The following is a 114,117-nucleotide window of genomic DNA, read 5'->3' as shown; positions in this document are numbered from 1 at the left end:
CATGCGACGGTCTCTCCCGGGTTCCGAGCACGGACGGCGGGGCGCGGGCATCACCATACTCGTCATGTGCGCATCTGCGCACATGACGAGTGTGTCGATCGGGGCGGCGCGGGGATCCGGTGGTACGCGCCCGCTCTAGGCTGGGCCCATGCCACACAGCGACCCCCTGTCATCTGCGGCCGGTGCGCATCTGCGGGAACCGGACAGCGTCCGGCTGGCCGAGGCGACCCGGGTGTTCGCCCTGCTCTCGGACGCCACCCGGCTGCATCTGCTGTGGCTGCTCGCCCTGGAGGAGTCGGACGTCGGCTCCCTGGCCGAACGCGTCGCCGCCTCCCGCACGGCGGTCAGCCAGCACCTGGCGAAGCTGCGGCTCGCGGGCCTGGTGGAGGCCCGCCGCGACGGCCGCCACATGCACTACCGGCTCACCGACGGCCATCTGCGCCGCCTGGTCACGGAGGCGCTCAGCCACGCGGACCACCGGGTGACCGGGCAGGCTCCGCACGACTGAGTGGGAGAGCCGACGTCCGCGCCGGTGAGGCGAGTTCAGGAGCGGTCGCGGACCGAGGTGAGCAGCCCGTACAGCACGACGTTCCCCGTGTAGCCCCGACGCTTGTCGTAGCTGCCGCCGCAGGTGATGACACGCAGCTCGGGCAGGCCCGTGCTGCCGTAGACCCGGCGGTCGGGGAAGTCGGTCTTGTCGACGACGTCGATGCCGTGGATCTCGAACACGGCGGTGGTGCGGTCGGCGCGGTCGACCTCGATGTGCTGGCCCTTCTTGAGGGAGCCGAGACCGTAGAAGACGGCGGGCCCGTCCGCGTTGTCGACATGGCCGTCGATGACGGCCGTGCCGCGCTCGCCGGGCGTCACGGCCCCGGTGAACCAGCCCGCCAGGTTCGCGTCACGAGGCGGGGGCGCGTCCAGCCACCCCTCCTTGTCGCGGCCGACCCGGGTCAGCGGCGCGTTCACGTGGATCTCCGGTATCCGCACGCGGACGGGCGTCGAGGCGGGCAACGGGTCGGCGGGCGGCGTCGTCGTACCGAGTTTCGCGGCGCCGGGCTCGGGCTGCGGCGGGCCGTCCGCCTGCGAGACACCGTGGTGCACGAGCAGCACGCCCGCCAGGAGCACCACGGCGAGCAGCGACCAGGAGGGGCGGCGGGTCTTCGCGGGGGCCGGGGACACCGGTGCGGTCCCGTCCGTCAGGCGGCGTCGTCGCGACGCCGGCGCATCCGCAGGTAGCCCGCGCCGAGCGCGCCCGCGATCAGCGCGCCGCCGGCGGCGACCAGTCCCGGATGCGTCCCGCCGGCACCGCCGCCGATCCCGGCCTTGACGCCGCGGGGCTCGGTCGTGGGGACCGGGGTGTTGCCGGTGGCGATGGTGAGGGGCGTGGTGCCCTTCTCGCCGTCGCACTCGAACGTGACGTTGTACTGGGCGCCGGGCTTGGCGTCCGGATAGATCCGGGCCGTCGCGGAGTGGCCCTCGTTCAGCTCGACCGGGTCGAAGATCGGCGCGCTCACGTGCACGGTCGGCACGTCGCACTCCGTCGAGCCGAGGGTAACCGTGCCCCCGGCCGCCACGGTGCTCGGTGAGACCGTGAAGCCGAACGAGGTGACGTTCGGCTGGGTGCCGCCGTCGTCGGCGAGGGCGGCGGGCGCGGCCACGCCGAGGGCCGTCACGCAGACGAGCGCGGTCGAGAACGACGAGAGCACGGATATGGAACGCATGCGGATCCTCCAGAGGGCGCCGTAGGGAGCGGCCCTTGCGACGCTAAGAGGGCCCGCATGCACCGACCATTCAAACGGGGCCGAATGGTGCACGGGCCCCGCCGGTCACCGGGCCGTGCGCCGCTTGCGCAGCCGACGCCGTACGAGGGCGGGAACACACGCCAGGACGAGGAGCGCGGCCGCCGCACCGATGTGCCGGGTGAGACCGGGGCCCGTGTCCGCCGTCCGCTCCGGAGCGGCGGCGGGACCCGCTGTCGCCGGCGCCGACGTCCGCGCGGTGGTGGGGTGCTGGGGCCCGGAACCTTGCAGGGCGCGCAGCGGCGCGGCCTCGAAACCCCAGTCGAGCAGCGCGCGGCTCTCCTCGTAGACGGCGTTGAACGACTCGTCCTGCGGGTTCATGACCGTCACCAGGAGCGTGCGGCCGCCCCGGGTCGCGGCGGAGACGAGCGTGCAGCCCGCCTGCGACGTGTAGCCGTTCTTGACGCCGATCAGCCCCGGGTAGGGCTCCACGCCGTGCGAGCCGACCAGCAGCCGGTTCGTGTTCTGGATCTCGTACGCGTTCGGGCCCCCGGACGCGGGGAAGAGCGCCCACTTCGTGCCCATGTAGCGACGGAAGTCGGCGTTCTTGATGCCCTCCTTCGCGATCAGCGCCAGATCGTGGGCGGACGAGTACTGGCCCGGGGTGTCGAAACCGTCGGGGGAGCGGACCTGGGTGTCGCGGGCCCCGATCCGGACGGCGGTCGCCTGCATCTCGGCGAGGGTCCGGGACAGGCCGCCGTTCATCCGGGCGAGCGTGTGCACCGCGTCGTTGCCCGAGCTGAGGAAGACCCCGCGCCACAGATCCGCCACCGTGTACCGGGAGCCCTCGTCGACACCGACCATGCTGCTGCCCTCGGCGACCTCCGAGAGGTCGGCGGACGTGGCCCGGTGCACGGTGGTCCGCGAGAGCTTCGGCAGCACCGTCACGGCGAACAGGGTCTTCAGCGTGCTGGCGGGCGGCAGCCTGCGATGGGGCGCGGCCGCGCCCAGCACGGTCCCGGTGCGGGCGTCCATGACCTCCCACGACAGCGCCGACACCGACGGCGGCGCGGGCGGCGCCGGGGCGGGCGCCGTGGCACCGGCCGGCGCCGCGGCGCCGATCATGAGCGTCGCGCAGAGTCCTGACGTCACCATTGCCGCGGTCGTACCGGGGGAGAACCCGATGAATTTCGCCATGCCGGAAACGTAGGGTCATGATCGTCCACCCGCGACGCGCTTACGCCATCCGGCCGTCGGGCCCTCGCGGGGCCTCCCGTGGCGCCTCGGCCACCACCCGTCGGGCGGAGCTCGCGGCGTCACGTACGTACGCTGGGATGACACGACGGTGGAGGTGGTCCGCCATGACGGCCCAGACACGACTCCTGAACCGACTCCCGCGCGCCTATCGCGACCGGATGATGGCTCTCGCGCGCGAGGTCTCGTTCCCTCAGGACACCCGGATCTTCGAGGAAGGGGACCACGCCGATCGGTTCTGGATCATCCGGACCGGCATGGTCACGCTCGACGTGCGCGTCTCCGATCGGGAACGGCTGCCCATCGACCCGCTGGGGCCGGGCGATCTGCTCGGCTGGTCCTGGCTCTTCACGCCGTACGCCTGGGACTTCGGCGCCGAGGCGTTCAGTCCGGTGCGCGCCTACGAGTTCGACGCCGCGGCGGTGCGCGCCCTGTGCGACCTGGAGCCCGCCCTCGGCGTGGCCCTGCTGCACGGGGTGGCCGAGGTGATGGCGCACCGGCTGGTGTCGGCACGGGTCAAGCTGGTCGAGTCGCATCGGACGCACGGGCGTATCTAGACGCACGGGTCCACCGGGGCGCACGGGCGGATCAGGCCGGGCGGGCGTCGCGCGGGTGGCGGGGTGCGGTCACCCGCGCGTGTCCCGTCCGTCACCCGACTCGCCGCCCCGGCGGGCGCGGGGCGGGCGGGCGCGATGGGATCGGCCGGGTACCGGCCGCCCGGCCGGGACCTCGGCCCGCCCCGAAAGGATCCGCATGCGTCGCACCGCGTCCCTGCCGACCGCCGCCCTCGCCGCCGCCCTGCTCGGCGTCGGCGTACCGCTGTCCGCGCCCGCGTGGGCGGAGGGGGACGACACCGAGTGGGACAGCTCCGTCGTCGACAGCGCCGTCCCGGGAACCCTGGAACTCGTCCCCGCGAGCGCCCGCCCCGGCACGACCGTCACCGCGAACACCACCGGCTGCGAGGGCGACACCGAGGCCACCGGGGACGCGAGCGGCCTCGGCGCCGGTGACTTCCCGCTGCGGACCGGCACCCACCAGGGCGACCTCGTCGGGCAGTTCCAGGTGCCGTCGGGGGCGCGCCCCGGCACGTACCCGATCTCCGTGAGCTGCGAGAACGGCACCGTGGTGCGTCAGACCCTGAAGGTGACGGGGGAGGGCCGCACCGAACTCCGCGGCACCCACGCGGGCGACGGCGGATCCCTGGGCCGGATCGGCACGGGACAGCTCGTGCTCGGATCGCTGCTGGTCGCCGGGGCCGTGGGAGCGGCCGGATACTACGCGCGCCGCCGCGCCCAGGAGCTGTAGGGCTCCCGGACGCGGCGGCGCGGTCGGCCGTGCGGAGCGGCCGGTGAAGTGGCTCAGCCCTTGCGGGTGTTGACCTCGGCGGTGAGGGCGGGCACGACGTCGAAGAGGTCGCCGACGACGCCGTAGTCGACCAGGTCGAAGATCGGGGCCTCGGCGTCCTTGTTGATCGCGACGATCGTCTTCGAGGTCTGCATACCGGCCCGGTGCTGGATCGCCCCCGAGATACCCGAAGCGATGTACAACTGCGGCGAGACACTCTTACCGGTCTGACCGACCTGGTTGGAGTGCGGGTACCAGCCCGCGTCGACCGCGGCACGCGAGGCACCCACAGCCGCCCCCAGCGAGTCCGCCAGGGCCTCGATGACCGCGAAGTTCTCCGCACCGTTCACACCACGGCCGCCGGAGACCACGATCGCGGCCTCGGTCAGCTCCGGACGCCCCGTCGACTCACGCGGCGTACGCCCGGTCACCTTCGTACCCGTCGCCTGCGCCGAGAAGGTGACGGTCAGCGCCTCCACGGTACCCGCGGCGGGAGCCGCCTCGACCGGGGCACTGTTGGGCTTGACGGTGATGACCGCAACACCCGTCGTCACAATGGAGCGGGTGGTGAACGACGCCGCGAACACCGACTGCGTGGCGACCGGACCACTCTCCCCGGCCTCCACATCGATCGCGTCGGTGATGATGCCCGACGTGATACGCAGCGCCAGCCGCGCGGCGACCTCCTTGCCCTCCGCCGACGAGGGCACCAGCACCGCCACCGGAGACACCGCGGCGACCGCCGCCTGCAACGCCTCCACCTTCGGCACCACAAGGTAATCGGCGTACTCGGCCGCCTCATCGGTGAGGACCTTGACCGCACCGTGCTCGGCCAGCACCCCCGCCGTAGCACCGGCACCGGCACCCAGAGCGACAGCGACCGGGTCACCGAGCCGGCGAGCCAGCGTCAGCAGCTCCAGAGTGGGCTTGCGGACGGCACCGTCCACGTGGTCGACGTAGACCAGAACTTCAGCCATGGGACTTCAATCTCCTGCAATCACAAAGGAAAAAGGGGGGCGAGAGGAGGGAACCGGGACTCAGATGAACTTCTGGCCCGCGAGGAACTCGGCGAGCTGCTTACCGCCCTCACCCTCGTCCTTGACGATCGTGCCCGCCGTGCGCGCCGGACGCTCCGCGGCCGCCTCGACCTTCGTCCAGGCACCCTCCAGACCGACCTCCCCCGCCTCGATCCCGAGATCGGACAGGTCCCACGCCTGGACCGGCTTCTTCTTCGCCGCCATGATCCCCTTGAACGACGGGTAACGCGCCTCACCGGACTGGTCCGTCACCGACACCACCGCCGGCAGCGCCGCCGACAACCGCTCCGACGCCGCGTCCCCGTCCCGGCGCCCCGACACCGCACCGTCCGCCACCGCCACCTCCGACAGCAGCGTCACCTGCGCCACCCCCAGCCGCTCCGCGACCAGCGCCGGCACGATCCCCGCCGTACCGTCCGTCGACGCCATCCCCGAGACCACCAGATCGAACCCGGCCTTCTCGATCGCCTTCGCCAGCACCAACGACGTCCCGATCGCATCCGTACCGTGCAGATCGTCGTCCTCCACATGGATCGCCTTGTCCGCACCCATCGACAACGCCTTACGCAGCGCGTCCTTCGCGTCCTCGGGACCCACCGTCAACACGGTGACCTCCACCTCGTCATCCGAACTCTCCGCGATCTGCAGCGCCTGCTCCACCGCGTACTCATCCAGCTCCGACAGCAGACCGTCCACATCATCCCGGTCAACGGTCAGATCATCAGCGAAATGCCGGTCCCCCGTCGCGTCCGGCACGTACTTCACGGTGACAACGATCCTCAAGCTCACGCCGGCTCTCCTTACTCAGTCCTGTGAAGGTCAACGTATGGCACTCAGTTCCCTCTGTAAAGGTACGTAGTGCCAAAACGGGCGCGGCGGTGTTACGTTCCCGGCATGAGCGAGGCACGCGAGGTCAATGGTTCACGGAAGAAAGCGCCCATGCGGGAGGTGCTGGCCGAGGCGGCGTTCCAGCTGTACCTGGAGCGCGGCTTCGAGCGGACGACCGTGGACGACATCGTGGCGCGGGCCGGGGTCGGACGGCGCTCGTTCTTCCGGTACTTCCCCTCCAAGGAAGACGCTGTCTTCCCGGACCACGAGAGCTGCCTGGCCGAGATGACCGCGTTCCTCGACGCCGCGAGCGACGAGCGCGACGCCGTCGACGTGGTGTGCGACGGGGCGCGGATCGTTCTGCGGATGTACGCCTCGAACCCCGAATTCTCCGTTCAGCGCTACCGGTTGACCCGTGAGGTGCCGGGGCTGCGGACGTACGAGCTGTCGGTCGTGCGGCGCTACGAACGCACCCTCGCCGGCTATCTGCGCCGACGCTGGGAGAGTGAGCCCGACGGCGCGCTGCGGGCGGAGGTCGTCGCCGCGTCCGTGGTCGCCGCGCACAACAACGGCCTGCGTTCCTGGCTGCGTTCGGGCGGCGAGGGTGACGCCGAGATGGCCGTCGACGCCGCGCTCGCCCTCGTACGGCAGGTGTGGGGACAGGCGGCGCGGCAGCCCGCCGGTGACCCGAACGAGGAGGTCGTCGTCATGGTCGCGCCGAAGGGTGCCCCCATGTGGCGGGTCATCCAGCAGGTCGAATCCGCATTGCGCGACGACTGAGGGTACTCAGTGTCTTTACCGAGCGGCACTGAGTGCCATACGCTGACGGAGGCGTCGTGGCCGCAGCCCGACGCGCACCGGGCGAGCGCGGGAGGCCGAAGGATGTCGGAGATGGCCATGAGCGGGTTCGGCGTCATGGCGCCGAAGCAGGCCGAAGAGGGATTCGCCTATCAGCGGTGCCGTTGGTGCGGGACCGCGTCGTTCCGCCGGCTGCTCTGTCCGGTCTGCGCGGCGAGCGACCTGGAGCGGCAGTACAGCGAGGGGCCGGGCGTCGTCGTCCAGTCCCGCGTGGTCCACCGCGGCACCGGGACCGCCCGCAACGAGTCCCTGGTCCGCTTCCCCGAGGGGTTCGTCGTGCCGTGCCGCGTCGTGGGCACGGCGCCCAACCTGGTGTGGGTGGGCGCCACCGTGCGTTCCGTGCTCGCCGGTGCGGAGGGCTCCGGCGACTCGGGTGAAGTGCTCTTCGAACTGCGCGACACGATCGAGGACGACGACGACTTCCGCCGTCACTTCTGACGCCCCGCGCCTCAGGCCTTGCCGGACCCGGACCCGGACCCGGACCCGGACCCGGACCCGGACCCGGACGTGGACGTGGACGTGGACGCGGAGCCTGCGTCGGAGTCGGCGGCGGGAGGGTCCGTGAGCCGCAACCCGTTCGCCCAGATCGTGTTGAGCGTCGTCACGAGCCGCTCGAACGGGATGCGCTGACCGAGCACGAACACCAGGTACGCCATGCGGCTCACCATCACCGACAGGGCGTGCGCCGTCACGAGCGGGTCCAGGCTCGGGTCGGCCCTGCCGCTCTCCTGGAGCGACCTGATCAGCTTGGCGTTGCGCCGCGCGAACGCGTTGCCCCGCTCGATCCGCAGCTTCTTGAACTGCTCGTCGACCTGCGCGACCTGCTCGAACAGCGCCATCAGCCGGGCGTTCTTCTTGTACGAGCGCAGGTACTCGCGGTTCGACGCGTCGATCAGTTCGAGCGGGTCGGTGATCCCGGTGCGTTCGCGCAGATGCGGGTGGAGCATCTCCTCCTGCACCTGCTCGACCAGCGCCTGGAAGATCTCTTCCTTGCTGTTGAAGTAGGTGTAGAACGAGCCCGACGCGACATGCGCCGCCTTGGAGATGTCGGTGATCCGCGCGTCGAGGTAGCCGTCGCGCTCGAAGACCTCGCGGGCCGCGGCGACCAGGGCGCCCCGCGTCCTGTGTCCGCGCGCGCTGCGCGGGGTGATGGGTTGCTTCTGGCCGCCGTCAGCGGCCGGGGCCTGGGCAGCCAACGCGGTCCGTCCTTCGTAGTGCTTGTACCCCATCGGGGCTGCGGATGTTATCAGCCGACCCCCGCGAGGAAATCGAGCAGAGCGGCGTCGACCTCCTCGGCCCGCTCCTGCTGGATCCAGTGGCCCGCCCCGTCGAGCACCAGGTGCCCGCGCAGATCGGTCAGCACCTGTCCCAGCTTCTCCGTCGGCGTGAACCGGCCGACCGGGTCCCGCGATCCGATGACGAACAGCGACGGGCAGTCGATGGTCCGCCCCCGGAGGTGCTCGGTGAGCTCCCAGGTGCGGTCCAGGTTCCGGTAGTAGTTGAGGCCGCCGGTGAACCCGGTCTCCTCGAACGCCGCTACGTAGTAAGCGAGTTCCTCCTCGCCGAGCCAGCGCGGCGGCTTCAGCTCCTCGTCCTCGCGGGCCGCCCACCGCGCCGTCCACACCTCGCGCGACACCAGCGTCCTGCGGACGTTCCGGGCGAGCGCACGGTCGGCGACACCCGGCTCCTGGAACCACACGATGTAGAAGTCGTCGCCGAGGCGCCGTCGCAGGGTCGACAGAGGCGGCACGGGGGAGCGCGGTGTCACCGGCACGCTCATCCCCGCCACGGCCCGCACCCGCTCCGGGTGCAGCCACGCCATGTGCCACACGACCGAGGCGCCCCAGTCGTGCCCCACGAACACCGCGTCGTCCGCGCCGACGTCGTCGAGCAGCCCGGCGAGATCGCCGCAGATCGTCGGCATGTCGTACGCGTCCACGTCCGCCGGCCGTGAACTCCCGCCGAAACCGCGCATGTCGGGGGCCAGGACCCGGTAGCCGGCGGCCGCGAGCGCCAGGATCTGGTGCCGCCAGGAGAACGCCAGCTCGGGGAAGCCGTGACAGAGGACGACCAACGGCTTGTCCGTGTCCCGGGGGCCGTGCTCGAAGACGCGCAGCGTGATCCCGTTGGTCGCGACGTCCCGCGCCGTGACCTGCTCCCACGCGGCGATCGGCAGATGTGCGGTCATGGGCGGACTCTCCCCGGTCGATCCAGCTTCTTGAACCTGACGTTGGATTCAAACGTACAGGGCCTCCCCCCGCCCGCGCAGCCCTCCCGTCCATTGAACCTGAACCCGGATTCAAGTACGGTGTGCCGCACCGCAACCGGGAGGCCGAGCCATGACCGAGACCGCCGCGCGCAGCGCCGTCCTCTTCGACTTCGGGGGCGTGCTCACCACGAGCGTGGTCACCGCCTTCGACGACCTCGGACGCGAACTCGGCGCCGAACCAGGGCTGTTGCTCCGCCTGCTGTCCAAGGACGCGGAGAGCAGCGCCCTGCTGGTGGCGCACGAGGAGGGCCGCATCGGGCAGCGCGCGTTCGAGGACGGGTTCGCGGCCCGGCTGCGGGCGCACGGCGTCGCCGCCGACGGGCCCGGACTTCTCGGCCGCCTCCAGGCGTACATGCGGCCGGACCCCGACACGGTCGCCCTCGTGGCGAAGCTCCGGGCGGACGGCCACCGTGTCGGCCTTCTGTCGAACTCCCTCGGCGACGACTGCTACGCGGGGTTCGATCTGCCCGCCCTCTTCGACGCCGTCACCGTCTCCGGCGAGATCGGCGTACGCAAACCCTCGCGCCGCGCCTACGCCCTCGCCTGCGAACGCCTGGGCGTGGCACCCGAAGTGACCGTCATGGTCGACGACCTGGAGCAGAACATCGCGTCCGCCGCCCGGCTCGGCATCGCCGGCGTCGTCCACCGCGACGCCGCGACCACCGCGGCGGAACTGGCCCGGCTCCTGACGCCACCGGCCGCCGCCCCGACCCGGACGACCTGAACGCGCGTGTCACGCAGGCGCACGATCTGAACCCGCACGACCCGACCCGTACGACACCACCGTGGGAGGACCTGTGTACGAGCTGTCCGACAGGGCCAAGGAGTACCAGACCAAGCTGCTCGCCTTCATGGACGAGCACATCTACCCCGCCGAGGCGGTGTACGCCGCGCAGATGGCCGAGTCCGGCGATCCGCACTTCCACCCGCCGGTCATCGAGGAGCTGAAGACCGAGGCCAGGAAGCGCGGCCTGTGGAACCTCTTCCACCCGCACCCCGAGTGGGGACCGGGCCTGACGAACCTCGAATACGCGCCGCTCGCCGAAATCATGGGCCGCAGCGCCCACTTGGCGCCCGAGGCGACCAACTGCAACGCGCCGGACACCGGCAACATGGAGGTCCTCACCCTCTTCGGGACCGAGGAGCACAAGGAGAAGTGGCTGAAGCCGCTGCTCGACGGGGAGATCGCCTCCGCGTTCGCCATGACCGAGCCCGCGGTGGCCAGTTCGGACGCGAGCAACATCCAGCTCCGCATGGAGCGCGACGGCGACGACTACGTCCTGAACGGACGCAAGTGGTGGACGTCGAACGCCCTGCACCCGCACTGCAAGGTGCTCATCGTCATGGGTAAGACGGACCCGGAAGGACCCGCCTTCCGTCAGCAGTCGATGATGGTCGTGCCGCTCGACACCCCCGGCGTCACGCTCCTGCGCGGACTGCCCGTCTTCGGCTACCAGGACCGCGAGGGCCACGCCGAGGTGCTCTTCGAGAACGTCCGCGTCCCGGCCACCGCCCTGCTCGCCGGCGAGGGCGACGGCTTCATGATCAGCCAGGCCCGGCTCGGCCCCGGCCGCATCCACCACTGCATGCGCGCCGTCGGCATGGCCGAGCGCGCCCTGGACCTGATGATCGACCGCGCGCAGGCCCGCACCACCTTCGGCGCCCCCGTCGCCGACCGGGCCAACATCCAGGACTGGATCGCCGAGGCCCGCATCGAGATCGACATGGCGCGACTGCTCACGCTCAAGGCCGCCCACCTGATGGACACCGTCGGCAACAAGCAGGCCCGCACGGAGATCGCCGCCATCAAGGTCGCGGCGCCCGAGGTCGCGCTGAAGGTGGTCGACCGCGCCATCCAGGTGCACGGCGGCGCCGGCGTCTCGGACGACTTCCCGCTCGCCAGCATGTACGCGCACCTGCGCACCCTGCGGCTGGCCGACGGCCCCGACGAGGTGCACAAGCGGACCATCGCCCGCCGCGAGCTGCGCCGCCGCGAGAACGAGCGGGGTGAGCGGTGACGTCCACGGACACCTCGCTGACGGGCAAGGTCGCGATCGTCACCGGCGCGTCGCGGGGCATCGGCCTCGCGGCCGCCGGAGCGCTGCGCGATCGCGGCGCCCGGGTCGTCGTCACCTCGCGCGACGAGGACCGCGCCAAGGAGGCCGCACGCCGACTCGGCGACGGCGTCGTCGGGTTCGGGGCGCACGCCACCGACGAGGACGCCGCCCGCGCCTGCGTCGACTTCACCGTCGCGTCGTACGGACGCCTGGACATCCTCGTCAACAACGCCGGGACGAACCCCGCGTACGGCCCCGTCGTCGACCAGGACCACGCCCGCTTCGCCAAGACGATGGACGTGAACCTGTGGGCGCCGATCCTGTGGACGTCGCTCGCGGTCAAGGCATGGATGGGCGAGCACGGCGGCGCGGTCGTCAACACGGCCTCCATCGGCGGCCTCTCCGTCGCGAAGGACGTCGGCATCTACCACGTGTCCAAAGCGGCCCTGATCCACCTCACCAAGCAACTCGCCCTGGAGCTCGCCCCCCTGGTACGGGTGAACGCCATCGCGCCCGGTGTCGTCCGCACCCGCCTCGCCGAAGCCCTCTGGCAGGAGCACGAGGAACAGGTGGCCGGAGCGACCCCGCTCGGCCGGATCGGCGAGCCCGGCGACATCGGCGAGGCCGTCGCCTTCCTCGCCGGGGACGGCGCCCGCTGGATCACCGGCGAGACTCTGGTCGTCGACGGAGGACAACTGCTCGGCACGGGACCCCTGTGACGGACACTCCGCCGGGAAGCGGCGGTTGACGGGGGTGGTCCTCCGGGTGAAGCGTGCGCGAGGATGGAGGCATGACCGCGGCCCAGCGCGCCATGACCGAACTCGGGACATGGCCGAACCTGGTAAGTGGCCCGCCCCGGTGCTCGGTTGGGCACGCCTTCGGCGCGGCGGGCCACGAACTCGTCCATTTCCACGCCGACGACAGCGCAGACCTGTACCTCACGTCGGAGGCGGTGCAGCGGCTGCTGCCCCAACTGCGCCACAACAGCGCGATCCGGGTGCAGCCGGGCGCGTCCTGGATCACCGTGCTCCTGGAGTGCGACACGGACGTACACCTCCTGCTGAGCCTCGTCAGCGTCGCCCTGAAGGAACACGACGCGCACGCCTTCCCGTCCCCGCCGTGCGACTGGGAGCGCCCGCGGGCCTCGTGACCGGCGCCGCTCTCACTCCTCGAACCGGTCGCCCAACTGCTGGAACCGCGCCTCCTCCAGATCGAGGACGTGCTGCACGCCGCTGAGCGCACGCGAGCTGTACGTGCCACGGGCGCGGGCCGCGAGCAGCGCCTCGCGCTCCGCGGTCAGTACCCGGATGCGCAGCCGCAGATAGGCGGCCCGTCCCTCGGCGAGGTCCGCCGGATCGGGCGCGGGCCGCTCCGCGTCCGTCGGCGCCGGGCGGATCATGCTGTCCGCGCGCACCCGGTCCACCACCGCGGGGTCGACCGAGCCGTCCGCCGTCACCGCGTCGAGATCCTCGTCGGCGGCGTCGAACAGCTCCGTCATCAGCTCCCCGTACTCCGTGCGCAGCCGCTGCGGATCGTCGCCCGGGATCTTCACCGCACGGATCACGGCGGGCAGCGACAGGCCCTGGAGCAGCAGCGTCGTCACCGCCACGACGAACGCGATCAGGATCAGCTGCTCCCGGTACGGGGTGTCCTCGGGGAGGGTCTGCGCCGCGGCCACCGTGATCGCGCCGCGCATCCCCGACCAGGCGAGGACCACGCCGCCCTGCCAGCCCAGCGTCTCGCTGAGCCGGAACGCGATGTCGCCCCCGGCGCGGTTGACCCGGCGTTCGATGTGCCGCTTCTTACGCGGCCCGAACCGCTCCGCCAGGTCGAAGGTCGCGAGCCGCTCCTGCCAGAGCTCGACGCGCGGCTTCGCCTCGGCGGCCCGCCGCGCGTCACGGCGCACCATCGCCACCAGGGGCACCACGAACACCATGCGGACGACGATGACGAGGCCGGTGACGGCGAGCCCGTAGAGCAGGACCCGGCCCGTGCCGAGCCCGTTCTCGTGCGCGTGCACCTGGTCCAGGAGCGTCTTGAGACCGAGGCCCATCAGCAGGAAGATCGTGCTCTCCAGGAGGAAGGCGAGCGTGCGCCAGTTCATGGCTTCACCGATCCGGTCCTGGGCGCGCAGCAGCCGAGGGCTCTGATGCCCCGTGACCACCCCGCACACGACGACCGCGAGCACACCCGACGCGTCGAACTCCTCGGCCGGCACGTACGCCACGAACGGCACCACGAACGAGATCGCCGTGTTGAGGACGGTGTCGTTGAGCAGCGCCCGCACGTGGACGTTGACCAGGCCCACGACCAGACCGACGGCCACCGCGACCACCACCGAGAACAGGAACTTCCCGGCCACGCCCCACAGCGAGACCGCCCCGGCCATCGCGGCGACCGCCGAGCGCAGCAGCACCAGGGCCGAGGCGTCGTTGACCAGCCCTTCGCCCTCCAGGAGCGTCAGCAGCCGTGAGGGCAGGCCCAGTTTGCGGCCGACCGACGTGGCCGCGACGGCGTCCGTCGGGCTGACCACGGCCCCCAGCGCGAACGCCGCGGGCCAGCCGATCTGCGGCAGCAGCAGATGGACGAGCCACCCCGCGCCCAGCGTGGACACCGCGACGAGCAGTACCGCGAGACCCGTGATGGCCTTGATGTCACGGCGGAAGTCCTGCGCGGGCATCGAGACGGCGGAGGAGTAGAGCAGCGGCGGCAGCACACCGGCGAGCACCCACTCCGGCTCCACCTCCACCACCGGCACCCCCGGTACGAAACTCAGGGCGATGCCCACCACGACCAGGCTCAGGGGCGCGGCCAGGCCCAGGCGCTGCGAGAACGCGGCGACCGCCACGATGCTCGCGACACCGACGACGGCGATCAGAGTCACTTCCATGGCGGCCCCGCGAAGGCCTGTGCAGTCTTGTGCATGCGGGCATTGTGGATGCCCGAGCGGCAGCCGAGACGAGAGACGAGGCCGACATGCGGAAGATCGTCCTGATGATGTCCGTGTCCCTGGACGGCTACATGGAGGGGCCCGCGCGCGAGATCGCGTGGCACCGCGTCGACGACGAACTGCACCAGCACATGAACGACGAGATCCGGATGATGGGCGGCTTCCTCGACGGCCGCGTCACCCACGAGCTGATGTCCGACTACTGGCCCACCGCCGACGCCGATCCCGCCTGCACGCCCGTGACGGCCGAGTTCGCGGGCATCTGGCGGGAGATGCCGAAGATCGTGTTCTCCCGGACGCTGAAGCCGGGACCGGCGCCCTGGCACACCACCGTGATGCCGGAGGTGGCCCCCGAGGCGATCCGTGCGCTCAAGGAACTGCCCGGCGGCGACCTCTGTCTCGGCGGCGCCGACCTGGCCGCCACGTTCCTGAAGCACGACCTCGTCGACGAGTCCCGCATCTACGTCCACCCGGTCCTGGTCGGCGCGGGCAAGCAGACCTTCCCCGTCACCGAATTCGCGCCCCGCACCCTGCGCCTCGTCGAGTCCCGCACCTTCGGCAACGGCGTCGTCCTGCTGCGCCACGCGTGGGACGCGCAGTGAGCGCCGGCGCGCCGGATATCGCCCTGGGCGAAGCCCCGGCCGCGGCGCCGCGCCGGCCCGTACGCTGAGCCGATGAGCAACCAGGAGAGGCCCGCCGCCCGCCGCGGCGCGCAGGAGCCGCTGTGGCGGCACATCGTCGGGGACGTACTGCGCCGCCAACGCCGCGCGCAGGGCCGGACCTTGCAGGACGTCGCCGACGTCGCCGGGATCTCCATGCCCTACCTCTCGGAGGTGGAGCGCGGCCGCAAGGAGGCCTCGTCGGAGATGCTCGCCGCCGCCGCGGGGGCGCTCGGGCTCGGCCTCGTCGACGTACTGGCGCTCGCCCAGGGGGAGTTGACGCGGGCCGTACCGGTGCGCAGCACGGTCTCCGTCCTGCACGGCGGAAACCGGACCGCGGGACGCGGCACGGTCTGCCTCGCGGCCTGACCCGGCTCAGCCGCCGTCGGCCGCCGCCAAGTGGCGCACCAGGACCGGCACATGGCTGTGCTCGACGTCCTTCACCGAGGTCACCAGCGTCACCGGACCCCGTCGCGCCAGCTCCCGTACGTGGGCGACCTGGTCGGCGCGGACCGGTTCGGCCAGCTCCACCCGGTACCGCTCGGCGAAGGCGTCGTACCGGCCCTCGCGGTCCTCGTGGTACCAGGTGCGCAACTCCTTCGACGGCGCGATGTCCTTGAGCCACTCGTCGACGGCGGCCCGCTCCTTGGAGAGGCCGCGGGGCCACAGGCGGTCCACGAGGAGGCGGGTGCCGTCGGCCGGGGCGGGCGGATCGTAGACCCGGCGCACCGCGCAGGGGCCGGGACGCTGATGTGCAGTCATGCGTTCATTGTGCTGCTTTCCCGCCTTTCGGGGTCACTCGTTCGGCCCGGGTCCGATGGCGGGCGCGCGGAGGCAGTGGGAGAAGTCGGACATGACCCACGCACCGTACGACCCGCAGACCCCGCACCGGCCGACCGGTGGGACCGGTCAGGAGGAGCCGCCGCAGCGCCCCGAAGGGCCACTCGGCCGGCTCGCCGAAGCCGCCTGGCAGGCGGTGCTGCTCGCGGGGATCGCCGCGCTGATCCTCGGGGTGCTCGTCCTCGCCTGGCCGGGCGCCTCGCTCTGGGCGGCCGGCATCCTGTTCGGCGTCTACCTGCTGGTGAGCGGCGTCTTCCAGCTGATCACGGCGTTCGGCACCCATGTGACCACCGGGCTGCGCGTGATGGCGTTCATCAGCGGCGCCGTCTCGATCATGCTGGGCCTGTTCTGCTTCCGCGGCGCCACCCAGTCGATCCTGCTGCTCGCCCTGTGGATCGGCATCGGCTGGCTGTTCCGCGGGATCACGCAGACCGCGGCGGCCGTCTCCGACCCGGCGATGCCCGCGCGCGGCTGGCAGATCTTCCTCGGGATCGTCAGCGCCGTCGCCGGTGTCGTCCTGATGGTCTCGCCGTTCGAGTCCGTCGCCGTCCTCACCCTCGTCGGCGGCTGCTGGCTGGTGGCGATGGGCGTCGTCGAGATCGTGGAGGCCTTCATGCTGCGCCGCCACGCGAAGGGCCTGCCGCGCGGCGTGTGATCCGTCCGTCCCATGGGTGTGCCCCCGCACCGAACGGCGCGGGGGCATACCCATGGGCGGGGGAGCGGGCCGTCAGACGGCGACGGCCTCCTCGATCTCCTCCTCGGCCTCTTCCGGCGTCTCCACGGGCAACGGCGACCCGGCCCGCGCGGCACGCCGCTCGGCCAGGCCCGCCACGGTGAGCGCGAGCGCGCCCACGGCCAGCCAGGCGACCAGCGTCCAGACGTTCCGCGCCAGGTCGTGGCCGCCGAAGTAGACGAGGCTGCGGGCGCCCTCGACGAAGCCCGCGCCGTTCCAGAAGGCGTGCAGGCCGCCGAAGAAGCCGTTCTGGAGCTCGGGGCGGAAGATCCCGCCGGAGCTGGTGAAGTTCAGCATCACGAAGAGGACCATGACGCCGAGCGTCGTCCACTTCTTCAGGAACGTGTGCAGACCGACGCCGATCGCCAGGATGCCCGCCGAGTACAGCCAGGTCATGCCCCACAGGCCCCACAGGTGCTGGTGGACCAGGTGGAAGACGGGGCCGGCGAAGGCCGCGCCGATCAGGCTGACCACTCCCGAGGCGCCGACGACCAGCACGGCGCGCGTCCGCATCCGCAACACGGCGCCCGCGCCGCCGATCACCGCGACCGACGCGTACGAGCCGATGCTGACGGCCACGAGCAGGAAGAACAGACCCTGGCCCGTCGGGTCGTCGTCGACCGTCGGCACGACGTCCGTCACCGTCAGCGGAGCGCCCTGCCGGGCCGCGACCGGCGTGAAGATCTTCTGGACGACGGAGACGGTGGTGTCCGAACCGGCGGTGGCCACGATCAGCTCGGGCGCCTTGTCGCCGAGCACGTACGCGCCGTCGATGTCCCGCGTCCTGAGCTGGTCGACCGCGGCGGAGCGGTCGCCGAGCGTGCGGACGTCCAGGGCGTCGCCCGCCGTGTCCTTCACGGTCTGCGCGAAGACCTTCGCCTCGGGGCCCGTGCCCACGATCGCGACCGGCAGGTGGTGGGGCTCGGGGGCCGCGAAGGCGCCGAGGTACGCGAAGCCCATGCCCACGCACATCAGGAGCGGCGTGAGCATCAGGGTCAGTACGTGGCGCAGCGCGCGGTTGCCCGGCATGAGCAGGTCCTCCAGGAGTCGGCCATGAGGCCATGGGTTGGCTTATACAACTCTTACGCAGTTGTACTCTACAACCGCATGGGGGTGGGAAGGCCCCGTCGGGCTGTGACCATGGACACCCTGGCCGGGCGGAGGGGGATCAGGCGGGGCGCGAGAGCGGGCGGTCGCCGAGCTCGGGCGGCGCCGCGGCGTGTGCCCCGTCGGCGCCGCTCTCGTACGTGCGAAGGCGCTCGCGCAGGCTGTGCAGGCGCCGGCTCGTCTCGTACAGATAGCGGACCTTCGTCCGCATCACCCAGGGCTCGACCGGCTTGACGACGTAGTCGGCGACGCCGAGCTCGAAGGCGCGGGTGGCGAGCGCCGGGTCCTGGCCCGCGCCCGTGATCATCATGATCGGTATGTCCTGGGTGAGTTCGAGGCGCGCCATGTAGTGGGCCACCTCGAAGCCGCTCACGTCCGGCATCATCACGTCCAGCAGGACGACCGCGATGCCGCCGCGCAGGACCGCCTTGAGCGCGTCGTCACCGGTGCTCGCGCGGTCCAGTGGATAGCCGAGCGGAGCCAGCGCGCTCTCCATCGCGAACAACGTGTCGGCGCGGTCGTCGACGACGAGAATTTTCGGCCGTGCGGCGGTGGATATCGCCATCGTCCCTCCCCTCGTCGGCACCGACAGCATATGCCGGAACGCCGGTGGGGGAAGGGGCTCTCAGTCCTCTCCGCGCACCACGTTCCAATCAGGATCGCGCTCGGTGTCAGGACCGGAGGATTCGGCTCCGTCGCGGTGCGCCGGGCGGCAGGTGCGAATGCGGCCCTTGACCTCGCGCTTGGTCTCCGAGGGGTGGGGTGAGCGCGCCGTGGTGTTCATGATCGGACCTCGCTTCGGCCGATTCTGATCAGATTCGGCCGCTAGACAGTTTTGTAGACGACTTTTTCTCACGTACGTCGATTCGATCTCGGTGTTCTCGCGTCGTGTTCCGTACTCCTGGGCGATCGGCGGCGATCGGCGGCCGTTCCCGGTCAGTTGACCTTCGGCGCCTGCTGCTTCGCGCAGTGCACCGCGAACGGGTGCCCGGCCGGATCCGAGTACAGGCGCGTCTCGTTCGGACCGCGGGCGCCGCGCGTCTCCAGCGGGCGCGCGCCCAGGCCGATGACCTGACGCTCCACCTCGTCCAGATCGTCCTTCGCCACCAGGAAGTCCAGATGGGCCTGCTGGGAGTCGTCGGGGCGCGGCCAACTGGCCGGAGCGGCGTTCAGGTCGCGGCGGAACGCCATCCGGGTGCCGTGCTCACCGATGACGTCGATGCGGTTGCTGCCGGGGCTCGACGAGATCTCCCCGTCGAGCAGCGCGCGGTAGAACTCGGCCAGTTCCTCCGGCTCCGCGCAGTCCAGCACCAGCACTCCCGCCTGCACCAGGCCCATGGCCCCTCCTGTTTCCCCGCCGTCGTTCCACGGCCTCCGCCGCGTCCGCCGAGTACCCCGGGCGGGGGCCGCCAACCCGGTTTCCCGGGCTCCTGACTGGTCACCCGCCCCGCACGAACCCGACGCATCCGACGCGACGAAAGGTCCCGGCATGAGCACCAAGGTCGCCGATCACATCCTGAGCCGGCTGCGCTCCTGGGGAGTGGAACAGGTCTTCGGCTATCCGGGCGACGGCATTAACGGCCTGCTCGCCGCCTGGGGCAGGGCCGACAACCGCCCCGAGTTCGTCCAGGCGCGGCACGAGGAGATGGCCGCCTTCGAAGCGGTCGGCTACGCCAAGTTCAGCGGCCGCCTCGGCGTCTGTGTCGCGACCTCGGGACCCGGCGCGATCCACCTCCTCAACGGCCTCTACGACGCCAAGCTGGACCATGTCCCGGTGCTCGCGATCATCGGGCAGACCGCGCGCAGCGCCATGGGCGGCTCGTACCAGCAGGAGGTCGACCTGCACACCCTCTTCAAGGACGTCGCCTCCGACTTCGTGGAGACCGTGACCGTCCCCGAACAACTGCCCAACGTCCTCGACCGCGCCGTGCGCACCGCCTACGCCCGCCGCGCCCCCACCGCCGTCATCGTCCCCGGCGACGTACAGGAACTCGATCACACCCCGCCCCCGCACGCCTTCAAGATGGTGCCCTCCAGCCTCGACCGCAGCGCGTGGACGGCCGAACCGTCGCAGGAGGCGCTGGAGCGGGCCGCCGACGTCCTCAACGCCGGTGACAAGGTGGCCGTACTCGTCGGACAGGGCGCCGCCGGGGCCAGGGCCGAGGTGTGCGAGGTCGCCGAACTGCTCGGCGCGGGCGTCGCCAAGGCGCTGCTCGGCAAGGACGTCCTCTCCGACGAACTCCCTTACGTGACCGGCGCGATCGGCCTGCTCGGCACCCGGCCCTCCTACGAGCTGATGCGGGACTGCGACACCCTGCTGACCGTCGGATCGAGCTTCCCGTACTCGCAGTTCCTGCCCGAGTACGGCAAGGCGCGCGCCGTCCAGATCGACATCGACCCGCACATGATCGGCATGCGCTACCCGTACGAGGTGAACCTCGTCGGCGACGCCCGCGCCACCCTGCGCAGGCTCCTGCCGCTGCTGCGCCGCAACGAAGGCCGCGACTGGCACGAAGAGATCCGCGCGAGCGTCGCCCGCTGGCACCGCGTCATGGACCGGCGCGCCGAACTGAGCGCCGACCCCGTCAACCCCGAGCTCGTGGTCCGCGCCCTCGATCCGCAGCTGCCCGACGACGTGATCCTCACCTCCGACTCCGGGTCCGCCGCCAACTGGTACGCCCGGCACATCAGCATGCGCGGCACCATGCGCGGCTCGCTGTCCGGGACGCTCGCCACGATGGGCTGCGGTGTCCCGTACGCGATCGGCGCCAAGTACGCGCACCCGGACCGGCCCGTCGTCGCGCTCGTCGGCGACGGCGCGATGCAGATGAACGGCCTCGCCGAACTGATCACCGCCGCCAAGTACCAGCACCGCTGGAGCGATCCGCGGCTCGTCGTCGGCATCCTCAACAACCGCGACCTGAACCAGGTCACCTGGGAGCTGCGGGCCATGGGCGGCTCGCCGTCCTTCCTGCCGTCGCAGGAGCTCCCGGACGTCGACTACGCCGCGTTCGCCCGGCAGTTGGGCCTCACCGGTATCCGCGTCGAGAAGCCCGGCGACGTCGCCGACGCCTGGCGCGCCGCGCTCGCCGCCGACGGGCCCGCCGTCGTCGACTTCGTGACGGACCCGTCCGTCCCGCCGATCCCGCCGCACGCCACGTGGGACCAGATGGAGTCCACGGCCGAGGCGATCCTCAAGGGCGACCCGCAGAGCACCGACATGGTCAAGCAGGGGTTCAAGGCGAAGATGCAGGAGTTCTTCCCCGGCAGCAAGACGGCCAAGGACAGGCGGGACGGCGGCTCCCGGAAGAGCTAGCCCGACACCTCGCCCCGTACGAGGTCCGGCGCCTCCACCACGTCCAGGAACACCTGGTCCGCCTCGGGCCAGGTGTCCTGGACGGCCCGTTTGATGCGGTCGCTCACCAGCTCCAGACGCTCGCTGTCGATGCCCGGCGCCAGGTCGATACGGGCGGCGACGAGCGTCGAGTCCATGCCGAGCCGCATCGTGTGCAGCGCCGCCACGCAGTCGATCTCCGGCTGGGAGTCGAGGAGTTCACGGATCCCGCGGTGCAGTTCGGGGGAGACGGCCTCGCCGATCAGCTGGGCGCGGGCGTCCTTGCCGAGGTGGTAGGCGATGAACACCAGGAGCACACCGATGGTGAAGGACGCCGCCGCCTCCCACTCGATCCGGCCCGTCACCATGTGCAGCACCATGCCGCCCGCGGCGACCAGCACGCCGATCACCGCCGTGCCGTCCTCCGCGAGGACGGTGCGCAGCGCCGGGTCCGAGCCGATGCCGTCGCCCGGCTGCGCCCGGACCTGGTGCACGGCCCGCGCCAGTGAACTGCCCTCGGCGAGGAGCGCCACCCCGAGCACCGCGAGGCCGACCAGGTACCCCGTGCGTGACTCCTCGCCGCCGCCCGACGTCAGCGCCTCGAACGCCTGGAAGAACGAGAAGCAGCCGCCCATCACGAAAATGCCGACCGCGGCGAGCAGCGACCAGAAGAACCGCTCTTTGCCGTAGCCGAACGGATGCTTGCGGTCGGCCGGGCGCCGGCTGCGGCGCAACGCCGCCAGCAGGAACACCTCGTTGAGACTGTCGGCGACCGAGTGGGCCGCCTCCGAGAGCAGGGCGGGGGACCCGGCGATCAGACCGCCGACGGCCTTCGCCACGGCGATGACCAGATTCGCGGCGAGGGCGACCAGAACGGTCAGTCGCGTCTTGTGATCCTCCGCCGTTCCGTTCTTCTTCTTCGGGCTCACATTCGACTCTCTTTGTGTGCGGGAAATCGGGGGAAACTCTTCGGGTCTGGGACGTGCGCGGTGCTTTTCAGGGAGGAAATTCCCGTGCTCGCCGTCGTGTCGGTTCTTTTGCTCGCACTGATTCTTTTCGGTACCGCTTCCGTGGTGAAACCGCTGGGGCGGGTGGCGCTCGCGGTGCTGGTCGTGTGGCTGCTCGGGTTCCTGATGCGCGGCACGACCGCGAGTGGTTCGCGGTCGCGCCGGTATCGATGGTGAGTAACCGGCCCAGGTACCGGTAAACCCGCGCGTGAAACCTTCGAAGCGCGTTTCGCAGGGCTTTCGGTGGCCCCTTCGACAGCGTGACGCGATTCCTGCGCCGACCGCCGGGGGCCGGTGCCCCGCTGTCGTCGGAACGGGGTTTCCGGGACAGCACGCGGGTACCCGGCCCGCCCGGGCCCGCCCACACCCCTTGGAGGGAACCATGGCCGAGTACGGCTACTTCCTGGCGTCGGAGGAGTTCGGACCGCACGACCTCGTCGAGCAGGCCCGGATGGCGGAGCAGGCGGGCTTCGACTGCCTGTGGATCTCCGACCACTACCACCCGTGGAACGACGCCCAGGGCCAGAGCCCCTTCGTCTGGTCGGTGATCGGCGCCCTCGCCGAAGCGGTGTCCCTGCCCGTCGAGACGGCCGTGACCTGCCCGACCGTCCGCATCCACCCCGCCGTCCTCGCCCAGGCCGTCGCCACCAGCGCGGTCCTTCTGAACGGCCGCTTCCGGTTCGGCGTCGGCACCGGCGAAGCGCTCAACGAGCACATCCTGGGCGACCACTGGCCGGCCGCCCACGTCCGCATGGAGATGCTCGAGGAGTCCGTCACCGTCATCCGGCGTCTCCTGGAGGGCAAGGAGGTCACGCACCACGGAGAGCACTTCACCGTGGAGAACGCGCGCCTCTACACCCTCCCCGACGAGCCCGTGCCGATCGACATCTCCGGCTTCGGTCCGCAGGCCACCGCGCTCGCGGCCCGTGTCGGCGACGGCTACCTCACCATGGGCCCCGACGAGGAACTCGTCACCCAGTTCCGCAAGGGCGGCGGCGGTGCGAAGCTCGTCAGCGGCGGGGTCAAGGTCTGCTACGGCGGCGACCGCGACACGGCCGTGCGCCGCGTGCACGAGCTGTGGGCGAACCAGCTGCTGCCCGGCGAACTCGGTCAGGTGCTCCCCACCCCGCGCCACTTCGAGCAGGCCTCGACGCTCGTCACCGAGAAGATGGTGGCCGACCAGGTGCCGTGCGGGCCCGACCCGGACGACCACGTCGCCGCGCTCAGCGCCTTCACCGACGCCGGCTTCGACCGCGCCTACGTCGGCCAGATCGGCCCGGACCAGCGGGAGTTCTTCGACTTCTACCGTACGAAGGTGCTCCCGCAGCTCAAGGACGGCAGCACCCGGTGAGATGACGCGAGATGGCCACGGACTCCGCGCCGCCCCCGTCCTCCACACCCGCGCTGCCCGCCTCGCCCGAGCGACCCTGCCTGCCCGTCGAACGCGTCGACGTGAGCGCCTACACCGTGCCCACCGACGCCCCCGAGGCCGACGGCACCCTCTCCTGGGACACCACCACGACCGTCGTCGCCGAGGTCCGGTCCGGCGGTCTCACCGGCACCGGCTGGACCTACGCGCCACCGGCCGCCGCCGACGTCGTACGCCACCAACTCGCGCCGCTCGTCGAGGGGTTCGACGTCCTCGACATCCCCGCCACCCACGCCCGCATGTGCCGGGCCGTCCGCGACGCGGGCCGCCCGGGGATCGTCTCCTGCGCGATCTCCGCCGTCGACATCGCCCTGTGGGACCTCAAGGCCCGCCTCCTGGACCTGCCCCTGGTCCGCCTCCTCGGCGCGAACCGCGACCGCGTCCCCGTCTACGGCAGCGGCGGTTTCACCACGTACCACGACACGCACCTGGCCGCCCAGCTCAGCGGCTGGGTGCACGGGCAGCACATCCCGCGCGTGAAGATCAAGATCGGAGAGGCCTGGGGCCGGGCCGCGACACGTGACCTCCAGCGCGTCCGGCACGCCCGTCAAGTCATCGGCCCGCGCGCCGAGTTGTACGTCGACGCCAACGGCGGCTACAACCGCAAGCAGGCCGTCCGGATCGGCGAGGCCCTCGCCGCCGTCGGCGTCGGCTGGTTCGAGGAGCCCGTCTCCTGCGACGACCTCACGGGCCTGCGCCTGGTCCGCGACGCCCTGCTGTGCGACGTGACGGCGGGGGCGTACGGCTACGACCTGCCTTCCTTCGCCCGGATGATCGCCGCGGGCGCCGTCGACTGCCTCCAGGCGGACGCCACCCGCTGCGGCGGCATCACGGAGTTCCTGCGCGTGGCGGCCCTGGCCCAGGCCCACGGCCTGGAGATCTCGTCCCACCACGCCCCGCACGCCCACGCGGACGTCGCCGCGTGCGTACCGAACCTGCGGCACCTGGAGTGGTTCCACGACCACGTCCGCGTCGAGTCGATGCTCTTCGGCGGAGTCCTCGACCCGACGGGCGGAACGCTCCGCCCCGGCCGCAACGGCCCCGGCCACGGGCTGGTCCTGCGCGGCGAGGAGATGGAGGAGTACCGGGTGGCACAGCGGCCGACCTTCAGGGCCTGAGCTGGTCGTGGCCCAGGGACATCAGCCGGTGCCGGGTGACGGTGGCCCGCGGCTCGGGCTCGCGCGACCCCTCGGTCAGCACCGCGACCCGGTCGACGACCTCGCGCATCAGACGTACGTCGTCGGCGGTCAGTTCGGTGCGGCGCCTGCGCAGGACCGCGAGGACATGGCGGCCCGCCGCGCCGCCCGCGTTCTCCGGCGGCGACGTGCCGACCGCGCCCGCCGCTCTCGTACGCAGCCACGCGGCCGGCTCCTGCGCCGTCATGTTGACGGTGCTGTGAAAGTCGGCCCACAGCACCTCGAGTTCGATCGGGGACAGGGCGGACGAGTCGGCCATGACGGCGTGCTCCTTCCTGAGCCTTTCCGTCCGGCGCCGGTACCCGCCCGCCGCCCGCCCCTGCCCGGGTCGGCTACAGGTCCAGCTGGTACTCGCACGACTGGTGCGTCGGTACGTAGCCCAGCGCGTCGTTGACCGTGCGCATCGGGACGTTGCTGTCGGCGGTGTCCGCCATGAGGCCGGTCAGGGCGGGATGCCGCTCGCGGACGAGCAGGATCTGGTGCGCCTTCATCCAGTGGGCCAGGCCGTGGCCGCGGTGCTCCGGCAGCACGCCCGTGCCGTAGTGCTGTCCGTCGCCCGTACCGCCGCCCGGCACGACCAGCTCCGTGAAGCCGGCGACCGAGCCGTCGCTCTCGTCGATCGCCGCGACCGTGTGCAGCAGGTCGCCGCGGTTCGCCACCGCCTCGGCGACGGCCCGTACCCGCTCCACGTCCCACGCGACCTGCCCGTAGTCCGCGTCGTCCATCGGCATGTCGTCCATCGCGCGACGCGACGCCGTGAAGGACTCGGCCAGTTCGTCGGGCACCGTGCCGGTCCACTCGGTCAGCCGGTACCCCGGCCGCGGCCGTCCGGCCGAAGCGGTGAGGGCCTCGGTGTCCGCGTCGGCGAGCGGCAGCCGCGCGTACGTCATCCGCAGCACCCGGCGGAACTTCCGTGCGGCCAGGAAGAGTTCACCGGGCGAGCCGCCGTCCGCCGATGCGAGCACCGACCGGCGGCCGTCCTCGCGGGCGACCTCGACCGCTGCCTCCAGGAGCCGGGAGCCGACGCCCGAGCGGCGCTGCGCCGGATGCACCCGCAGGTCGACCTCGGCCAGGTGCCGCTGCCCGTCCCGGTCGAAGAGGCGCAGGAACGCCGAGCCGACGGGGGTGTCGTGCGCGTCCTGGGCGAGCCAGACGAGCCGCCGCGTTCCGGCCGGGGCGTGCAGATCGGTGAGCGGCGTGAGGCGCGGGGCGGACGGGGCGGCGGACGCGGGTGCGTTCGACAAGGGCACTCCAGGGCGGCAGGGGTGGTGCGGGGCGCCGTGAACGTAACCCTCCAGGGCGTCCCCCGCAAAGGAATTGATCGATCCTCGGGGATCGCCGGTTTGGTGCGACACGAAACGGCTACTCGGCTCCGCGTCCCACCAATCCTGGAAAGGAGCCGGGCCGGTGACCTCCCTGGCGAAGCAGTCGAACCTCCCCGCCGAGGACACCCGAGGCGCGGACGACGGCGTGATGACCGAACCCTCCAAGGACGCCCTCGTCCGCTTCCTCGAGGAGCGATTCGCCTGCGCCCAGTCCTGTACCGAGTGCGCCCGCAGCTGCGCGCTGCTCGTGAGCAACGCCGAGCTGAGCGCCGTCTCCGCCGCGGTGCACGGCCCCACCCGCCCCGCGCCCGACGAGGCCCCCCGGCCGCCCGGCTCCTCCCACGGACTGCGGCGCGCCCTGCTGCTGTGCGTCGAGGTCTGCGACGCGACCTGCCGGCTCCTGTCGGAGGAGACGCACCAGGACGAGTACGGGCTGCGCCTCCAGGTGGAGTGGTGCCGCGCCGTCGCCCTGGAGTGCGCGCACGCCTGCGACCGCGTCCCGGACGCGGCGGCCTGCGCCGAGCAGAGCCGCGCCTGCGCCCGCGCCTGCACCGCGTTCCTGGCGTCCCTGGACTGACCGCCCGAAACGGCCACCGAACTGACTGGCCGTCAGTCGGAAAGGTCCGCGGCCATTCCCTATTTCTGGAACGGGTTCTACTGTGTGCGCCGTCCGGCCGCTCCCACGAGCGCGCCGACGCCGCCCAGTTGACCGCCAGGAGGGGCCGTGCACCTCGAATACACGCCTGAGCAGCAGCAGTTGCGCACCGAGCTGCGCGCCTACTTCGCCGACCTCGTGCCCGAGAACGCGTACGCCCGCTACGAGGACCCGGCGGCCCAGAAGCGCTTCTACCGCGAGACGGTGCGTCGCCTCGGCGCGGACGGCTGGCTCGGAGTGGGCTGGCCGAAGGAGTACGGCGGCCGTGGCCTGACGCCCATGGAGCAGTTCATCTTCTTCGACGAGGCCGCGCAGGCCGGCGTCCCGCTGCCGCTGATGGCGCTGAACACCGTCGGCCCCACGATCATGCAGTTCGGCACCGACGAGCAGAAGGACCACTTCCTTCCCCGGATCCTCTCGGGCGAACTGGACTTCGCGATCGGCTACAGCGAACCCGACGCGGGCACCGACCTCGCCGCGCTGAAGACCCGCGCGGTGCGCGACGGGGACACGTACGTCGTCAACGGCCAGAAGATCTGGACCACGAACGGCGACACCGCCGACTGGGTCTGGCTCGCCGTGCGCACCGACCCCGAAGCGCCGCCCCACAAAGGCATCACCATGCTCCTCGTCCCGACGACGGACCCCGGCTACTCCTGCACCGTCATCAACACCCTCGCCTCGCACGACACCACCGCGAGCTACTACGAGGACATCCGCGTCCCCGTCTCCCGCCGCGTCGGCGACGAGAACAAGGGCTGGCGCCTGATCACCAACCAGCTCAACCACGAACGCGTCACCCTCGCCGCGCACGGCACCATGGCCATCCGCGCCCTGCACGACGTCCAGCGCTGGGCCATGGAGACCAAGCTCGCCGACGGCCGCCGCGTCATCGACCTGGGCTGGGTCAGGAAGCGCCTCGCCCAGACCCACACCAAGCTCGACGCGATGAAACTCCTCAACTGGCAGATGGTGAACGCCCTCCAGGACGGCACCCTCACACCGCAGGACGCGTCCGCCGTGAAGGTCTACGGCTCCGAGGCCCGCCGCGACGCGTACGCCTGGCTCATGGAAGTCGTCGCCGCGGCGGGCGCGTTGAAGGAGGGCAGCGCCGGCACCGTCCTCCACGGCGAACTGGAACGCGGCTACCGCTCGGCCGTCATCTTCACCTTCGGCGGCGGCAACAACGAGATCCAGCGCGAGATCATCTCCTGGATCGGCCTCGGCATGCCCCGCGTACGCCGCTGACGCCTCGGGCGCCTGAGTACGCGTACTCAGGCGCCCTGTGTGTGTCGACCCTCACGTGCGCTCCCGCGGTTCCCGACGATGGGACGGCCCCCCACGCGCCCCGCCCCGAGTCGAAAGAGGAACCCACTCATGGGCCGACACCTGCACCTGCGCGCCGCCACCCCGGAGGATCTGGACTGGATCCATGAACTGCGCCACCGGGTGTACGCGCGGGAGTTGGGCCAGCACGCGCCGAACGCGGCAGGCCGGCTGAGCGACGGACTCGACGGCGACAACGTCTATCTCGTCGCGGCGCACGGGACGCACCGCGTCGGCTTCGTCAGCCTGACCCCGCCCTGGGCGGGACGCTACGGGCTCGACAAGTACCTCACCCGCGACGCCCTGCCGCTGCTCGCCGACCCCGACCTGTTCGAGGTGCGCATCCTCACCGTCGAGCCCCGCTGGCGGTCCACCGCCGCGGCACCGCTCCTGATGTACGCGGCCCTGCGCTGGATCGCCTCCCGGGGCGGCCGCCGCGTCGTGGCGATGGGACGCAGCGACCTGCTCGCCATGTACGTCGCCGCGGGCCTGCGCCCGGCCGGCCACACCGTGCGCAGCGGCGCCCTCACCTTCGAGGTCCTCACCGGCGACGTCACCGAGCTGACCCTCGACGTGATGGAGCGGCACCGCGCCACACTGGAACGCCTGCGCGCGGCCGTCGACTGGCGCCTCGACATGCCCTTCGCGCCCCGCGCGGACGGCTGCGAGCACGGCGGCGCCTCCTTCACCGCCATCGGACCCGACTTCCGCACCCTCCAGCGCCGCCACCGGATCGTGGCCGCCGACGTCCTCGACGCCTGGTTCCCGCCCGCCCCCGACGTGCGCGCCGCGCTCACGGACGACCCGGGCTGGGCGGCGAGGACCTCACCGCCGACCGGCGCCGAAGGACTCGTCGCCGAGATCGCCGCCGTACGGGGACTGCCCCAGGAGGCGCTCTGCGTCGGCGCGGGCTCCTCCGACCTGATCTTCCGGGCGTTCGGCCAGTGGCTGACCCCCGAGAGCCGGGTCCTGCTCATGGACCCCGGATACGGCGAGTACGCCCATGTCACCGAGCGGGTGATCGGCTGCCGGGTGGACCGGTTCCGGCTGCGCCGCGAGGACGGCTGGCGGATCGACACCGAGCGGCTCGCCGCCACGGTCGCCGCCGGACGGTACGACCTCGTCGTGGTGGTCAACCCGAACAACCCGACCGGCCGTCATCTGCCCGCCGCCGACCTGTGCGCGGTGATCGCCGCCGCCCCGGAACGCACCCGCTGGTGGATCGACGAGGCCTACCTCGGCTACGTCGACCCGGCCGAGTCCCTCGCCGGGCTCGCCGCGACCGCGCCGCGCGTCGTCGTGTGCAGCTCCCTGTCCAAGATGTACGCGCTCTCCGGCATGCGCGCCGCCTACCTGGTCGCCGAACCCGTCACCGCCGCCCGGCTGCGCACGTGGACCCCGCCCTGGCCGGTCAGCCTCCCCGCCCAGCTGGCCGCCGTCGCCGCCCTGCGCGACCCCGCGTACTACGCCGACCGCTGGCGCCACACCCACCTGCTGCGCGCGCAACTGGCATCCGATCTGCGGGAGTTGGAGGCGACCTGGACCGTCGAGGAGGGCGTCGCGAACTTCCTCAACGTGACGCTCCCGGCCGGCGGCCCGAGCGCCGCGCAACTCGTGGCCGAGTGCCGCCGCCACGACGTCCACCTGCGCGACCTGTCGCCCCTGTCCGCCCGGTACGAGGGGCGCACGGTACGGATCGCGGTCAAGGGCAGCGCCGAGAACGCCCGCATCGTCACCGCCTGCCAGGCCGCCCTCGACGAACTCCAGCCCCTGTGGCCCCGGGTGGCGAGCCCGGCCGCGCTCACCGGATCCACCCGATGACGACGGTGGCCGCGCTGGCGCCCTGGCTCGGTGGTGCGCTGGGCCTGAGCGGAGTCGCCGTCGCCGCGTCCCGGCGGCGCGAGCTGGCGGTCCGCTGGTGCGCCTGGGCGGTCGGCGTGCCCCTGATCACCGGGGCGTTCTGGCTGGGCCGCCCCGGAGCCGCGGCCCTCGCCGTCACGGCCGGGGTGATCGCGGCCGTCGAGTACGGCGGGCTGCTGCGACTCGGCCGCGCCGACCGGGCGGTGCTCGCGGCGGCGGTGACCGGCGTCGTACTCGCCGCCTGGCTGGCTCCTTCGGAGGTACCGCGGGTGCTCGTGATCGGAGCGCTCGCCGTGGCCGCCGTACCGCTCGCCGCCGGGGACGCCGACGGCGGCCTGCGCCGGCTCGGCGCGGGACTCCTCGGCCTCGCCTGGCTGAGCGTCCTCGCCGCGCTGGTACCGCTCGGGGCGAGCGCCCTCGCCGTGTTCGTGGCGGTCTCCGTCGCCGACATCACGGCGTACTTCGCCGGGCGGCGCCTCGGCGGGCCCCGCCTGTCGCCGCTGTCACCGGCCAAGCGGTGGAGCGGCACCGTCGCGGGCGCCGCGGCGGGCGTCGGCGTCCTCGTGCTGCTGTCCGCGGCGAGCTGGCCGGCGGCACTGGCCGTGGCGGTCGGCGGCCCGGCCGGGGACCTCGTCGAGTCGATGATCAAACGAGGCGCCCGGGTCAAGGACGCGGGGAGCTGGCTCCCCGGCTCGGGCGGCCTCCTCGACCGCGTCGACTCGCTGCTCGGGGCCCTCGCGATCCTGGTCGTCCTGAGCTGACCCCGGGACCGGCCGGGGCCCGTACGGTACGAGTACGTTCCCCGCGACCAGGAGGTGCCGCATGCGCGACGCGGACCCGGGACTCTTCGGCCCCGACTCGGTGACCTGGCAGATGCACGCCGACCCCATGATGTGGATCGCGGGTGTACGCGCCCTGTACCTCCAGGCGCTGCACCCGCGCGCCGTCCGCGGTGTCACACAGAACTCCGACTTCCGGCGCGACGCCTGGGGCCGCCTGCTGCGCACCGCGAGCTTCGTCGGCACGACGACGTACGGCACCACGGAGGCCGCCGAGAAGGCGGGCGCCCGCGTCCGCAAGATCCACAGCCATCTCTTCGCCACCGACCCGGACACGGGGGAGCGGTACGGCGTCGACGAGCCCGAGCTGCTGCTGTGGGTGCACTGCGCCGAGATCGACTCCTACCTGCACGTCGCCCGCCGCTCCGGCTTCCGGCTCACCGAACCGCAGGCCGACCGGTACATCGCCGAACACCGCACCAGCGCCCGCCTCGTCGGCCTCGACCCCGCCGAAGTCCCCGGCACCCAGGCCGAACTGGCGGCCTACTTCGCTGCGGTACGGCCCGAACTCGCCGCGGGGCCCGAGGCCCGCGAGGTCGACGACTTCCTGCGCCGACCGCCCGCCCACCCGCTCCTCGTCCCGGCGCGCGCGGCAGTGTGGCGGCGCGTCGCCGGCCTCGCGTACGCCGCTCTGCCGCCGTACGCCCACGACCTGTACGGCAGGCCCGCTCCCGCCCCGGCCGTGGTCACCCGCCGCCTGCGCGCCACCGGCACCGCCCTGCGCGCCGTTCCCGACCGTGTGCGCTGGCAACTCCCGCCGAAACACATCCTCCGGGCGATGCGGAGACTCGGTGCCGACACCCGCCCGGCCCCGTACAAAGTCGGCGGACGGGTAGCCATACTGGACGAGTCGGAGGGGCGCAGCGGCTAGGCGACGGGGGCGACAGCGGGACATGCCGGAGTCGGGGGACACACGGGACATCAGGCTGATCCACGGGCGGTACCGGCTGCTCGATCTGATCGGTCGCGGCGGCATGGGCGAGGTGTGGCGCGCCCGCGACGAGTCGCTGGGGCGGCACGTCGCCGTCAAATGCCTCAAGCCGCTCGGGCCGCAGCGCGACCAGTCCTTCACCCGCGTCCTGCGCGAGCGCTTCCGCAGAGAGGCCCGTGTCGCCGCCGCGCTCCAGCACCGCGGCATCACCGTCGTCCACGACTTCGGCGAGTACGAAGGCATCCTCTACCTGGTGATGGAACTCCTGGAGGGCCGTAACCTCAGCCAGCTCCTGGAGGACAACCGGCACCACCCGCTGCCCGTCGACGGCATCGTCGACCTGGCCGAGCAGGTCGCCTCGGCCCTCGCCTACACCCATGAACAGGGCATCGTGCACCGGGACCTGAAGCCCGCGAACATCGTGCGCCTGACCGACGGCACGGCCAAGATCTGCGACTTCGGCATCGCCCGCCTCGGCCACGACATCGGCTTCACCTCCCGCCTCACCGGCACCGGCATCGCCATGGGCACCCCGCACTACATGTCGCCCGAGCAGATCGGCGGCACCCACGTCGACCAGCGCAGCGACCTCTACTCGCTCGGCTGCGTCCTGTACGAGATCGCCACCGGCGCACCGCCGTTCGACCTCGCCGACGCCTGGGCCGTGCTCGTCGGGCACCGGGACACCGTGCCCGAGCCGCCCCGCGGCCTGCGCCCCGACCTGCCCGCGTACGTCGACCTGATCATCCGCGAACTGCTCGCCAAGGAACCCGAGGAACGGCCGCGCGATGCACGGGAGTTGAGCCGCAGGCTCGCCGCGGGCCGGGCCGGCGGGGCGGCCTACGTGCCCACCGTGCGCGCCCCGCGGGTCGAGCCGCGCAGCGGCACCCAGGTGGTCCGCGAACCGTCGGCCCCGGGCGAACCCCGGCTGCCGTCGTGGACGCGCGGCATGACCACCGGGCACAAGGCCACCGGCGACGCGGGCCTGCGCGGCACCCCGCCCGACGGCGCCGCGGGCCTGGCCCGGGAATGGGTCCCGCGCCCCAGTCCGCGCACTCCCGTCACACCCCGGACGCCGTGCGACGCCCCACGCCCGCGCCGGAGCTGCTCGCCACCCTCGTCTCCCGGCACAACGCCGGGCTCAGCCTCGGCCGGCTCGGCCGCTGGGCCGAGGCCGGCGAGGTGCACCGCGCGGTCGCCGCCGAACGGGAGCACGCGCTCGGCCCCGACCACCCCGACACCCTCGCCAGCCGCTACGAGGTCGCCTTCACCCTCAGCCGCACCGGCCGCGCCGCCGACGCGCTGCGCGAGTACCGGCGCGTCGTCGAGGGCCGCGAGCGCGTCCTCGGCGCCGAGCACCCCGAGACCCTCGGCGCCCGCCAGGAAGTCGCCTACGTACTGGGGAAGGTGGGCCGCCACTTCGAGGCCCACCAGATGTACACGGCCGTCCTCGCCGCCCGGGAGCGCGCCATGGGGCCCGACCACCCCGACACCCTGCGCTGCCGCCACAATCTCGCCTTCAATCTCAGCCGCCTGGGCCGCCTGGAGGACTCGTACCGGATGGCGGGCGAGGTCGCCGAGGCGCGGGCCAGGGTCCTCGGCCCCGAGCACCCCGACACGCTGGTCACCCGCTGCGAAGTCGGTTACACGCTGGGCCAGTTGGGGCGCTGGGAGGAGGCGCTGCGGATCTACCGCGATGTGGCGGGAGCACGTGCGCAGGCGCTCGGCCCCGACCACCCCGACACTCTCGCCGCCCGCTACGAGGTGGGCATCAGCCTCGGCCGGCTCGGCCGCAGCGCCGAGGCGCTCACCCTCTACCGCGACCTCATCGACGACCGCACCCGGGTCAGCGGCCCCCAGCACCCGGAGACCCTGCGCGCCCGGCACGGCCTCGGCGTCAACCTCGGCCGCATGGCCCGCTGGGAGGAGGCACTCGCGGAGGCCCGCGACGTCTGCGCGCTGCGCGAGCGGATGCTCGGCCCCGACCACGTCGACACCCTGATCAGCCACCGTGAGGTCGCCGTCGCCCTCGGCTGGCTCGGCCGCTGGCCGGACGCCCTCACCGAGTACCGCGGGGTCGCCGCGGCCCGCGAGCGGGTCCTGGGCGAGACCCACCCCGACACCCTCGCGAGCCGGAACGACGAGGCGCACTGCCTCGAACAGCTCGGCCGCGGTACGGAAGCGGCCGAGCTGTACCGCCGCGTCTCCGCACTGCGCCGGCGGGGCTGACAGCCGGTCCCCGACCCCAGGGACAGGGTCCGGGCGTCAGCCGACCGCGCGCTTGACCAGCTCCCCGATCTGCTTCTCCACATCGGCCGTCACCTCGGTCAGCGCGAACGCCGCCGGCCACATCGTCCCCTCGTCCAGCTGTGCCAGATCGCTGAACCCGAGCGTCGCGTAGCGCGCCTTGAACTTCTCCGCGCTCTGGAAGAAGCAGACGACCTTGCCGTCCGCGGCGTACGCGGGCATCCCGTACCAGAGCTTCGGAGCGAGCGACGGAGCCGCGGCCGTGACGACGGCGTGCACCCGCTCGGCCATGACCCGGTCGGAGTCCTGCATCTCGGCGATCTTCGCCAGCACGTCGCGCAGCGCCTCCGCCTCCTTGTCCGCCTTGGACGTGCGCCGCGCCGCCTTCTTCTGCTCCTGGGCGTGCTCCTTCATCGCGGCCCGTTCGTCGGCCGAGAACCCTTCGTACGTGCCACTGTCCTTGCCGCTCATGCCGGGTCGCCCCCTGGTCGTCGCTGCGCTGCGGGATCTTGGAACGGGACCCTAGCCGCGCACATCGGCCACGTCACCCGGAACCACCCATACCGCTCAGGGCCGCCCGACCCCTGGGCCCACCCCCGCCACCCGTGCTACCAAGAGCCATGCCCGCACACGATCACCTCGACCGGTACGACACCGTCATCGTCGGCGGTGGCCACAACGGCCTGGTCGCCGCCGCCTACCTCGCCCGCGCCGGACGCACGGTCGCGGTGCTCGAACGCCTCGGCGCGACCGGCGGGGCCGCCGTCTCCACCCGCCCGTTCCCCGGCGTGGACGCCCGCCTCTCCCGGTACTCCTACCTGGTCAGCCTGCTGCCGAAGAAGATCGTGCGGGACCTGGAGCTGCGCTTCGCGACCCGCACCCGCACCGTGTCCTCGTACACCCCCACCGTCCGCGACGGACGGGCCACCGGACTGCTCGTCGGGGGCGGCCGCGCCCGCACCCGCGAGGCCTTCGCCCGGCTCACCGGCGGCGAGCGCGAGTACGCGGCGTGGGACCGGTTCTACGGGACGACGCGCCAGGTCGCCGAGCGTGTCTTCCCCACGCTCACCGAACCGCTGCCGACGCGCGACGCGCTGCGCGAACGCGTCGGCGACGACGCGGCGTGGCGGCTCCTGTTCGAGCAGCCCATCGGCGTCGGCATCGAGGAGCGCTTCACCGACGACCTGGTGCGCGGCGTCGTCCTCACCGACGCGCTCATCGGTACCTTCGCCGACGCCCACGACCCGACGCTCGCCCAGAACCGCTGCTTCCTCTACCACGTCATCGGCAACGGAACCGGCGACTGGGACGTGCCCGTCGGCGGCATGGGCGCGCTCACCGACGCCCTCGCCGCCGCGGCCCGCGCCGCCGGCGCGCACCTGATCACCGGCCACGAGGTGACCGGGATCGAGACCGACGGCCGCGCCGCGGAGGTCTCGTACCGCGGCGACGCCGGCGAAGGCACCGTCGCTGCCGCGCACGTTCTCGTGAACGCCTCTCCGGAGGAACTCGCTCGGCTCCTCGGCGACGTACCGCCCACCCCCGCCGAGGGCGCACAGCTCAAGGTCAACATGCTCCTGGAGCGGCTGCCCCGCCTCAAGGACACCTCCGTCGACCCGCGCGAGGCGTTCGCCGCAACCTTCCATGTCGCCGAAGGGTACGGGGAGTTGGCGACCGCGTACGCCGAAGCGGCCGCCGGGACCCTGCCGAGCGTGCCGCCCAGCGAGATCTACTGCCACAGCCTCACGGACCCCACCATCCTCGCCCCCGATCTCGTCGAGCGCGGCTACCAGACCCTGACCCTCTTCGGCCTGCACACCCCGGCGCGGCTGTTCACCGCCGACCACGACCGGGCCCGCGCCGACCTCCTGAAGGCCACCCTCGCCCAGCTGAACACCCACCTCGCCGAACCTATCGAGGACTGCCTGGCCCAGGACGCCGACGGGCGCCCCTGCATCGAGGCGAAGACCCCGCTCGACCTGGAGCGGGACCTGCGGCTGCCCGGCGGCAACATCTTCCACCGGGAGCTCTCCTTCCCGTACGCCCAGGAGGGCACCGGCCGGTGGGGCGTGGAGACGGCGCACCCGAACGTGCTGCTGTGCGGGGCGGGCGCCGTGCGCGGCGGCGGGGTCAGCGGCATTCCCGGACACAACGCCGCGATGGCGGTGCTCGGCCACTGACCCCGCCCCCGTGGGCCGCCTCAGGTGCCGAACACGCCCCGCAGCGCGGCTATCTTGCGCGGCAGGTCGTACTCGGCACCGCCCTCGTGCCCGTTGTACGGGAACACCTCGATCTCGGCGGGCCCGGCATAGCGGTGGTAGGCGGCGAACACGGTCGACGACGGGCACACCTTGTCCATCAGGCCGACCGAGAACCACGCCGGACTCGTCGCGCGCGCCGCGAAGTTGACCGCGTCGACGTACGACAGCGTCTCCATCGCCCGCTCGATGCCGAAGCGGTGCCCGGACAGGAACCGGGCGATCTCCGCGTACGGTCCCGCGTCCGTGATCTGCGAGGCCCGCCGGAAGTGGCACAGGAACGGCACGTCGGCGACGGTCGCCGCCACGTCGTCGCGCAGCCCCGCCACCGCGAGCGCGAGACCGCCGCCCTGGCTGCCGCCGAGCACGGCGACGCGTGCCGGATCGACCGCGTCGTGCGCGCGCACCGCGTCCACGGCCCGCACGGCGTCGGTGATCAGCCGCCGGTAGTAGTGACGGTGCGGGTCCTCGATGCCGCGCGTGAGGAACCCGGGCGACGACGAGCCGTGCCCCTCGGGCGCCAGATCCGGCGTGTCGGCGGTGTTCTTGCCGCCGCCGCCCTGACCCCGGTTGTCCATCACCAGATGGGCGTGGCCGAGCGCGCTCCAGGTCAGCCAGGAGTACGGGATGCCGCGGCCGCCGTTGTAGCCGATGTACTGCACGACCGCGGGCAGCGGACCGGAGCGCTCGCGCGGCAGCAGCAGCCACGCCTTCACGGGCTGCCCGCCCCAGCCGTTGAACGTCACGTCGAACACGTCGACGGTCGTGAGACCCGTCGCGTACGGCACGAAGCGGGCGTCCACGGGGTGCCGGGCGGTGTCGTCGAGCGTCTTGCGCCAGAACGCGTCGAAGTCGGCGGGCTCCTCCGGCTCCGGCCGGTACTCCCGCAGCCGGTCGAGCGGCATGTCGAACAGCACGGTCAGCTCCTCCTCAGGGTCAGCGCGAGCGTCGCGCCGCGGCGGCCCGCGGTGTCGACGGTGATCCGGGTGCCGGCCGAGGTACGGGAGACGGCGACCCCGCTGTCGGCCCGCTCCACGCTCAGGCCGCGCAGTTCCAGGTCGAGCACGATCCGCTCGCGCAGCTGCGTCGGATCGCTCACCGCCACGTCCACGAGCCCGTCGCGCGGGCGGACCACGACCGACGCGGGCCCGTCGGCGGCCAGTTCAGCTGCCCGGCCCGCCGCCCAGAAGTTGGCGGCCAGCAGGCCGTCCGCCGCGCGCCGCACCGCGTGCACGGCCGTCGACTCGGCGACGGGCCGCACGGGCGGGGCCAGCGCGTGGCGCCGGGTGCGGTCGGCGGAGGCGCCGGGCAGTTGCAGCCAGCAGTAGCCCGCCCCGGTCGGGGCGGTGCCGTGGTCCTGCCACAGGGTCAGATAGGGGCGGGTGACCGGTGTGTCCGTGCCGTACTTGATGTTGATGTCACGCCAGCGGGCGGTGCGCTGCTCGCGCAGGGCGCGCAGCGCGGTCGGGCGCGGGAAGACATACCCGCCGGTGCCGGCCAGATGCACACTGCGCACGCCGTCGTACGCGGCGGACCACCCGGCATCCGCGGGTGCGCGCACCCCGTCGACGGTCAACTCGGCTGCCACGTCACGGAGTTTGCGGTTGTCGACGACCGTCTCGATCGGTCCCGTGTCGGCCGTGATGCCCGAACCGACGTGCACGATCACGTCGTCCAGGCAGAACCAGCTCTTGAGGGCCCGCAGCGAACTTCCGAACGCCCGCAGGTCCTGCCCGTAGGCGCCGAGCGTCGTGCCGGGCAGTGCCGCGCCGCCCGCCCAGTCCGCGGCGCTCGTGGTGCGCTGCCCCGCGGCGTCGGCGGGACGCCGGGCGAGGACCGTGGTACCGGCCAGGCGCAGCGGGTCCACGGTCGGCCAGTAGTCCTCGCTGTAGTGCCCGAGGTCCGCGTCGTGGAGGAGCACCATGCCGTCGGAGAGGTGCCAGCCGTGCAGGTTCTCGTTCTGGATGGACTCGTAGTTGTAGATGCGGGTCGAGTAGGCGCAGATGCCGAGCGTGAAGGCGGGCCGATGGTGCATCGCCTTGTCCATGCGCGGGAACTGACGATGCGTCACGAGAGTTCCGCGTGGTCTCGTGCCGGACGCGAGGAGCCGCTGGGCGGCCACCAGCGAGGCGAGGTCGGTCACGTCGAGGAAGGCACGGTACGTGTCCTCGGTGATCCACTGCTTGACGAGCGCGGCGAACCGGTCGGCGTCGGCGTCGGCGCCGGTCAGACCGGGCAGGAGCCGCAGGACCGCCTCGATCACCGTCTGAGCCGCGACATGGCCCTGCTTGCTGGAGCGGGCGATCTCCCGGCCGCAGACCCCCGCCTGCATGTCACCGCGGGCGATGAGCGGCTCGAAGCCGTCCGTCACCCATTGCCGTACATGGGCGACGTCCGGGTCGGTCAGCTCCCAGTCGGTGCCGGCGAACAGGTTCAGCAGCCGGGACAGATTGCCGAGCAGCTCCTTGCCGTAGCCCCCGTTGTACGGGTGCTTGTAGTGCTGGAGGAACGAGCCGTCGGAGTAGAAGCCCTCACCCGTGCCGCTCCCCTCGTCCTGGAAGGCGAGCACGCTGTTCGCGCCGCCGCCCTCCACGTCCGACAGGGCGTCACGCACCCGCGCGAGGTCCGCGTCCGCGCCCCGCAGCACCGCGTTGACCGCGACGACCGTGCAGATCCAGACACGGTTGGCGCCGGTCGCGATCTGCCGGTCCGCCCGCCACAGGTTCGGATCGGGCGTGTAGTGACGTACGGCGTCGGTGATCCGCGTCAGCCGGTCCGCGCCGAGCGCGTCGTACAGCAGGACGGCCGTGTCGTTCAGGGCCAGGGCGGAGCCGATCTCCCAGTCCCAGTCGTTGTCGAAGCGGACCTGGCCGGGCCCGTAGCGGTGCTCCAGCATCCAGTCGACGCCGCGCGCGAGCAGCTCCGCGAGGTCCGGGTCGCGGTACCGCGTCGTGCCCGGCACGGCCCACGCGGTGGCGGCGGTCGAGAGCCGCTTGAACGACGTGGTGACGTGGTTCGACACGGACGTGCTCGTCAGGTCGGGCCACAGGCCGTCGGCGCGCGTCGGGTCGAGGCCCGTCAGGGCGCTCGCCGCGGCCCGGTCGATCCGGGCGATCGCGGCGGCGATCCGCGGTTCGGACGTGTCGAGGCCGGGGCCGCCGGTGAGCAGCGTGTGCCACCGCGCCCGCAGCGCGGCGATGGGGTCGCCGTCCGCGGCGTGCGCGGGACCGAGCAGTTGTGTCGGCAGGGCGAGCGCGGTGAGCGCGGCGCCGGTGCCCGCGAGGACGGCGCGGCGGGTGGTGGTCACGACGCGGCCCCGGCGCTCGCGGAGCAGGGGGCGGTGGGGTCGTAGTCGGCGCCGTACGTGCCGACCGCGTCGCCGCCCGTGTTCCCGCTCATGGTGTTGCTGCACACCGGGCCCTGCGGGGTGCGCATGACCTTGACGCCGCCGCTCGCGTTGCCGGTGATCGTGTTGCCGTACACGCTCGTGTCCGTGCCGTCGGTGGCGGTGTCACCGCCGAGCCGCACGCCCGCGCCCGCGTTGTCGTGGACGGTGTTGTAGCGCAGGATGTTGCCGCTGCCGCGCGCGTCGAGCCCGCCCGAGCTGGGGTCGCGCTGCTGCGAACAGTCGTTGTACTCCACGTAGTTGTTGGTGGAGTTCTCCTTGAGGTCGACGCATTCGTTGCCGCGCGTGGCGATCGTGTTGTGGTGGATGCGGTTGTTCCTGCTGACGTCCGCCGCCGCGTCGGGCGCGCCGTTGGCCCCTTGCTGTTCGGGCGCCGTCCCGAGGTAGATGCCCTCGCCGTTCTTGCCGCCGCCGCCGAACTTGAAGTCGGCGACACCGCAGTCGCTGATGGTGTTGCCCGACACGTCGGCGCCGGTGACGAGGTAGCGCAGCCGCAGGCATTCGTCGGCGGCGTTCTTGAGCCGCATGTTCGTGATCGTGAGTGCGTTGACGCCGTTGCCGGGGGTCGTGCTCATCACGTAGACCAGCTTCGAGCGGTATCCGGCCACGCTGCTCGACGAGCCGAACAGACCGTCCACGGTGAACCCGTCGAGGACCGTGCCGTCGTGCTGCACCTGCACGATCCGGGTGCTGCCCGCTCCCTTGACGACGGCGCTGGAGGGGCCGGTCAGGGTGACGTTCTCGCGGCGTGTCACCACGTCCTGGAGGTAGGTGCCCGAGGCGAGGTGGACCGTGGAGCCCTCCGGCGCCACGTCGAGCGCGTGCTGGATCGTGGCGAACGGCGCGCCGGACGACGTGCCGGCGTTGCTGTCGCTGCCGGTCGGGCCGACGTAGTACGCGGAGGCGGCCGAGGCCGGCGCTGCGGGCAGGGCCAGCGCGGCGCAGGCGCCGAGAGCCAGGCCGAACAGGATGCGTCTGGACATCAGGAGGTCCTCTCTGGTTGCGGTGCGGCGAAGTGCAGGGCGAGCAGGACGGGCACGCTCGGACCGAACAGCAGCGGACCGAGCGGGACGGGCAGGGTGAACACGACGGCGGAGACGGCCGCGCCCAGCAGGGCGGTGCCGCGCGCGGGCGACGCGAAGGCCAGGGCCAGCGCCCGCCGGTGCCAGCGCGCGGGCGGCTCGTCGGGCGCGAGGCCCGCGTGCGCCGCGAAGGCCGTGCAGTGCACGAGGAGTGCCGCACCGAGACCGGCCTGCGCGCACAGGAGAACGAAGGCGGACGGGCTCGAACGCCCGCTGAGGAAGAGGCAGTTGACGGCCAGCACGGCGACAGCGGCGGAGGCGACGATCCCCTGCCGCCACAGCGCGCGCCAGTACCGGGGGAACGCGGCGAACACCCCGGTGAAGGACCGGTTGTCGCCGTCGGAGCGCCACCGCTGGAGGGTGTGCGCGAGGGCGGCCAGCGCGGGCAGCCAGGTGACCACGCCGAGCGCGAGCACGGTGAACGCGGCTCCCGCGGCGGCCGGTTGGGCGATCCGTTCGAGCACCCCGAGCAGCCGGCCGCGCGCCCCGAGGGTGAGGGCCGCCGTCATCGGGTCACCGCCCCGGTGAAGGGCTCGGCCCACTCCCGGACCGCACCGTCGTCGAGCACCAGGCGGCGGGCCGCCACGACGTACGGCTCGCGTCCGGGCGCGAGCAGCACGGCCGCCGCGTCGGCCGTGACACCGGGCGCCTCGATGCGACGGTCCACCGGGGACAGGAGCACCCTCTCCGTGCCCCCGGCGACGTCGAGGGCCACGCCTCCGGGGATCTCTCGCGCGCCGGGCGCGTCCGGCGCGATCACGGTCAGGAAACGGGCGGCGCGCGTGCGCTCCGGCGTCGTCACCCGCAGGGTGTGCAGCGTGGTTCCGATGCTCAACTCCGGTGTGCTGGACGTGGGGTTGGCGGCCACCTCGACCACGTCCGACGCGACCACGGGGTCACCGGGCGACAGCACACGCAGCCACGCCCGCGCGTCCCCGGCGGCGATCAGCCGGCCGTCCCCGTCGTCGCGCGTCGGCGCGTCCGTCTGCAACAGGAACGTCCACGCGCGCGGCACGTCCGCCCGCCCCTCGTCGAGCAGCACGAGCCGCCCGGACGGCGTGCACACCAGGGTCCGCTCCAGACGCCGCACGCCCAGCTCCGGCGGGTACATCGCGCCGATCTCGGCGGTGCCGTGCGCCCAGCCGCCCTCGGCGAGCACGTCCCGCATCCGTGCCTGGTGCTCGTACGGCAGATCCTCGTACACGTGGTAGCGGTCCTCGCCCGCGAACCCCGTCCCGTCGACGAGCAGCAGATTGTGGTGCGCGGCCCGCTTGCGGTTGCTGTAGCCCTCGTCGACGGCGAGGAACGCGCCCTGCGACGCGAGCACGAACGACCCCGCGTCCGGGTGGTGGTGCCCGGTGTTGAGCGTCTCCCAGCCCAGCTCGGCCCGGAGTTTCGCCGACGCCTCCCACGCCTGGTGACCGCCGCCGGGCGCCGCCTTGAACGACACGAACGTCGCCGTGTCGTCCCAGCCGGTCCGGGCCGTGAGCAGCCCCAGATCGGGGAAGTACGCGTGCGTGGCCGACGGGGGCACCGCCGGCACCGACGGGTCGTACCAGAGGTGGTCCAGATACGCCTCGGCCCGGATCCCCGGTCGCACCCCGCTCAACTCGGCCTCGTCGTCATGGAGTTCACGGTCCACGAGGTCGGCGAGCCACTGTGCCTCACCGATCCCGAAGCGCGCGGCGAGCCCGCGGTACAGCGCCGTGCTGTGTCCGCTGCGCCGGTCGTGGCAGTCCCCGTGCCCCGTCTGCTCCGCGAACCCGGGCGCCGACTGGTGCAGCCGGAAGTCGAAGGTGTGCTCCATGAAGCCGCCCCGCCCCCACCAGTCCAGGCCCTCGCACTCCTGGAGCAGATCGAGGTGGATGGCCAGCCACGGCACCCCGTACCGCCAGTACACGACCCCCTCGGCGTGCGAGCCGTCCGCGGGCAGCAGGTCGAGGACCCGGCCCAGGTTGTCCTTCGCCCGCTGTGTCCACTCCTCGCGGCCCAGCACGTACCCGGCGGTGGCGAGCCCCGCGTAACAGATCCAATTGTGGTTCTGCCAGTACGACGACGACCACCAGCGGCCCTCCGTCGCCACCGCGAAGTCGTACAACCGCCGCCCCTGGACGAGGAGTTTGTAGCGCAGCAGGTCCCGCAGGTCGGGGGAGAGGGCGTCACCGAGCCAGTGGTGGGCGAGGGAGAGGCCGTGCAGCAGCCAGCCCGCGTCCAGGTCGTGGTCGGGCATGTGGGCCCGGCCCCAGTGCGGGAACCGGACCGCCGCCGCGATGAACCGCTCCGCCTCCGCCAGGTGCGCGGGGTCACCGGTCACCCGGTACGCGAGCGCCGGGTTCGCGGCGGCCGGACCCAGCCAGGTGATGCTCGCCCTCGGGTGCGCCGACGGTGGCACCAGGGCGCGGTGACGCCCGGCCTCGGTGAGCAGCCTCCGTTCCTGGACGGGGCGTTCGCCCGCGGGAGGGGTCGCCGACAGCAGCATCTCAGGCCCCCGTCCCGTGCACGCCGCGCGTCCCGTCGGCGAGCTCCACCACGACGCCCTCGTCCGTGATCCGCACGTCCGTCACCGCGGGCCCGTGCGACGCCGCCTGGTACACCGAGACGAGCACGAGCCGCTCACCGTGTGCGGTGAAGTCGACCCAGGCGCGCGTGAGGTGGGGGTCGTCGGCCGGGCCGGGGCCGGGCCGCGTCACGGGCCGCACCGGCTCCGAGGCCAGGTGCCAGCCGTGCAGCACCTCGCTCTCCCCGTACCACGTGGTCCGCACCGGCCCTCGGGGCTGCACCTGCACGTCGAGCGCGACACCGGGGCGCAGCAGGGCGGCGAGCCGCCGCTCCCGGCCGTCCTCGACGGTCAGCGTCAGGACGTCGACGAGATGGCAGCGGCCCGCCTCCACCCGGCGCACCGCGCGCACACCCTCGTACGCGGCCGAGGCCTCCGCCGTGACCGACAGGGCGTCCCGCGCGAGCAGCCGGCCCGCGCACTCCGCCTGCTCCGCGCCGTCCACCAGGAACGCCGGATGCGCGGCCGTCGACGCGTAATGGTCACGGAACTCGGCGTGCGCGTACGGAACCTGGCCGGGGTCGGGCTGCCAGCAGGCCAGCCGCCCGTACAGGGACAGGGCCAGCTTGTCGCGGTGGCCGTGGGAGCCGCCGTGCGGGCCGAAGGAGAGGACGGCGTGCGTCCCCGCCGCCCGCACCACCGCGTACCCCGCTTCTTCGAAGACCGACACCGGCGCGGGTGCGGAGCGCTCCGGCAGCGGCGGCCCGGCGAACCAGCCGGACAGCTCCCGGTCCAGACCGTCGTCCGCCGCGCCCGCCTCGGTACGGGCCCGCGCGGCGACCTCCGCCCAGCGCGGCGACTCCACGAACTGCTGGGCCAGCGCGGCCAGTTCGAGCCACTCCAGCGCCAGCGGAGTCCTCCGGTACGGGCCGTCGTTCAGCGCCGGAAGCACTCCGCCGTCCGTCGCGAGGACCGCCAGGGCGTCGACCATGCCCGTCAGCCGCGCGGCGACATCGGCGGGCAGGGCGGCCGGATCGGATCCGCGGAGCGCCAGGAGCGCGGCCCGCAGGACGAAGCCGTGGTAGTACGTGCTGCCCTCCCACTGCCAGCCGTCGTCCCCGACGCACGCCCGCAGGTGCGCGTACAGGCCGTGCGGCCCGTCGAGCCACTCCTTGGCGCCGTCCCACGGCGTGCCGCGCACCAGCGCGGCCGCCCGCCCCGCTCCGGTCCCCGCCGCCGTCAGCCACGTCAGGTAGTTCGAGGCGAGGTCGCCGCGTTCCACCAGGACGTCACGGGCGTCGAGCGCCGCCCGCTCCAACTCCGCCAGAAGCGGCAGGAGTTCGGCCGTTCTGGGCGCGTCGTGCTCCGCGAGGGTCGCCACGGCGTCGGCGACGTTCACCGCCCAGATCGCGTCGGTCAGCGCCTGGTGGAAGAGCCGGCCACGCAGCATCCACGGCTGCGCCCCGTCGTGCCCGTCGCCCGCGAGCTCGCGGTACAGATCGGCGTACGCGCTCAGGATCCCGAGCGTGCCCGCCGTGTCGCCGCGCAGCGCCAGCAGACGGGCGTGGCGCGCCCACGCCTGGTGCGCGAGGACCGTCCAGGCTCCCCGCACCTCGGGTGTGTCCACCCGGCAGCCGCGGGCGCACAGCGCGCCGCCCTCCGGGAAGACTCCGGACAGCGGATCGCCGTGGTCGAGCTCCAGGCCGTGCGCGGGGCACACATAGGCGTGCCACCAGCCGCCCCGCTCGCGCGGGATCCGCCTCACCGGGGCCATACGCCACCGTCGATGTCCAGCGTCGTACCGGTGAGGAACCCCGACGCGGGTGACGCGAGGTGCACCACGGACGCCGCCACGTCCTCGGGCGTGCCGGGGCGGCCCACCGGGATGCCGGCCGCCATCGTCTCCTGCGCCTGCGGCGGCGTGAACGTGTCGTGGAAGGCGGTGCCCCGGATGAAGCCGGGCGCGACCGCGTTCACCGTGACGCCCGCCCCCGCGACCTCCTTGGCCAGGGCCTTCGTGAAGCCGCGCACCCCGGCCTTCGCGGCGGCGTACGCCACCGAACCGGGGCCGCCGCCATTGTGCGCGGCCAGCGAGGACATGGTGACGATCCGCCCGGCGGGGGAGGCCGTGAGATGGGGGAGCGCGGCACGGCACGTACGGAACGTCGACGTGAGGTTCGCGTCGAGCACCTGGTCGAAGTGCGCGTCGCTCATCTCGGCGACCGTCGCCCGGCCGATCAGATGCCCCGCGTTGCAGACCAGCACGTCGAGCCCGCCGAGGAAGTCGGCGGCCTCCGTGACGAGCCGGTCGACGTCCGCCGTGACCGTCACATCGGCGTGGAACGCCTTGGCGCGGCGCCCGAGTTGTTCGATCGCGCCGACCGTGCGGGCCGCTTCGTCGGCGGAGCTGCGGTAGTGCACGGCGACGTCGCAGCCGGCCGCGGCGAGCGCGACGGCGATGGCCCGGCCGATGCCGTGGCCCGCGCCCGTCACGAGCGCACGGGAACCCTGAAGATCACTGGACATGCGGAACCCTTCGTAGAACATGGGGAGTCGGTCGGTTCACTTGAGGCCGGTGTGCGCGAACCCCTGGACGAAGTAGCGCTGGCCGAGGAGGAACAGGAGCACCATCGGCAGCGTCGCGAGCGTCGTGCCGGCCATCAGGAAGTGCCACTGCGTGCCGTTCTCCGTCTTGAAGACCGACAGGCCGACCTGGATGACACGCAGGCTGTCGGTGCGGGTCACGAGCAGTGGCCACAGGAAGTTGTTCCACGACGACTCGAAGGTCAGCAGTGCGACCGTGGTGAGGGCCGGCTTGACCTGCGGCGTCATGATGCGGGCGTAGATGCGGAACTCGCCGAGCCCGTCGAGCCGCGCCGCCTCCTCCAGCTCCACCGGCAGATCCAGGTAGAACTGGCGGAACAGGAACACGGCGAACGGTGTCACGGCGCCCGGCACGATCAGCGCCCACCACGAGTCGAGCCAGCCGCTGCCGCCCTGCCCGAACAGGTCGTTGCCGCCGAACAGGGGCATGAACCGCACGATCAGGAACTCCGGCAGGACCTTCGTGTACGTCGGGATCATCAGCGCGGCGACGAAGCAGTAGAAGAGGAACTCGCTGCCGCGGAAACGGATCCGGGCCAGCGCGTACCCGGCCATCGACGCGAAGACGACGTTGAGGACGGTGTGGCTGAGCGCGATGACGAAGCTGTTGCGGGCGTACGTCGCGAACGGCGCCGCCTCGAAGGCGTCCGCGTAGTTCCCGAAGTCCCAGTGCGCGGGCAGCAGTCCGGCGTGCTCGGACGCGATCTCCGCCGGTGTCTTCAGCGAGGTGACGATCATCCAGAGGAACGGCACCACCATCAGGAGCGACACCACGGACAGCGTCACGTACAGGGCGATCCGGCCCGGAGCCGGCGGCCGCCGGACCTCGGAGCGCGGCCGCGCGATCTCAGTCGTGGCCACGAGTGCCTCCCATGACACGGCGGTTGACCAGGGTGAACCCCATGAGGAGCACGAACAGCACCAGCGACTGGGCACAGGCGTATCCCACGCGGAACTCGCGGAACGCCGACTTGTAGATCTCGTACGTCATCATCGTCGTCGAGCCCGCCGGGCCGCCGTCGGTGAGGATGTAGATCTGGTCGAAGGACTGGAACGCGCCGATCAACGAGGTGATCAGGACGAAGAACGTGGCGGGCTTGAGCAGGGGCAGTGTGATCGAGAAGAACTGGCGGACCGGAGACGCCCCGTCGACCGACGCCGCTTCGTACAGGTCCTTGGGCAGGGTCTGCAACGCGGCCAGGTAGATCAGCATCTTCATGCCGATGCCCTGCCAGATCCCGACGAGGATCACCGACGGCATCGCCCACGACGTCGACGCCAGCCAGGCGGGCCCCTCGATGCCGAACAGGCCGAGCAACGTGTTGAACAGGCCGTTGCGCGGGTTGTAGATCCACAGCCAGACCAGGGCGATCGCGACCGTCGCCGTCACCTGCGGCAGGAAGATCGCGGTCCGGAACACCCCGCGCGCCCGCAGCCCGGTGTTGAGCGCGAGGGCCAGCAGCAGCCCGAGCGCCATCCCGAACGGCACCGTGAAGAACGTGTAGACGACGGTGTTGACGATCGACTTGCGGAACACCTCGTCGTCGAGCATGTCCCGGAAGTTGTCCAGGCCCACGAAGCGCGGTGCCGACAGCACGTCGTACGACGTGAACGCGAGGTACACGGCGGCGACGACCGGCAGGCCGATCCACAGCGCGGCGTGCAGCAGCGCGGGCGCGACCATGAGCATGCCCGCGCGACGCCGCCGGGCCCCGGGCCCCGTGCGGCGCACGGGCCGGGTGGTGCGGCGCGGAGGTTCAGCGGGCGCGGCCTGCGGCCGCGTCTTGAGTACGGAGACGGCTCCCACGACGGTCGCCCCTCACAGCCGCGAGATGGCCGACTCGGCCAGCTCACCCAGTTCGGCGATGGCGGACGCCGCCGACGTGCCGCCCACGACGGCCGGCTCCAGCGTCGGCTTGATCTTCTCGCGGATCTCCATCCAGGCGGGCGTGCCGCCCTCGGCACAGGCGCTGCCGAGGTTCCGCACGGAGAAGTCGACCAGCTTGTTGCCCTTCACGTACGAGGACGAGCGCAGGGCCGTGATGCCGGGCACCGTCGCCCGCTGCTTCGCCGCCGCGAGGACGTTGTCCGGCGCGGCCAGGTGAGCGACCAACGCCTGCGCGGCCGCCGCGTGTCGGCTGCGCGCCGACTGGCACACGAGGGTGCCGCCGGTCAGCATCGCGGGCCTGCGGCCGCGCAGCACGAACGCGCCGACCAGGTCCTTCTCGATCAACTCCGGGCTCTGCTCCGTCAGTTGCTTCCACAGGCCGCTGCCGGTCATCATCATCGACGCCTTGCCGAGCTGCAGATTGGTCGCGGCGCCCGCGTCGGCCTCGGTCTTCCGGGCGTAGTCCGCCGAGCCGTCGGCCGTCAGGTCCTTGAAGAACTGGAGTGCCTCGACGCCCCGTCGGCCGGTGAACGTGGGCTTCTTGCCGTCCGCGCTGAACAGCGAGCCGCCGTTGGCGAAGAGGAACGTCTCCCAGCACTGGCGCAGATCGATGGAGAACGGGTCCATGCCCATCCGGTCGCCCTTGGTCAACTCCTTCGCCATGGCGCGCAGTTCGGCCAGGGACGCCGGGGGCTTCTTGATGCCGGCGGCCGCGAAGTGGTCCTTGCGGTAGGCGACGAGGCGGGTGGCCATGACGGTGGGCAGGGCGTACAGCTTGCCGTCGTAGCGGGAGGGTTCGAGGACGCGGTCCTCGTAGTCGTACTTCGCCGCGAGCGATTCGGGCAGCTCGGCGAGGACCTTCTTCGCGGCGAACGGCGGGACCCAGCCCACGCCGAGCATCAGGACGTCGGGCAGGAGGCCGCCGGCGAGGGCGGTGGTGATCTTCTCGTTGAGCTGCTGGTACGTCGTGTAGTCGACCTTGACCGTCACGTCCGGGTACTTCTTGCGGAAGGCCGGGAGGATCTTCCCCTCCAGGAGCTGCTTGCCGTCCGCCCCCTCGTAGATCGGGGTGAGCAGGGATATCTCCCCCTTGGCCGGTCCGTCGGCCGAACCGCCCGCGTCGGATCCTGCGGCGCAGCCGGTGAGCGCCGCGGCCGTGCCCGCGCCGAGCGCGGCCAGCAGCGATCGTCTCGTGAGTTCCATGGGACACCCCTTAAGAGGCGAGGAAGCAAGATGGTCGAGAGGTGCACCGATTTAGTGAATCGGTGCTGCAACGTGCCCTGTCGTGATGCTGAAGCAGTGCTGAAGAACAGCGGTTTGGGGGACCGGTGAGAGTGAGCGACCTCTGGTAAATCGATGCAGTGATGCTAGGAACGGCCTTCGCGAGGCGTCAACCGCCTGAGCACAAGAATCTTTCCGGGCTGTTACGCGGAAGTGAGCGGGCTGAACCGATGATCCTCGTCTAGTAAATCGGTACACTGCTGCGTACAGTGACGTGACGAGCCGGAGGTGGCACGGCGTTGAGCGGGGTAACGATCCATCAAGTCGCGCAGGCGGCAGGGGTGTCGGCGAGCACGGTCTCCAATGTCCTCAACGGACGCACGGACCGTATGCAGCCCACCACCCTCGCCCGCGTGGAGCAGGTCATAGAGACACTCGGCTACCGGCCCAACCGTGCGGCCCGGATGTTGCGCACCGGCCGGATCCAGGTCATCGGTCTGATCGTCCCGTCCGTCGCCAACCCCTTCTGGGGGTCACTGGCGCGGGAGTTGGAGGCCGTGGCACTCGCCGAGGGCTACCACGTGCTGCTCTGCAACAGCGAGCGCGACCCGGCCCGCGAGCTCAAGTACGGCGAGGAACTCCTCGCCGACGGGGTCAGCGGTGTCGTCCTGTGCTCGTCGCTGCCCACCCTCGATCACGTCGCGCCGCTGCTCAAGCGCGGGCTGAAGATGGTCGCCTTCGACCGGGCCGCCCAGTCCGGCGACCCGGCGTCGCTCTCCAGTATCAGTGTCGACAACGCGATGGGCGCCGAGCTCGCGACCCGCCACCTGCTCGAACTCGGCCACCGCAGGCTGGCGTTCGTCTCCGGTTCGGTCAGCAGTGTCAACCGCCGCGAGCGGCTGCGCGGCTTCCGTGCCGCGCTGGAGGAGGCGGGCGTCGACCCGGCCTCCGCGGTCGTCTGGCCGGGCGCCGCGACCAGCGAGTTCGGTGACAAGGAGTCCGCCGAACTGGGCCGCGCCGCCGCTCGTGAACTCCTCGCGGCGCCCCGGCCGCCCACCGGATTCGTCGCCATCAACGACATGTGCGCGATCGGCGTGTGCCGCGGCGCCCGGGACGCCGGCGTCAGCGCGGGCCGCGAGGTCTCCGTGGTCGGCTTCGACGACATCCTGCTCGCCGAACTCTTCGAACCCCCGCTCACCACGGTCCGCCAGCCGCTCCCCGAGATGGCCGCCGAGACCTTCCAGCAACTCCGCACCCGCATCGAGACGACCTCCGGCGCGGGCCGCTCCCTGCTGATCCGCCCCCGCCTGGTGGTGCGCGAGTCGACGGCGCCGGCGCCGCGCGACCGCTGACCCGGCGGGCCCGCGCGGTGCGGCCGAGGGTGCGCGCCGGGGACGGCGACGCGCACCCGCGCGGTGGTGGCGGGTCAGTCCGCCGAGGCGGTCCAGCCCGTCGCCTCGATGCGGGACGAGTCGGCGGGCCGCGCCTCGTCGAACACGACGTCGTCGCCGTCGGTGACCCGGATGCCGTCCACGTAGGCGCCGCGCCCGACATAGAGCTGATCCGTGGTGTATCGCCAACGGACCCTGGTGTGCGGCGAGGCGAACGCGCCGAGGTCGGCGGCGAGACGGTGCCAGGTGCGGCCCCCGTAGCCGTCCACCGCGCCCGAGGGGTGCGCGTCGTCGCGGTCCGTCGTGAACGGCAGCGGCGTCCAGCTCGCGCCGCCGTCCGTCGACGCCTCCAGGCGCAGGAAGTCGGAGTGCGGCTCCGTGTCCCACCACAGGGCGCAGGTCAGACGCGCGTCGGCCGAGGCCAGCCGCACGTCGGGCAGGGTCAGCGTGGCCGACGTGGCGCTCGCCATCCCGGAGAACCAGGCGGTGCGGCCGTGCGCGGGACGCACCGCGACGGCGCGGGCCATGTCGTTCGCGGTGGCGACCCGGGGAGCGGAGCCGGATCGCCAGTTGCGTACGGGGTGAACGGAGTTGCCCAGCACGATGAGGAACGAGTCGGTCGTCGGATCGAGGACGATCGACGTACCGGTGAAGCCCGTGTGGCCCGCGGTGCGCGGCGTCGCCATCGCGCCCATGTACCAGTGCTGGTAGAGCTCGAAGCCGAGGCCGTGCTCGTCGCCGGGGAACGCCGTGTTGAAGTCCGTGAACATCAGCTCCACGGACTTCTCGGAGAGGATGCGGGCCGTGCCGTACACGCCGCCGTTGAGCAGGGTCCGGCCGAGAATCGCCAGGTCCCAGGCGCATGAGAAGACCCCGGCGTGGCCCGCGACGCCGCCGAGCCCGAACGCGTTCTCGTCGTGCACCTCGCCCCACACGAGCCCCCGGTCCAGCCCGGACCACGGGGCGCGGGCGTCCTCCGTCGCCGCGATCTTCGGCTGCCACGCGGCCGGCGGGTTGTAGCGCGTACGGGTCATGCCGAGCGGCCGCGTGATCCGCTCGCGCAGCAGTACGTCCAGGGTCTTGCCGGTGAGCTCCTCCAGGACGAGCTGGAGCGAGATGAGGTTCAGATCCGAGTAGAGGTACTTGGTGCCGGGCGGATTGAGCAGCGCCTCCTTCCAGATCAGCGCGATCTGACCGGCCCGCGTCGGCTCCTTGTAGAGCGGGATCCAGGAGCGGAACCCCGAGGTATGGGTCAGCAGTTGACGGATTGTCACGTCCTGTTTGCCCCCGCCCGCGAAGTCGGGCAGGTACGCGGCGACCTTCGCCTCCAGCTCCAGCGCCCCGCGCTCGATCTCCTGCACCGCGAGGATCGAGGTGAACAGCTTCGACACCGAGGCCAGGTCGAAGACGGTGTCCTCGGCCATGTCGATCTGCTGCTCCGCCGGGAACTCGACGCCCGTGTCGGTCGTGTCGTCGTAGTGGGAGTAGCGCACCGCCTTGCCGATCGGCTGGTGCAGCGCCACCGTGCCGCCCCGGCCCGCGAGCAGCACCGCGCCCGCGTACCAGGGGTGCTTGGGGCCTCCGGGGTAAGGGGCGAGGAACTTCTCGGCATCGGCCACCAGTTGGCGCAGGTGGCCGGCCAGCAGGCCCGCCCGCTCGGGGGAGCCGTGGCGCAGGGTGGGGCGCGCCGGTTGTCCGGCGGCCGCGGCGGGGCCCGCCGGAAACGGGGCGAGGGCGAGCGCGCCGCCCAACGCGGCACCGGCGGCGCCCAGTTGACGCCGGGTGAGACCGGACCGCGTTCTGTCTGCTTCCGTTGCGCTCATGGAATGGCCTCCTGAAAGTATCTTTCGGGATCTCGCTCAACGGGTGAAACTTTCATGTCAGCCGCAGGGTGTGTCAACCGTCCGTGCCGGGTGATCGTCCGGAGATCGCGCCCGGAGGTCGCGCCGGGTGGCCGGTAGGGGGCGTGTCGGGTGACGCGCCGGGGGTGCGTGTGGGGTGAACGGCCGGGGACTCGTGAGGGGTGGCGGGTCGGGAGGTCGTGTCGGGTCGGGAAGTCGTTTCGGTCGTGGGTCAGGAGGTCATGTCGGTGGCCGGGTGGTGAAGAATCTGACGCTGCATCAGAAAACCTCTTCCGTCGGCCGGTCGACTGCGGCATCCTGCGGCCATGCAGACGGAGCTGAGCAAGAAACTGGGGATCGAGCACGCCGTCTTCGGCTTCACGCCGTTCCCTGCGGTGGCCGCCGCCATCAGCAGGGCCGGAGGCTTCGGGGTGCTCGGCGCGGTCCGCTACACGGCGCCCGACGAACTCAAACGAGACCTGGACTGGCTGCACGAGCACACCGAAGGACAGCCCTACGGGCTCGACGTCGTCATGCCCGCCAAGAAGGTCGAAGGCGTCAGCGAGGCCGACGTCGAGGCGATGATCCCGGAGGGCCACCGGCAGTTCGTCCGGGACACCCTCGCCAAGCACGGCGTACCCGAACTCGCCGAGGGGGAGGCGTCCGGCTGGCGCATCACCGGCTGGATGGAACAGGTCGCCCGCAACCAGCTCGACGTCGCCTTCGACTACCCGATCAAACTCCTCGCCAATGCGCTCGGCTCACCCCCGGCCGACGTCATCGCCCGCGCCCACGACCAGGGCGTCCTCGTCGCCGCGCTCGCCGGCAGCGCCCGGCACGCCCGGAAGCACGCCGAGGCGGGCATCGACATCGTCGTCGCCCAGGGGTACGAGGCCGGCGGCCACACCGGAGACATCGCCTCGATGGTGCTGACTCCCGAGGCCGTGGAAGCCGTCGCCCCACTGCCGGTGCTCGCCGCGGGCGGCATCGGCAGCGGTCAGCAGGTCGCGGCCGCGCTCACGCTCGGCGCACAGGGCGTGTGGCTCGGCTCGGTGTGGCTGACCACGACCGAGGCCGACATGCACTCGCCCGCGCTCACCCGCAAGCTGCTGGCCGCGGGCTCCGGCGACACCGTGCGCTCGCGCGCGCTGACCGGAAAGCCGGCGCGGCAGTTGCGCACGGAGTGGACGGACGCGTGGGACGACCCGTCGGGACCCGGCACGCTGCCGATGCCGCTCCAGGGGCTGCTCGTCGCCGAGGCCGTGTCCCGGATCCAGAAGTACGAGGTCGAGCCGCTGCTCGGCACTCCGGTCGGCCAGATCGTGGGCCGCATGAACGAGGAACGCAGCGTCCAGGCGGTCTTCGACGAACTGACCAGCGGCTTCGAGAAGGCCATCGACCGGATCAACCGGATCGCGGGGCGCTGAGGCGCCGGGCGCCGGGCGCTGGGCCGCTGGGCGCATCCGGAGCGAATCCGGGCGGCGCTCCCGAGGCGGACCGAGGCGCCCGCGACGTGACACCAGAAAACGGCAGACGACTGGACGAGACCGGACGAGGACCGGATGCAGACCGGAACCCGGGGCTGAGGCCAGGGCCGGATCGGGATCAGGACCGGTCCGCGAAGGGCGCCGGATCGCACTGGACCCGGACCGGCACCGGATCGGAGCGCGACCGACCGGATCGAAGTGGATCAGGACCAGGCCGGACAGGAATGCACGGCACCGGACTGGACCGGATCAGCCCGGCTCGCACCGGACCACATCCCACCGGACCGGACCGGCTCGCACGGCACCGGACCACATCCCACCGGACCGGACCGGCTCGCACAGCACCGGACCACATCCCACCGGACCGGATCGCACGGCACCGGACCGGACCGAATCACACGGCACACGACTGGACCAGGTCGCACCGCACCGGATCGCACCCCACCGGACTGCGCCGGAACGCACCCCGCCCCGCTCCGCCCCACCCCGCTCCACCGGATCGGACCCACAGGAGGAGAGCCGCCCCATGAGCACACCCCCCAACGGCTTCTGGGCGCAAGCCGCAGCCGAACCCGAGCGCATCGTCCTGTACGCCCCCGGCGGGGAACCCTGGACGGCCGGTCGGCTGCACGCCGCGGCCAACCAGATGGTCCACGGACTGCGCGCGGCGGGCCTGGAGCGCGGTGACGCGTTCGCCGTCATCCTGCCCAACGGTGTCGAGTTCCTCACCGCCTACCTCGCCGCCCAGCAGGCCGGGCTCTACCTCGTCCCCGTCAACCACCACCTCGTCGGCCCCGAGATCGCCTGGATCGTCTCCGACTCCGGCGCCAAGGTGCTCGTCGCGCACGAGCGGTTCGCCGAACAGGCCCGCGCCGCCGCCGACGAGGCGAAGCTCCCGGCCACCCACCGCTATGCCGTCGGTGACGTCGACACCTTCCGCCCGTACACCGAACTCCTCGACGGACAGAGCGAGGCGCCGCCCACCGAACGCACCCTCGGCTGGGTCATGAACTACACGTCCGGCACGACGGGCCGCCCGCGCGGCATCCGTCGGCCGCTGCTCGACAAACTGCCCGAGGAGTCCTACCTCGGCGGCTTCCTCGGCATCTTCGGCATCAAGCCCTACGACGACAACGTCCACCTCGTCTGCTCGCCGCTCTACCACACGGCCGTGCTGCAGTTCGCGGGCGCGTCCCTGCACATCGGGCACACCCTCGTCGTCATGGACAAGTGGACGCCCGAGGAGATGCTGCGCCTCATCGACACGTACAGGTGCACCCATACGCACATGGTGCCGACCCAGTTCCACCGCCTCCTCGCGCTGCCGCAGGAGGTGAAGGACCGGTACGACGTGACGTCCATGCGGCATGCCATCCACGGCGCCGCGCCGTGCCCCGACCACGTCAAGCGGGCGATGATCGACTGGTGGGGGACGTGCGTCGAGGAGTACTACGCGGCGAGCGAGGGCGGCGGCGCGTTCGCCACGGCCGAGGACTGGCTGAAGAAGCCGGGGACCGTCGGAAAGGCGTGGCCCATCAGTGAGTTGGCGGTGTTCGACGACGACGGCAACCGGCTGCCCGCCGGTGAACTCGGCACCGTCTACCTGAAGATGAGCACCGGCGGATTCTCGTACCACAAGGACGAGGGCAAGACGAAGAAGAACCGCATCGGCGACTTCTTCACCGTCGGCGACCTCGGCCTGATCGACGAGGACGGCTATCTCTTCCTGCGCGACCGCAAGATCGACATGATCATCTCGGGTGGGGTCAACATCTACCCCGCCGAGATCGAGTCCGCGCTCCTCACCCACCCGGCCGCCGCCGACGCGGCCGCCTTCGGCATCCCGCACGACGACTGGGGCGAGGAGGTCAAGGCCGTGGTCGAGGTCGCCGAGGGGTACGAGGCCGGCGACGCGCTGGCCGCCGCGATCCTCGATCACTGCGCGACGCGGCTCGCCGGCTACAAGCGGCCCAAGAGCGTCGACTTCATCGAGACGATGCCCCGCGACCCGAACGGCAAGCTCTACAAGCGACGCCTGCGTGACCCGTACTGGGAGGGGCGCACCCGGGCCGTGTGACCGGCACCGACGCGCGTCGCGCGGCGCCCGCATGAGCAGCGGATGGTTGAGGCGCGCCGGCGGCCGGATGACGCGCGTGCGACGTCCCCGGCCGCGGCGTGATGCGCCGCGGCCGGGGGACGTTCCGGCGGCTGTGTCCCGCGGCGCGCGTCAGTCGCGCACCCGCACCACCTTCAGCGCGGGCGACTTCAGGATGTCCTGCTCGCAGAACCGCTCCGTGACCCACTTCTTCTGCGAGAAGAGACGCGTCTGGTCGCTGTAGTGCGCCGACTTCGGATTCGACGACTGGGAGTACGTCAGGAGCGTGCGCGCCACCGGGCAGCGCCCGCCGTCCCAGCCGACCGCCTGGATGTAGCTGGAGCCGTGCGCGACCTCCGTGTAGCCGCCGCCCTGGGGGTCCCACACCGGCTCGACCTTGTTCCAGACGCCGAGCGACTCCGTGCCGCCGTGCACCGGGATGCGTTCACCGCCGCGCACGACGAACTGGTGCTCGCCCAGCTTCGCGTCCAACGGGATCCGCGCGCCGCGCAGTTCGGCCACCGCGTCGGCGAGCGCCGTCGCGAACCCGGGGCCGGCGGTGTTGAGCGTGTTCGGGGTGCGGACGGGGTCGGCCGCGTCGAAGGGGACCTTCCACAGCGACGCCGGTGCCACCGTGGCCGTCAGCCGGCGCCAGAACCGGTCGAAGAGCAGCGCGCCCCGGCTGTCGGTGTCCATCCGGCGGTCCCAGGCGGCGAGCGCCGCACAGGCACCGGAGACGTCGACCGTCGTGCCGTCACCGGCCTTCGCCGTGCCGCCGGGCAGCGCCGCGCACGCCTTCGCCGCGTCCGCCGCCGCCAGGTCCCCGGCCGGAGCCCGGTCGGCGAACTGCTGCTTCTGGAGATCGGCCACGGTCAGGGAGCCCTTGCCGGCCATACCCGCGACGTCCTCGACCGCGCCGCGCGTCCGCATCGAGCGCGGGGTGCCGATCGTCCCGAAGACCCGCTCGTACCCGGTGAGCGGCCGGTCGGCGTTGGCCAGCCAGGCGCTGTCGTTGGAGTTCTCCGCGTACGGGGCGTCCTTGAGCACCGGCATCCGCGACGGGCCGAAGATGCCCGGCTGCACCGCGTCCTTGTCCTTGCCGAGGGCGCAGTCACCGCGCGATCCGTCGAGGATCGCGACGCCCGACGCGGGATACGTGACCTTGCCGAGCGCCGTCGAGCAGCGCGCCGCCAGATCGTCGGTGATCCGCGGCAGCACCTGCGACTGCGTGAACAGCGAATGTCCCGCGGAGTCCGCCGCGATCGTGTTGACCCACGGAATGCCCTGCGAACGGCGCAGCGCGCGGAGGACGTCGTCCGTCGACCGCGCCTTGCTGAAGCCGAGCGCCGTGTCGGAGGCGCGCAGGTTGACCGCGTTCGGATCGTTCAGCGCGTACGCCGTCGTCGCCGACCAGGGGAGCGGGAGCTGCGCCCCGAGCGAGGTGACGACCGGCCCGTACCGCGTCCACCACTGCGTGCGCGTCACGTCGGCGCCGCCCTTCACGGGCACGGTCACCGTCCGCTTCGTCATCTTCTCCCGCGCGCCGTCCACCACGTACACCGTCGGATCCGACGGGTCGAGGGTGAGCTGGTGCAGGTTGAGGGTGACGCCCGTGGCCACCGTGTGGCTCCATGCGACGTGCGCGTTGTGGCCGATGGAGACGCCGGTGGTGCCGAGCAACGACCCGCCCATGACGTTCAGTTCACCGGGGATCGTCTGCTGCGACTGCCAGAAACGGCGACCGCCCTGCCACGGATAGTGCGGGTTGCCCAGCAGCAGGCCCCGCCCGTTCGCGGTCGTCGCCCCGCTGAACGCCACCGCGTTCGACCCCATGTCCGAGTCGTCCTGCGAGAACAACTCGCGTGCGGCAGCGGCCAGTTCGCCCTTCGAAGGAGCCTTCGGGGCGGCGCTGTCGGCTGCCGTCGCGGTCGGGGGCTGCGCGGCCGTGATCCCGTCGATGCCGCGTCCTTGTCCGCCGAGCACGGAGATGGCGAAGCCGCGCGCCGCCACGTCCAGTGTCGTCACGGGCTTCACCCAGCCGGCGCCCTTGCACGCCGGGTCGGTGATCGGGTTCTGCTCGAGCCACGCGTTGTATCCGGCGGCCCAGCCGCGCATCGCGTCCCTGACGTCCCGGCTCGGCCCGGCCGGAGCGGGCGTGGCGAGCAGCTTCTCGACCGTGCGGCTCTCGCGCACGCCCCCGAAGTACAGGTCGCTGGAGAGGTTCTTGGTGGCCGACGACAGCGACCCGTCGGGCGCGCCGTCCGCCCCGAACCAGCGCGACCGCTCACCCCGTACGGTCACGAACCCGTCGGCGAGCGTGCACACCTGGTCGGCCGCCTGCGCCCACCCGGTGCCGAAGCCGAGGTTCGCGTAGTCCTTGGCCACGATGTGCGGAATGCCGTACTCGGTGTAGCGGATGGTGGCGGACAGGCCGCCGCCGTGCGGGCTCCGCGACCCGTCGGCTGCCGCCGACGGCAGCGACGCGGTGCTGGTCAGCGTGGCCGACAGGGCGATCCCGACGGCCGCGAGGCGCCATTGTCTCGGGCGGGTGCGCATCGTTCTCCCAACTGCTGTGCGAACAGGGGCGGTTGAGCGTACCAAGCGGTATGTCGGCTGCCGAGGGGTCGACGGCACACGTCTTGACCTGGCGTCCGCCACCGCACAGGATCACGCCATGACGACGTCACAGGCAGCAGGAGCGGCAGGCAGCACCGTCGACGGGATGCTTCGGCGCAGCGCCCGCCGCACCCCGGCACGCGTCGCCGTCCGCTACGGGGCGCGCTCATGGACGTACGAGGAACTCGACGACGCCGTCTCGCGCGCGGCCGGTGCCCTGCGCGCCCTGGGGCTCGCGCCCGGCGACCGGGTCGGGGCCTACGGGCACAACTCCGACGCGTACCTGATCGGCTTCCTCGGCTGCTCCCGCGCGGGGCTCGTGCACGTCCCCATCAACCAGAACCTGACCGGTGACGACCTCGCGTACCTCGTGGAGCAGTCCGGCAGCGCGCTCGTGCTCGCCGACCCGGACCTCGCGGGCCGCCTGCCCGAGGGCGCGCGCACGCTGGCGCTGCGCGACGCGGACGACTCCCTGCTCGCACGCCTGGCGACGGCCGTCCCGTACGACGACGCCGAACCGGCCTCCGACGACCTGGTGCAGCTGCTCTACACCTCGGGCACCACGGCCCTGCCGAAAGGGGCGCGCATGCCCCACCGCGCCCTCGTCCACGAGTACGTCAGCGCGATCCACGCCCTCGATCTGAAGGAGACGGACCGCCCGGTCCACGCGCTGCCGCTCTACCACTCGGCGCAGATGCACGTCTTCCTGCTGCCCTACCTCGCGGTCGGCGCCACGAACACGATCCTGGACGCGCCCGACGCCACCCGCGTCCTCGACCTCGTGGAGGCGGGCGAGGCGGACAGCCTCTTCGCGCCGCCGACCGTGTGGATCGGCCTCTCCCAGCACCCGGACTTCGCCACGCGCGACCTCAGCGGGCTGCGCAAGGCGTACTACGGCGCGTCGATCATGCCGGTGCCGGTCCTGGAACGGCTGCGCGCACGGCTGCCCGCGCTCGCCTTCTACAACTGCTTCGGACAGAGCGAGATCGGCCCCCTCGCCACCGTCCTCGGGCCCGACGAACACGAGGGCCGCATGGACTCCTGCGGGCGCCCCGTCCTCTTCGTCGAGGCGAAGGTCGTCGACGAGGACGGCAAGGACGTACCCGACGGCACCCCCGGCGAAGTCGTCTACCGCTCACCTCAACTGTGCGACGGTTACTGGGACAAGCCCGAGGAGACCCGACAGGCCTTCCGCGACGGCTGGTTCCGGTCCGGAGACCTCGCGGTCCGGGACGCCGAGGGCTACTTCACCGTCGTCGACCGGGTGAAGGACGTCATCAACTCCGGCGGCGTACTGGTCGCCTCACGCCAGGTCGAGGACGCCCTCTACACGCACCCGGCGGTCGCCGAGACGGCGGTGGTCGGGCTCCCGGACGAACGCTGGATCGAGGCGGTCACGGCGTTCGTCGTCCGGGCCGACGAGGTGACCGAGCCCGAACTCCTCGCCCACGTCCGCGACCGACTGGCCCACTTCAAGGCCCCCAAACGCATCGTGTTCGTGAACGAACTCCCGCGCAACGCAAGCGGAAAGATCCTCAAACGCGAACTCCGTGACCGATTCACCGCATGAGCGACGCGCCCCCTGCCTGAGCCGGCCGCCCTACTTGCCCCGCAGGTCCACGATTCGCTTGATCTTGCCCACCGACCGCTCCAGCGTCTCCGGGTCCACGACCTCCACGTCCACCGTCACCCCGACCCCGTCCTTCATTCCGGCCGCGATCGCGCGGGCCGCCGCGTCCCGGTCCGTGGGGGTGGCGTCCGGGCGGGCCTCCGCGCGGATCGTCAGGGCGTCCATGCGGCCCTCGCGGGTGAGGCGGAGCTGGAAGTGCGGGGCGACGCCGGGGGTGCGCAGGACGATCTCCTCGACCTGCGTGGGGAAGAGGTTCACCCCGCGCAGGATCACCATGTCGTCGCTGCGCCCGGTGACCTTCTCCATGCGGCGGAACGCGGGGCGCGCCGTCCCCGGCAGGAGTCGCGTCAAGTCCCGTGTGCGGTAACGGATCACGGGCATCGCCTCCTTGGTGAGCGAGGTGAACACCAGCTCCCCGTGCTCGCCGTCCGGCAGGACCTCGCCCGTGACCGGGTCGACGACCTCCGGGTAGAAGTGGTCCTCCCAGATGTGCAGCCCGTCCTTCGTCTCCACGCACTCCTGCGCGACGCCGGGGCCGACGACCTCCGACAGGCCGTAGATGTCGACGGCGTCGATGCCCGCCCGCTCCTCGATCTCCCGCCGCATCTCCTGCGTCCACGGCTCCGCGCCGAAGATGCCCACCTTCAGCGACGTCGTCCGCGGGTCGATGTTCTGGCGCTCGAACTCGTCGAGGAGGGTCAGCATGTACGACGGCGTCACCATGATGATCTCGGGCCGGAGGTCGACGATGAGCCGGACCTGGCGCGCGGTCATCCCGCCGGACGCGGGGACGACCGTACAGCCGAGCCGCTCCGCGCCGTAGTGCGCGCCGAGCCCGCCCGTGAACAGGCCGTAGCCGTACGCCACATGGATCGTGTGGCCGGGCCGGCCGCCCGCCGCGCGGATCGCGCGGGCCACCATGTCGGACCACATCGACAGGTCGGCCTCCGTGTACCCGACGACGGTGGGCAGGCCCGTCGTGCCGCTGGAGGCGTGCAGCCGGCGCACCTCGGACTTCTCCACGGCGAACATCCCGAACGGGTAGTTCTCCCGCAGGTCCGCCTTCGTCGTGAACGGGAAACGGGCGAGGTCGGCGAGGCTCGCGCAGTCGTCCGGGCGCACGCCCGCCTTGTCGAACGCCGCGCGGTAGTGCGGCACCCGCTCGTACACGCGGTGCAGGGTCGCACGCAGCCGCTCCAGCTGGAGCTCTCGCAGCTCGGCCGCTCCGAGGCGCTCGCCCGCGTCCTGCCAGTCCTTCACATCCGTCATCGACTGCACTCCCGACCGATCATTCGGTTGATCTGCTGTCGTCAGTAATTCAAGGCGGGCCCCGTGACGTCAAGACATGAGGCGCGACGTGTTGGGCGGGAGCGGGGGAAACGCGTTGCGACGCCGCCGTACGGCTGTGAAGATCACGCCATGTTCACGTTCAGCGCGCCGGACGGCACCGAACTGGCCTGTCATGTACGGGGCTCGGGACCGCCCCTGATCTGTGTGCCGGGCGGTCCGATGCGGGCCTCGGAGTACCTCGGCGATCTGGGTGGCCTCACCGCCCACCGCACCCTGCACCTCCTCGACCTGCGGGGGACGGGGACGTCCGCGATCCCGGTCGACGAGTCGACGTACCGATGCGACCGGCAGGTCGACGACGTGGAGGCGCTCCGCGTCCACCTCGGCCTGGAGCGCATGGACGTCCTCGCCCACTCGGCGGGCTGCAATCTCGCCGCGCTCTACGCGGCCCGCCATCCGCGGCGCCTGTCCCGGCTCGTCCTCGTGACCTCCGCGCAGTGGGCCCTGGGCATCAGGCCGACGGCGGACGAGCGGCTCGCGGCGGCGCGGCTGCGGAGCCATGAGCCGTGGTTCGCGGCGGCCTACGCCACGTACGAGCGGCTCCTCGCGGGGCAGGACGACGTGGACTACCTCTACGACGCGTTCTTCTACGGCCGCTGGGACACGCGCGCGCAGGCCCACGCCGCGCTCACCGACGCGCAGACCAACGACACGGCCGAGGCGCGGTACGGCGTCGACGCCGCCTTCGACCCGGCCGCGACCCGCGCCGCCCTCGCCCGCCTCGACGCGCCCGTCCTGCTGCTCGCGGGCGCGCTCGACGGCAATCCGAACCCCGAGCTGGTGCACCGCGCCGCCGCGTCCTACCCGCACGGCCGGGTCGTCGTGCAGCCCGGGGCCGCGCACTATCCCTGGCTCGACGACGCCGAGTCCTTCGTGGCGAGCGTCGAGGAGTTCCTGGCGGCGTCCTGACCGGACGGCTGCCGTACGTACGGCGTCGTCGTCCCCAGCGCCACGAACCCGAGCCGCTCCAGGATCGGCCTGCTGTACGACGACGCGTCGACCTGGACGTACGAGAATCCGCGCGCGACGGCGATCCTCACCCGGAACGCGACGAGCGACCGGTAGATCCCGCGGCCCCGCCACGCGGGGACCGTGCCACCGCCCCACAGGCTCGCGAAGTCCGTGCCCGGGTGCAGTTCGAGGCGGGCCGCGCTGACCGGTTCGTCGCCGTGCAGCGCGACGACGGCGGGCACGGTCTGCGGGTCCTGCGCGAGCTGCTGGCGCAGCTGGTGCCCGATCGACGAGCGCCCGCCGTCGAAGGCCCGGTCGTGGACCTCCTCGACGAGCCGCACGTGTGCCTCGTCGGTGACGGGCAGCAACCGGATCCCGTCCGGCGGCGCTGCATCGACGGGGAGCACGGCCGTCTCCGCCACCAGCAGCGTCTCCGTCTCCTCGGCGACGAACCCGGCCGCGGTCAGCCGCGCCGGGAGATCGGCGGGGCGGTCGTGGCTGTACGCCTTCCACTCCACTTCGAGCCCCGACGCGGCGTAGAACCGCACCTGTTCGGCGATGGCCGCGTCGGCGCGCCCCTCGTCGAGATCCGACCAGAGCACCCCGTTCCAGCCGTCGGCGGGGGCGACCTGGCGTACGACGTCGCCGACCCGCTCGACCCGCGCCCCCGGCTCGTCGGGCTTCGCCTCGTACCGCATCTGCCGGTCGAAGAGCGCCAGCACCTTGTCCTGATCCATCCGGTCACTTCAGCACCGGAGCGCGGGAGCGGCAACCGGATAAGGGCCTGTGGGCGGGGCGCCGTCGTGCGCCCGGACGGTCGGCGCGGGCGCGGCGGCGTGGAGAGTCGCGCGGGCTATCCGGCGGCCGAGTCGGCCGCCACCGCCCGCGCCCACCGATAGTCCGCCTTGCCGCTCGGCGAACGCTGGATGCGGTCCGTCACCACCAGCTGGCGCGGGATCTTGTAGCCGGCGAGATGGGTGCGGCAGTGGCTCTGGAGGGTGTCGAGGGTCAACGTCGGCGCGCCCTGCCGGAGCTGGACCACCGCCGCCACGTGGTTGCCCCACTTCTCGTCCGGGACACCGGCGACGAGCGCGTCGTAGACGTCCGGATGGGACTTGAGGGCCTGCTCGACCTCTTCGGGGTAGACCTTCTCGCCGCCGGTGTTGATGCACTGCGAGCCGCGTCCGAGCACCGTGACGATGCCGTCCGCGTCGACCGTCGCCATGTCACCGAGCAGCACCCAGCGCTCGTCGCCCTTCTGGAAGAACGTCTCGGCGGTCTTCTTCGGGTCGTTGTAGTAGCCGAGCGGGACGTGCCCGCGCTGGGCGATCCGGCCGACCTCACCGACGGCCACCGGATCGTATGTCGCCGGATCCACCACCTGGGTACGGGAGTTGACCCGCAGGCGAAAGCCCTGGCCCGCGCCCGAGTCGTCGGTCGCCGTGCCGTTGAAGCCGGACTCGGACGAGCCGAAGTTGTTGAGGAGCATCACGGTCGGGACCAGCGCCTGGAACTGGGCGCGCACCGTGTCCGACATGATCGCGCCCGAGGACGAGACGCTGAACATCGACGAGCAGTCGGTGCCCTTGAGCGGTCCGCTCAGCGCGTCGATCAGCGGGCGCAGCATCGCGTCGCCCACCAGCGACATGCTGGTCACCTTCTCCTTCTCGATGGTGCGCAGCACCTCTTCGGGCGCGAACTTGCGGTGGATGACGATGCGTTGGCCGAAGTTGAAGCCGATGAAGGCGGTCAGGGTGGACGTTCCGTGCATCAGTGGGGGAGTGGGGAAGAAGGTGATCCCGTCGCCGCCCGCCGCGACGCGCTCCGCGAGCTCCTGCGGCCGCGACACCGGCTCTCCCGTGGGTGCTCCGCCGCCCAACCCGGAGAAGAACAGGTCTTCCTGACGCCACATCACACCCTTGGGCATGCCCGTCGTGCCGCCGGTGTAGATGATGAACTGGTCGTCCGCCGAGCGCGCCGGGAATCCGCGCTCGGGCGACCCGGCCGCCTCGGCCTCCGTGAAGTCCACGGCCTTGAGCGGCGGCGCGTCCGGCGCCGGGGTCCCCACCCGCACCAGATGCCGCAGCTTCCGCGTCTGCGGCAGCGCCGCCGCCACACGCTCGGTGAACTCCGCGTCGAAGACCAGGGCCGCGAGGTCGGCGTCCCGGTAGAGGTAGACCAACTCCTCTTCCACATACCGGTAGTTGACATTGACCGGGACGACCCGTGCCTTGAGACAGCCGAGAACCGTCTGGAGGTACTCGATGCCGTTGTAGAGGTGCAGGCCCAGGTGTTCGCCGGGCCGGATCCCGCTGTCGATCAGGTGGTGCGCGATGCGGTTGGCCGCCGCGTCCAGTTCCGCGTACGTCAGCCGGCGCTCCGCACCCGTCCCCGGGTGGTCGATGTAGACGAGCGCCTCGCGGTCGGGGACCACGTCGACGACCGACTCGAACAGGTCGGCAAGGTTGTACTCCACCGCTCCTCCTGACCCTGGCCGCATCTCGTGTGGCCGTCATCAGAGCAGACGGGGAAGCAAGGCGGAAGGGCCCTCGCACGAGAAATCTGACTGTCTGTCAGAAAACTCTTGAACTGGCCCGCGCCCTCCTGCAACCTGTTCTCGTCCTGAGGGACTTGAAGGTCGTGAGGCTTCCACCGACTGGAGGACCGGCATGAGTGGGACCGAACATCTCGACGTGCGGCGCGAGGGCGCGACGCTCGTCCTCACGCTCAACAGGCCCGAGGCCAAGAACGCCTTGTCCCTGCCGATGCTCGTCGGCCTGTACGACGGATGGCTGGCGGCCGACGCCGACGACGACATCCGTTCGATCGTGCTCACCGGCGCCGGAGGGACGTTCTGCGCCGGCATGGACCTCAAAGCCCTCGCGGGCAAGGGCATGGCGGGGGAGCAGTACCGCGACCGGCTGAAGGCCGACCCCGACCTGCACTGGAAGGCGATGCTGCGCCACCACCGGCCGCGCAAGCCGGTGATCGCCGCGGTCGAGGGCCACTGCGTGGCGGGCGGCACCGAGATCCTTCAGGGCACCGACATCCGGGTGGCCGCGGAGTCGGCGACGTTCGGCCTGTACGAGGTCAGGCGCGGTCTCTTCCCGATCGGCGGCTCGACCGTACGGCTGCCGCGGCAGATCCCGCGTACCCACGCCCTGGAGATGCTCCTCACCGGCCGCCCCTACCCGGCGGCGGAGGCGGCGGCCATCGGGCTCGTGGGCCGCGTCGTCCCCGACGGCACGGCGCTCACCGCAGCGCTGGAGATCGCCGAACAGATCAACGCCTGCGGGCCGTTGGCCGTCGAGGCGGTCAAGGCGTCGGTCTACGAGGCCGCCGAGATGAGCGAGGCGGACGGTCTCGCCGCGGAGCTGAAGCGGGGGTGGCCGATCTTCGACACGGCCGACGCGAAGGAAGGATCCCGGGCGTTCGCCGAGCGGCGGCCCGCGGTCTTCCGCCGCGAGTGACCGTGCGCCACGGGTGCGGATCGCGTCGTGGCTGCCCGCCTCCGACGCCGAAGCCGCACGCCCTCAAGGCGCGGGCAGCGACGCCACCGGCCCCGGACGACCCGCACCCGGCGACACCCCCGACCCGGCAGCCGCCCCACCCCAGCCGCACCACGAAGGAGCCCCGATGACCACCACCCCCCGACCGCCGGAGGTGCTCCGCGCACCCCTGGTCGTGGAGTTCCCCTTCACCCGCTCCCTGGGCCCCGTCCAGTCCGCCTTCCTCAGCGGCCTGCGCGACCGCACCGTCCTCGGCGTACGGACCACCGCCGGAGAGGTCCTGGTGCCCCCGGTCGAGTACGACCCGGTCACCGCCGACGAGCTACGCGACCTGGTGGAGGTGGGCACCACCGGCACCGTCACCACCTGGGCCTGGAACCCCGAGCCCCGCCGCGGCCAGCCGCTGGACACCCCCTTCGCCTGGGTCCTCGTCAAGCTCGACGGCGCCGACACCGCCCTCCTGCACGCCCTCGACACCACGGGCCCGGACGCGGTGCGCACCGGACAGCGCGTCCGCGTCCGCTGGGCCGAGGAACGTACCGGCGCCATCACCGACATCGCCTGCTTCGAACCGGACGACAGCACGCCCGGACAGGACCGACCGGCCCCGCACACCGGTGAGTTCGAGAACCCCGTCACCGGCATCGTCGCCGCCGCCCGGCTCGACTACACCTACGGGCCCGGCAAGGCCCAGAGCCGCTACATCAACGCCCTCGCGGAGCACCGCACCGTCGGCGAACGCTGCCCCTCCTGCCACAAGGTCTACGTCCCGCCCCGCGGCGCCTGCCCCACCTGCGGCGTCGCCACCACCGACCAGGTCGAGGTCGGCCCCGCCGGCACCGTCACCACGTACTGCATCGTCAACGTCAAGGCCAAGAACCTCGACATCGAACTGCCCTACGTCTACGCCCACATCGCCCTCGACGGCGCCGATCTCGCCCTGCACGGGCGCATCGCCGGCATCCCCTACGACCAGGTCCGCATGGGCCTGCGCGTCGAACCCGTGTGGACCGAGGGCGGCCGCTACCCCGACCACTACCGGCCGACCGGTGAACCCGACGCCGACTACGACACGTACAAGGAGCTGATCTGAATGCGGCCGCCGATCCGGGACATCGCCGTGGTCGCCTTCGGGCAGACCGACCACCGGCGCACCACCGACGAACAGTCGGAGGTGGAGATGCTGATGCCCGTCCTGCACCAGGTCCTCGACGCCACCGGCCTGCGGACCAGTGACATCGGGTTCACCTGCTCGGGATCGAGCGACTATCTCGCGGGGCGCGCCTTCTCCTTCACCATGGCGCTCGACGGCGTGGGCGCCTGGCCCCCGATCTCCGAGTCGCACGTCGAGATGGACGGCGCCTGGGCGTTGTACGAGGCGTGGACCAAGCTCCTGACCGGCGAGGCCGACACCGCGCTCGTCTACGCCTACGGAAAGTCGTCGCCGGGGTCGGTGCGGGACGTGCTGACCCGCCAGCTCGACCCGTACTACGTCGCCCCGCTCTGGCCCGACTCCGTCGCCCTCGCCGCGCTCCAGGCGCGGGCCCTCATCGACGCGGGCGACACCGACGAACCGGCCCTCGCCGGGGTCGCCGCCCGCAGCCGGCGGTCCGCCGAGAGCAATCCGCACGCCCAACTGCGCGGCGGCGACGTGCCGCACGGCGACTACATCGTCCATCCGCTGCGCACCGGCGACTGCCCGCCGATCGGCGACGGAGCCGCCGCCGTGATCCTCGCCGCGGGCGACCGCGCCCGCGAACTGTGCGAGCGGCCCGCCTGGATCCGCGGCGTCGACCACCGCATCGAGGCGCACAGCCTCGGCGTCCGCGACCTCACCGACTCGCCGTCCGCACGGCTCGCCGCCGAGAACGCCGGAGCCTTCGAACGGCCCGTCGACACCGCCGAGTTGCACGCCCCGTTCACCTCGCAGGAGGTCGTCCTGCGCAAGGCGCTGCGGCTCGGCGACGACGTGCGCGTCAACCCGTCCGGCGGCGCGCTCGCCGCCAACCCCGTCATGGCCGCCGGGCTCATCCGCATCGGGGAGGCCGCCGCCCGCATCCACCGCGGGGAGTCCCGCCGGGCGCTCGCCCACGCGACCTCGGGACCGTGCCTGCAACAGAACCTGGTCGCCGTACTCGAAGACTCAGCCCAGGAGACCCGATGACCTCCACGATGCACAAGGAGCCGGTGGCCGTCGTCGGCATCGGCCAGACCAAGCACGTCGCCGCCCGCCGGGACGTCTCCCTCGCGGGACTCGTCCGGGAAGCCGCCCAACGAGCTCTGCACGACGCCGAGTTGACGTGGGGCGACATCGACGCCGTCGTCATCGGCAAGGCGCCCGACTTCTTCGAGGGCGTCATGATGCCCGAGCTGTACCTCGCCGACGCGCTCGGCGCCGTCGGCAAGCCCATGCTCCGCGTGCACACCGCGGGGTCCGTCGGCGGCTCGACCGCGCTCGTCGCCACCAACCTGATCGCGGGCCGCGTCCACGGCACGGTCCTCACCCTCGCCTTCGAAAAACAGTCGGAATCCAACGCGATGTGGGGCCTGTCGCTGCCGATCCCCTTCCAGCAGCCGCTGCTCGCCGGCGCCGGCGGATTCTTCGCCCCGCACGTACGGGCCTACATGCGGCGGACCGGAGCGCCCGACGGCGTCGGCTCCCTCGTCGCGTACAAGGACCGGCGCAACGCCCTGAAGAACCCGTACGCCCACCTCCACGAGCACGACATCACCCTGGAGAAGGTCCAGGCCTCGCCCATGCTCTGGGACCCGATCCGCTACTCCGAGACCTGCCCGTCGTCCGACGGCGCCTGCGCCATGATCCTCACCGACCGCGCGGGCGCCGCCCGTTCGCCGAAACCTCCCGCCTGGCTGCTCGGCGGCGCGATGCGCAGCGAACCGACCCTCTTCGCGGGCAAGGACTTCGTGTCCCCGCAGGCCGGGAAGGACTGCGCCGCCGACGTCTACCGGCAGGCCGGCATCACCGATCCACGCCGCCAGATCGACGCCGTCGAGATGTACGTGCCGTTCTCCTGGTACGAGCCCATGTGGCTGGAGAACCTCGGGTTCGCGGACGAGGGCGAGGGCTGGAAGCTCACCGAGTCCGGCGTCACGGAACTCGACGGGGACCTCCCCGTCAACATGTCGGGCGGCGTCCTGTCCACGAATCCCATCGGCGCCTCCGGCATGATCCGCTTCGCCGAGGCCGCGCTCCAGGTGCGCGGGCAGGCGGGGGAACACCAGGTGGACGGGGCACGCAGGGTGCTGGGGCACGCCTACGGAGGCGGTTCCCAGTTCTTCTCGATGTGGCTCGTCGGCGCCGAGCCGCCCACCCGGTGACCCTCGGCCACCTTCGTGGCCTGTCCGGGGCCGGGGCCGATCGCTAGGCTGGCGCACGGACGACGAACCGGGAGGAGCACGGACGTGGCCGAAAGCACCATCGACCAGCACCCGCTCACGGGGTGGGACAAGCCGGACCTGGATCTGAGCAAGGCGGACTGGCGCTCCGGCAGCCGGGGCCTGGGCGATGTCCAGATCGCCTTCGTGGAGGGCTTCATCGCGATGCGCAACGGAGGGAGTCCGCAGAACCCGTCGCTCATCTTCACGCCGGCCGAATGGGGAGCGTTCGTGCTCGGCGCCCGCGAGGGTGAGTTCGACCTGACGTAGCGCGGACGGAGCGCGGCACGGCGTGGACGCGGCGGGGCGTCAGGGAGCTCGTCGCCGCGTTTTCCATGACTGTTTCTTCCGACACGTGACCTTCGACCCTGTCTTCGGGCCCGTCCATCGGCGAGCCTGGCCAGTGGAACAGCCGGTCAACAAGGGCACGGCCACCGTGCCCGGTGTCGGAGGGAACCCTCATGAGCACGCCGCACGCCCTGCCCGTCGTCGCCGCGGTCGACGGATCCGACGACAGCCGACGCGCCCTGGAGTGGGCGATCACCGAAGCGGCCGGCCGCGGCGCCGATCTGCGCATCGTGCACGTACGGCAGTACGCGCCCTACCTCCAGCCCGCGGTCCTCGTCGCCGGTCCCGTGGAACCCGCGGACGACCGGGTCCTCGGCGAGATCCGCGAGGCGCTGGACGGCCGCGAGGGGCTGCCGTCCGTGGAGTACATCAGCCGCGACGGGCTGCCCGCCGCGGTGCTGCCCGAGATGAGCGCCGAGGCGCAACTCCTCGTCCTCGGCTCGCGCGGGCGCGGCGGCTTCGCCAGCCTGCTGCTCGGGTCGAACGGTGTGGCGGCCGCCCGCGACTCCGCCTGCCCCGTCGTCGTCGTGCCGCCGGAGCGCACGGTGGACGGCGACACCCCCGTCCCCGGGGGCCGCGCGTCGTCGTCGGGCTGCAGACGGACGACCCGGACGAGACGACGCTCGCCTTCGCGTTCGCGCACGCCGCCCGGACGGGCGCGCGCCTCCAGGTCGTGGCCGCGTACCCGTGGCCGGTGCTCGCCTGGACGGCGTTCGGCGACTTCACGCCGACCGCTCAGGACCAGGCCGCCGCGGAGCACGAGACGCTCACCCTGGCGAACGCGGCCGTCGCCGAGTTGCGCGAAGCGCACCCCAAGGTCGAGGTCGACCTCTATGTCGCGCCGGGCGACGCCGCGGGCCACCTGGTGGAGAACTCACGGGAGGCGGAGCTGGTCGTCGTCGGCCGGCACCGCCGGCGCCTCACCCGCCCCGCCCCGATGCTGGGGTCGGTCACCCAGGCCGTCCTGCTGCACGCCGCCGCCCCGGTCGCGGTCGTGCCGCCCGCCGAGCCCAAGGACTGACGGACCGGCTACCGCAGCACCACGCAACCTCGCCCGGTCAGCTCCGCGAGCAGGCCGGGCGCGACGCGTACGTCGTTCCAGCGCAGGTCGAGCTTGTCCAGGGCGGGCAGCTCGGCGATCCAGTCCGGCAGGACGCGCAGGTCGTTGCTCCGCAGATCCAGGCGGCGCAGGAGCGGCAGCCCGCGCAGCACCTCGGGCACCGCGTCGAGCCGGTTCTCCCGCAGCTCGACCTCCCGCAGCGCGTGCAACCCCCGTACGGACAGGGGGAGTCCGGTCAGAAGATTGCCGCGCAGCCACAGCTCCCGCAGGGACGTCAGGCCGCCCACGGTGTCGGGCAGCTCCGTGAGCCGGTTGTGCTGGGCGCGCAGCTCGACGAGACCCGCCAAAGAGCCGAGCGTCGCGGGCAGGGCCGTCAGCCGGTTCTCGCCGACGTTCAGATAGGCCAGCGAGGTGAGCGCGCCGAGCGAGTCCGGCAGCTCCGTGAGCCGGTTGTCGTGCAGGTACAGGAAGCGGGAGAGCCCGGTCAGTTCACCCAACTGCCCCGGGACGGAGATCAGTTGATTGTGGCCGACGTCCAGGGTGTGCAGCCGGGACAGGGTCCCGATCCGGGCGGGCAGCTCCGTCAGCCGGTTGTCGGGCAGGAGCAGGACCTCCAGCGCGGGGTGCCGCCACACCTCGTCGGGCACGGAGTCCAGGCCGGCCCGCCAGTACGAGAGCGTGCCCTCGGTCACGGCCACAGCAACTGCTTGCGCCAGCCGTCGCCCGTCCGCAGATACGTGAGACGGGTGTGCCTGCGCTCCTTGTCGCCCTGCCAGAACTCCACCGACTCCGGGCGCACCGTGTGCAGCGTCCAGCCCGGCGCCACCTGCTCCGGGTCCTCGGCCAGCCGGGCCCGCGCCGCGTCGACCGCCGCGTCCCGCTCCGCGAGGTCCGCCAGTGGGCGCGACTGCCGCCCGAGCAGCGACTCCGCGCGGGCGCCCGCACCCCGCGCCCGGAAGTCGGCCGCGCTCGCCTCGGCGGCCTCCGCGACGACCGGCCCGCGCACCCGCACCTGCCGGGCCGGCCGCGGCCAGTAGAACGTCAGGGCCGCGTACGGGCGCGCGGCGAGATCGCGGGCCTTGACGCTGCCACCGTCCGAGGCGAACTGCCAGCCGTCGGCGGTCACCGCCTTCAGGATCAGCACGCGCGCCTGCGGGTTCCCGTCCTCGCCCGCCGTGGACAGGGTCATCGCGTGCGGCTCGGGGACCCCCGCGTCCAGCGCGCCGACCAGCCAGTCGGCGAACAGTTCGGCGGGCGTGGCGGGTGTCGCCACCGGGTCGAAGGTGGGCAGTTCGCCCGCGAACACCTCGATGCCGCGCAGTAGTCGACGCAGATCGTCCATGACGTGCCGGCCCCTCTCCTGGGCTCACCGGTGTGCGGGAAGCGCAACCTTAATGGTTGTGCGTGAACCTATCATTAGCATCGCCTATCATCAGGGGTATGCGTGACATCAGCACCGGCCCGCACGGCACCCGCCTCGTCCTCGACATGGCGCTCACCCTGCGCCACGACGGCAGTGGGGGCGTCGCCGACGACCTCCTCACCCCGCACGGACTGACCGCCTGGGTGCGCGCGCACGCCGACGCGCTGACCGTCGACGCGGCCTTCACGGCCGACGACGCCCTGTTGGAGCGGGTGCGCGCGGTCCGCGCCGCCGTCCGCGCCCTGTTCGCCCGCGCCGTCCGCCCGGGGAGCCGAGCCCGGCCGACGCGCGCCGCCTGCTGCCCGTGCCCGAGGCCCTGGCCCGGCTGAACGCGGCGGCCGCGCTGGTGCCCGCCGTGCCCGTGCTCGACTGGGCCGACGGCGATCCGGCGCCCGTCGCCCGGGACGGTGCCGTCGGAACGACCTCCGACGCCGACCTGCTCGTCGCGGTCCTGGCCCGCGCCGCGATCGGCTTCCTGACCGGCGACGACCGCCACCGCCTGCGCGCCTGCCACGCCCCGCGCTGTGTGCGCTACTTCCTCAAGGAGCACCCGCGCCAGGAGTGGTGCAAACCCTCCTGCGGCAACCGGGCCCGGGTCGCCCGTCACCACGAGCGCCACAACTCCCGTACCGAGAAAGCGACATGACCCCCCGGTAGGGTCGCGTCGGCGTACGCTGAATGACCTGGAACCCGCGGTACGCACCGGCTCCCCGCGCCGGGCGCACCACCGCGGCAGGGGGTGCGCCATGGTGCAGCACGGTGGCCGGGACCGGCAGACACTGTTGTTCGAACGTGAAAGTGAACTCGTCGCCGTCGAGGAGGCGCTGAGCGAGCTCACCGGGTTGCGCGCGGCCGGCGTCGACCCGCCCGACCGCCCGCACGGCGCGCTGCTCGCCGTCGCCGCCCCGGCCGGCCTCGGCAAGACGACCCTGCTCACCGAAGTGCGCCGCAGGGCCGCCGCCAAGGGCTGCACCGTCCTGTACGCGCGCGGCGGCGAACAGGAGCAGGGCGTCGCCTTCCACGTCGCACGCCAGCTCGTCCAGCCCCAGCTCGCCGGCCTGTCCGACACCGAACTCCGCTCCAGGCTGGGCGGTTGGTACGCCATCGTCGGCCCCGCCCTCGGCCTGTGCGCCCCGTCCGACGGAGCGCCGCCCGACCCCCAGGGCCTGCGCGACGGCCTCGACTGGGTGCTCACCCACCTCGCCGTCCAGCGCGCCCCCATGGTCCTCGTCCTCGACGACGCGCACTGGGCCGACCCCGAGTCGCTGAGCTGGCTCGCCGCGTTCGCGCCCCGCGCCGAGGAACTGCCGCTGCTGCTCGTCGTCGCGTACCGCCCCGAGGAACTCCCCGGCCACGCCGAGGCGTTGCGCGGTCTGCCGGGTCGCTCCGGCCGCCGCGCCCTCGGCCTCGCACCACTCAGCGCCCCCGCCATCGCCCGCCTGGTCCGCGAGTCGCTCGGCGCCCACGCCGACGACGCGTTCTGCCGCGAGTGCTGGGCCGTCACCGCGGGCAACCCCTTCGAGGCGGTCGAGCTGACCGCGAAGGTCCGCGACCGGGGCCTGACCCCGACCGAGAACGGCGCCCATCTGCTGCGCGACCTCGCCTCCGCGGCCAAGGGCAGCGGACTCGTCGCCATCCTCGAACGCCTGGGCGCCTCCACCGTCCGCCACGCCTGGGCCTGCGCCGTCCTCGGCACCGAGATCTCCCCCGAACTCGCCGCGGCCGTCGCCGGGCTGGGCGCCGAGGAGGCCGCCGACGCCACCGACCGGTTGCGCAACGCCCGCATCCTCACCGGCGTGGACACCCTCGAATTCGTCCACCCGCTGATCGCCACCGCCGTCTACCGCGCCATCCCGCCCGGCGTCCGTGTCGCCCTGCACGGCCAGGCCGCCTGGACCGTCGTCAACGCGGGCCTCGGCCCGTCCGCCGCCGCCCGCCACCTCCTGGAGACCCACCCCGACGGCGACCCGTGGGTCGTGCAGCAACTGCGCTCCGCCGCCCGCGAGACCGTCCGCGCCGGAGCCCCCGAGGCCGCGCGCCGCTACCTCGCCCGCGCGCTGCGCGAACCCCCGCCCTTCGACGACCGCGCCGTCGTCCTCTACGAACTCGGCAGCGCCTCCCTGCTCACCGAGCCCGCCACCACCGTCAACCACCTCCGCGCCGCCCTGGAAGAACCCATCACCGACCCCGCGCTGCGCCACGGCATCGTCTACCGCCTCTCCCAGGTCCTCGCCCACAGCGACCGGCTGGTGGAGGCGTCCGAGACCCTCGCGCGCGAGATCCCGGTCACCGTCGACGCCCGCGTACGGCTGCGCATGCAGGCCGAACAGTTCATGTGGGACGCCTTCCGCGCCGACGAACCCGACTCCCCGGCCCGTTCCCGGCGCCTCGCGAAGCTCGCCGACCGGCTCACCGGCCGCGACCTCACCGAGCGCTACATCATCGGCCTGCGCACCTGGGACGCGACCCTGCGCGGGGAACCCGTCGACACCGTGATCCACCACGCCGAGCGCGCCCTGTCCGGCGGCCTGCGCTGGGCCGCCGACGAGGACCGCGGCTTCGAGGTGCCCGTCCTGGTCGCCCTCTCGTACATGTACGCCGACCGGCCGGGCCGCACCGAGGAACTCTTCGTCGAGGGCATCGCCGACTTCGAGCACGCCGGCTGGCACGGCGCCCACCTGTCCTTCGCGTACACCCTGCTCGCCTACGTCCGCTACCGGCGCGGCCGTCTCGCCGAGGCCGAGGACTTCGTGCGCGCGGGGCTGCGCCTCGCCGAGCGCGTCGGGCCCGGCACCCCCGCCCACTGGTACGCCGTCGGCATCCTCGTCCAGGTCCTCCTCGCACGCGGCCGCGTCACCGAGGCGGGCACGGTCGCCGAGTCGTACGCCTTCGGGCCGCCGTTCCCCTCGGCGGTCGTCTTCCCCGACTCCCAGACCGTGTACGGCGAGCTGCTCCTCGCGCTCGGCCGCACCAAGGAGGCCGCCGCCGAGCTCGCCGCCGCCGGGCGCAGGCTCGACCCGCGCGGCATGCGCAACCCCGCCTGGTGCCCCTGGCAGCTCCACCTTGCCCGCGCCGAAGCCCCCGACGCCCCGGAGCGCGCCCTGGCCACCGCCCTCGACGCCGTCGAACGGGCCCGGCACTTCGGTGCGCCGTCCACGATCGGCCAGGCCCTGCGCGCCGCCGCCGACGTCACCTCCGGCGCGGGCCGCGTCAAACTCCTGGAGGAGTCCGTCGCCCACCTCGAACGCTCACCGGCCGGCTACGAACTGGCCTGCTCGCTCGTCGCCCTCGGCGCCGAGCTCCGCCGCACCGGACATGCCAAGGACGCCGCCGACCAGCTCTACCGCGGCCTCGACACGGCCGTGGCCTGCGGCGCCGACGGCCTCGTCGAGCGGGCCCGCGACGAACTGGCCGCCGCCGGTCTGCGCCCGCGCCCGCTGCACGGCGCCGCCACCGACACCCTCACCGCGCGGGAACGGGCCGCGGCGGCGGGCGCCGTACGCGGCCTGTGCCCCGCCGAGATCGGCAGCGAGCTGCACCTGGAGGAGGCCACCGTGGTGCGGCTCCTCTCGGCGGTCTACCGCAAGGTCGGCACGGACCCGGCGGGCCTGCCCGTCGCCCTCGGGAGCGCGGCGGACGAACCACCGCACTGAGATCCCGTGCCGCACCCCTGCTGACCTGCACGGCGAGGTTCGGCGCGCACGACCGCCGCACGCCCCACGCGGAGCAGACGGGCCGCCCACCGCCCCGGACCGCCGCCCCCGTTTCCGGCCCGGTGGCCCCGAGGCGCGTACCGGGCGCCGCCGCCCCGCTCACCGGCCCGACGCCGGGGGCCGGGCCCGGGATCCGACCGGCCGCGGCCCCGGACCCGGGGCCGGTGACCCCTCCATGTCGACGTACGATGGAGGGCATGTCCTTCCTCCGCCGCCGCGCTGCGACCCCCGCGGGCCCCGACTTCGACGTCCTGGCCATGGACCCGGGTGACTGGCCGGGCAACCTCGGCGCGGGCCTGCTGCCCGCCCCCGACGGAACCTGCCAGGGCGTGTTCCTGCGCTACGACCTGTTCGGCGGCCGCGGCCCCGCGATGATCATCGGCAACCTGCCCGAGGGCTCCCCGGCCCGCGAGGTCGCCGAGGGCGAGATCCCCTTCGAGGTCGCCCAGCTCCTGATCGCGCTGGAGAACGACGAGGAGGTCACCGTCACCGACGTCGAGGACGTCCCCGTCATGCAGGGCGACAACCTCCTCATCGTCCGCCGTCTCAAGCTCTCCGAGACGCGCATCTCCTGCGTGCAGTTCGACCGCAGCGACAACGTCCTGGTGACCATCGCGTCCTGGGACCGGCCGATCACCGACGACCTGTACGCGCTCCTGAAGCCGCTCCCCGCGGAGCTCTTCCAGCAGGGCTGAGCGAACCCCTCACGCGCGTCGGGCCCGGCACCGCCACCACGCGGTCCCGGGCCCTGCACGTACTCCTTCTGCTCCGTGCCGGACTGCTACCGAGCGATCACGAGGCCGAGGACGGCGTCACCTGGACGTCGGCGGCCCGTACGTACGCGACGCGGTGCCCGAACTGGATCTCGTAGTACACGTCCTTGCCCTTGACCACCCGGTGCGACGTCGTGTCGAACGTCGGCGAGTAGAAGTACTCGCCCGTCGTCCGCCCGCCGACCACGTACCGCTGCCCCGCGAGGAGCTTGTACGGCAGCGGTGAGATCGCCTGCGGTGTCATACCCGCCGGATAGGCGGAGGCCTCCGGGTAGGCCCTGCCGTACACCGGGACGTCCGACGCGCCCTCCTTCGGTGTGACCACAAGTCCCTTGGTCTCCACGGCAGTCGGCTGCTCCGCCGGGTTCTTGAACCACGCCTTCTGGCCGAGGTACCAGATCGCCGTCCAGTCGCCCTCGCGGTCGGCGACCGCGTACTGCTGGCCCGTCGACACCCGCGACGCCATGTCGTTGACGTCGATCGTCGAGGCCTGGCCGCCCGGACGCAGACCGATGTCCTTGACGAGCGGGGCGTCCTCGCGCGGCTCCGTGTAGACGCGCACCGCGCTCGAACCGTGCGGCGCGCACACCTGGCCCGCCTTCACGCAGCCCGTGAACACCGGCTGGTTGGAGGCGAACTCGGGGTTGATGGTGACGACCTGGCTGTCGGGACCCGCCGTGCGGTGGAACGACTTGCCCATCAGCGCGAAGTAGTGCGCCCAGTCCCAGTACGGGCCCGGGTCCGTGTGCATCGACTTGATGTTCGCCGTCGTCGGCCCCGGCACCGTGTCATGGCCGAGGATGTGCTGGCGGTCCAGCGGGATGTCGTACTTCTTCGACAGGTACTTCACCAGGCGCGACGACGAGCGGTACATCTCCTCCGTGTACCAGGAGTCGGGCTGCGCGAGGAAACCCTCGTGCTCCAGGCCGATCGACTTCGCGTTCACGTACCAGTTGCCCGCGTGCCAGCCGACGTCCTTCGCCTTGATGGACTGCACGATGTGCCCGTCCGTCGAGCGCAGCGAGTAGTGCCAGGCCAGATACGTCTTGTCCTGCACCAGCTTCAGCGTCTGCTCCCACGTCGCCTCCGTGTCATGGATGACGATGTAGCCGATGCTCTGGTCGTGGGGACGGTCCGCGAGGTCGTGATTGCCGTAGTCGCCGTCGCCGAACTCCTCGTACGGCGCCGGGATCCACTCGCAGGACACGGTCGGCGGGCACTCGGTCTGCGAGGCGTCCGCCTTGCGCAGTCCCATCGCCTCGACCTGCGACGCCTGGGGCCGCGCGGCGGAGTCGGCGGCGAGCGTCACCTGCTGGCCCGCGTCCGTGGTGCGCTGTTCGCCGTCGCGGATCACCGCGAACACGTCGTTGGCGTACGTCGCCGCGGTCGCCGAGTCGTCCGCGCCGGAGAACGTCGCGACCGCGCCGTACCAGTCGGCGGGGTCCTCGCTCAGCGGTGCGCCGAGCTGCTTCTGCGCGGCGGCGAGCAGGGCCGCGCCACCGCGCAGGTTCGCCGCCGGGTCGCTGCGCAGCTCGTCGGCGGGGATCCCGGTCAGCTCGGCCGCCCGCACCAACGTCTTCAGCCGGGCCGGGAGTTGGGCGTCCGTGGGCACGTCCGCTTCGGTCGCCTTCAGCGGCGCGCGCGAGTCGTCGCCGCGGGCGTCACCTTCGGCGTGATCGTGCACCACGGTGTCCGCGAGGGCGGTGCGCGCGTCCGTGAGGTGCATGGGGCCGTAGCCGCCGGTGACACTCGGCGCGCCCCCGTGCGCGTCCCACCGCGACTGAAGGTACGAGACGCCGAGAAGCACACTCTGCGGTACCTGGTACTCGGCCGCGGCCGACGCGAACGCACCCTGCAACCGGGCCGACGGCGCGGTGGACTCGGTCTGCGGCGGGGCCGCGCCGAGCAGAGGAAGGAGCAGCGCCGCCGTCGCGAGCGTGCCGGCGGCACGCGCACCCGTACGGGGACGTCTGCCGGAGAGAGAACGGGTGGACCGATGCAACGGTGCCTCCTGGGAACGACGGGTGTCGAGATGCTGCGCGGTGCGTGCGGGCCGATCGTGCGTCAGTGGTATCGGCTCGCCGACGATCCGTCAATCATCCGCCGTGCAAGGGATTTCCCATGTCAGGCACGGTCCGCGGGCGTTTTCGCCCCGATGGGGCGACCGCCTGCGGCGCGTCAGTGGAGTAGACCAATAAGGGGTGGGTGGGCGACCGGAAAACATCGGCACAGCGAAGATCCGCGGCGCGCCGTCTTCCTCCCGGGCGCACCGCGGATCGTCGTCCCCGTCAGCGAGTGCCGACTGCCGCACGCACCGCCTTCCTGGCCATGTTGCAGTCGTCGTGCAGGCGGCGCAGCAACAGCCGCTGCTCCTCGCCGGACGGCGCAGCACCGGGGTGGGCCTGACTCGGTGCCGCCGGGGTCTGCTCGTGCATCGAACGCTGCACGGCGGTCTCGTACGTACGGATCTCCCGCGTCAGTACGAGCATCAGGTTGACCAGGAACGCGTCACGCGACGCCGGTCCACCGGACTGCGCGAGCTGGCTGATCTGACGGCGCGCCACCGGGGCGTCGCCGAGCACGGCCCACAAGGTCGCCAGGTCGTAGCCCGGCAGGTACCAGCCCGCGTGCTCCCAGTCCACCAGCACTGGACCGGCCGGGGAGAGCAGCACATTGGACAGGAGGGCGTCGCCGTGGCAGAACTGGCCCATGCCGCCACGGCCCGACGCGTGCGCGATGCCGTGCAGCAGCTTCTGAAGGTCTCCCATGTCGCGGTCGGTCAACAGACCCAGATCATGGAACCGGTTGATCCGCTCCGCGTAGTCCAGCGGCGCGTCGAAGGTGCCCGCCGGGGGCCGCCACTGGTTGAGCCGGCAGATCGCGCCGAGCGCGGCGCGCACATCCGCTCGCGGCGGTGCCTCGGCCGGGTGGCGCTGCAGGGCCGCCACCCGACCGGGCATCCGCTCGATCACCAGCGTGCCGTTGTCCGGGTCGGCCGCGATCAGACGCGGGACCCGCACCGGCGGCCGGTGCCGGACGAACGAACGGTATGCGGCTATCTCGTGCCGGATCCGCTCCGCCCACACCGGGGAGTGGTCCAGTAAACACTTGGCGACGGCGGTGCTGCGTCCTGTCGTGCCGACGAGGAGTACGGAGCGAGGGCTGCGGCGCAGCACCTGCACCGGATGGAACTCCGGGCAGATCCGGTGCACCGACGCGATCGCCGTACGCAGCTGGGCGCCCTGAGGGCCGGACAAGTCGAGTCTCCCGCTGAGCGGTTGCGTGCCGAGCCCCGGCACACGCCGAGTCCTGCCGACGCCACCGAGCGCCGGGGAGGCGGTCCGCGCGGGGTCGAGGTACGGGCCGCCGCCGACCGTCGGACGAGCGGGTCGCAGCGGCCGGGGCGGGGCGGACACGGAGGACGATGCTGTGTACATGGGCGGTACAGATCCCTTCGTGTGCCGACGAGTTGCACGCGCCGCCCGGCCCGGCCGATTCGGTAACACCCTGGGGAATGCCCCTGCGGCGACCGGGTCGGGGTGGCGCATTCCTACCTGACACCCGAGGGCCACGGGCACAACAGCTGGCGCACCCTGGCGAACCCTGGCGAATAGTCGCTCAGCAACTGACAGAGGGCTACTGTCAACTTCAGCCGAGAACCTGGGGGCTTACGTGAACGGACAACCCAACACCCGCCTGAACGACCTGTTCGGCCTGGCCGGCTGGTCCAAGGGGGAGCTCGCGCGACTCGTCAACCGGCAGGCGGCGGCCATGGGCCACGCACAGCTGGCGACCGACACCTCGCGGGTACGGCGTTGGATCGACATGGGAGAGATCCCGCGCGATCCGGTGCCTCGGGTGCTGGCGGCTCTGTTCACCGAGCGACTCGGCCGTGTCGTGACCATCGAGGATCTCGGTCTTGTCCGACACGGGCGCGCGGGGAAGCGGCAGGGCGGCGGGAGCCTGGAACCTCAGGGTCCCGACGGAGTGCCGTGGGCGCCCGAGCGGACAGCTGCGGTCCTCACCGAATTCACGGGAATGGACCTCATGCTCAACCGACGCGGCTTGGTGGGCGCGGGTGCCGCGCTCGCCGCGGGTTCCGCACTCAGCAGCGCCATGCACGACTGGCTGCACACCGACCCGGCCCTCGCGGCCGACGCTCCCAGGACCGACGATCCCCTGCACGCCGACCCCGCTGGGTTCGACCGCTACGAGGCCGCCCCCATCGGGTCGCAGGAGATCGAGGAACTGGAGCGTTCGGTCGAGGTCTTCCGGGCCTGGGACGCGTCCCGCGGCGGCGGGCTGCAGCGCAAGGCAGTCGTGGGCCAGCTCAACGAGGTCGGTGGGATGCTCTCCTACCGACACCCCGACCATCTCCAGCGGCGCCTGTGGGGCGTCGCCGCCAATCTCGCCGTCCTCGCGGGCTGGATGTCGCACGACGTCGGCCTGGAGCCCACGGCCCAGAAGTATTTCGTCATCGCCGCTCATGCCGCACGTGAGGGCGGCGACCGGCCGCGCGCCGGGGAGGCCCTCTCGCGGGCCGCCCGTCAGATGGTGCACCTCGGCCGGCCCGACGACGCACTCGACCTGATGAAGCTCGCCAAGTCCGGTTCCGGGGACGAGGTACTGCCCCGGACCCGGGCGATGCTCTACACCATCGAGGCCTGGGCACAGGCGTCCATGGGCAAGGGGCAGGCGATGCGCCGCACGCTCGGCGAGGCGGAGGACCTCTTCGTCTCGGACAAGGGCGACGTGCCACCGCCGAGCTGGATGCAGATGTTCGACGAGGCGGACATGCACGGCATGCAGGCGCTCGCCTACCGCACGCTCGCCGAGCACGAGCCGGGCGCCGCCGTCATCGCACAGCGTCACGCCCATGAGGCGCTCGCGCTGCGGGCCGGTGGCCGGGACCGGTCGAAGATCTTCGACCATCTCTCCCTGGCGTCGGCGTGCTTCATCGCCGACGACCCCGAACAGGCGGACCGGTACGCGCGGTTGGCCCTGTCGTCCATGGGGTCGAACTCCTCGCACCGCACCTGGGACCGGCTGCGCGAGATGTACCGGCTCACCGGTCAGTACGCGGGCTACCCGAAGATCGAGGACCTGCGGCACGAGATCAAGCTGGCCCTGCCGAGGAGCAGCGGGAAGAAGCTCCAGGCCTGAACCACCTCACCCACGAGCCATGGCAACCACGAGCCATGGCAACCACGAGCCCTAGGTGCGTACGTGCTGTAGGCACGCACGAGCTGTAGGTACCTGGGAACCGGACAGGAACCAGTACGTCAGGATCCGATCCTGGCGATGAGTACGCAGGCGTCGTCCTCGCGCTCGTCCGCGGCGAACTCGTCCATGACCACGCGTACAGCGTCGTGCGCGTCCCGGGCGGTGGTCAACCGCGGTGCCAGTGCGAGCAGTCGCTCCGCGGTCGGCTCGGTGTGCCCCGCGGCGAGCCCGTCGGTGTGCAGCAGCAGGACATCGCCGCCGCGCAGGGTCTCCTCGGGTGGCGTGAGCGCACGCCCGGTCCCGTCGCGGAACAGCAGCGGGGTGGGGCGTCCCGCCTGCGCCCACGCCAGCGTGCGGGCCGCCGGGTCGTACCGGCAGCACAGGGCGCTGCCCAGCGCGGGCTGGGCGGAGGAGGCGAGGAGGTGATCGAGGCGGCCGAGCAGCTCGGCCGGCGGCGTGCCGCACAGGGCCATGCCGCGGACAGCGCCGAGCAGCATGGCCATGCCGGAGGTGACGGCGACGCCGTGCCCGGTGAGGTCGCCGACGGTCAACAGGGTCTGCCCGTCGGGCAGTTCCAGCGCGTCGAACCAGTCGCCGCCCATCCGGGCGCCGGTGGAGGAAGGGAGGTGGCGGGCCGCGACGTCGAGGCCGCCGGGACCGCCGTGCGGGAGCCGCAGGGAGCCACGCCACGGCGGCAGCACGGCTTCCTGCAACTCGACCGCGAGCCGGTGCTCGGTCTGCGCGATGTGCCGCTGGCGCTGGAGCGAGTCACGGGTCTCGCTCACCGCGCGCTGGCTGCGCCGCAGTTCGCTGACGTCACGCACGACCGCCCACATGGCGGCCGTCGAACCGTCGGCGTCGAGCACGGGCTCGCCCATCATGTGCACCGTGCGCACCGTGTCGTCGGGGCGAACGACACGGAACTCCCCGTCGATCGGCTTGCCGTCGATCAGGCAGTCCGTGACCATCGCGGTCAGCTGCGACTGGTCGTCTGCGTGCACCATGGCGGGCAGCTCGTCGAGGGTCAGGGCGGGGGCGGACGGGTCACGGCCGAGGATGCGGTACAGCTCTCCCGACCAACTCGCCTCGTCCGTGAGCAGGTTCCACTCGGCGCTGCCGACGCGGCTGAGCAGCGACCCGGGCTGCGGGTCGGTGACCGGGCGCTGCTCGGGGAGCGTCGTGCGGGTCGCGGGGCCGTCGCGCAACTGGGCCAAGTGCCGGTCCAGATCGCTGAGTTGATGCACCGCCAGCTCGTACAGGGCGCGCTGCCAGCGGGCCTCGGGATCGGTCTCGTCGCTCACCGATTCCCGGCGCACCGCGTCGACATCGCCGAGCAGCCGACGCGTCTGCGAGATCAACGCGTCGACCGGGCCGCGCTCCGGCGGCTGGCCGGCGGGGCGGTCCGCGAAGACATGGGACGGCATGACGAACTCCGATGCAGGCACTGGTGGCCAAGGCTGACGGAAGGACCGTGACGACGACGGCGAAGAGGCCGTGACGACGGGCCGGTACCGACTTTGGCACAGGCCGCCTGGCCTCGTAAGGCATTTCGCCATACACGATGCGGTGGTGCTTCTGGCATATGCCATTGTCCTCGGGAGGGGCGATTCCAGGCTCTCCGCTCGAACGAATGCCCGGTTGTGGCGTATGCCGGGCTCATACGTGCGAAGAGACGGGACCGGCCGAACGTCGTAGAGGCCCTACGTCGGTGGGTGGGGCCGGAGCCTTGTGTCCGCGCATGCCCCGGGACCGCAAAAAGTGAACCGTCACGAGGCCGTCGGGACCTGCGCCGTCGAGCCGCGCACCACCAGCTCGGGCTCGAAGAGCAGTTCGCCCGGTGGCACCGTGCCGCCCTGGATCTGCGCGACGAGCAGTTCGACGGCGGCCCGGCCCATCGCCTCGATCGGCTGGCGCACCGTCGTCAGGGGCGGCTCCGTGCAGTTCATGAACGCCGAGTCGTCGTAGCCGACCACCGAGACGTCCCGGGGGACCGAGAGGCCGGCGCGCCGCGCGGCCCGTACGGCGCCGAGGGCGAGGGGGTCGCTGGCGCAGATGATGCCGGTGATGCCCCGGTCCACCAGGCGGGCGGCCGCGGCGTGCCCGCCCTCCAGGGAGAACATCGCCCGCTCCACCGCGTCGTCGGGCAGGGCGCCGCCGGCCGTGCGGGCCGCCGCGCGGGCCGCGGCGAGCTTGCGCCCCGAGGGCACGTGGTCCTCCGGGCCGAGGACCAGGCCGATGCGCTCGTGTCCGAGCGAAGCCAGGTGGCGCCACGCCTGTTCGACGGCGACCGCGTCGTCGCAGGCCACGCACGGGAAGCCGAGCCGGTCGATGGACGCGTTGACGAGCACCACCGGCACCTTGCGCTCGGCGAGCCGCTGGTAGTGGCCGTGCTCGGCGTCCGCCTGGGCGAACAGGCCGCCCGCGAACACCACACCCGACACCTGCTGTTGCAGCAGCAGCTCGACGTAGTCCGCCTCGGAGACGCCGCCCTTGGTCTGGGTGCACAGCACCGGCGTGAGGCCCTGCTGGGCGAGCGCGCCCCCGATCACTTCCGCGAACGCGGGGAAGATCGGGTTCTGGAGCTCGGGAAGGACGAGACCGACGAGGCGGGCGCGCTCGCCGCGCAGCTGCGTCGGACGCTCGTAGCCGAGCACGTCCAGCGCGGTGAGGACCGACTGCCGGGTGGCCTCCGAGACGCCGGGCTTGTTGTTGAGCACCCGGCTGACCGTGGCCTCGCTGACTCCGACCTTCTTCGCCACCTGTGCAAGTCTGCGCGTCATGAACGCAAGATTAGCGCAAGAATTGCGTTCCGTTTGCGTGCTGACGGCACTTCGTCGCGGCCCCGTGAGGCCGTCCCGCGTCGTCCGCCCGGTCTTCCGGTCAGTCGTCCGATCAGGGGGCGCGGCACCGGTCCCTGCGTGCTCCGGCACGGGCCCGGGGAAGGCATGCCCGCGTGACCGACAACACCGTACGTGAGGACCCGACGGCGACGACAGGGCCGGGCGACGCACCGTCCGTGCGGGCCTGGGCCCTGGACGATCTGCCCGAGCTCACCTTCGATCCGCTGCTCGCCGACGTCCTGAGCCGGGAGCCGGTGGCGCGGGTGCGCATGCCGTTCGGGCAGGAGCGCGACGCCTGGCTCGTCACCCGGTACGCGGACGTGCGCCTGGTGACCTCGGACCCGCGCTTCAGCCGGGCCGCGCTCGTCGGCCGCGAGGTCAACGGGATGATGGCGCACCGCGTCGCCGCCACCGTCGGCCTCAACTACGCGGATCCGCCCGAGCACACGCGGCTGCGCAAGGTGATGACGAAGGCGTTCACCGGCCGCACCATGAAGGGCCTGCGCCCGCTCGCCGAGCACACGGCGGCCGGGCTGCTCGACGCCATGGAGGACGCCGGTCCGCCCGCCGACCTCGTCGCGCACCTGCACGGACCGTTCCCGCTCGCCGTCGTCAGCGACCTCCTCGGCGTGCCGGCCGAGGACCGCGACCGCCTCGCCGACTGGCCCGACGTGATCCTGTCCGCGGGCCCCGGGCCGAAGTCCAGCGAGGCCGCCAAGGAGCGGATGCGGCAGTACATCGTCGAGCTGCTCGCCTCCCGTACCGGCAGTATGGACGACGACCTGGTCTCCGTGCTCGCGCGCGCCCAGGACGCCGGCGACCTCAGCGAGGCCGAGGCGGTGTCCCTGGCGACCGCCGTCCTGGTCAGCGGCGCCCACGCGGTCCGCAACAACAGCGCGAACATGGTCTACACGCTGCTCACACGGCCCGAACTCGCCGAACGGCTGCGCGCCGAGCCCGCGTTGCTGCCGCAGGCGGTCGACGAACTCCTGCGGCACATCCCGCACCGCAACGGCGTGGGACTGCCCCGGATCGCCACCGAGGACGTCGAGGTCGGCGGTGTCCTGATCCGCGCGGGCGAGGCCGTGTACGCCTCCTACCTGGCGGCCAACCGCGACCCCGACACCTTCCCCGACCCGGAGACGATCGACTTCGACCGCACCGGCACGGCGCACGTCTCCTTCGGGCACGGCCCGCACCACTGCATCGGCGCGATGCTCGCCCGCATGGAGTCCGAGGTCATGCTCGGTGCCCTGCTCACCCGCTTCCCCCGGCTACGCCTCGCGGGTGACCCGGCCGACACCCGCTGGCAGAGCAAGGGGTTCATCCGGGGCCCGCAGGCACTGTGGGTGACGTGGTGAGAGCCGGGACCCCGGCTCTCGGACGCCGGTGCTCAGCCCATGGTCTTGGCGCCGTCGATCGACTCACGAATGATGTCGGCGTGGCCGCAGTGCTGGGCGGTCTCGGCGACGATGTGCATCAGCACCCGGCGCACCGACCAGTGCGTGTCGGTGAACCACGGCGCCTTCGGCAGCTCGTGCACGGTGTCGAGGTCGGGCAGCGTGGCCACCAGATCGTCGGTCGCGCGGGCCGTCTCCTCGTAGGCGGCCAGCACGCCGGCCAGGGTCTCGCCCGGCAGCATCCGGAACTCGTCGGCCCGCCGGGCGTAGTCCTCCTCCGTCAGGGTCGTGAAGTCCGGCATCGCCGACGCGCCCTTCACCATGAAATCCGCCCAGCCCCGCTCGACCGACGTCACATGCTTGACGAGACCGCCCAGACACAGCTCGCTCGCCGTGGTCCGCTGCCCGGCCTGCTCGTCGGTGAGGTTCTGCGTCGTGAAGCGCAGGAAGTGCCGCTGCTTGGCCAGCGCCTCCAGCCAGTCGGCGCGCTCGCCGGTGACGGCCGGGGTCGCGGGCGCGGTGTTCGTCTCGTCGGTGGTCATGGTCTCCGCCTTTCGGTGGTGCTGTTCCGTCGGTGAAGACCACGCTAAGCCGGAATTAGGTCAGATGCTGTCCTCTATCGGCGGCCGAGCACCTTGTCGTTGAGGAGATCCCACACCCGCCGGTCGTCCTCGGCCGTGCCCCGCGCGGCCGGATCGCCGGGATAGGTGTCGAACAGGATGTGCGTGGCCCCGAGCTCCTCCAGGGCCGCCACGTCCGCGCGGACCTGGTCGACGCTGCCGTGGCCCAGCGGGCGGTCCGCCGTGTCGGGCAGGGCGGACCCCAGGGCCAGTTGGACGCGCGGCGTGAACTCCGGCACCGGGCGGCCGGCCCGCTCCGCCTCCTCGGCGAGCCGGGGCAGCTTCTCGCGCAGGGCCGTGAGCGTCGGACGGAACGGGTGCCAGGCCTCGCCGAGCCGCGCGGCTCGGCGCAGCGCCGCGGCGGAGTCGCCGCCGACCCATACCGGCAGGTGCGGCCGTGTCGCGGGCGCGGGCGCCGTCCGCACGGCGTCGAACGACACGTACCGGCCCTCGAAGCTGCACGGATCCCGCGTCCACGCGGCCCGGATCGCGGTGAGGTACTCGTCGGTGATCGCCCCGCGCTCCTCGAACGGCACGCCCAGCGTGCGGTACTCGGCGGCGGACCAGCCGACCCCCGCGCCGAGGATGAAGCCGCCGTCGGTCAACTGGTCGATGTTGGCGGCGAGTCGGGCCGTGTGCAGCGGATGCCGGTAGGGGATCACGGTGATCGTGGTGCCGAGGGTGAGGCCCGGCACCCGGCCCGCGAGATGGGCGGCGAGCACGAACTGGTCGTAGAAGGGGGCCGGGTACACCGCGTGCACATCGGGGGTCACCGCGATGTGGTCCGAGATCATCGCGAAGGTGAAGCCGAGGTCACGGGCTTCCGTGGCCTGTCGGACGAGGCTCTGGGGGGTCGTGCCGGAGCCGAAGTTGAGGAGGTTGACGCCGTATCGCATGCCCCGCAGTGTTGATGATCTTGAGTCGGGCGTCGAAGCGGGGCGATCCTTTCAGGCCGCGAGCGCGGTGGCCGCGACGGGCGCCGCCCAGGACGGCCGTACGGGTGCGTGGGCGCCGCCGCCCGGCAGCAGTTCGCCGGTGTCGTCGAAGACGATCGTGCCGTTGCACAGCAGGCTCCAGCCCTGCTCCGGGTGGGCGGCGACGGTTCGGGCCGCGTCGTGGTCGGGGCGGTCGGCGGACGGGCACGGCGGCTGGTGGGAGCACATGGGGAGCCTCCTGGCGGGCGGTTCACAGCGGGTCGTTCCGCACTGAGTTCGACACCGCATACGACGCCGGTCGGGGCTGGTACTCATCGGTCGGCGCCCTCGTCCGGTCCGGCCAGTTCGAACACGCCGTGTCCGAAGCCGCTCGCCTCGACCGCGGCGCCGTCGGCCGCGATCCGCACCCCGGACACCTCCACCTCCCGCACCCCGCCCAGCAGGCCCGCCGTGCCGCCCGCGGACCAACTCGTCGGCGTACGGGCCGGGTTGACGACCACCAGGAAGCGGTCTCCTCGTACGTAGACGAAGGGGTAGCCCTCGTGCAGCACGTCGACGGGGGAGTCGTGGCCGAATGCGGGGTTTGCGGTACGCAGGGCGACGAGACGGCGTACGAGATGCAGCAGCGATGCCTCGTCCGCGCGCTGAGCGGCGACCGAGGGGCGGTCCGGGGCGGGGTCCAGCGGCAGGTAGAAACGGTCCTCGGGGGCCGTGGAGAAGCCCGCGCCGGGGCTGTCGTCCCACTGCATCGGGGTGCGCGAACCCGCCCGGTTGTAGTGCGGCCCGAGGACGCTGCCCTCCCGGTCGGGCAGGCCCGGCATGTACCGCATGCCGATCTCGTCGCCGTAGTAGATCGCCGGGAGCGTCGGCCAGGTGAGCTGGAAGGTGAACGCCGCCGGGAGCTGGTCGGCCGTGCGGGGGCCGCAGTTGAGGCGCGAGAAGTCGTGGTTCGACGTGGGCAGGGCGATGAAGCCGCCGTCGCCGATCGCCGCCCGCGCCGCGCGCCACGCCTCGACGAACGGTCGCGGCGAACCGGCCCCCGACGCGTCGAAGAAGCAGTCCAGCGGATCCCACGCCGTGTCGCGGGTGCCCGCGCCGTTGTTCCACAAGGAGCGCATCGCCAGCCCGTTCGCCGGACCGCCGAACTGGAGGAAGAAGTCGGCGTGGAAGCCCGCGGGCACCGACACCGCCGGATCGCCCCACTCCGACAGGAGCACCGCCTGCGGGTGGGCCCCGTCCAGCCAGTGGCGCAACCCCGCCCAGAGCGCGGACGTCTCCCGCTTGTCCGGATCGTCCTTGACGAGCGACGCCGCCATGTCGACGCGGAAGCCCGCGACGCCGCGGCGCAGCCAGTGGTCCATGACGGTGCGCAGCGCCTCCCGGTTGGCGCGCGGGCCCTCGGCGTCGACGGGCTGCCGCCACGGCTCGGCCGGACTCTCGCGCGCGTAGCCGAAGTTGAGCGCGGGCTGCGAGGCGAAGAAGTTCGGCAGGAACCCGCCGGGGCGGGTGCCGGGCGAGGCGACGAAACCGTCGGGGACGCCGTGCGACGCCCAGATGTAGCGGTGGTCGGCGGGGTCGTCGGCCGCGGCGCGGAACCACGGGTGCTCGTCCGAGGTGTGCCCGGCCACCAGGTCGAGCAGCACCCGGATGCCGCGCCGGCCGGCCAGGTCCACCAGCTTGGAGAGATCGTCGTCGGTGCCGTAGCGCGGCGCCACCGTCAGGTAGTCGGCCACGTCGTAGCCCGCGTCGCGGAACGGTGAGGCGAAGCACGGGTTGAGCCAGACCGTGTCGACGCCGAGCCAGGCCAGATGGTCCAGGTGGTCGGCGATGCCGGCGAGGTCACCGATGCCGTCGCCGTCCGAGTCGGCGAACGACTGCGGATAGATCTGGTAGAAGACGGCGTCGGACAGCCAGGCGGGGGCAGGGCGGAATGCGGTCATGGCGGTCGACTCCCTCTCGGCGACGGGTCGGTGCATGCCTACCCATGTACGCCGCTGTCGCCCGCGGTGCTCAGGAGTGCGGGACGACCGCCACCGGGCTCGTCACGTGATGCACCACCGAGTGCGCCGTGCCTCCGAGCCGGGTCAGGTCGACGCGCCGGCCGACGACCGTGAGGCTCGCGTCCGTCGACGCCTTGAGGAGGTGGTGGCTCGGCTGGCCGTACAGCAGGCGCTCCACCACGGGCACCTCCGGGTACTTGCCGCGCCACGCCCGTACCGCGCCCGACAGGGCCCTGCGGCGTTCGTCCTCGCGGCTCGCCGCTTCGCCGGGCAGTCCGCTGCCCGCCAGCGGCCGCGCAGCGGCGGCACCGTCCAGGCGTGCAGCGCGTGCAGCGGAGCCCCGCGCGAGGCCGCGGCCTCGAACGCGTACGACAGGAGTTCGTCGGCGGGCTCCGTCACGTCCAGGCCGACGACGACGGGCCGGTACCCGGACCCGTCCGGCGTCCGCTCGTCCCGGGGAAGGCCGCCGGCCCGCACCAGGACCACCGGGCGGACGGAGCGCGCGGTCACCGTGAGCGCGACCGACCCGACGAGGAACCCGGAGTACCCCGAGAACCCGCGCGAACCGAGCGCCAGGAGCTCCGACTCCACGGCCACCCCGAGCAGCGCGGTGATCGCGGGCGGTGGAAGGCGTCGCGCCAGGATCTCCAACTGCGGGTAACTGTAAGCGAGTTGGAGCGCGACCCGGTCGAGGACGCTGCGGCTCGGCAGGTCCACGTCCCGGGGTGCGGGCGCGGCGGGGTGCCCGCCGTCGTCGGCGTGCACGAGCCGCAGCGGCAGTCCGCGCCGCAGTGCCTCGCGCGCGGCCCAGTCGGCGGCGTGCAGACTCTCGGGCGAGCCGTCCGTGCCGACGGTCAGTACGCGCGTACTGGTCATGAGGAACCTCTCGAACGGCGGGGTGACGAGCTGTGTGTCCGCGACGGGTGCCACGCTCCGCGACGCCCACGCGTACACCCGCCGGGGAACCCGGCGTGCGCGGGGTGCGAGGGGGAGCACCGTCCCACCCCGAGCGCCCCCGGGGGGAGGGACGGACCGGCCCGGCGCCCGGGGTCGTTCGGCCCCTGTGCCGGGCAGCCGCGTGGAGCGAGCGTGAGCCGTACACCGAAGTCCCGGGAGGCGGCGATGACGACGATCAGGCCCGGCCGGCGCTTACGGGGGAATCCCCTGAGCCGCAGGTCCGACGTGCTCGAAGCGTGGGCGGCGCTGCTCCTGGGCGTCCTGGGATTCCTGGTGGCCCCCGTCGCCGGAGCGGCGAGCGGCTGGTCCGCGCACGCCGACGCGGTCCATCAGGCCCGCGTCGAGGCCGCCGACCGCCACTTCGTACGGGCCCGGCTCGTCGAGGACGCACCGGCGGCCGTGCCCGCGGCGAACGGCGCGGAGCTCAACCAGACCTACCCCGTCCGGGTCCGCTGGACCGACGGCGGGGGGCGTCCCGTCACCGCCCGTTCGTCCGTCCAGGCGGGTCTCGACCGGGGCAGTGCCGTCACCGTCTGGCTCGACTCGCGCGGCGCCGTCACGAAGGCGCCCATGGACACCGGGGACATCTGGACGCACACGTTCGCCGCGGTCTTCCTGGTGACCGTGACCACCGCCGCACTCGCGGGTGTCGCCCTGGTCGTCCTGCGCCGTGTGCTGCGTCGCGGCAGGCTCGCCGCGTGGGAGCGCGAATGGGCCCGCGTGGGCCCCGGCTGGTGCAGGCGCCCGGCCTGAGGTCCCGCCGTCGGACCGGGTGTGCGGTCGCCGACGGGATCCGACAGGCCCCCTGGCCGGAGCCGTTCGGCCCCTGTGCCGGACGGCCGCCACCGGCGATGGTCTAAGCAGTGCACGACGGCACCGGCGGGCACCCCGACCGCCACCAGGGCCATACGCCGACCCACGAGGCCCGCAGGGGGAGATCTCGCCGGAGGGAAACGTTCCCTCGCCGTCGTGCCTTCTCCGGAAGGAGGCCGTCCATGATCACCACGGCCCCGCGCATGAGCCAGGCGCTGCCCGAGGAGTACCGCGGCAGGCTGGTGCGCATCGCCCGCGAGGTGACCTTTCCGCAGGGCGTCCGACTCTTCGAGGAGGGCTCGCGCGCCGACCGCTTCTGGGTCGTGCGCAGCGGCAGCGTGGCTCTCGACCTGCGGGTGCCCGGCCGACGCGCGCCCGTCGTCGAGTCCCTCGGCCGCGGCGATCTGGTCGGCTGGTCCTGGATGTTCCCGCCCTACGCGTGGCAGCTCGGCGCCCAGACCGAGACCCCGGTGCGCGCCCACGAGTTCGACGCCGTCACGGTCCGGCTGATGTGCGGCTCCGACCCCGAGCTCGGCGCTTTCGTCGCCCAGTGGGTCGGCGGGGTCCTCGCCCACCGGCTGAGCGTCACCCGCTCGCGGCTGTTCGACCTCTACGCGCCCTACGGCTCGGATCTGCCCCTGACCGGATGAGCTCCCACGCGGTACCGACGGCCGTACCGATCGGGACCGTTCGGCCCTGGCGGATCACTCGCGGCGGCCTCAGGATCTAGGGACCATCACATCCGAGGGGGACGTATGTCTCAGTCACGTGGCTTCTCGGCGGACCGTCCCGTCCGCATCCTCCTCCTCGACGATCACGAAGTGGTCCGCCGCGGCCTGCGTGACCTCCTCGGCGCCGAACCCGACATGGAGGTCGTCGGCGAGGCGGCCACCGCCGCGCAGGCCATCGCCCGGGGGCCCGCGCTCCGCCCCGACGTCGCCGTCCTCGACGTCCGTCTGCCCGACGGCGACGGCATCACCTGCTGTCGCGAACTGCGCGTCCTGCTGCCGGAGTTGAGCTGCCTCATGCTGACGTCGTTCGACGACGACGACGCGCTGCTCGACGCGATCATGGCGGGGGCGGCCGGATACGTCCTCAAGCAGATCAAGGGCTCCGACCTGGTCTCCGCGGTCCGCACCGTCGCTTCGGGGCAGTCCATGCTCGACCCCGCGACGACCGCGCGGCTGATGCGCAGCCTGCGCGGACCCGAGAACGCCGAACCGACCGACGACGCCCCCGTCGGGGACGGGATCGCCGAACTCACCGCACGCGAACGGGAGATTCTCGCGCTCGTGGGGGAGGGGCTGACCAACCGGCAGATCGGGCAGCGGCTCTACCTGTCCGAGAAGACGGTCAAGAACAACATCTCGCGGCTGCTCGCCAAGCTGGGCGTCGAGCGCCGTATCCAGGCGGCGGTCCTGGCGAGCCGACTGCCACCGGCCGAGCCGCGCTAGGGCGGGCCCGAAGGCTGCTCGGCCGGGGCGGTGGGCTCGGCGGGACCGGGCGGATCGGTCAGGGGCACGTGCCACTCCAGGCGCGTGCCGCCGCCGTCGCGGGCCGTGGTGGTCAGGGTGCCGCCGCGCCGCGTGGCCCGCGCCGCCAGGTTCGCGAGGCCGCTGCGGTGCCCGTCCTTCGCGTCCGCGATGCCCACGCCGTCGTCCTCGACGGCCAGGGTCACGGCGCTGTCCCGCACCGAGAGGGCCACTTCGACCGACGACGCGGCCGCGTGCCGCGCCACGTTGGTCAGGGCCTCGCCGAGCACGGCCAGCACGTCGTCGGCGACCGCGCCGGGTACGTCCACGTCGATCAGGCCCTCCATGCGCAGCGCCGGCGTGAAGCCGAGGACCTGGGCCGCCTCCTCCACCGCCCGGACCGTGCGCACCCGCAGCCCGGCACCGGACTTCGGCGCCTCGCGCTCGCGCAGGCCGAAGATGGTCGACCGGATGATCTTGATGGTGGTGTCCAGATCGTCCACCGCCCGCATCAAACGCTCCGCGGCCTCCGGGTGCTGCACGAACCGCTGCGCGCTCTGGAGCGTCATGCCCGTCGCGAACAGCCGCTGGATCGCCAGGTCGTGGAGGTCGCGGGCGATGCGGTCGCGGTCCTCCAGGAGGCTCATCTGCTCCGCGTCGCGGCGCCGTTCCGCCAGCTCCAGGGCGAGCGCGGCCTGCCCGGCGAAGCTGACCAGAGGCGTCAACTCGGCCGCCGAGAAGGGTGTTTCCTCGGCGCGGCGCGCCAGCATCAGCACCCCGCGCATCCCGTCCCTGGTGCCGATGGGGACCGCCACCGCGGCGCCGAGCCCGTCCCAGCGGGAGGGCTGGTACGTGATCCGCGGATCCTTGCGGATGTCGTCCGAGGTGACGAGCTCGCCCGCGGCCAGCGCGGCCCCCGCGAACGTGCCCGTACGCGGCAGCCGCACATCGTGGTGCGCGGCGGCGCTGCGGCCCAGCGCCAGCGACTCGTGCAGTTCGTCGCGGCCCGGGACGACGAGCGCCACCACCCCGAGGTCCGCGGTCGCGATCTCGCGGGCCCGCTCCACCATCATCCGCAGCACCTGGGTCTCCTCGGTGCCCGACAGCAGGCTCCCGGTGAACTCGGCGCTCAACCGCATCCAGCGCTCCCGCAGTTGCACCTCCTCGTACAGGCGGGCGTTCTCGATGGCGACGCCGGCCGCCGCGCCCAGCGTCTGGAGGACCGCCAGGTCCTCGTCGTCGAAGTCGCCCTCACCGCGCTTCTCCGTCAGGTACAGGTTGCCGAACACCGCGTCGCGCACCCGGATGGGGACGCCGACGAAGGTGTGCATCGGCGGGTGGTGCGGCGGGAACCCCGACGAGGCGGGATGGTCCGCGAGTTCGGACAGGCGCAGCGGCTCCGGGTGCCGGATCAGCTCACCCAGCAGTCCGTGCCCGGACGGCAGATCGCCGATCTCGGTGCGCAGCGCGTCACTGATGCCCACCGGCAGGAACTGCGACAGCTTGCGCCGGTCCTCGCCGATCACGCCGAGCGCGCCGTACTCGGCGTCGACCAGGACCACCGCGGCCTCCACGATGCGGCGCAGGACCTGCGACAGGTTCAGCTCCTGTCCCACGGACAGGACCGCCTCCAGAAGACCCTGGAGGCGGTTACGGGTGCCACGCACGGCGTCGATGCGCACCTGAAGTTCTTCGAGCAGTTCGTCGAGCCTCAGCCGCGGCAACGGCCCGGGACCCTGTGCACCGTCCTCGCCCATCCGACCTCCGTGCGAACTCGGGTGGCACGTCCTGTGCTTCACGTTAGCGGCTACCGGTCCCGTGTTGACCTGCTTCGTCACACCTCAGCTGGCGGAACGGGGGCGTCCGCCGCGGTCCTGTCGTGCAGGGCGGCGATCTGAGCACGCGAGGTGAAGCCGAGCTTGGTGAGGATGTGCTCCACATGGGAGTCGACCGTCCGCTTCGACACGACGAGCTTCGCCGCGATCTCCCGGTTCGTCAGGCCCGCGCTCACGTGTGCGGCGACCTGGCGCTCGCGGGGCGTCAGTCCGTCGTCGGGGCCGGAGCGCTGCGGCGGGACGTCGGGGGCGAGCGAGGAGTCGTCGGTGAGCGCCAGGTCGACCACCACGTCCAGCGGCAGCCCGCCGCCCTCCTCGAACGAGTCGTGGTACCCGTCGGCGCCCAGCGCGGAACGGGCCTGCGCCGCCGCCTCGTGGTGCAGTGCGTGCAGGACGGGGATGCCGAACCTGGCCTCCTTCGCCGACCTGCGCCACAGGGCGTCCGCGGCGCCCTGGAGCACCGCGACCCGTTCGAAGTGCCGCAACCGGGCCGCGTGCCAGGCCAGACCCTCCGCGAACTGGGCGAGCCCCATCAGGTCGTGCAGTACCGCCTTGCTGCGGATGCCCTCCCGGGCGCACTCCACGGCCGCCTCGTGATCGCCCATCAGCCACAGGCCGACGCTCTTGACCCACAGCGCCCAGCCCCGCGTCCACTGCTCGGCGGGATGTGCGGCGCCCCGGGCCAGCGAGTCGTCGCACCAGCCGATGCCCTTCTCGTGGTCACCGGCCAGGATCAGCATGAACCCGCCGAAGAAACCGAGCATCCGCAGCCCTGTGTCGTCGCCGAGGACCGCCATCTGCGACCGGGCCTCCTCGAAGTCGGCGGCGCAGTCCTCCATGCGGCCCAGGAAGTACCGGCGGTGCGCCTGGAAGGCGAGCGTCCACGCGGCACCGGACTTGTCGTCGATCCGCGCGGCGATCCGCTCGGCCTCCTTCAACAGGTCCTCGTTGTCGCCGCGTTCGCCCTGGAGGTCCATGTACCAGCTCGTCAGCCAAAGGGCCTTCACGCGTACGGGCGTCTCGTCACGGCAGCCCTCCAGGGTGCGCCGCAGCCAGTAGCGGCCCTCGGTGAGCAGCCCGCACGCGTGCCAGTAGCCCCACAGGGCCGTCGCCATCTCCAGGCCCCGGCAGTGGTGCGCGGGCGAGGCCACGCAGTACTCCAGGGCGCCCCGCACATTGGCCCGGTCGCGGACGAGGGCACGCAGCAGCGGGATCTGCGAGTCGCCCGTCCACTCCTCGTCGAAGGAGTGGGCCACGTCCAGGAAGTACGCGAGGTGGCGGCGCCGGGCGCGATCCTCGTCGCCGAGCGCCGCGAGCCGGTCGAGACCGAACTCCCGGATCGTGTCGAGCATCCGGTAGCGGGTGCCCTCCGGGGTCTCGACCCGGACCACGACCGACTTCTCGACCAGGCCGATCAGCGCGGTCAGCACGTCGTCGCCCGGTAGCTCGCCCCCGTCGCCGGACTCGTCCTGGTCGGCGCACACCGCCTCGGCCGCCTGAAGACTCAGCTCCCCGGCGAAGACGGACAGCCGGGCCCACAGCAGCCGCTCCGCCGGTGTCGACAGATCGTGGCTCCAGCCGATCGCCGTGCGCAGTGTCTGATGCCGTGGCACCGAGGTGCGCCGACCGCCGGTGAGCAGCCGGAACCGGTCGTCGAGCCGGGTCAGCATCTCCTCCAGGGACAGCACCCGCAGACGCGAGACCGCGAGTTCGATCGCGAGTGGAATCCCGTCGAGGCGACGGCACAGCGCCAGCACATCGGCCCGGTTGTCGTCGCCGACCGTGAACCCGGGAACCGCCGCCGACGCCCGGTCCGCGAACAGGGCGAGCGCGTCGCAGTCCCGCCCGTCACCCCCGTACGCGGGATCGGGCACGCTGAGCGGACCGATCGCCAGGACGTGCTCGCCGGCCACGTCCAGCGGCTGCCTGCTCGTCGCCACGATGCGCACCCCGGGTGCGGCGCGCAGCAGTTCGTCGCAGAGCATCGCGCACGCGTCGACCAGGTGCTCGCACGTGTCGAGCAGCAGCAGGAGCTCCTTGTCCTCCAGATAGTCGGCGATCACCTCCAGGGCGGGCCGCGCGGTCTGCTCCGGCAGGTCGAGCGCCGTGGCGACCGTGTTCGTGAGCAATTGCGGATCGGTGAGCGCGGACAGCTCCACCAGATGCACCCCGGACGGGAACGCGTCGCGCAGCTCGTGCGCCGCGCGTACCGCCGTCCGCGTCTTGCCGACGCCGCCGGGCCCGGTGAGCGTGACGAGGCGGGCCCGGCGCAACATGTCGGCCAACTGCGTCAGCTCGCGGCGCCGCCCGACGAAACTGGTCGCCTCGGCGGGCAGTTCACCTGACATGCGGCGGCCGGAACTGCGGTTCATGGGGGGCTTCACTCCGTACGATCGCGGGCTGCTGCGGCGATTCTCGCGCCGTCACGTTAGACGGATCCGGCCACCTTCGGCGCCGCTTCCCCTGATCACCGGGTGCCGGATCGCGAGCCGTGGGAAACTACGCCCTCGTTCCGGCGATTCCGAGGGTTCCGCGTGCATCGCGTGCACACTTCGGGGAAACCGTCACACCCCGCGTCCGGCTGACTACACTTCCCGGGCATCGCGCCGGTCGCGCCACGATCCGTCCCCCCGCAGCGCTCCTGCGGTTCCCCTCGGAAGGCCCTCATGAGCACCCGTCCGACCTCTGCCGCTCCGTCGCCGGAGACGGTCGGTACGCTGACCGTCAGCGTCCGCAGGCTGTCCTCGTCGGGCGTCCCGGACGGCTCGGGCGGCGACGTCCACGGGGCGGTCGCGACCCCGTTCGGGACCCGGCTGCTCATCGGCGACGTCATGGGCAAGGGCCCCGAACTCTCCCGCACCGCCGACACCGTGCTGGAGGCATGGAGTCGACTCGCCCAGCACCAGCGGTCGTTGGAAGCGGTCGCGGTGAGCCTGCACTCGCTCGTCGCGCACTCGGACGAACCCGACCGGTTCGTCACCGCCACGCTGGTCACCGTCGCCCCGGACGGCTCCGCCGAACTCGTCTGCTGCGGGCACCCGCCGCCACTGCTGCTGCGCGGCGGGGGCGCCGTACCGGCCGCCGTGCCCGCTCCCGCGCCGCCGCTCGGCCTGCTCGACCTGGCCCACGGCTGGTGCGCCGCGCAGCCGATACCCCGGACGGCCTGGGACCGGATGCTGCTGCACACGGACGGGGCCGGCGAGGCCCGCGACGGCGACGGCGTCTTCTACCCGCTCGCGGAGCGCGCCGCCGAGCTGGAACCCGTCCCGCTCGCCACCTTCACCGCCGCGCTCGCCGCCGATCTGCTGCACCACGCGCGGGGCCGCCTCCAGGACGACGCCACACTCCTCGCGGTGGAGACGGCGCGCGAGTAGCCCGTTCATCTGCCGCCCGGGTGCAGCCCTGGCTGCCGTGACGCGCTCAACTCCCCACCGAGGCAAGGAAAGCGGCCGCCGCGGGGGAGCAGCGGGCCGCGCTCCACACCATCCGCTCCTCCCGCACCGGGCCGTCCCGCACCGGCACCACCGCGAGCCGCGGCAGCCGGGGCACCAGACGCGACGGCAGCAGAGCGATGCCGAGACCGCCGCGCACCAGGTCGGCCACGAAGTCGAGCCCCTTCGCCTCGAACGCCACCTCGCGCCGCAGACCGGCGGCCGCGAAGGCCTCGTCGGTCTGTGCCCGCGCCGCGAGGCCCGCCGGGAAGTCCACGAACGACTCGTCCGCCAGCCGCTCCAGAGGCACCATCGCGGCCGCTCCGTCCGCCACCGCGCGGGCCAGCGGATGCTCCGGGGCCGTGACCACCACGTGCCGGTCCACCACCAGCGTCCGGCTGCCGAGCCCCGGTTCGTCCGTCCGGAACGAGGGCTGCACCCCCAGGAACGCCACGTCGAGCGTCCCCTCCCGCACCCCGTGCAGCAGCGCTTCGCTCATCCCGTCCACCAGTCGCATCGCCACCTGCGGGTACGCCGCGTGATAGGCGCGCATCAGGCCCGGCACGTCCACCGCCGTGACCGTCGTGATCGCCCCGAGCCGTAGCCGGCCCCGGATCTCGCCGGTCGCCGCCGCCACCTCGGCCCGCGCCCGTTCCGCCGCTTCCAGGGCCTGCCGCGCCGCCGGCAGGAACGCCTCGCCCGCCGGGGTCAGCCGCACCCGCCGACTGGTCCGCTCGAACAGCCGGGCCCCGAGCTCCTTCTCCAGCTTGCCGATCTGATGGCTCAGCGCCGACTGCACCACCAGGCAGCGCTCGGCGGCCCGGGTGAACCCGCCCGTCTCGGCGACGGCGACGACGTACCGCATCTGCTGCAACTCCATACGATCCATCGTGTTCCACGATCATTCGCATGACAAGGATGTGTTGGACTCATGAATAGGGGCGGCCGCAGGCTGAACCCATGACCCAGCTGACCGGACCGACCCGGACAACACCCCAGCCGCACACGGGCGTCGAGCCGCGCCGTGGGCTGCTCCTCCTCCTGGCCGTCGCCACCGGCCTGTCCTGCGCGGGCAACTACGTGGCCCAGCCGCTCCTCGACCTCATCTCCCGCGAGCTCCACCTGGGCAGCGTGCTCACCGGCCTGCTCGTCACCGCCTCGCAGGCCGGGTACGCGCTGGGCCTGATGCTCCTCGTCCCGCTCGGCGACGTCGTCGACCGCCGCCGCCTCGCGGTCACCCTCTTCTCGGCCACGGCCCTCTTCCTCGCCGTGTCGGCCCTCGCCCCCAGTGGTCCGGTCCTCCTCGCGAGCACGGTCCTCACCGCCCTCGCCTCCGTCGGCGCGCAGGTCGTCGTCGCGCACGCCGCGAGCCTCGCCACCGCCGAGAACCGGGGCCGTGCCGTCGCCCTCGTCATGTCGGGCGTCCTGCTCGGCGGCCTGCTGGCCCGCACCGCGGCGGGCGGTCTGTCCGAACTCGGCGGCTGGCGCACCCCGTACGCGGTCCTCGCCGTCCTCATGGCCGCCGCCGCCCTCACCCTCCACCGCCGTCTCCCGCGGCTGCCGGTCATGGCCGACCTGCGCTACCCGGCCCTCCTGCGCTCCACGCTCGTCCTGCTGCGCGAGGAGCCGGTGCTGCGCCGCCGCGCGCTGCTCGGCGCCCTGTCGCTGGCCTCGTACAGCACGCAACTCACCGCGCTCACCTTCCTGTTGAGCGGCGCTCCGTTCCGCTGGTCGGCACCGGCGATCGGTCTGTTCGGGCTCGTCGGCGCCGTCGGGGTGCTGACGATGACGTTCGCGGCGCGGCTCAGCGACCGGGGGCACGTGCGAGCGGTCACCCGCGGTGCGACGGTCCTGCTCCTGGCCGGCTGGCTCACCCTGCTCGCGGGGGAGCGCTCCCTGCTCTGGCTCGCGGTCGGCGTCGTCGCCCTGAACATCGGCCAGCAGGCCGTCCTCAACAGCAGCCAGACCGTCATCTACGGGCTGCGGCCCGAGGCCCGCAACCGCGTCAACTCCGCGTTCAGCACCAGCTTCTTCCTCGGCGGCACCGTCGGCTCCGCCCTCGCCTCGGTGGTCTGGGCGGCGGCCGGCTGGCCCGGCGTCTGCGCCCTCGGCGCGGCCTGCGCGGCGGGCGCCGTCGTGGTGGCGCTGGGCGAGCGCGCACACGCCTGAGCCCTGCGATCCATCCGCGTCCGCCTGTTTGCTGCGGGACGGGTGGGGCAGCCGGGGTGCTGAGTGACCACGCCGTCCCCACCGGGAGAGGATCCCTCTGATGCTGCTGGCCCACCCCGCCCTGCTGGCCGACCGTGTCCGCGAGTACGAGACGCTCAGCGCCCTGGACGCCGACGAGGGCGGCGCCGCGGCCCGGCGCCGCATGGACGACATCGCGTACTCGCTCTGCGTCGCCACCGGCACGGCCGACGTCGACGCCGCCGTCGTCGCGGCGCGCCATCGCCTCCCCGGCGCCCGCGTCCACGACGACTCCCTCATCACCGCGATGCACCGGCTGCGCCGTTGATCGGCCTTGACCTCAAGCGTGGTTGAGCTTCTACGCTCGGGTGCGCCGAGGTCGACGTACCGGAGAGGAACGGCCATGAGGACGCTGGTGCTGGGAAGGACGCCCTCCCGCGTGACGGAGGTGCTGGCCACGCTGCGCGCGGACGGGTTCGACGCGGAAGGCGTGAGCAGCGACGAGGAGGCCAGGAAGCTGTTGGAGGCCGAGGGGTTCGGGGTGCTGATCATCGGCGGGGGAGTGGAGCCCGCCTCCCGCACGGCGCTCAAGGAGTTCGCGGCCGGGCACGGGGTGCGGCGGGTGATCGACGGCGCGCTGACGGCGCCGTTCGACGCGTACGTCCGGCGGGAGTTCGAACCCGTGATCAGGGAGACCGCCGCCGCCCGATGACGGCGACGGGGCGCCCGCGCGTGGCGCACGGGCGCCCCGGGGACACGGTTCAAGGCCGCGCCCTTCAGGGCAAGCGATTTCCCGCCGGATGCCCTACGCGGCGATCGCGCCCCGGCCCGTGATCTCCTCCTGGAGCACCTGCTCGGCCCGTGCCGGGCTGTCCTGCCACAGCGTCGTCACCGGCTCCCACACCCGCAGCCCGGCGGGTGCGCCGAGCGTCAGGGCCTGGAACCGGCGGCCGTCGTGATCGGGCACCGCGGTGACGGTCACGAACATGACGGTGCGGGCCTGCTCGTCGGCGTCGTCGGAGTCGGACAGTGAGCGGACCGCCGCGTACGCGGTGTCGTGGCCGCCCAGTTTGTGTCCCGCGTGCGGCATGGACGGCAGGGGCAGGGCCGCGCCGTCGAGGTCGCCGTACGTGATCGTCGGGACGCGGTCGACGAGGCAGGGCTTCGCCGCGTTGTTGCGCACGCTCAGCTTGATGACGCCGTCGTTGTCGTCGGAGGGGGTCGCGCGCACCGTGAGATCGTTCTCGGCGCAGCGGGGCAGGGCCGCGGAGATCGCGCCGGACGGTCCCGCGAGGGCGGCGGGGGCGGCGAGTGCGGTCAGGGCGAGCGCGGCCGCGGTGGCCGCCGTGACGTGACGTACGCGCATCGAGGGTTCCCCAGTCGGTTGCAGTCCGTGGCCGGTGAGGGCCGGTGGTGCGGGCGTCCGGTCCGCATCGATCGACAAAAGTTAAGTATGTCGCAATACGGACAAGTGAGCCTATCCTGGATGTGCGGCTTTGTGTACGGCGGCGTCGTTTTCGATCATGAAACCTCTATGGATCATGAAACCTCGCGGCGAGGACCTCGACGACCACGCCCTCCTCGGGGACCTGGAAACTGCCGCGCTGATCGGCAGGGACGGGTCCGTCGACTGGCTGTGCCTGCCCCGCTTCGACTCGCCCGCCGCCTGCGCCGCCCTCCTCGGCGACGCTGACAACGGCTTCTGGCGCCTCGCCCCGCGCGGCGCCGACCGCTGCAACCGCCGCGCCTACCGACCCGACACCCTGGTACTCGACACCGTCTGGGAGACGCCGCAGGGTGCCGTGCGGATCACCGATTTCATGCCACCACGCGCCGCCCACCCCTGTCTCGTGCGGCGGGTCGAGGGGCTGCGGGGAGCCGTGCCGGTCCGAGGCGTCCTGCGCCTGCGCTTCCACCAGGGGCGGATCGTGCCCTGGCTGCGGCGGGTCGGGCCGTGCACGGTCGCCGTCGCGGGGCCCGACGCGGTCTGGGTGCGCAGCGAGGGGCCGGGCGACGAGACGCTCGATGCCGCCACCGGCACCTCGACCCTCGACGCCACCGTCACGGCGGGCCAGAGCTGCGCCGTCACCCTGGTCTGGGCGCCCTCGCACCGCACCGAACCGCCCGCCGAGCTGTCCGTCCCCGCCCAGACACTCCTGAAGGAGACCGTCGGGTTCTGGCGCCGCTGGGTCGCGCACTGCACGTACCAGGGCCCCTGGCGGCCCGCCGTCGTGCGCTCCCTGCTGACGTGGAAAGCCCTCACCCACGCCCCGACCGGCGCGGTGCTCTCCGCGCCGACGACCTCGGTGCCGTACGGCACCGAAGGCGAGCACGACGGCGACGGTCGCGTCTGCCGTCTCGACGGCTTCGGCGGGAGCCTCGCCACCCTGCTCCGCTGCGGCCTGCGCGCCGAGGCGAGCGCGCGTGTGGAGTGGCTGCTGCGCACGCTGGCCGGAGAGCCGGGCAGCACGCTGCGGAGCGTGTACGGCATCGCGGGCGAGCGGGGCCTGCTGCCGACGGACCGCCCCCGACTCGACGCGTACGCGGAAGTCCTCGACGCCCTCCACCTGGCGCTGCGCGCACGGCTACCGGTGCCCCGGCTCGACTCGGGCCGGTTCGCGGCGGAGCTGACCCGGGCGGTGGAGCGGGCCTGGCGGGAGGAGGGGCCGCAGGCCGCGGGGCATGCGGACGCGCTGGCCTGGGTGGCGCTCGACCGGGGGCGGCGGATCGCCGGGCTGCTCGGGCGGGCCGACGCCACGGATCCCGGGCTGCCCGCGGCGGTCCGGGCCCGATCCGGGAGCGGCGGGGACCATGCGCTCCCGGACCCCGCCTACCTCGTACTGCCGCGACTCGGCCTCCTTCCGTACACGGATCCGCGCGTGCGCGCCGTCCTCGACGCGCCGCCGCAGGAGCCCGCGCCGCGGGTCGCCGACGCGCTGCACCGCGCCCGCGCCCTCGCGGACGCGGGCCGCGGCGCAGAAGCGGAGGCGGTCTTCGCGCGGGTCCTCGACGCCCGGAACGACGTGGGCCTGCTCGCCGAACGCTGGGACCCGCGCACCGGACGGCGGCTCGGCAACGCCCCGGGCACGGCGAGCCACCTCGCCCTCGTCGACACGGCGCTCGCGCTGATCCCTCAGGTGAAGTCGGGCGCCCCCAGCGCCCCGTAGAACAGCGCCGCCCAGTTCGCCACGAGGAGCTGCTCCAGGGTCGGGTCCACGGCCGTCGCCGCGAGACCGGCGAGCGAGAGGTGGTGGAAGGCGAGACCGTCCCGGAAGCCGAGATCCGCCAGCGCGTACCCGGGCCGGGGGTTGGGCAGATCGTCCGGATCGGTGCCGGTCAGGGTGTACGTGAGCCGGGTGACCGGATCGATCCCCGCGGCCGGGTCCTTCGGGTCGACGAACGCCCCGTCGGCGCGGACGCCGTCCCGGTACGGCAGCCGGCCGAGCCCGCGCACGCCGCCGAAGCCGTACCGCGCCGCCGTGACCGCGAGCGGCGCGAGCGCCTGGGCCTCGGAGGCGGTGAGGGCCTGGTCGATCTCCCGCTCGTAGGTCTCCACCCAGGTCTTCGTCTTCTTCTTGCCCCGGACGTCCTCGACCTCCTCGGTGATGGTCTGGCGTACCAGGTCCACCGCTTGTACACGCGTGACCTGCACCGTGGTGCCCGCCTGGTCGACCAGCACGTCGAGCGGGGCGACGGCCATGCTCAACAGGTCGATCTTCGGGGTCGTCGACCCGGGGGCCGAACCGGCCACCACGCGGGCCGGAGCCGTCGCCGTGAACAGCAGCCGCGACCAGGTCTCCTTCGAGTCCTGCACGGTCAGCGCGAACTCCGTGCGCAGCACACCGTGCGGGGTCGGCGCGGTGGGCAGCGCGCGTTGCAGGGTGAGACGCGGGGGCGCGAGCGCCGCGACCGTGACGCCGCCGGAGAAGACCGGCGTGAAGGGCGGCCGGGTGAGCATCCGCAGCGTCCCCTGCTGCCCGGTGGTGAGCCGGGCGCCGAACTCGCCGCGCCGGTGCGCCGCGGCGAGCAGCACGTTGAGGGTGTTCTCCGAGCTGAGCACGGAGGCGTAGTGCCGTCCGTCGGCGGCCACGAGCCGCGACGCGTCGGACAGGACCGGCGAGGGACCGGCCTCGCGGACCGTCGTCAGCGCCACCGGGTACCCCGAAGGGGCCGCCAGCTGCGATTCGACGTAGAGGAAGCTGCTCCCGCCGCCGGTGACGCTCGCGCCGGTCCGCGGCACGTCGAGCCCGAAGAGGGTCGCGGGGTCGGCGGAACCGCCGACGCGGTCGCGCAGCGCCGTGGTGAGCGTCCTGCCCAGCGTGGAGCCGAGGATCTGGAGCACGGGCCCGCCGATCCGGGCGAGGGCCTCGAGGACCAGGTCCACGATCCGGTGCAGGGCGCTCGGTACGGCCGACGTGAGGTCGGCGGAGACCCGGCCCGAGCAGCTGACGGTGATCGTCGGCTGGATCCGCGCCCCGGTGTCGGGGGACAGGCGCAGGGCGATGTCCGCGGTCAGGCCGCTGATCCGCAGGCGGGCCCTGGCCGCGTCCAGGACGACGAACGCGGCGGCGGAGCTGAGCACCCCGAGCACCCAGGCGAGGCCGGGCATGAGGAGCGGCACCAGCGCGCTCGCGGCGAGGACCAGCCAGTACCTCGTGCCGAGGCTGCGGGTGACGTTGCCGGACAGGGCGAGGGAGCCCAACGAGAGACGGGCGTAGATGCCCCGGCCCGTGCACGTCATCGAGGTGATCAACGGACAGCTGCCGTCCGGGGCCCGGGGCAGGCCCCATGTGGCGGTGTAGGACGACAGTTCGCCGACGATGATGTCGGACACGTTGAACGGGAGCGTGCTCGGCAGGGTGGGCAGGACCAGCGTCCCCGACGTCTCCAGGAGCGTGGCGTGCGCGAGTTGGAGCTTCTGCTCGGGAGTGAGCAGCGTCCAGTCGGTGCCGGCAGCCGTCAGCGCCGCCGTGACGTCGGCGGGCAGCCGGGCGAGCACCGCGGCGGGCACCGTCCCGGTCGTGACCGCCGCCTTCGCCGCCTTCATCGCCTCGCGGTCCAGCAGGCCCCGGCCGCGGATCGTGCCCCAGCCGGGGACGTCGACCGAGGGGCCCGCGTAGCCGCCCAGCGGCGACGGCGGGACCAGGTCGTGCAGCAGACAGAAGCCGAGGATGTCGAGGCCGGGCGGGAAGGTGTGGTTCACCTTGTCGGTCTCGCGGGCCAGCACGCCCTGCCGGGCCGTCGCCAGCCAGGGGACGGTCGCGGACCGTGGGGAGAAGGTGAAGCTCGCTCCGGCCAGCGGGCGCAGAGCCCGGTTGACGACGGACGTCAGGTCCGACAGCAGGCGCTGCTCGATCAGCAGCCCGAGGGGCGCGTCGGTCGTCTGCCGCGGGGGCGGCGGCTTCCTCACCTCCTCGGGGTCGTGGCCCGGCAGTTCCTCGTCACGGGGGAGCATCCGCGAGGTCACCGGAGCGGTGTCCGGGTCCCGGCGCGACGCCGGCGCGACGACGGGTGCGTCCCGTACGTCTGCCCGGGGCGCACCGGCGCGCCGCTCCGGCTGCCGGGTGAGGTCGTCGTCCTCACCGGAGTCCCACCGGTCGATACGGAACCCGCCGAGCCGGTGGGGGACGTACTCGGGTGTCGCGCCCAGCGCGTCGACCGCGCAGCCCACCGGTACACCGGTCTCGGCCACCAGAGCGGCGACCTCCCCGATCGGATAGCCACCGGGGCGGTGCACGCCCGCGTCACCGAGGACGAGTTCGAGCACGCGCCCCGTCAGCCCGTGCGCGGGGCGCTCCGGATCGACGAACACCTGCTGCCGATAGCGCTCCGGCGCGCCCGGTTCGCGCAGGACGACGGAGACGGCCTTGCCCGCGCGGCCGTCCTCCAGCGGGCAGTCCTCGACGTACGGCCCGTCGACCACCACGACGGGTGCCTCGCAGCGGCCGCGCGGCACCCAGGAGCGGTCCAGGACGAGTCGCTCGCCGCGACCGTGCCCGAGGCAGTGGATGCGTTCGCCGTCGTCGACGAGGGTGACGCCCTCGCCGAACAGGGTCGCCGACTCCAGGTCGATCCGTGCGGCCCGGGAGGTGACCTGGACCCGCATGGTCTGGGCGCCCGTGACCGCGAGGTCCAGGAAGCGGGCCGCCTCGCCGCCGGCCAGCACCCGGTCGAGCGCGTCCGGCTCGACCGACCACGTCACCTCACAGCTCAGCCATCCGCGACGAGCGGAACTCTCCATGGCGGCCACCTCGTCCCTGCGACATCGGCGGCGGACCTCGCACGCCGGATGCCACTGTGCCGCGCGGGCGATGGCGTCGCACAGGTGCCGGACGGGCCAGAGCTCCTCAGCGCGCGACCGCCGACAGGAGCACCATGCCCGAGTCCCCGTAGTCCGGCAGGGTCGGGTCGGCGTCGATGCGCGTGACCGTCAACTCCCTTGTCAGCGGCGCGAAGACGGACCGTACGGCCGGTACGTCGACGGGGCAGCCCGGCCACACGGTCGCCTCGCCGATCCGGTACGTCGGCATGTTCTCCATGAACGCCGCGACCAGGCGCCCGCCCGGCTCCACGCACCCCGCGAACCGCCCGCACAGCGCGGTGAACTCGGCGAAGTCCTCCGTGACGCCCTCGGCGACGAAGTTCATCGACGCGAGCCCGTACCGCCCCGGGGGGATCGCGCGTACGTCGCCGTGGACCACCCGGACCCCGGCCAGTGCCGCGCCGGGCGTCGCCGGGGTCCGCGGATCGAGGTCCCGCACGAGGGCGTGGAAGGGGGTCCAGCTCACGTCCGGTCCGTGCCGCGACTGCCGCCTCAGATAGGCGACGTTGGCGGCGCCCGCCTCCACCGCGTCGATCCGGCGGCACACCGCCGCGGCCAGCATCAGCGGATACAGGTTCGGTCCCGCGCCGAACTCCACCGACCGCTCGACACCGCCCGCTTCGAGCTGCCGGTAGACCGCGCTGTGGTGCGCGATGACGGCCGCGTCGGAGGGGTGCAGCTGCCGGTAGTTCTCGGCGAGGTAGGCGTCGACCGGCCAGCCGTCCCAGTCGACGTCGTCGTTGAACGTCGGTGCGGCCACGGCCCGTTCACGCCCTCTCGCGCAGCGGGAACCGCTCCTTGAGGCGGGCCAGCGTCGCGTTGAGCCGGTCGATGTCCTCGTCCGAGTTGAGCGCCGTGAGCTGGATGCGGAAGCCCACCCGGTCGTGCGGGACCAGCGGATAGGCGGCCACCGTCACGTAGATGCCGCTGTCCCACAGGAAGCGGGCCACCGCGTCCAGGTCGGAGGAGCGCCCCAACGGGATCTCGATGATGGGGAGTTCGTCGCGGTTGGGCGTGTCCAGGCCGAGCGCGGTCACCTGGTCGAGGACGCGCCGGGTCTTCGCGTACAGGTCGGCGCGGATCGTGTCGCCGCGCTTGTCGTTCACGTCCAGTCCGGCCAGGACCGTCGCCAGCGACGCGGTCGGCGACGGCCCCGAGTACAGGTAGGGCGCCGCCGACGTCTTGAGGTGGTCCTTGAGCCAGGTCGGCAGCGCGAGGAACGCGAGGAGCGACGAGTACGCCTTCGAGAACCCGCCGACCAGCACGATCCCCTCGTACGTCTCGCCGAGGTGCCGCACGACGCCGTTGCCCCGGCTCCCGTACGGGCACGGCTCCGTGGCGCCGCGCTCGCCGATCACGCCGAAGCCGTGCGTGTCGTCGATGTAGAGCGTCGCGTCGAACGACCGGCACAGCCGCGCCAGGCGCGGCAGGTCGGGCAGGTTGCCGCTCATGCTGTTCACGCCGTCCAGACAGACCAGCCGGGAGTCGCCGGGCGGCGCCGACCGCAGCAGGTGCTCCAGCTCGTCGGGGCGCTCCGCGTGGAAGCGGTGCAGGGTCGCGCCCTGCCCGCGCGCGACCACGCACCCGTCGTACACGGTGCGGTGCGCGGTGGCCTCGACGAACACCTGCCCCTGACCCGCGAGCACCGGGATGACCGAGGCGTGGATCAGCGTCGCCGTCGGCAGCACCAGCGTGTCCGGGGCGCCGAGCAGCAGCGCGAGCCGCTCCTCGATGTCCGGGTAGAGGCGCGGCGAGCCGAGCAGCCGGGACCAGCTCGGGTGCGTGCCCCACTGCGCGACCGCCGGGCCGATCGCCTCCATGATCTCCGGATCCCGGTCGAAGCCCAGGTAGTTGCAGGACGCGAAGTCGATGAGCCAGTGGTCGCCGCTGCGGATGTGCCGGCCGCGCACCTCGTCGAGGACCGCGTCGCTCATCGGGTTGGTGCGGCGCAGCCGCTCCAGATCGCCCCAGCGCGGATCACGTCGCACTCCCGGGGGCGGGGACGCCGTATCGCTCATGGCACTCGTCTCCTTCGGTGGCGGGCTGTCGAGCAGCGCGGCGGCGTGCTCGGGGGTGAGCGGCCGGGCGAACAGGAACCCCTGCCCGAACCGACAGCCCATGCCGGCCAGCAGGTCCCGCTGCGCGCGGTCCTCGATGCCTTCGGCGATCACTCCGAGACCCAGCGTGCGGGCGATGCGCACGATGCCCTCGACCAGGGCGACCTGCCGGGTGTCGGAGGCGATGTCGTCGATGAACGACTTGTCGATCTTCAGTACGTCGATGGGGAACTCGCGCAGATAGCGCAGGCTGGAGAAGCCCGTACCGAAGTCGTCGACCGCGATGTGCACACCGAGGTCCTTGACGGCCTGCACCACCGTGTCGATCTGTTTGTCACGGCGCATCAACACCGTTTCCGTGAGCTCCAGTTGGAGTGATCCGGGGGCGAGGCCCGGGGTGTCAAGGGCGGCCTTCACCTGGTCGACGAAGTCCGCCTCGCGGAACTGGCGCGCCGACACGTTCACGCTCACGTACGGCGGGTTCTCCGGTCTGACCGCCTGGAGGCGCGCGGCCCCCGCGGCCGCGTTGCGCAGCACCCACGCACCGAGCGACGCGATGTGCCCGGTCTCCTCGGCGAGTGCCACGAACGTCTCCGGCGGCACCGTGCCGCGCGGGTCCTCCGGCCAGCGCACCAGCGCCTCGAACCCCACCACCGCGTCCGTCGCGAGGTCGACGACCGGCTGGTAGCGCAGGCCGAACCCGCCGCTGCTCACCACCTCGTCGAGGCGGGCCTGCAACTCGTGGCGGCGCACGACCCGTTCGTGCAGCGGCGGCTTGAAGCGGCGCCACTGCCGCTTGCCCGCCGCCTTCGCCGCGTACAGCGCCAGGTCGGCGTGCTGGAGCAGCTCGTCCGTGCTGCCGCTGTCCAGGGCCGTGGCCACCCCGACGCTCGCCGACACGCTGACCGCGTCCTCCAGGAGCCGGATCGGCCGGCTGAGCGTCTGGAGGATCTGCGCCGCCAGCAGCTCCGCGTCGACCGGGTCGCGGGCGTCCTCCATCAGCACGGCGAACTCGTCGCCGCCGAGCCGCGCCGCCGTGTCGGACCGCCGCAGCGTCGCCGTCAGACGCTCGCCGACCGCCATCAGGAGCATGTCGCCCGCCGGATGCCCCAGCGTGTCGTTGACCAGTTTGAAGTCGTCGAGGTCGATGAAGAGCAGGCACGTCAGGGCGGGCTCGCGGCGACTGCGCAGCAGCGCCCGCTCCACCCGCTCCAGGAGCAGGGTCCGGTTCGGCAGCCCGGTCAGCGCGTCGTGGAACGCCCGCTGCGTCAGCTCCTGTTCCAGCTGTCGCTGTTCGGTGACGTCGCGCAGCGTCACCACGATCCCGCCGACGGTCGGGTCGTCCCGCAGGTCGCTGCACCGCACCTCGACCTCGGTGCGCCCGCCGTTCTGCGTCACCCACCAGTGGTCGTGCGTCTCGGGCGCCCCGTCCACGCGCAGCGCCGCGAGCGCCCGCGTGGCCCGGTCCCGGTCGCGCGACCCCACCAGGTCGGGCAGCACGACGCCGACCGGCCGTACGCCGCCGAAGACGGCCCGCGCGGACGGGCTCGCGTACCGCACGGTGTTGTCCTCGTCGACGATCAGGATCACGTCCGACGCGTTGCGCACCAGGGTGCGGAAGTACGCCTCGCTCTCCCGCTTGATGATCTCCTGGCGCAGGGCGATCCGCTCCATCGCGAGCCCCGCGTGCGCGGCGAGGGACTCCAGCGGCCCCCGGATCTCGCCCAGCTCCTTGGGCGGACCGGCCGCCACCAGGACGCCCGGCAGGTCGCTGCCCGGCGGTCTGTCCTGCGGGACCATCGGGCAGACCAGCGCGGTGGGCAGGCCGCGCAGCCGGGACGCGGCCGACGGGCCGAGCTCCTCGACCGGCATCATCCGCGTCGCCTCGTGCAGACCCTGCGGGGTGTCGGCGTGGGGCTCGGCGGGCAGCAGCGTCGAGGCGTGCGGCGTGTCCGGGCCGAACAGCGTGGCGACGGCCGTGTCGCACGCCGCCGCGATCTCCCGCGCGTCCATCGCCGACACCAGCGACGCCGTGGCGGTGCGCAGCGCCATCTCGCGCGCCACGGCCTTGCGGTGCGCGACGACCATGCCGCCCAGGCGCAGCAAAACGAGCAGGAACAGCGCGGCGCTGAACGCGGCGATCGCCGCGCCGTCGTGCGTGGTGCCGGACAGGGCCTCGTACAGCAGGATGGCGGGCGCGATGAGCGTCGCGAAGCCGAGCAGCACGACCCTCCTGCGTGCCGGGAGGAGCGTCGGCTGCGGAGCGCGCGCGGTCAGTTCGGCCATCGACGGATGCACTCCCGCGAGCCCCCACGCCGTGTAGAAAACGATCCAGCCCGCGTCGAGCAGCGTCCCGGCCTGCCACGCGCCGTTGAGCTGGAGGATCCCGTAGGCGATGTCGAAGCAGAGCAGCGTCAGGGTGCCGGCCACGAGGAGCTGCACCGACCGGTTGCCGCGCGGCCCCGGGCCCGAGACGAGCAGCCGGGCCAGCAGGGCGAGCACCAGGACGTCACCGAGCGGGTACGCGACGCTGATGGCGCGCTGCTCCCAGGTCATGCCGTCGGCGAGGGTGAGCGGCTGGACGAGGAACACCCACACGGGCAGTGCGAGCCCCGCCGTCAGGATCAGCGCGTCGAGCAGCGCGGGCAGGTCACGCCCCGCCCACCGGTGGCGCACGAGCCCGAACAGGCCGATCGCGAACAGTGGATACGTCAGCAGGTAGAACGCGTCGGACGGCGAGGGGAACGGGTTCGACGCGGCGAAGTACTGCTCCTGCACGTTGTAGTACGTGTCCCCGACGGAGAACGCGAAGAGGGCGGCCGCCAGGACGTACCAGGGCCAGCGGTGCGCGGGCCGGTACAGCCGCACCCCCGCGAGGAGCGCGACGACCGACCCCATGCCGATCGCCCACCACAGGGGCGACTGCGTCACGGGGACGGTCAGGTAGACGGCGGTGGCGGCCGCCACGAGGGCGGCGTACAGGCCCATCAGCCGATGTGCTCGCAGCAATGGCAGCCGCCTCCCTGCGTACGGGACACCGGGCGGCGTTCGAGGCGTCGGTCCCGGGTCTCGCTCCGTACTTGATCGTAGGCACGGGGTCGCTGAGCTGCATCTCAGCGCGGGACCACGGCCCCGACCTGCGGCGGAGCGGCCACGGTGTGCCCGAAGTAGTCGACGGGGCCGACCGCGGGAACACCGCCGGGGAGCGGCGGCTCGACGCCCTTGCCGGCCAGGGCGGGGCATGTGGGCACGGTGCGCGACGCGTCGGCCACGGACCGGATCTCGGGCAGGGCGCCCCCGGCCAGACACGGATCGACGTCGAGGCCCGTCGCCTTGCCACCGGCCGTCTCCTGACCGGTGGCCTCCCGCCACGCGGCGAGCGAACCGTAGGACTCCGTGCCCCACGACACCTGCCAGTCGCCGTCGGCGGAGCGGTAGTCGTTGCCCTGGAGGACGACGTCCGACCGGGTCAGACCTCGGTCGGCCAGCACCAGCGGCACGCCCTCGGTGACGAAGAGGTTGTTGCGGACGACGACGCCGTGCTCCCCGGTCTGGAGCCGCAGCGCGGGCCCCGTCCCGGCGGGGGAGCGGGACAGCAGCACCGTGTTCTGCACGACCGCGAGGTCGTGGATGTCCGTGCCGTAGACGGCGACCGCCCCGTGCTCGGGCAGCGCCCGCCCGTCGCCGGCGCTGATGTTGTGGCTGATCGTGTTGCGGGCGTGCGCGCCGTTCGTCCAGCGCTGGTACGCGTAGAAGCCCGGACCGTCGTTGTCGAACGCCAGGTTGCGACGCAGCGCCGAGTCCGACACGTTCGAGTCGAGCCCGAAGCCCGCGCCGTCGACGGTCGAACCGGTGTGGTTGCGGTAGGAGACGCTCTCCTCGATCACGACGCGCGTCGCGTCGTACGCCCACACGCCGACCGGGCCCTCGGGGGCGTCGCTCGCCGCGCGGGCGCCGTTGTCGTGCGCGTCGACGTGCCGCACCGTCGCCCCGCGCACCGAGCCGACGACGATGCCGTCCCCGGTGTGCCGGTCGTGGGCGTTCGGATCGCCCGGATTGCCGTACGCCGCCACGGAGTCGAGGGTGAGGTTCTCGTGCGCGTACGCGGCCCGCGCGGGCTTGAAGTCCGGTCCGTACGTCAGCAGGCCGATGTCCTTGTTCCCGTGCAGCGACGCCTGGCTCACCGTCACATCACGGAATCCGACGCCGTGTCGGGACGCTCCCACGGCGAGGCCCACGCGGAATCCGGAGACGTCCACGCCGGACACGGTGATCCCGGACGGGCGCGCCCCGCTCTGAAGATCGCTGTAGAGGTTCACTCCCGCGTCGTGCGCGCGGGACGCGGGCGCTCCGCGCAGCACGAGGTCGCGGATCTGCACGCCGCCCGTGTCGTGCACCGAGACGGCGGGCTCGGCGGCGGAGGTGACGACGGCCCGGCCCGACCCGAACGAGCCGATGACGACCGGCCGTCCGGGATCCCCCGCCTCGTCCCGCCCGACCGTCACCGTGCCGCGGAAGCGGGCCCCGCCCTCCAGGAGCAGCCGGTCACCGGGCCGCAGCTTCGTGCGGTCCGCGCGGTCCAGCGTCCGCCACGCCGAGTCCGGCGCCGTGCCGTCCGCCGTGTCGTCCCCGTCGGCCGCGACGTAGTACGTGTGCGCGGGCGGGACATAGTGCGGTGTGCCGGAGCATCCGGTCGTCATGACGGCCAGGCCCACCATCCCCACCGCCGTGGCGACCGCCGCACCGCGCATCGTCCTCACACCTTCACGGGCTCACGGACCGGCGGCACCTGCCGGCCCTGGGACCGCGCCCGCGACCAGGCGACCATGCGGCGCAGGCCCTCCTCCAGGGACACCGACGGGGCCCAGCCCAGCTCGGCGCGCGCCCGGTCGATGACGGGGCGCCGCCGCGTCGGATCGTCCACCGGCAGCGGCCGGAACTCCACGGCCGACGACGAACCGGTCACCGCCAGCACCAGATCCGCCAGCTCCCGGACCGTGAACTCCCCGGGATTGCCCAGGTTCACCGGACCCTCGGCGCACGCGTCGAGCATCGCCGTCAGCCCCCGGACGAGATCGTCCACGTAACAGAAGCTCCGCGTCTGCGAGCCGTCGCCGAAGATCGTGAGCGGGCGGTCGGTGAGCGCCTGGCGCAGGAACGTGGAGACCACCCGGCCGTCGTGCGGGCGCATCCGCGGACCGTACGTGTTGAAGATCCGCACGATGCCCGTGTTCGCGCCGCGCGAGCGGCGGTACGCCATGGTCAGCGCCTCCGCGTACCGCTTGGCCTCGTCGTAGACGCTGCGCGGTCCGACCGGGTTCACATGACCCCAGTACTCCTCCGGCTGGGGGTGCACCTCGGGGTCGCCGTACGACTCGCTCGTCGACGCCAGCAGGAACCGGGCGTCGTGGCGCAGCGCCAGCCGCAGCGCGTACTCCGTGCCCCGGCTGCCGGCCGCGAGGGTCTCCAGCGGCAGCCGGTGGTAGTCGGGCGGGGACGCGGGGCTCGCCAGATGCGCCACCGCGTGCACCGGACCCGGCACGTCGAAGGGCTCGGTCACGTCGCAGGACACCAGCCGGAACCGCGGCTCCGGCAGCAGGTGCGTGACGTTGGCCGGGCTGCCCGTGCAGAAGTCGTCGAGACACCAGACGGTGTCGCCCCG

At 72.6% G+C, this 114,117-nt stretch carries 97 protein-coding genes and 4 pseudogenes (2 of these 101 running past the window's edge); 47 read left to right on the top strand and 54 right to left on the bottom strand.

Annotated elements, in window-relative coordinates:
- Positions 1-3, bottom strand: the 5' portion of a protein-coding gene (locus V2W30_RS03065) for an MFS transporter (RefSeq protein ID WP_338693442.1). 1,347 nt of this gene lie to the left of the window's left edge; the window shows 3 of its 1,350 coding nt (coding positions 1-3); the start codon lies at positions 1-3; its stop codon lies off the left edge, out of view.
- Positions 4-148: 145 nt separating this feature from the next.
- Between V2W30_RS03065 and V2W30_RS03060 the strand changes: the two genes are divergently transcribed.
- Positions 149-508 (top strand): metalloregulator ArsR/SmtB family transcription factor, encoded by a 360-nt coding sequence (locus V2W30_RS03060; RefSeq protein WP_338693440.1) that lies wholly within the window; start codon positions 149-151, stop codon positions 506-508.
- A 35-nt stretch (positions 509-543) separates the two neighbouring features.
- On the opposite strand, the gene V2W30_RS03055 is transcribed toward V2W30_RS03060, so the two are convergent.
- The 3 genes from V2W30_RS03055 to V2W30_RS03045 all read right to left on the bottom strand — a co-directional run bounded on the left by V2W30_RS03055 (position 544) and on the right by V2W30_RS03045 (position 2,936).
- Positions 544-1,179: a class F sortase gene (locus V2W30_RS03055; protein WP_338693439.1), complete on the bottom strand. Its 636-nt coding sequence runs from the start codon at positions 1,177-1,179 to the stop codon at positions 544-546.
- A 17-nt stretch (positions 1,180-1,196) separates the two neighbouring features.
- On the bottom strand, positions 1,197-1,721 hold the full coding sequence (locus V2W30_RS03050) for a hypothetical protein (RefSeq protein ID WP_338693438.1): 525 nt from the start codon (positions 1,719-1,721) through the stop codon (positions 1,197-1,199).
- Positions 1,722-1,826: 105 nt separating this feature from the next.
- Positions 1,827-2,936 (bottom strand): D-alanyl-D-alanine carboxypeptidase family protein, encoded by a 1,110-nt coding sequence (locus V2W30_RS03045; protein ID WP_425244472.1) that lies wholly within the window; start codon positions 2,934-2,936, stop codon positions 1,827-1,829.
- A gap of 164 nt (positions 2,937-3,100) precedes the next feature.
- Between V2W30_RS03045 and V2W30_RS03040 the strand changes: the two genes are divergently transcribed.
- Positions 3,101-3,550 carry a cyclic nucleotide-binding domain-containing protein gene (locus tag V2W30_RS03040; protein ID WP_338693437.1) on the top strand — a complete coding sequence of 150 codons (450 nt, stop codon included), beginning with the start codon at positions 3,101-3,103 and terminating at the stop codon, positions 3,548-3,550.
- A 196-nt stretch (positions 3,551-3,746) separates the two neighbouring features.
- On the top strand, positions 3,747-4,298 hold the full coding sequence (locus tag V2W30_RS03035) for a hypothetical protein (protein ID WP_338693436.1): 552 nt from the start codon (positions 3,747-3,749) through the stop codon (positions 4,296-4,298).
- 53 nt (positions 4,299-4,351) lie between these two features.
- On the opposite strand, the gene V2W30_RS03030 is transcribed toward V2W30_RS03035, so the two are convergent.
- On the bottom strand, positions 4,352-5,314 hold the full coding sequence (locus tag V2W30_RS03030; RefSeq protein WP_338693435.1) for an electron transfer flavoprotein subunit alpha/FixB family protein: 963 nt from the start codon (positions 5,312-5,314) through the stop codon (positions 4,352-4,354).
- A gap of 60 nt (positions 5,315-5,374) precedes the next feature.
- Complete coding sequence (locus tag V2W30_RS03025) at positions 5,375-6,163, bottom strand: electron transfer flavoprotein subunit beta/FixA family protein (RefSeq protein WP_338693434.1); 789 nt, start codon at positions 6,161-6,163, stop codon at positions 5,375-5,377.
- A gap of 150 nt (positions 6,164-6,313) precedes the next feature.
- Here V2W30_RS03025 and V2W30_RS03020 point away from each other — a divergent pair, with 150 nt between their 5' ends.
- Positions 6,314-6,982 (top strand): TetR family transcriptional regulator, encoded by a 669-nt coding sequence (locus V2W30_RS03020; RefSeq protein WP_338703453.1) that lies wholly within the window; start codon positions 6,314-6,316, stop codon positions 6,980-6,982.
- A gap of 111 nt (positions 6,983-7,093) precedes the next feature.
- Positions 7,094-7,498, top strand: a complete 405-nt coding sequence (locus V2W30_RS03015; protein ID WP_338703452.1) for a Zn-ribbon domain-containing OB-fold protein — start codon at positions 7,094-7,096, stop codon at positions 7,496-7,498.
- An 11-nt stretch (positions 7,499-7,509) separates the two neighbouring features.
- Here V2W30_RS03015 and V2W30_RS03010 read toward each other — a convergent pair whose 3' ends face one another.
- Positions 7,510-8,256, bottom strand: a complete 747-nt coding sequence (locus tag V2W30_RS03010; RefSeq protein WP_338693433.1) for a TetR/AcrR family transcriptional regulator — start codon at positions 8,254-8,256, stop codon at positions 7,510-7,512.
- 50 nt (positions 8,257-8,306) lie between these two features.
- On the bottom strand, positions 8,307-9,248 hold the full coding sequence (locus V2W30_RS03005; protein ID WP_338693431.1) for an alpha/beta hydrolase: 942 nt from the start codon (positions 9,246-9,248) through the stop codon (positions 8,307-8,309).
- Positions 9,249-9,399: 151 nt separating this feature from the next.
- Between V2W30_RS03005 and V2W30_RS03000 the strand changes: the two genes are divergently transcribed.
- The 4 genes from V2W30_RS03000 (at position 9,400) to V2W30_RS02985 (ending at position 12,536) form a co-directional block, all read left to right on the top strand.
- Positions 9,400-10,053, top strand: a complete 654-nt coding sequence (locus V2W30_RS03000) for an HAD family phosphatase (RefSeq protein ID WP_338693429.1) — start codon at positions 9,400-9,402, stop codon at positions 10,051-10,053.
- Positions 10,054-10,114: 61 nt separating this feature from the next.
- Positions 10,115-11,347, top strand: coding sequence for an acyl-CoA dehydrogenase family protein (locus V2W30_RS02995; RefSeq protein WP_338693428.1), 1,233 nt, complete (start codon positions 10,115-10,117; stop codon positions 11,345-11,347).
- Complete coding sequence (locus V2W30_RS02990; protein WP_338693426.1) at positions 11,344-12,105, top strand: SDR family oxidoreductase; 762 nt, start codon at positions 11,344-11,346, stop codon at positions 12,103-12,105. The genes V2W30_RS02995 and V2W30_RS02990 overlap by 4 nt, the downstream gene beginning before the upstream one ends.
- A 71-nt stretch (positions 12,106-12,176) precedes the next feature.
- Positions 12,177-12,536, top strand: a complete 360-nt coding sequence (locus tag V2W30_RS02985) for a luciferase family protein (RefSeq protein ID WP_338693424.1) — start codon at positions 12,177-12,179, stop codon at positions 12,534-12,536.
- Between the two features lie 12 nt (positions 12,537-12,548).
- Here the strand turns inward: V2W30_RS02985 and V2W30_RS02980 are convergent, their stop codons facing one another.
- Positions 12,549-14,276 carry a cation:proton antiporter gene (locus V2W30_RS02980; RefSeq protein ID WP_338693422.1) on the bottom strand — a complete coding sequence of 576 codons (1,728 nt, stop codon included), beginning with the start codon at positions 14,274-14,276 and terminating at the stop codon, positions 12,549-12,551.
- 86 nt (positions 14,277-14,362) lie between these two features.
- Between V2W30_RS02980 and V2W30_RS02975 the strand changes: the two genes are divergently transcribed.
- Positions 14,363-14,938 (top strand): dihydrofolate reductase family protein, encoded by a 576-nt coding sequence (locus V2W30_RS02975; RefSeq protein WP_338693420.1) that lies wholly within the window; start codon positions 14,363-14,365, stop codon positions 14,936-14,938.
- A 72-nt stretch (positions 14,939-15,010) separates the two neighbouring features.
- The gene (locus tag V2W30_RS02970) at positions 15,011-15,364 is read left to right on the top strand and encodes a helix-turn-helix transcriptional regulator (protein WP_338693418.1); all 354 of its coding nucleotides are present in this window, start codon (positions 15,011-15,013) and stop codon (positions 15,362-15,364) included.
- Positions 15,365-15,370: 6 nt separating this feature from the next.
- On the opposite strand, the gene V2W30_RS02965 is transcribed toward V2W30_RS02970, so the two are convergent.
- On the bottom strand, positions 15,371-15,757 hold the full coding sequence (locus V2W30_RS02965; RefSeq protein WP_338693416.1) for a DUF488 domain-containing protein: 387 nt from the start codon (positions 15,755-15,757) through the stop codon (positions 15,371-15,373).
- Between the two features lie 91 nt (positions 15,758-15,848).
- Between V2W30_RS02965 and V2W30_RS02960 the strand changes: the two genes are divergently transcribed.
- The gene (locus V2W30_RS02960; RefSeq protein WP_338693414.1) at positions 15,849-16,490 is read left to right on the top strand and encodes an HdeD family acid-resistance protein; all 642 of its coding nucleotides are present in this window, start codon (positions 15,849-15,851) and stop codon (positions 16,488-16,490) included.
- Between the two features lie 72 nt (positions 16,491-16,562).
- Here the strand turns inward: V2W30_RS02960 and V2W30_RS02955 are convergent, their stop codons facing one another.
- The 4 genes from V2W30_RS02955 to V2W30_RS02940 all read right to left on the bottom strand — a co-directional run bounded on the left by V2W30_RS02955 (position 16,563) and on the right by V2W30_RS02940 (position 19,013).
- Positions 16,563-17,597 carry a hypothetical protein gene (locus V2W30_RS02955; protein ID WP_338693412.1) on the bottom strand — a complete coding sequence of 345 codons (1,035 nt, stop codon included), beginning with the start codon at positions 17,595-17,597 and terminating at the stop codon, positions 16,563-16,565.
- Between the two features lie 139 nt (positions 17,598-17,736).
- The gene (locus V2W30_RS02950) at positions 17,737-18,240 is read right to left on the bottom strand and encodes a response regulator (RefSeq protein ID WP_338693410.1); all 504 of its coding nucleotides are present in this window, start codon (positions 18,238-18,240) and stop codon (positions 17,737-17,739) included.
- Positions 18,241-18,300: 60 nt separating this feature from the next.
- The gene (locus V2W30_RS02945; RefSeq protein WP_338693408.1) at positions 18,301-18,459 is read right to left on the bottom strand and encodes a hypothetical protein; all 159 of its coding nucleotides are present in this window, start codon (positions 18,457-18,459) and stop codon (positions 18,301-18,303) included.
- A gap of 152 nt (positions 18,460-18,611) precedes the next feature.
- Positions 18,612-19,013 (bottom strand): VOC family protein, encoded by a 402-nt coding sequence (locus V2W30_RS02940; protein ID WP_338693407.1) that lies wholly within the window; start codon positions 19,011-19,013, stop codon positions 18,612-18,614.
- A gap of 151 nt (positions 19,014-19,164) precedes the next feature.
- Here V2W30_RS02940 and V2W30_RS02935 point away from each other — a divergent pair, with 151 nt between their 5' ends.
- Positions 19,165-20,991, top strand: coding sequence for a thiamine pyrophosphate-requiring protein (locus tag V2W30_RS02935; RefSeq protein ID WP_338693406.1), 1,827 nt, complete (start codon positions 19,165-19,167; stop codon positions 20,989-20,991).
- Here the strand turns inward: V2W30_RS02935 and V2W30_RS02930 are convergent.
- A complete protein-coding gene (locus tag V2W30_RS02930) occupies positions 20,988-21,938 on the bottom strand; it encodes a cation diffusion facilitator family transporter (RefSeq protein ID WP_338693404.1) in 951 nt (316 codons plus the stop codon). The genes V2W30_RS02935 and V2W30_RS02930 overlap by 4 nt on opposite strands.
- Positions 21,939-22,022: 84 nt before the next feature.
- On the opposite strand from V2W30_RS02930, the gene V2W30_RS02925 reads away from it, so the two are divergent.
- From V2W30_RS02925 to V2W30_RS02915, 3 genes are all read left to right on the top strand, one after another.
- On the top strand, positions 22,023-22,193 hold the full coding sequence (locus tag V2W30_RS02925) for a hydrophobic protein (RefSeq protein ID WP_338693402.1): 171 nt from the start codon (positions 22,023-22,025) through the stop codon (positions 22,191-22,193).
- Positions 22,194-22,398: 205 nt separating this feature from the next.
- The gene (locus V2W30_RS02920) at positions 22,399-23,367 is read left to right on the top strand and encodes an LLM class F420-dependent oxidoreductase (protein WP_338693400.1); all 969 of its coding nucleotides are present in this window, start codon (positions 22,399-22,401) and stop codon (positions 23,365-23,367) included.
- Between the two features lie 80 nt (positions 23,368-23,447).
- On the top strand, positions 23,448-24,563 hold the full coding sequence (locus V2W30_RS02915) for an enolase C-terminal domain-like protein (protein WP_425244658.1): 1,116 nt from the start codon (positions 23,448-23,450) through the stop codon (positions 24,561-24,563).
- On the opposite strand, the gene V2W30_RS02910 is transcribed toward V2W30_RS02915, so the two are convergent.
- Entirely contained in the window at positions 24,553-24,900 is a 348-nt protein-coding gene (locus tag V2W30_RS02910; protein WP_338693396.1) for a DUF3140 domain-containing protein, read from the bottom strand. The two genes, V2W30_RS02915 and V2W30_RS02910, sit on opposite strands and share 11 nt — an antisense overlap.
- A 73-nt stretch (positions 24,901-24,973) precedes the next feature.
- Entirely contained in the window at positions 24,974-25,885 is a 912-nt protein-coding gene (locus V2W30_RS02905) for a GNAT family N-acetyltransferase (RefSeq protein WP_338693394.1), read from the bottom strand.
- Positions 25,886-26,114: 229 nt separating this feature from the next.
- Here V2W30_RS02905 and V2W30_RS02900 point away from each other — a divergent pair, with 229 nt between their 5' ends.
- The 6 genes and pseudogenes from V2W30_RS02900 (at position 26,115) to V2W30_RS02875 (ending at position 33,806) form a co-directional block, all read left to right on the top strand.
- Positions 26,115-26,543, top strand: a complete 429-nt coding sequence (locus tag V2W30_RS02900) for a ferredoxin (protein ID WP_425244657.1) — start codon at positions 26,115-26,117, stop codon at positions 26,541-26,543.
- A gap of 147 nt (positions 26,544-26,690) precedes the next feature.
- Entirely contained in the window at positions 26,691-27,869 is a 1,179-nt protein-coding gene (locus V2W30_RS02895; protein ID WP_338693390.1) for an acyl-CoA dehydrogenase family protein, read from the top strand.
- 129 nt (positions 27,870-27,998) lie between these two features.
- On the top strand, positions 27,999-29,768 hold the full coding sequence (locus V2W30_RS02890; protein WP_338693388.1) for a histidinol-phosphate aminotransferase family protein: 1,770 nt from the start codon (positions 27,999-28,001) through the stop codon (positions 29,766-29,768).
- A complete protein-coding gene (locus V2W30_RS02885) occupies positions 29,765-30,568 on the top strand; it encodes a phosphatidate cytidylyltransferase (RefSeq protein ID WP_338693386.1) in 804 nt (267 codons plus the stop codon). The genes V2W30_RS02890 and V2W30_RS02885 overlap by 4 nt, the downstream gene beginning before the upstream one ends.
- A gap of 61 nt (positions 30,569-30,629) precedes the next feature.
- A complete protein-coding gene (locus V2W30_RS02880) occupies positions 30,630-31,517 on the top strand; it encodes an oxygenase MpaB family protein (RefSeq protein WP_338693385.1) in 888 nt (295 codons plus the stop codon).
- 22 nt (positions 31,518-31,539) lie between these two features.
- A pseudogene (locus tag V2W30_RS02875) lies at positions 31,540-33,806 on the top strand (tetratricopeptide repeat protein).
- Between the two features lie 36 nt (positions 33,807-33,842).
- Here the strand turns inward: V2W30_RS02875 and V2W30_RS02870 are convergent.
- Positions 33,843-34,295, bottom strand: a complete 453-nt coding sequence (locus V2W30_RS02870; RefSeq protein ID WP_338693383.1) for a DUF1801 domain-containing protein — start codon at positions 34,293-34,295, stop codon at positions 33,843-33,845.
- Positions 34,296-34,444: 149 nt separating this feature from the next.
- Between V2W30_RS02870 and V2W30_RS02865 the strand changes: the two genes are divergently transcribed.
- Positions 34,445-36,004 (top strand): NAD(P)/FAD-dependent oxidoreductase, encoded by a 1,560-nt coding sequence (locus V2W30_RS02865; RefSeq protein WP_338693380.1) that lies wholly within the window; start codon positions 34,445-34,447, stop codon positions 36,002-36,004.
- Between the two features lie 20 nt (positions 36,005-36,024).
- Here the strand turns inward: V2W30_RS02865 and V2W30_RS02860 are convergent, their stop codons facing one another.
- From V2W30_RS02860 to V2W30_RS02815, 10 genes are read right to left on the bottom strand one after another with little or no spacing between them, the layout of a single operon-like run.
- A complete protein-coding gene (locus V2W30_RS02860; RefSeq protein WP_338693378.1) occupies positions 36,025-36,999 on the bottom strand; it encodes an acetylxylan esterase in 975 nt (324 codons plus the stop codon).
- Positions 37,000-37,001: 2 nt separating this feature from the next.
- Positions 37,002-39,389 (bottom strand): polysaccharide lyase 8 family protein, encoded by a 2,388-nt coding sequence (locus tag V2W30_RS02855; RefSeq protein WP_338693376.1) that lies wholly within the window; start codon positions 39,387-39,389, stop codon positions 37,002-37,004.
- A complete protein-coding gene (locus tag V2W30_RS02850) occupies positions 39,386-40,471 on the bottom strand; it encodes a right-handed parallel beta-helix repeat-containing protein (RefSeq protein ID WP_338693374.1) in 1,086 nt (361 codons plus the stop codon). Before V2W30_RS02850 ends, V2W30_RS02855 begins: the two co-directional genes overlap by 4 nt.
- A complete protein-coding gene (locus V2W30_RS02845; protein ID WP_338693372.1) occupies positions 40,471-41,079 on the bottom strand; it encodes a DUF624 domain-containing protein in 609 nt (202 codons plus the stop codon). The genes V2W30_RS02850 and V2W30_RS02845 overlap by 1 nt, the downstream gene beginning before the upstream one ends.
- Positions 41,076-43,049 carry a hypothetical protein gene (locus V2W30_RS02840; RefSeq protein WP_338693370.1) on the bottom strand — a complete coding sequence of 658 codons (1,974 nt, stop codon included), beginning with the start codon at positions 43,047-43,049 and terminating at the stop codon, positions 41,076-41,078. The genes V2W30_RS02845 and V2W30_RS02840 overlap by 4 nt, the downstream gene beginning before the upstream one ends.
- A gap of 1 nt (position 43,050) precedes the next feature.
- Positions 43,051-44,841 (bottom strand): heparinase II/III domain-containing protein, encoded by a 1,791-nt coding sequence (locus V2W30_RS02835; protein ID WP_338693368.1) that lies wholly within the window; start codon positions 44,839-44,841, stop codon positions 43,051-43,053.
- Positions 44,829-45,593 (bottom strand): SDR family NAD(P)-dependent oxidoreductase, encoded by a 765-nt coding sequence (locus V2W30_RS02830; RefSeq protein WP_338693365.1) that lies wholly within the window; start codon positions 45,591-45,593, stop codon positions 44,829-44,831. Before V2W30_RS02830 ends, V2W30_RS02835 begins: the two co-directional genes overlap by 13 nt.
- 36 nt (positions 45,594-45,629) lie before the next feature.
- Entirely contained in the window at positions 45,630-46,532 is a 903-nt protein-coding gene (locus tag V2W30_RS02825) for a carbohydrate ABC transporter permease (protein ID WP_338693363.1), read from the bottom strand.
- A complete protein-coding gene (locus V2W30_RS02820) occupies positions 46,519-47,478 on the bottom strand; it encodes a sugar ABC transporter permease (protein ID WP_338693361.1) in 960 nt (319 codons plus the stop codon). Before V2W30_RS02820 ends, V2W30_RS02825 begins: the two co-directional genes overlap by 14 nt.
- A 12-nt stretch (positions 47,479-47,490) precedes the next feature.
- Entirely contained in the window at positions 47,491-48,762 is a 1,272-nt protein-coding gene (locus V2W30_RS02815; protein ID WP_338693359.1) for an ABC transporter substrate-binding protein, read from the bottom strand.
- Positions 48,763-49,079: 317 nt separating this feature from the next.
- Between V2W30_RS02815 and V2W30_RS02810 the strand changes: the two genes are divergently transcribed.
- Positions 49,080-50,132: a LacI family DNA-binding transcriptional regulator gene (locus V2W30_RS02810; protein WP_338693357.1), complete on the top strand. Its 1,053-nt coding sequence runs from the start codon at positions 49,080-49,082 to the stop codon at positions 50,130-50,132.
- A 74-nt stretch (positions 50,133-50,206) separates the two neighbouring features.
- Here V2W30_RS02810 and V2W30_RS02805 read toward each other — a convergent pair whose 3' ends face one another.
- The gene (locus V2W30_RS02805; RefSeq protein WP_338693353.1) at positions 50,207-51,994 is read right to left on the bottom strand and encodes a serine hydrolase; all 1,788 of its coding nucleotides are present in this window, start codon (positions 51,992-51,994) and stop codon (positions 50,207-50,209) included.
- A 344-nt stretch (positions 51,995-52,338) separates the two neighbouring features.
- Here V2W30_RS02805 and V2W30_RS02800 point away from each other — a divergent pair, with 344 nt between their 5' ends.
- Together V2W30_RS02800 and V2W30_RS02795 are read left to right on the top strand one after the other, a co-directional pair.
- Positions 52,339-53,439, top strand: a complete 1,101-nt coding sequence (locus V2W30_RS02800; protein ID WP_338693351.1) for a nitronate monooxygenase family protein — start codon at positions 52,339-52,341, stop codon at positions 53,437-53,439.
- A 586-nt stretch (positions 53,440-54,025) separates the two neighbouring features.
- A complete protein-coding gene (locus tag V2W30_RS02795; protein WP_338693349.1) occupies positions 54,026-55,576 on the top strand; it encodes an acyl-CoA synthetase in 1,551 nt (516 codons plus the stop codon).
- 150 nt (positions 55,577-55,726) lie between these two features.
- Here the strand turns inward: V2W30_RS02795 and V2W30_RS02790 are convergent, their stop codons facing one another.
- Positions 55,727-58,150 carry a penicillin acylase family protein gene (locus tag V2W30_RS02790; protein WP_338693347.1) on the bottom strand — a complete coding sequence of 808 codons (2,424 nt, stop codon included), beginning with the start codon at positions 58,148-58,150 and terminating at the stop codon, positions 55,727-55,729.
- 118 nt (positions 58,151-58,268) lie between these two features.
- Here V2W30_RS02790 and V2W30_RS02785 point away from each other — a divergent pair, with 118 nt between their 5' ends.
- Positions 58,269-59,780 carry an acyl-CoA synthetase gene (locus V2W30_RS02785; RefSeq protein ID WP_338693345.1) on the top strand — a complete coding sequence of 504 codons (1,512 nt, stop codon included), beginning with the start codon at positions 58,269-58,271 and terminating at the stop codon, positions 59,778-59,780.
- Between the two features lie 30 nt (positions 59,781-59,810).
- Here the strand turns inward: V2W30_RS02785 and paaK are convergent, their stop codons facing one another.
- Positions 59,811-61,109: a phenylacetate--CoA ligase PaaK gene (paaK, locus tag V2W30_RS02780; RefSeq protein ID WP_338693343.1), complete on the bottom strand. Its 1,299-nt coding sequence runs from the start codon at positions 61,107-61,109 to the stop codon at positions 59,811-59,813.
- Between the two features lie 150 nt (positions 61,110-61,259).
- Here paaK and V2W30_RS02775 point away from each other — a divergent pair, with 150 nt between their 5' ends.
- On the top strand, positions 61,260-62,099 hold the full coding sequence (locus V2W30_RS02775) for an alpha/beta hydrolase (RefSeq protein WP_338693341.1): 840 nt from the start codon (positions 61,260-61,262) through the stop codon (positions 62,097-62,099).
- On the opposite strand, the gene V2W30_RS02770 is transcribed toward V2W30_RS02775, so the two are convergent.
- Both V2W30_RS02770 and V2W30_RS02765 read right to left on the bottom strand, forming a co-directional pair.
- Positions 62,033-62,878 (bottom strand): GNAT family N-acetyltransferase, encoded by an 846-nt coding sequence (locus V2W30_RS02770; RefSeq protein WP_338693339.1) that lies wholly within the window; start codon positions 62,876-62,878, stop codon positions 62,033-62,035. The two genes, V2W30_RS02775 and V2W30_RS02770, sit on opposite strands and share 67 nt — an antisense overlap.
- 116 nt (positions 62,879-62,994) lie before the next feature.
- Positions 62,995-64,617: an acyl-CoA synthetase gene (locus V2W30_RS02765; protein ID WP_338693337.1), complete on the bottom strand. Its 1,623-nt coding sequence runs from the start codon at positions 64,615-64,617 to the stop codon at positions 62,995-62,997.
- 193 nt (positions 64,618-64,810) lie between these two features.
- Between V2W30_RS02765 and V2W30_RS02760 the strand changes: the two genes are divergently transcribed.
- The 6 genes and pseudogenes from V2W30_RS02760 (at position 64,811) to V2W30_RS02735 (ending at position 70,415) form a co-directional block, all read left to right on the top strand.
- Positions 64,811-65,611 (top strand): crotonase/enoyl-CoA hydratase family protein, encoded by an 801-nt coding sequence (locus tag V2W30_RS02760; RefSeq protein ID WP_338693335.1) that lies wholly within the window; start codon positions 64,811-64,813, stop codon positions 65,609-65,611.
- A gap of 166 nt (positions 65,612-65,777) precedes the next feature.
- The gene (locus V2W30_RS02755; RefSeq protein WP_338693333.1) at positions 65,778-66,743 is read left to right on the top strand and encodes an OB-fold nucleic acid binding domain-containing protein; all 966 of its coding nucleotides are present in this window, start codon (positions 65,778-65,780) and stop codon (positions 66,741-66,743) included.
- Complete coding sequence (locus V2W30_RS02750; RefSeq protein ID WP_338693331.1) at positions 66,744-67,814, top strand: thiolase domain-containing protein; 1,071 nt, start codon at positions 66,744-66,746, stop codon at positions 67,812-67,814.
- 8 nt (positions 67,815-67,822) lie between these two features.
- Complete coding sequence (locus tag V2W30_RS02745) at positions 67,823-68,989, top strand: thiolase domain-containing protein (RefSeq protein ID WP_338703450.1); 1,167 nt, start codon at positions 67,823-67,825, stop codon at positions 68,987-68,989.
- Between the two features lie 84 nt (positions 68,990-69,073).
- Positions 69,074-69,316, top strand: coding sequence for a DUF397 domain-containing protein (locus tag V2W30_RS02740; RefSeq protein WP_338693330.1), 243 nt, complete (start codon positions 69,074-69,076; stop codon positions 69,314-69,316).
- A 191-nt stretch (positions 69,317-69,507) separates the two neighbouring features.
- Positions 69,508-70,415: pseudogene (locus V2W30_RS02735) on the top strand (universal stress protein).
- An 8-nt stretch (positions 70,416-70,423) separates the two neighbouring features.
- Here V2W30_RS02735 and V2W30_RS02730 read toward each other — a convergent pair.
- Both V2W30_RS02730 and V2W30_RS02725 read right to left on the bottom strand, forming a co-directional pair.
- Positions 70,424-71,146 carry a leucine-rich repeat domain-containing protein gene (locus V2W30_RS02730; RefSeq protein ID WP_338703449.1) on the bottom strand — a complete coding sequence of 241 codons (723 nt, stop codon included), beginning with the start codon at positions 71,144-71,146 and terminating at the stop codon, positions 70,424-70,426.
- Entirely contained in the window at positions 71,143-71,796 is a 654-nt protein-coding gene (locus V2W30_RS02725; RefSeq protein ID WP_338693329.1) for a pyridoxal 5'-phosphate synthase, read from the bottom strand. Before V2W30_RS02725 ends, V2W30_RS02730 begins: the two co-directional genes overlap by 4 nt.
- 98 nt (positions 71,797-71,894) lie before the next feature.
- Between V2W30_RS02725 and V2W30_RS02720 the strand changes: the two are divergent.
- From V2W30_RS02720 to V2W30_RS02710, 3 genes and pseudogenes are all read left to right on the top strand, one after another.
- Positions 71,895-72,523: pseudogene (locus V2W30_RS02720) on the top strand (CGNR zinc finger domain-containing protein).
- Positions 72,524-72,623: 100 nt separating this feature from the next.
- A complete protein-coding gene (locus V2W30_RS02715) occupies positions 72,624-75,530 on the top strand; it encodes an ATP-binding protein (protein WP_338693328.1) in 2,907 nt (968 codons plus the stop codon).
- A 257-nt stretch (positions 75,531-75,787) separates the two neighbouring features.
- Entirely contained in the window at positions 75,788-76,285 is a 498-nt protein-coding gene (locus tag V2W30_RS02710; protein ID WP_338693326.1) for a hypothetical protein, read from the top strand.
- A 97-nt stretch (positions 76,286-76,382) separates the two neighbouring features.
- Here the strand turns inward: V2W30_RS02710 and V2W30_RS02705 are convergent, their stop codons facing one another.
- A complete protein-coding gene (locus tag V2W30_RS02705; RefSeq protein WP_338693324.1) occupies positions 76,383-78,365 on the bottom strand; it encodes an N-acetylmuramoyl-L-alanine amidase in 1,983 nt (660 codons plus the stop codon).
- A 286-nt stretch (positions 78,366-78,651) separates the two neighbouring features.
- On the bottom strand, positions 78,652-79,800 hold the full coding sequence (locus tag V2W30_RS02700; protein WP_338693322.1) for an aminoglycoside phosphotransferase family protein: 1,149 nt from the start codon (positions 79,798-79,800) through the stop codon (positions 78,652-78,654).
- Between the two features lie 235 nt (positions 79,801-80,035).
- On the opposite strand from V2W30_RS02700, the gene V2W30_RS02695 reads away from it, so the two are divergent.
- The gene (locus V2W30_RS02695; RefSeq protein WP_338693320.1) at positions 80,036-81,526 is read left to right on the top strand and encodes a hypothetical protein; all 1,491 of its coding nucleotides are present in this window, start codon (positions 80,036-80,038) and stop codon (positions 81,524-81,526) included.
- Positions 81,527-81,645: 119 nt separating this feature from the next.
- Here V2W30_RS02695 and V2W30_RS02690 read toward each other — a convergent pair whose 3' ends face one another.
- Positions 81,646-83,010 (bottom strand): PP2C family protein-serine/threonine phosphatase, encoded by a 1,365-nt coding sequence (locus tag V2W30_RS02690; protein WP_338693318.1) that lies wholly within the window; start codon positions 83,008-83,010, stop codon positions 81,646-81,648.
- A 342-nt stretch (positions 83,011-83,352) separates the two neighbouring features.
- Positions 83,353-84,366 carry a LacI family DNA-binding transcriptional regulator gene (locus V2W30_RS02685; RefSeq protein ID WP_338693316.1) on the bottom strand — a complete coding sequence of 338 codons (1,014 nt, stop codon included), beginning with the start codon at positions 84,364-84,366 and terminating at the stop codon, positions 83,353-83,355.
- A gap of 173 nt (positions 84,367-84,539) precedes the next feature.
- Here V2W30_RS02685 and V2W30_RS02680 point away from each other — a divergent pair, with 173 nt between their 5' ends.
- The gene (locus V2W30_RS02680) at positions 84,540-85,787 is read left to right on the top strand and encodes a cytochrome P450 (protein ID WP_338693314.1); all 1,248 of its coding nucleotides are present in this window, start codon (positions 84,540-84,542) and stop codon (positions 85,785-85,787) included.
- 32 nt (positions 85,788-85,819) lie between these two features.
- Here the strand turns inward: V2W30_RS02680 and V2W30_RS02675 are convergent, their stop codons facing one another.
- The 6 genes and pseudogenes from V2W30_RS02675 to V2W30_RS02650 all read right to left on the bottom strand — a co-directional run.
- Positions 85,820-86,368 (bottom strand): DinB family protein, encoded by a 549-nt coding sequence (locus V2W30_RS02675; RefSeq protein ID WP_338693312.1) that lies wholly within the window; start codon positions 86,366-86,368, stop codon positions 85,820-85,822.
- 74 nt (positions 86,369-86,442) lie between these two features.
- Positions 86,443-87,342 (bottom strand): TIGR03619 family F420-dependent LLM class oxidoreductase, encoded by a 900-nt coding sequence (locus V2W30_RS02670; protein ID WP_338693310.1) that lies wholly within the window; start codon positions 87,340-87,342, stop codon positions 86,443-86,445.
- Between the two features lie 51 nt (positions 87,343-87,393).
- Complete coding sequence (locus V2W30_RS02665) at positions 87,394-87,609, bottom strand: DUF5999 family protein (protein ID WP_338693308.1); 216 nt, start codon at positions 87,607-87,609, stop codon at positions 87,394-87,396.
- A gap of 83 nt (positions 87,610-87,692) precedes the next feature.
- Complete coding sequence (locus V2W30_RS02660) at positions 87,693-89,321, bottom strand: alpha-amylase family glycosyl hydrolase (RefSeq protein WP_338693305.1); 1,629 nt, start codon at positions 89,319-89,321, stop codon at positions 87,693-87,695.
- 70 nt (positions 89,322-89,391) lie between these two features.
- Positions 89,392-89,610, bottom strand: a complete 219-nt coding sequence (locus V2W30_RS02655; RefSeq protein WP_338703447.1) for a universal stress protein — start codon at positions 89,608-89,610, stop codon at positions 89,392-89,394.
- A 131-nt stretch (positions 89,611-89,741) separates the two neighbouring features.
- Positions 89,742-90,257 (bottom strand): annotated as a pseudogene (locus V2W30_RS02650) (universal stress protein); the annotation flags it as partial.
- Positions 90,258-90,470: 213 nt separating this feature from the next.
- On the opposite strand from V2W30_RS02650, the gene V2W30_RS02645 reads away from it, so the two are divergent.
- The 3 genes from V2W30_RS02645 to V2W30_RS02635 all read left to right on the top strand — a co-directional run bounded on the left by V2W30_RS02645 (position 90,471) and on the right by V2W30_RS02635 (position 92,605).
- Entirely contained in the window at positions 90,471-91,091 is a 621-nt protein-coding gene (locus V2W30_RS02645; RefSeq protein ID WP_338693304.1) for an Rv1733c family protein, read from the top strand.
- A gap of 242 nt (positions 91,092-91,333) precedes the next feature.
- Positions 91,334-91,801, top strand: a complete 468-nt coding sequence (locus V2W30_RS02640) for a cyclic nucleotide-binding domain-containing protein (RefSeq protein WP_338693303.1) — start codon at positions 91,334-91,336, stop codon at positions 91,799-91,801.
- Positions 91,802-91,906: 105 nt separating this feature from the next.
- Complete coding sequence (locus V2W30_RS02635) at positions 91,907-92,605, top strand: response regulator transcription factor (RefSeq protein WP_338693302.1); 699 nt, start codon at positions 91,907-91,909, stop codon at positions 92,603-92,605.
- On the opposite strand, the gene V2W30_RS02630 is transcribed toward V2W30_RS02635, so the two are convergent.
- Together V2W30_RS02630 and V2W30_RS02625 are read right to left on the bottom strand one after the other, a co-directional pair.
- Entirely contained in the window at positions 92,602-94,380 is a 1,779-nt protein-coding gene (locus tag V2W30_RS02630; protein ID WP_338693300.1) for a GAF domain-containing protein, read from the bottom strand. The genes V2W30_RS02635 and V2W30_RS02630 overlap by 4 nt on opposite strands.
- Positions 94,381-94,457: 77 nt before the next feature.
- Positions 94,458-96,830, bottom strand: coding sequence for an ATP-binding protein (locus V2W30_RS02625; RefSeq protein WP_338693298.1), 2,373 nt, complete (start codon positions 96,828-96,830; stop codon positions 94,458-94,460).
- A gap of 294 nt (positions 96,831-97,124) precedes the next feature.
- Between V2W30_RS02625 and V2W30_RS02620 the strand changes: the two genes are divergently transcribed.
- Entirely contained in the window at positions 97,125-97,832 is a 708-nt protein-coding gene (locus V2W30_RS02620; protein ID WP_338693296.1) for a PP2C family protein-serine/threonine phosphatase, read from the top strand.
- 46 nt (positions 97,833-97,878) lie between these two features.
- Here V2W30_RS02620 and V2W30_RS02615 read toward each other — a convergent pair whose 3' ends face one another.
- Positions 97,879-98,769, bottom strand: coding sequence for a LysR family transcriptional regulator (locus V2W30_RS02615; RefSeq protein WP_338693294.1), 891 nt, complete (start codon positions 98,767-98,769; stop codon positions 97,879-97,881).
- Positions 98,770-98,849: 80 nt separating this feature from the next.
- On the opposite strand from V2W30_RS02615, the gene V2W30_RS02610 reads away from it, so the two are divergent.
- The 3 genes from V2W30_RS02610 (at position 98,850) to V2W30_RS02600 (ending at position 100,788) form a co-directional block, all read left to right on the top strand.
- A complete protein-coding gene (locus tag V2W30_RS02610; protein WP_338693292.1) occupies positions 98,850-100,058 on the top strand; it encodes an MFS transporter in 1,209 nt (402 codons plus the stop codon).
- Between the two features lie 100 nt (positions 100,059-100,158).
- Positions 100,159-100,404 carry a DUF5133 domain-containing protein gene (locus V2W30_RS02605; RefSeq protein WP_338693290.1) on the top strand — a complete coding sequence of 82 codons (246 nt, stop codon included), beginning with the start codon at positions 100,159-100,161 and terminating at the stop codon, positions 100,402-100,404.
- Positions 100,405-100,479: 75 nt separating this feature from the next.
- Positions 100,480-100,788 carry a hypothetical protein gene (locus V2W30_RS02600; RefSeq protein WP_338693288.1) on the top strand — a complete coding sequence of 103 codons (309 nt, stop codon included), beginning with the start codon at positions 100,480-100,482 and terminating at the stop codon, positions 100,786-100,788.
- A 93-nt stretch (positions 100,789-100,881) separates the two neighbouring features.
- Here the strand turns inward: V2W30_RS02600 and V2W30_RS02595 are convergent, their stop codons facing one another.
- Positions 100,882-101,442: a DUF4232 domain-containing protein gene (locus V2W30_RS02595; protein WP_338693286.1), complete on the bottom strand. Its 561-nt coding sequence runs from the start codon at positions 101,440-101,442 to the stop codon at positions 100,882-100,884.
- A gap of 175 nt (positions 101,443-101,617) precedes the next feature.
- Between V2W30_RS02595 and V2W30_RS02590 the strand changes: the two genes are divergently transcribed.
- The gene (locus tag V2W30_RS02590; RefSeq protein ID WP_338693284.1) at positions 101,618-103,243 is read left to right on the top strand and encodes a glycoside hydrolase family 15 protein; all 1,626 of its coding nucleotides are present in this window, start codon (positions 101,618-101,620) and stop codon (positions 103,241-103,243) included.
- Here the strand turns inward: V2W30_RS02590 and V2W30_RS02585 are convergent.
- From V2W30_RS02585 to V2W30_RS02565, 5 genes are all read right to left on the bottom strand, one after another.
- Positions 103,210-106,317 carry a hypothetical protein gene (locus V2W30_RS02585; RefSeq protein WP_338693282.1) on the bottom strand — a complete coding sequence of 1,036 codons (3,108 nt, stop codon included), beginning with the start codon at positions 106,315-106,317 and terminating at the stop codon, positions 103,210-103,212. The two genes, V2W30_RS02590 and V2W30_RS02585, sit on opposite strands and share 34 nt — an antisense overlap.
- Before the next feature lie 106 nt (positions 106,318-106,423).
- The gene (locus V2W30_RS02580) at positions 106,424-107,158 is read right to left on the bottom strand and encodes a class I SAM-dependent methyltransferase (RefSeq protein WP_338693280.1); all 735 of its coding nucleotides are present in this window, start codon (positions 107,156-107,158) and stop codon (positions 106,424-106,426) included.
- A gap of 7 nt (positions 107,159-107,165) precedes the next feature.
- Positions 107,166-111,443 (bottom strand): aminotransferase class I/II-fold pyridoxal phosphate-dependent enzyme, encoded by a 4,278-nt coding sequence (locus tag V2W30_RS02575; RefSeq protein WP_338703446.1) that lies wholly within the window; start codon positions 111,441-111,443, stop codon positions 107,166-107,168.
- Between the two features lie 125 nt (positions 111,444-111,568).
- Positions 111,569-113,206: a right-handed parallel beta-helix repeat-containing protein gene (locus V2W30_RS02570; RefSeq protein ID WP_338693278.1), complete on the bottom strand. Its 1,638-nt coding sequence runs from the start codon at positions 113,204-113,206 to the stop codon at positions 111,569-111,571.
- A gap of 5 nt (positions 113,207-113,211) precedes the next feature.
- Positions 113,212-114,117: the 3' portion of a UDP-glucuronic acid decarboxylase family protein gene (locus tag V2W30_RS02565; RefSeq protein ID WP_338693276.1), read on the bottom strand. Its footprint extends 66 nt past the window's final position; only the last 906 of its 972 coding nucleotides appear in the window; the start codon falls outside the window, past its right edge; it ends in the stop codon at positions 113,212-113,214.

Source organism: Streptomyces sp. Q6, assembly GCF_036967205.1.
Lineage (GTDB): Bacteria > Actinomycetota > Actinomycetes > Streptomycetales > Streptomycetaceae > Streptomyces > Streptomyces citrinus.
The sequence above is the reverse complement of the archived record's forward strand: the minus strand, read 5'-3'. Positions and strand labels throughout refer to the sequence as shown.

Excerpts from the sequence above, each read along its gene's own strand:
- V2W30_RS02710 (WP_338693326.1), top strand. The coding sequence starts at position 75,788 with ATGTCCTTCCTCCGCCGCCGCGCTGCGACCCCCGCGGGCCCCGACTTC.
- V2W30_RS02775 (WP_338693341.1), top strand. The coding sequence starts at position 61,260 with ATGTTCACGTTCAGCGCGCCGGACGGCACCGAACTGGCCTGTCATGTA.
- V2W30_RS02865 (WP_338693380.1), top strand. The coding sequence starts at position 34,445 with ATGCCCGCACACGATCACCTCGACCGGTACGACACCGTCATCGTCGGC.
- V2W30_RS02880 (WP_338693385.1), top strand. The coding sequence starts at position 30,630 with ATGCGCGACGCGGACCCGGGACTCTTCGGCCCCGACTCGGTGACCTGG.
- V2W30_RS02815 (WP_338693359.1), bottom strand. The coding sequence starts at position 48,762 with ATGGAACTCACGAGACGATCGCTGCTGGCCGCGCTCGGCGCGGGCACG.
- V2W30_RS02945 (WP_338693408.1), bottom strand. The coding sequence starts at position 18,459 with ATGAACACCACGGCGCGCTCACCCCACCCCTCGGAGACCAAGCGCGAG.
- V2W30_RS02750 (WP_338693331.1), top strand. The coding sequence starts at position 66,744 with ATGCGGCCGCCGATCCGGGACATCGCCGTGGTCGCCTTCGGGCAGACC.
- V2W30_RS02600 (WP_338693288.1), top strand. The coding sequence starts at position 100,480 with ATGAGGACGCTGGTGCTGGGAAGGACGCCCTCCCGCGTGACGGAGGTG.
- V2W30_RS03015 (WP_338703452.1), top strand. The coding sequence starts at position 7,094 with ATGGCCATGAGCGGGTTCGGCGTCATGGCGCCGAAGCAGGCCGAAGAG.
- V2W30_RS02975 (WP_338693420.1), top strand. The coding sequence starts at position 14,363 with ATGCGGAAGATCGTCCTGATGATGTCCGTGTCCCTGGACGGCTACATG.
- V2W30_RS02840 (WP_338693370.1), bottom strand. The coding sequence starts at position 43,049 with ATGCTGCTGTCGGCGACCCCTCCCGCGGGCGAACGCCCCGTCCAGGAA.
- V2W30_RS02585 (WP_338693282.1), bottom strand. The coding sequence starts at position 106,317 with ATGGAGAGTTCCGCTCGTCGCGGATGGCTGAGCTGTGAGGTGACGTGG.
- V2W30_RS02620 (WP_338693296.1), top strand. The coding sequence starts at position 97,125 with ATGAGCACCCGTCCGACCTCTGCCGCTCCGTCGCCGGAGACGGTCGGT.
- V2W30_RS02625 (WP_338693298.1), bottom strand. The coding sequence starts at position 96,830 with ATGAACCGCAGTTCCGGCCGCCGCATGTCAGGTGAACTGCCCGCCGAG.
- V2W30_RS02725 (WP_338693329.1), bottom strand. The coding sequence starts at position 71,796 with ATGGACGATCTGCGTCGACTACTGCGCGGCATCGAGGTGTTCGCGGGC.
- V2W30_RS02615 (WP_338693294.1), bottom strand. The coding sequence starts at position 98,769 with ATGGAGTTGCAGCAGATGCGGTACGTCGTCGCCGTCGCCGAGACGGGC.
- V2W30_RS02755 (WP_338693333.1), top strand. The coding sequence starts at position 65,778 with ATGACCACCACCCCCCGACCGCCGGAGGTGCTCCGCGCACCCCTGGTC.
- V2W30_RS02910 (WP_338693396.1), bottom strand. The coding sequence starts at position 24,900 with ATGGCCGACTCGTCCGCCCTGTCCCCGATCGAACTCGAGGTGCTGTGG.
- V2W30_RS02595 (WP_338693286.1), bottom strand. The coding sequence starts at position 101,442 with ATGCGCGTACGTCACGTCACGGCGGCCACCGCGGCCGCGCTCGCCCTG.
- V2W30_RS02715 (WP_338693328.1), top strand. The coding sequence starts at position 72,624 with ATGGTGCAGCACGGTGGCCGGGACCGGCAGACACTGTTGTTCGAACGT.
- V2W30_RS02985 (WP_338693424.1), top strand. The coding sequence starts at position 12,177 with ATGACCGCGGCCCAGCGCGCCATGACCGAACTCGGGACATGGCCGAAC.
- V2W30_RS02575 (WP_338703446.1), bottom strand. The coding sequence starts at position 111,443 with ATGGGCCTGTACGCCGCCCTCGTGGCGGCCGCCACCGCCGTCTACCTG.
- V2W30_RS02960 (WP_338693414.1), top strand. The coding sequence starts at position 15,849 with ATGACCCACGCACCGTACGACCCGCAGACCCCGCACCGGCCGACCGGT.
- V2W30_RS02795 (WP_338693349.1), top strand. The coding sequence starts at position 54,026 with ATGAGCACACCCCCCAACGGCTTCTGGGCGCAAGCCGCAGCCGAACCC.
- V2W30_RS02790 (WP_338693347.1), bottom strand. The coding sequence starts at position 58,150 with ATGCGCACCCGCCCGAGACAATGGCGCCTCGCGGCCGTCGGGATCGCC.
- V2W30_RS02660 (WP_338693305.1), bottom strand. The coding sequence starts at position 89,321 with ATGACCGCATTCCGCCCTGCCCCCGCCTGGCTGTCCGACGCCGTCTTC.
- V2W30_RS03040 (WP_338693437.1), top strand. The coding sequence starts at position 3,101 with ATGACGGCCCAGACACGACTCCTGAACCGACTCCCGCGCGCCTATCGC.
- V2W30_RS03035 (WP_338693436.1), top strand. The coding sequence starts at position 3,747 with ATGCGTCGCACCGCGTCCCTGCCGACCGCCGCCCTCGCCGCCGCCCTG.
- V2W30_RS02920 (WP_338693400.1), top strand. The coding sequence starts at position 22,399 with ATGGCCGAGTACGGCTACTTCCTGGCGTCGGAGGAGTTCGGACCGCAC.
- V2W30_RS02685 (WP_338693316.1), bottom strand. The coding sequence starts at position 84,366 with ATGACGCGCAGACTTGCACAGGTGGCGAAGAAGGTCGGAGTCAGCGAG.
- V2W30_RS02675 (WP_338693312.1), bottom strand. The coding sequence starts at position 86,368 with ATGACCACCGACGAGACGAACACCGCGCCCGCGACCCCGGCCGTCACC.
- V2W30_RS02900 (WP_425244657.1), top strand. The coding sequence starts at position 26,115 with ATGACCGAACCCTCCAAGGACGCCCTCGTCCGCTTCCTCGAGGAGCGA.
- V2W30_RS02870 (WP_338693383.1), bottom strand. The coding sequence starts at position 34,295 with ATGAGCGGCAAGGACAGTGGCACGTACGAAGGGTTCTCGGCCGACGAA.
- V2W30_RS02830 (WP_338693365.1), bottom strand. The coding sequence starts at position 45,593 with ATGTCCAGTGATCTTCAGGGTTCCCGTGCGCTCGTGACGGGCGCGGGC.
- V2W30_RS02785 (WP_338693345.1), top strand. The coding sequence starts at position 58,269 with ATGACGACGTCACAGGCAGCAGGAGCGGCAGGCAGCACCGTCGACGGG.
- V2W30_RS02700 (WP_338693322.1), bottom strand. The coding sequence starts at position 79,800 with ATGTACACAGCATCGTCCTCCGTGTCCGCCCCGCCCCGGCCGCTGCGA.
- V2W30_RS02845 (WP_338693372.1), bottom strand. The coding sequence starts at position 41,079 with ATGACGGCGGCCCTCACCCTCGGGGCGCGCGGCCGGCTGCTCGGGGTG.
- V2W30_RS02590 (WP_338693284.1), top strand. The coding sequence starts at position 101,618 with ATGAAACCTCGCGGCGAGGACCTCGACGACCACGCCCTCCTCGGGGAC.
- V2W30_RS03060 (WP_338693440.1), top strand. The coding sequence starts at position 149 with ATGCCACACAGCGACCCCCTGTCATCTGCGGCCGGTGCGCATCTGCGG.
- V2W30_RS03030 (WP_338693435.1), bottom strand. The coding sequence starts at position 5,314 with ATGGCTGAAGTTCTGGTCTACGTCGACCACGTGGACGGTGCCGTCCGC.
- V2W30_RS02940 (WP_338693407.1), bottom strand. The coding sequence starts at position 19,013 with ATGGGCCTGGTGCAGGCGGGAGTGCTGGTGCTGGACTGCGCGGAGCCG.
- V2W30_RS02805 (WP_338693353.1), bottom strand. The coding sequence starts at position 51,994 with ATGAGCGCAACGGAAGCAGACAGAACGCGGTCCGGTCTCACCCGGCGT.
- V2W30_RS02885 (WP_338693386.1), top strand. The coding sequence starts at position 29,765 with ATGACGACGGTGGCCGCGCTGGCGCCCTGGCTCGGTGGTGCGCTGGGC.
- V2W30_RS02770 (WP_338693339.1), bottom strand. The coding sequence starts at position 62,878 with ATGGATCAGGACAAGGTGCTGGCGCTCTTCGACCGGCAGATGCGGTAC.
- V2W30_RS02980 (WP_338693422.1), bottom strand. The coding sequence starts at position 14,276 with ATGGAAGTGACTCTGATCGCCGTCGTCGGTGTCGCGAGCATCGTGGCG.
- V2W30_RS02890 (WP_338693388.1), top strand. The coding sequence starts at position 27,999 with ATGGGCCGACACCTGCACCTGCGCGCCGCCACCCCGGAGGATCTGGAC.
- V2W30_RS02760 (WP_338693335.1), top strand. The coding sequence starts at position 64,811 with ATGAGTGGGACCGAACATCTCGACGTGCGGCGCGAGGGCGCGACGCTC.
- V2W30_RS02690 (WP_338693318.1), bottom strand. The coding sequence starts at position 83,010 with ATGCCGTCCCATGTCTTCGCGGACCGCCCCGCCGGCCAGCCGCCGGAG.
- V2W30_RS02800 (WP_338693351.1), top strand. The coding sequence starts at position 52,339 with ATGCAGACGGAGCTGAGCAAGAAACTGGGGATCGAGCACGCCGTCTTC.
- V2W30_RS03020 (WP_338703453.1), top strand. The coding sequence starts at position 6,314 with ATGCGGGAGGTGCTGGCCGAGGCGGCGTTCCAGCTGTACCTGGAGCGC.
- V2W30_RS02950 (WP_338693410.1), bottom strand. The coding sequence starts at position 18,240 with ATGGCGATATCCACCGCCGCACGGCCGAAAATTCTCGTCGTCGACGAC.
- V2W30_RS02670 (WP_338693310.1), bottom strand. The coding sequence starts at position 87,342 with ATGCGATACGGCGTCAACCTCCTCAACTTCGGCTCCGGCACGACCCCC.
- V2W30_RS03005 (WP_338693431.1), bottom strand. The coding sequence starts at position 9,248 with ATGACCGCACATCTGCCGATCGCCGCGTGGGAGCAGGTCACGGCGCGG.
- V2W30_RS02955 (WP_338693412.1), bottom strand. The coding sequence starts at position 17,597 with ATGCCGGGCAACCGCGCGCTGCGCCACGTACTGACCCTGATGCTCACG.
- V2W30_RS02610 (WP_338693292.1), top strand. The coding sequence starts at position 98,850 with ATGACCCAGCTGACCGGACCGACCCGGACAACACCCCAGCCGCACACG.
- V2W30_RS03045 (WP_425244472.1), bottom strand. The coding sequence starts at position 2,936 with ATGGCGAAATTCATCGGGTTCTCCCCCGGTACGACCGCGGCAATGGTG.
- V2W30_RS03000 (WP_338693429.1), top strand. The coding sequence starts at position 9,400 with ATGACCGAGACCGCCGCGCGCAGCGCCGTCCTCTTCGACTTCGGGGGC.
- paaK (WP_338693343.1), bottom strand. The coding sequence starts at position 61,109 with ATGACGGATGTGAAGGACTGGCAGGACGCGGGCGAGCGCCTCGGAGCG.
- V2W30_RS02640 (WP_338693303.1), top strand. The coding sequence starts at position 91,334 with ATGATCACCACGGCCCCGCGCATGAGCCAGGCGCTGCCCGAGGAGTAC.
- V2W30_RS02745 (WP_338703450.1), top strand. The coding sequence starts at position 67,823 with ATGCACAAGGAGCCGGTGGCCGTCGTCGGCATCGGCCAGACCAAGCAC.
- V2W30_RS02970 (WP_338693418.1), top strand. The coding sequence starts at position 15,011 with ATGAGCAACCAGGAGAGGCCCGCCGCCCGCCGCGGCGCGCAGGAGCCG.
- V2W30_RS02965 (WP_338693416.1), bottom strand. The coding sequence starts at position 15,757 with ATGACTGCACATCAGCGTCCCGGCCCCTGCGCGGTGCGCCGGGTCTAC.
- V2W30_RS02605 (WP_338693290.1), top strand. The coding sequence starts at position 100,159 with ATGCTGCTGGCCCACCCCGCCCTGCTGGCCGACCGTGTCCGCGAGTAC.
- V2W30_RS02570 (WP_338693278.1), bottom strand. The coding sequence starts at position 113,206 with ATGCGCGGTGCGGCGGTCGCCACGGCGGTGGGGATGGTGGGCCTGGCC.
- V2W30_RS02935 (WP_338693406.1), top strand. The coding sequence starts at position 19,165 with ATGAGCACCAAGGTCGCCGATCACATCCTGAGCCGGCTGCGCTCCTGG.
- V2W30_RS03050 (WP_338693438.1), bottom strand. The coding sequence starts at position 1,721 with ATGCGTTCCATATCCGTGCTCTCGTCGTTCTCGACCGCGCTCGTCTGC.
- V2W30_RS02835 (WP_338693368.1), bottom strand. The coding sequence starts at position 44,841 with ATGGCCCCGGTGAGGCGGATCCCGCGCGAGCGGGGCGGCTGGTGGCAC.
- V2W30_RS02850 (WP_338693374.1), bottom strand. The coding sequence starts at position 40,471 with ATGTCCAGACGCATCCTGTTCGGCCTGGCTCTCGGCGCCTGCGCCGCG.
- V2W30_RS02630 (WP_338693300.1), bottom strand. The coding sequence starts at position 94,380 with ATGGGCGAGGACGGTGCACAGGGTCCCGGGCCGTTGCCGCGGCTGAGG.
- V2W30_RS02635 (WP_338693302.1), top strand. The coding sequence starts at position 91,907 with ATGTCTCAGTCACGTGGCTTCTCGGCGGACCGTCCCGTCCGCATCCTC.
- V2W30_RS02665 (WP_338693308.1), bottom strand. The coding sequence starts at position 87,609 with ATGTGCTCCCACCAGCCGCCGTGCCCGTCCGCCGACCGCCCCGACCAC.